78 protein-coding genes (2 of these 78 cut by a window edge) are annotated in these 115343 nt (G+C 42.4%); 19 read left to right on the top strand and 59 right to left on the bottom strand.

All coding sequences use genetic code 11. From position 1 onward, the window contains the following. Positions 1-518, bottom strand: partial view of a hypothetical protein gene (locus R2Q78_RS16785; protein WP_316793698.1) — the 5' portion only. The gene continues 256 nt to the left of window position 1, outside the view; the window shows 518 of its 774 coding nt (coding positions 1-518); its start codon is at positions 516-518; its stop codon lies beyond the left edge, outside the window. A gap of 159 nt (positions 519-677) precedes the next feature. Here R2Q78_RS16785 and R2Q78_RS16780 point away from each other — a divergent pair, with 159 nt between their 5' ends. Continuing rightward, positions 678-1442 carry an SDR family oxidoreductase gene (locus R2Q78_RS16780; RefSeq protein ID WP_316793697.1) on the top strand — a complete coding sequence of 255 codons (765 nt, stop codon included), beginning with the start codon at positions 678-680 and terminating at the stop codon, positions 1440-1442. A gap of 71 nt (positions 1443-1513) precedes the next feature. After that, entirely contained in the window at positions 1514-2380 is an 867-nt protein-coding gene (locus R2Q78_RS16775; protein ID WP_316793696.1) for a helix-turn-helix transcriptional regulator, read from the top strand. 13 nt (positions 2381-2393) lie between these two features. On the opposite strand, the gene R2Q78_RS21915 is transcribed toward R2Q78_RS16775, so the two are convergent. Continuing rightward, entirely contained in the window at positions 2394-2543 is a 150-nt protein-coding gene (locus tag R2Q78_RS21915; protein ID WP_410478495.1) for a PLDc N-terminal domain-containing protein, read from the bottom strand. A gap of 55 nt (positions 2544-2598) precedes the next feature. On the opposite strand from R2Q78_RS21915, the gene R2Q78_RS16770 reads away from it, so the two are divergent. Next, on the top strand, positions 2599-3135 hold the full coding sequence (locus tag R2Q78_RS16770) for a dihydrofolate reductase family protein (RefSeq protein WP_316793695.1): 537 nt from the start codon (positions 2599-2601) through the stop codon (positions 3133-3135). A gap of 28 nt (positions 3136-3163) precedes the next feature. On the opposite strand, the gene R2Q78_RS16765 is transcribed toward R2Q78_RS16770, so the two are convergent. From R2Q78_RS16765 to R2Q78_RS16750, 4 genes are all read right to left on the bottom strand, one after another. After that, positions 3164-4078: an alpha/beta hydrolase gene (locus R2Q78_RS16765; RefSeq protein WP_316793694.1), complete on the bottom strand. Its 915-nt coding sequence runs from the start codon at positions 4076-4078 to the stop codon at positions 3164-3166. Between the two features lie 64 nt (positions 4079-4142). Beyond that, positions 4143-5171: a nucleoid-associated protein gene (locus tag R2Q78_RS16760; protein WP_316793693.1), complete on the bottom strand. Its 1029-nt coding sequence runs from the start codon at positions 5169-5171 to the stop codon at positions 4143-4145. A 161-nt stretch (positions 5172-5332) separates the two neighbouring features. Continuing rightward, the gene (locus tag R2Q78_RS16755) at positions 5333-5755 is read right to left on the bottom strand and encodes a DUF805 domain-containing protein (protein ID WP_316793692.1); all 423 of its coding nucleotides are present in this window, start codon (positions 5753-5755) and stop codon (positions 5333-5335) included. A 147-nt stretch (positions 5756-5902) separates the two neighbouring features. Then, positions 5903-7666, bottom strand: a complete 1764-nt coding sequence (locus R2Q78_RS16750; protein ID WP_316793691.1) for an alpha-L-fucosidase — start codon at positions 7664-7666, stop codon at positions 5903-5905. A 240-nt stretch (positions 7667-7906) separates the two neighbouring features. Here R2Q78_RS16750 and R2Q78_RS16745 point away from each other — a divergent pair, with 240 nt between their 5' ends. From R2Q78_RS16745 to R2Q78_RS16735, 3 genes are read left to right on the top strand one after another with little or no spacing between them, the layout of a single operon-like run. Further along, complete coding sequence (locus R2Q78_RS16745) at positions 7907-9082, top strand: GAF domain-containing sensor histidine kinase (protein ID WP_316793690.1); 1176 nt, start codon at positions 7907-7909, stop codon at positions 9080-9082. Positions 9083-9119: 37 nt separating this feature from the next. Next, complete coding sequence (locus R2Q78_RS16740; RefSeq protein WP_316793689.1) at positions 9120-10370, top strand: YaiO family outer membrane beta-barrel protein; 1251 nt, start codon at positions 9120-9122, stop codon at positions 10368-10370. 3 nt (positions 10371-10373) lie between these two features. Continuing rightward, the gene (locus R2Q78_RS16735) at positions 10374-11537 is read left to right on the top strand and encodes a hypothetical protein (RefSeq protein ID WP_316793688.1); all 1164 of its coding nucleotides are present in this window, start codon (positions 10374-10376) and stop codon (positions 11535-11537) included. Here the strand turns inward: R2Q78_RS16735 and R2Q78_RS16730 are convergent, their stop codons facing one another. The 12 genes from R2Q78_RS16730 to R2Q78_RS16675 all read right to left on the bottom strand — a co-directional run bounded on the left by R2Q78_RS16730 (position 11538) and on the right by R2Q78_RS16675 (position 24745). Next, on the bottom strand, positions 11538-13559 hold the full coding sequence (locus R2Q78_RS16730; protein ID WP_316793687.1) for an LTA synthase family protein: 2022 nt from the start codon (positions 13557-13559) through the stop codon (positions 11538-11540). Between the two features lie 2 nt (positions 13560-13561). Beyond that, a complete protein-coding gene (locus tag R2Q78_RS16725; RefSeq protein WP_316793686.1) occupies positions 13562-14986 on the bottom strand; it encodes a glycosyltransferase in 1425 nt (474 codons plus the stop codon). Further along, entirely contained in the window at positions 14983-15924 is a 942-nt protein-coding gene (locus R2Q78_RS16720; RefSeq protein ID WP_316793685.1) for a HEAT repeat domain-containing protein, read from the bottom strand. Before R2Q78_RS16720 ends, R2Q78_RS16725 begins: the two co-directional genes overlap by 4 nt. A 119-nt stretch (positions 15925-16043) precedes the next feature. Then, the gene (locus tag R2Q78_RS16715) at positions 16044-16406 is read right to left on the bottom strand and encodes a response regulator (RefSeq protein WP_316793684.1); all 363 of its coding nucleotides are present in this window, start codon (positions 16404-16406) and stop codon (positions 16044-16046) included. A 148-nt stretch (positions 16407-16554) separates the two neighbouring features. Further along, on the bottom strand, positions 16555-17259 hold the full coding sequence (locus R2Q78_RS16710) for a hypothetical protein (RefSeq protein ID WP_316793683.1): 705 nt from the start codon (positions 17257-17259) through the stop codon (positions 16555-16557). A 110-nt stretch (positions 17260-17369) separates the two neighbouring features. Continuing rightward, positions 17370-17747 (bottom strand): DUF805 domain-containing protein, encoded by a 378-nt coding sequence (locus R2Q78_RS16705; protein WP_316793682.1) that lies wholly within the window; start codon positions 17745-17747, stop codon positions 17370-17372. A 183-nt stretch (positions 17748-17930) separates the two neighbouring features. Then, positions 17931-19022: a TlpA disulfide reductase family protein gene (locus R2Q78_RS16700; RefSeq protein WP_316793681.1), complete on the bottom strand. Its 1092-nt coding sequence runs from the start codon at positions 19020-19022 to the stop codon at positions 17931-17933. Positions 19023-19088: 66 nt separating this feature from the next. Beyond that, positions 19089-20258, bottom strand: a complete 1170-nt coding sequence (locus R2Q78_RS16695) for a TlpA disulfide reductase family protein (RefSeq protein ID WP_316793680.1) — start codon at positions 20256-20258, stop codon at positions 19089-19091. 13 nt (positions 20259-20271) lie between these two features. Then, positions 20272-21759: a TlpA disulfide reductase family protein gene (locus tag R2Q78_RS16690; RefSeq protein ID WP_316793679.1), complete on the bottom strand. Its 1488-nt coding sequence runs from the start codon at positions 21757-21759 to the stop codon at positions 20272-20274. A gap of 32 nt (positions 21760-21791) precedes the next feature. Then, entirely contained in the window at positions 21792-22223 is a 432-nt protein-coding gene (locus tag R2Q78_RS16685) for a hypothetical protein (protein WP_316793678.1), read from the bottom strand. A gap of 80 nt (positions 22224-22303) precedes the next feature. Continuing rightward, complete coding sequence (locus tag R2Q78_RS16680) at positions 22304-23125, bottom strand: hypothetical protein (protein ID WP_316793677.1); 822 nt, start codon at positions 23123-23125, stop codon at positions 22304-22306. A 75-nt stretch (positions 23126-23200) separates the two neighbouring features. Continuing rightward, positions 23201-24745, bottom strand: a complete 1545-nt coding sequence (locus tag R2Q78_RS16675; protein WP_316793676.1) for a redoxin domain-containing protein — start codon at positions 24743-24745, stop codon at positions 23201-23203. Positions 24746-24859: 114 nt separating this feature from the next. Between R2Q78_RS16675 and R2Q78_RS16670 the strand changes: the two genes are divergently transcribed. Continuing rightward, positions 24860-25045, top strand: coding sequence for a hypothetical protein (locus R2Q78_RS16670; protein ID WP_316793675.1), 186 nt, complete (start codon positions 24860-24862; stop codon positions 25043-25045). A gap of 120 nt (positions 25046-25165) precedes the next feature. On the opposite strand, the gene R2Q78_RS16665 is transcribed toward R2Q78_RS16670, so the two are convergent. The 29 genes from R2Q78_RS16665 to R2Q78_RS16525 all read right to left on the bottom strand — a co-directional run bounded on the left by R2Q78_RS16665 (position 25166) and on the right by R2Q78_RS16525 (position 81306). Then, positions 25166-31354 (bottom strand): papain-like cysteine protease family protein, encoded by a 6189-nt coding sequence (locus R2Q78_RS16665; RefSeq protein ID WP_316793674.1) that lies wholly within the window; start codon positions 31352-31354, stop codon positions 25166-25168. 114 nt (positions 31355-31468) lie between these two features. Continuing rightward, entirely contained in the window at positions 31469-32296 is an 828-nt protein-coding gene (locus R2Q78_RS16660) for a helix-turn-helix transcriptional regulator (protein WP_316793673.1), read from the bottom strand. Positions 32297-32396: 100 nt separating this feature from the next. After that, positions 32397-34058 carry a glycoside hydrolase family protein gene (locus R2Q78_RS16655; RefSeq protein WP_316793672.1) on the bottom strand — a complete coding sequence of 554 codons (1662 nt, stop codon included), beginning with the start codon at positions 34056-34058 and terminating at the stop codon, positions 32397-32399. Positions 34059-34168: 110 nt separating this feature from the next. Next, the gene (locus R2Q78_RS16650) at positions 34169-35218 is read right to left on the bottom strand and encodes an adenylate/guanylate cyclase domain-containing protein (RefSeq protein WP_316793671.1); all 1050 of its coding nucleotides are present in this window, start codon (positions 35216-35218) and stop codon (positions 34169-34171) included. A 32-nt stretch (positions 35219-35250) separates the two neighbouring features. Next, complete coding sequence (locus tag R2Q78_RS16645; RefSeq protein WP_316793670.1) at positions 35251-37566, bottom strand: family 20 glycosylhydrolase; 2316 nt, start codon at positions 37564-37566, stop codon at positions 35251-35253. A 64-nt stretch (positions 37567-37630) separates the two neighbouring features. Next, a complete protein-coding gene (locus tag R2Q78_RS16640) occupies positions 37631-38518 on the bottom strand; it encodes a discoidin domain-containing protein (RefSeq protein ID WP_316793669.1) in 888 nt (295 codons plus the stop codon). An 11-nt stretch (positions 38519-38529) separates the two neighbouring features. Further along, entirely contained in the window at positions 38530-40353 is a 1824-nt protein-coding gene (locus R2Q78_RS16635) for a RagB/SusD family nutrient uptake outer membrane protein (RefSeq protein ID WP_316793668.1), read from the bottom strand. A gap of 11 nt (positions 40354-40364) precedes the next feature. Continuing rightward, positions 40365-43700: a TonB-dependent receptor gene (locus tag R2Q78_RS16630; protein WP_316793667.1), complete on the bottom strand. Its 3336-nt coding sequence runs from the start codon at positions 43698-43700 to the stop codon at positions 40365-40367. Between the two features lie 233 nt (positions 43701-43933). Then, the gene (locus R2Q78_RS16625; RefSeq protein WP_316793666.1) at positions 43934-45067 is read right to left on the bottom strand and encodes a FecR family protein; all 1134 of its coding nucleotides are present in this window, start codon (positions 45065-45067) and stop codon (positions 43934-43936) included. 101 nt (positions 45068-45168) lie between these two features. Continuing rightward, the gene (locus R2Q78_RS16620) at positions 45169-45738 is read right to left on the bottom strand and encodes an RNA polymerase sigma-70 factor (protein ID WP_316793665.1); all 570 of its coding nucleotides are present in this window, start codon (positions 45736-45738) and stop codon (positions 45169-45171) included. Between the two features lie 155 nt (positions 45739-45893). Continuing rightward, complete coding sequence (locus tag R2Q78_RS16615; protein ID WP_316793664.1) at positions 45894-47252, bottom strand: alpha-L-fucosidase; 1359 nt, start codon at positions 47250-47252, stop codon at positions 45894-45896. Between the two features lie 17 nt (positions 47253-47269). Next, the gene (locus R2Q78_RS16610) at positions 47270-49150 is read right to left on the bottom strand and encodes an alpha-galactosidase (protein WP_316793663.1); all 1881 of its coding nucleotides are present in this window, start codon (positions 49148-49150) and stop codon (positions 47270-47272) included. A gap of 38 nt (positions 49151-49188) precedes the next feature. Continuing rightward, positions 49189-51993: an NPCBM/NEW2 domain-containing protein gene (locus R2Q78_RS16605; RefSeq protein WP_316793662.1), complete on the bottom strand. Its 2805-nt coding sequence runs from the start codon at positions 51991-51993 to the stop codon at positions 49189-49191. A 70-nt stretch (positions 51994-52063) separates the two neighbouring features. Next, complete coding sequence (locus R2Q78_RS16600; RefSeq protein ID WP_316793661.1) at positions 52064-53782, bottom strand: RagB/SusD family nutrient uptake outer membrane protein; 1719 nt, start codon at positions 53780-53782, stop codon at positions 52064-52066. 18 nt (positions 53783-53800) lie between these two features. Further along, the gene (locus R2Q78_RS16595; protein WP_316793660.1) at positions 53801-56872 is read right to left on the bottom strand and encodes a SusC/RagA family TonB-linked outer membrane protein; all 3072 of its coding nucleotides are present in this window, start codon (positions 56870-56872) and stop codon (positions 53801-53803) included. A 144-nt stretch (positions 56873-57016) separates the two neighbouring features. Further along, complete coding sequence (locus R2Q78_RS16590; RefSeq protein WP_316793659.1) at positions 57017-58021, bottom strand: FecR family protein; 1005 nt, start codon at positions 58019-58021, stop codon at positions 57017-57019. Positions 58022-58073: 52 nt separating this feature from the next. After that, positions 58074-58622 (bottom strand): RNA polymerase sigma factor, encoded by a 549-nt coding sequence (locus tag R2Q78_RS16585; protein WP_316793658.1) that lies wholly within the window; start codon positions 58620-58622, stop codon positions 58074-58076. Positions 58623-58786: 164 nt separating this feature from the next. Further along, positions 58787-61651, bottom strand: a complete 2865-nt coding sequence (locus tag R2Q78_RS16580; RefSeq protein ID WP_316793657.1) for a sugar-binding domain-containing protein — start codon at positions 61649-61651, stop codon at positions 58787-58789. A 134-nt stretch (positions 61652-61785) separates the two neighbouring features. Then, a complete protein-coding gene (locus tag R2Q78_RS16575) occupies positions 61786-63612 on the bottom strand; it encodes a hypothetical protein (protein WP_316793656.1) in 1827 nt (608 codons plus the stop codon). 108 nt (positions 63613-63720) lie between these two features. Then, the gene (locus tag R2Q78_RS16570; RefSeq protein WP_316793655.1) at positions 63721-66408 is read right to left on the bottom strand and encodes a glycoside hydrolase family 2; all 2688 of its coding nucleotides are present in this window, start codon (positions 66406-66408) and stop codon (positions 63721-63723) included. A 257-nt stretch (positions 66409-66665) separates the two neighbouring features. Then, positions 66666-67349, bottom strand: coding sequence for a DUF4998 domain-containing protein (locus R2Q78_RS16565; RefSeq protein ID WP_316793654.1), 684 nt, complete (start codon positions 67347-67349; stop codon positions 66666-66668). Between the two features lie 45 nt (positions 67350-67394). Further along, entirely contained in the window at positions 67395-68642 is a 1248-nt protein-coding gene (locus R2Q78_RS16560; protein ID WP_316793653.1) for a DUF4959 domain-containing protein, read from the bottom strand. Positions 68643-68662: 20 nt separating this feature from the next. After that, positions 68663-70519, bottom strand: a complete 1857-nt coding sequence (locus tag R2Q78_RS16555) for a RagB/SusD family nutrient uptake outer membrane protein (protein WP_316793652.1) — start codon at positions 70517-70519, stop codon at positions 68663-68665. Positions 70520-70637: 118 nt separating this feature from the next. Beyond that, entirely contained in the window at positions 70638-73847 is a 3210-nt protein-coding gene (locus R2Q78_RS16550; protein ID WP_316793651.1) for a TonB-dependent receptor, read from the bottom strand. 240 nt (positions 73848-74087) lie between these two features. Continuing rightward, positions 74088-74966 carry an AraC family transcriptional regulator gene (locus tag R2Q78_RS16545; RefSeq protein WP_316793650.1) on the bottom strand — a complete coding sequence of 293 codons (879 nt, stop codon included), beginning with the start codon at positions 74964-74966 and terminating at the stop codon, positions 74088-74090. Between the two features lie 176 nt (positions 74967-75142). Beyond that, a complete protein-coding gene (locus tag R2Q78_RS16540; protein WP_316793649.1) occupies positions 75143-75466 on the bottom strand; it encodes a DUF6122 family protein in 324 nt (107 codons plus the stop codon). A gap of 20 nt (positions 75467-75486) precedes the next feature. Then, complete coding sequence (locus R2Q78_RS16535) at positions 75487-77295, bottom strand: alpha-L-fucosidase (protein WP_316793648.1); 1809 nt, start codon at positions 77293-77295, stop codon at positions 75487-75489. A gap of 56 nt (positions 77296-77351) precedes the next feature. Continuing rightward, positions 77352-80102, bottom strand: a complete 2751-nt coding sequence (locus tag R2Q78_RS16530) for a family 78 glycoside hydrolase catalytic domain (protein WP_316793647.1) — start codon at positions 80100-80102, stop codon at positions 77352-77354. Between the two features lie 70 nt (positions 80103-80172). Continuing rightward, positions 80173-81306 carry a glycoside hydrolase family 43 protein gene (locus tag R2Q78_RS16525; protein ID WP_316793646.1) on the bottom strand — a complete coding sequence of 378 codons (1134 nt, stop codon included), beginning with the start codon at positions 81304-81306 and terminating at the stop codon, positions 80173-80175. Here R2Q78_RS16525 and R2Q78_RS16520 point away from each other — a divergent pair. The 11 genes from R2Q78_RS16520 (at position 81294) to R2Q78_RS16470 (ending at position 97964) form a co-directional block, all read left to right on the top strand. After that, positions 81294-81569 (top strand): hypothetical protein, encoded by a 276-nt coding sequence (locus tag R2Q78_RS16520; RefSeq protein WP_316793645.1) that lies wholly within the window; start codon positions 81294-81296, stop codon positions 81567-81569. The two genes, R2Q78_RS16525 and R2Q78_RS16520, sit on opposite strands and share 13 nt — an antisense overlap. A gap of 147 nt (positions 81570-81716) precedes the next feature. Continuing rightward, positions 81717-82667 (top strand): hypothetical protein, encoded by a 951-nt coding sequence (locus tag R2Q78_RS16515; RefSeq protein WP_316793644.1) that lies wholly within the window; start codon positions 81717-81719, stop codon positions 82665-82667. Positions 82668-82761: 94 nt separating this feature from the next. Further along, positions 82762-84210 carry a protein phosphatase 2C domain-containing protein gene (locus tag R2Q78_RS16510; protein ID WP_316793643.1) on the top strand — a complete coding sequence of 483 codons (1449 nt, stop codon included), beginning with the start codon at positions 82762-82764 and terminating at the stop codon, positions 84208-84210. A 9-nt stretch (positions 84211-84219) separates the two neighbouring features. Then, entirely contained in the window at positions 84220-88221 is a 4002-nt protein-coding gene (locus R2Q78_RS16505) for an FtsW/RodA/SpoVE family cell cycle protein (RefSeq protein ID WP_316793642.1), read from the top strand. Then, positions 88218-89012 (top strand): FHA domain-containing protein, encoded by a 795-nt coding sequence (locus tag R2Q78_RS16500; RefSeq protein WP_316793641.1) that lies wholly within the window; start codon positions 88218-88220, stop codon positions 89010-89012. Before R2Q78_RS16505 ends, R2Q78_RS16500 begins: the two co-directional genes overlap by 4 nt. A 39-nt stretch (positions 89013-89051) precedes the next feature. Beyond that, entirely contained in the window at positions 89052-90329 is a 1278-nt protein-coding gene (locus R2Q78_RS16495) for a serine/threonine-protein kinase (protein ID WP_316793640.1), read from the top strand. Positions 90330-90350: 21 nt separating this feature from the next. Beyond that, positions 90351-91877, top strand: coding sequence for a serine/threonine-protein kinase (locus tag R2Q78_RS16490; RefSeq protein WP_316793639.1), 1527 nt, complete (start codon positions 90351-90353; stop codon positions 91875-91877). 14 nt (positions 91878-91891) lie between these two features. Then, on the top strand, positions 91892-92734 hold the full coding sequence (locus R2Q78_RS16485) for a LytR/AlgR family response regulator transcription factor (protein ID WP_316793638.1): 843 nt from the start codon (positions 91892-91894) through the stop codon (positions 92732-92734). A 108-nt stretch (positions 92735-92842) separates the two neighbouring features. Next, the gene (locus R2Q78_RS16480) at positions 92843-95590 is read left to right on the top strand and encodes a TonB-dependent receptor (protein WP_316793637.1); all 2748 of its coding nucleotides are present in this window, start codon (positions 92843-92845) and stop codon (positions 95588-95590) included. Positions 95591-95606: 16 nt separating this feature from the next. Next, positions 95607-96887: a parallel beta-helix domain-containing protein gene (locus R2Q78_RS16475; protein WP_316793636.1), complete on the top strand. Its 1281-nt coding sequence runs from the start codon at positions 95607-95609 to the stop codon at positions 96885-96887. A 3-nt stretch (positions 96888-96890) separates the two neighbouring features. Beyond that, a complete protein-coding gene (locus R2Q78_RS16470) occupies positions 96891-97964 on the top strand; it encodes an SO2930 family diheme c-type cytochrome (protein ID WP_316793635.1) in 1074 nt (357 codons plus the stop codon). Here R2Q78_RS16470 and R2Q78_RS16465 read toward each other — a convergent pair. The 12 genes from R2Q78_RS16465 to R2Q78_RS16410 all read right to left on the bottom strand — a co-directional run bounded on the left by R2Q78_RS16465 (position 97961) and on the right by R2Q78_RS16410 (position 114243). Next, the gene (locus R2Q78_RS16465) at positions 97961-99325 is read right to left on the bottom strand and encodes an aldehyde dehydrogenase family protein (protein ID WP_316793634.1); all 1365 of its coding nucleotides are present in this window, start codon (positions 99323-99325) and stop codon (positions 97961-97963) included. The genes R2Q78_RS16470 and R2Q78_RS16465 overlap by 4 nt on opposite strands. Further along, positions 99325-100038 carry a gamma-glutamyl-gamma-aminobutyrate hydrolase family protein gene (locus R2Q78_RS16460; protein ID WP_316793633.1) on the bottom strand — a complete coding sequence of 238 codons (714 nt, stop codon included), beginning with the start codon at positions 100036-100038 and terminating at the stop codon, positions 99325-99327. Before R2Q78_RS16460 ends, R2Q78_RS16465 begins: the two co-directional genes overlap by 1 nt. A 20-nt stretch (positions 100039-100058) precedes the next feature. Further along, complete coding sequence (locus R2Q78_RS16455; protein WP_316793632.1) at positions 100059-101207, bottom strand: iron-containing alcohol dehydrogenase; 1149 nt, start codon at positions 101205-101207, stop codon at positions 100059-100061. 15 nt (positions 101208-101222) lie between these two features. Further along, on the bottom strand, positions 101223-102581 hold the full coding sequence (locus R2Q78_RS16450; protein ID WP_316793631.1) for a glutamine synthetase family protein: 1359 nt from the start codon (positions 102579-102581) through the stop codon (positions 101223-101225). Next, complete coding sequence (gene eat, locus R2Q78_RS16445; RefSeq protein ID WP_316793630.1) at positions 102578-103894, bottom strand: ethanolamine permease; 1317 nt, start codon at positions 103892-103894, stop codon at positions 102578-102580. The genes R2Q78_RS16450 and eat overlap by 4 nt, the downstream gene beginning before the upstream one ends. A 42-nt stretch (positions 103895-103936) precedes the next feature. Beyond that, the gene (locus tag R2Q78_RS16440; RefSeq protein WP_316793629.1) at positions 103937-105493 is read right to left on the bottom strand and encodes a SusD/RagB family nutrient-binding outer membrane lipoprotein; all 1557 of its coding nucleotides are present in this window, start codon (positions 105491-105493) and stop codon (positions 103937-103939) included. 18 nt (positions 105494-105511) lie between these two features. Then, positions 105512-108904: a SusC/RagA family TonB-linked outer membrane protein gene (locus R2Q78_RS16435; protein ID WP_316793628.1), complete on the bottom strand. Its 3393-nt coding sequence runs from the start codon at positions 108902-108904 to the stop codon at positions 105512-105514. A gap of 216 nt (positions 108905-109120) precedes the next feature. After that, complete coding sequence (locus R2Q78_RS16430) at positions 109121-110308, bottom strand: FecR family protein (RefSeq protein WP_316793627.1); 1188 nt, start codon at positions 110306-110308, stop codon at positions 109121-109123. 70 nt (positions 110309-110378) lie between these two features. Next, complete coding sequence (locus tag R2Q78_RS16425) at positions 110379-110975, bottom strand: RNA polymerase sigma-70 factor (protein WP_316793626.1); 597 nt, start codon at positions 110973-110975, stop codon at positions 110379-110381. Between the two features lie 466 nt (positions 110976-111441). Continuing rightward, entirely contained in the window at positions 111442-111696 is a 255-nt protein-coding gene (locus R2Q78_RS16420; protein WP_316793625.1) for an RNA-binding protein, read from the bottom strand. 14 nt (positions 111697-111710) lie between these two features. Further along, complete coding sequence (locus R2Q78_RS16415) at positions 111711-112565, bottom strand: RNA polymerase sigma factor RpoD/SigA (RefSeq protein WP_316793624.1); 855 nt, start codon at positions 112563-112565, stop codon at positions 111711-111713. 250 nt (positions 112566-112815) lie between these two features. Next, the gene (locus R2Q78_RS16410; protein WP_316793623.1) at positions 112816-114243 is read right to left on the bottom strand and encodes an APC family permease; all 1428 of its coding nucleotides are present in this window, start codon (positions 114241-114243) and stop codon (positions 112816-112818) included. A gap of 282 nt (positions 114244-114525) precedes the next feature. Here R2Q78_RS16410 and R2Q78_RS16405 point away from each other — a divergent pair, with 282 nt between their 5' ends. After that, positions 114526-115343, top strand: partial view of a sodium-translocating pyrophosphatase gene (locus R2Q78_RS16405; protein ID WP_316793622.1) — the 5' portion only. 1576 nt of this gene lie beyond the right edge of the window; the window shows 818 of its 2394 coding nt (coding positions 1-818); its start codon is at positions 114526-114528; the stop codon falls past the right edge of the window.

Raw genomic sequence — 115343 nt, 5'->3', positions numbered from 1 at the left:
ACACCATTTTTAGAATTTGTACTTTCATGATCAGTTGCAAAACTCAACTTGCCCTTTTTTATAAAGCTCCTCACATCCGGGAAATACATACCTCCATATATATTCATATCCTTTTTATGAAAACCCTGGCTGAATGAAATTCTGAAAGCTACGTCATGATCAGTCTGATAAACATTATTGCAAAAAAAATAAATAGAATCCGTAGGTGCATACCAACCTTTGCCTGTCATGCCGTATCCAGTATATATTGTCATTCCATCTTTAGGAGCATCTAAATATCTCATCCGATACCCACTATTACCCATTCCTGACATCCCCATAAAAACAGGTTCACCGGAAAAAGATTTTTCTCCTATCTTAAAATAAACACTGTCGTATCTAGAGTTAATCTCCTTTACAGGTGTTACAGGAACATCTACTGGAGTACCTTTCTCGCAGCTGGAGAAAAATAGTGAAGTACTGGCAACGAAGGCCAGGCACAGCATCCACAGATGCTGTTTTGATAAAGCGTTTTTCATAGGTTTTTATTTGTGTGTGCAGCAAATGTAATTAAAAACCAAATCCAATTTTAAAAAAGTAATTTAGACTACAGCCTCAATAGATTCGGCTACATCCAACTGCCAAATGATGCGGAACTTTGTTTCATCAAAACTGTTAATACAAATCAACAATAAAACATGGAAACAAAAAACAAGATAGCCCTGATCACTGGTGGTAGCCGCGGACTGGGCAGAAATATGGCATTAGCCATCGCTAAAAAAGGTATAGATGTAGTGATCACTTACAATTCCAACAAGGAAGCAGCGGATGAAGTGATTGATCAGATTCAATTGATGGGACAAAATGCTGCCGCTTTTCAACTGGATACTAGCGACATCACTGGCTTTGATACATTTGTGGATAGCCTGACGAAGCACCTTACCACGGAAACCGGAAGCCAGAACATCGATTTTCTGGTGAACAACGCTGGCACAGCACTTTATTCCCCAATCACTGAAACTACGGAGGTGCAGATGGATGCCATATTCAACATCCATTACAAGGGTGTGTTTTTCCTGACCCAAAAACTGCTGCCCTACCTGAACAATGGTGGTGGGATCGTCAACATTTCTTCTGGACTTACCCGCATCTCGATGCCTGGCTCATCGGTATATGGTTCATTGAAAGCAGCGGTAGAAACATTGACGCGTTACCAAGCCAAAGAACTAGGCGAGCGCAAAATTAGGGTAAACGTAGTGGCTCCTGGCGCCATAGAAACGGATTTCGGTGGCGGTCGTGTAAGGGACAACCAAGAGATCAACAACCAAATTGCAGGGATTACCGCACTTGGACGTACTGGTTTGCCTGATGATATTGGTGGCGTGGTGGCATTCTTGTGCTCAGAGGATGCTTACTGGATCAATGCGCAAAGGATTGAAGTATCGGGCGGACAGGCCATCTAACAATTGCTTATATTTACCTTATCAAGCCTCACAGACTCAAATCCATCAGTGAATTTCACAGCATCTTCCAGTTGCCAAAACCTGAGCATCCGCTCATCAGTTTGGTAGATTATGCCGAACTGGTGGCTGCGAAGAAGCATAGTGAAGTCAACACCATCGTGGCCGACTACTATTCGATTTCGGTAAAGCGCGATCTGCGGGAAAAGATGCGATATGGGCAGCAAAGCTATGATTTTGATGACGGCGTCATGTATTTTATGGCGCCGGGACAGGTACTACAAACCACTCCGGTGGTAGATGATATGCAGCCTAAACCTTCCGGATGGATACTTTTGATACATCCGGACTTTCTATGGAACACGCCTTTGGCTGCAGCTATAAAGCGGCATGAGTTTTTCAATTATTCGGTAAATGAGGCCCTGTTCCTTTCTGAAAAAGAGGAACTGGTGCTGCATAACCTAATCCAGAATATCCGCCAGGAGTACCAGGCCAATATAGACCGCTTTAGCCAGAGCATCATCATTTCGCAGATCGAAACACTGCTGAATTATTCGGAGCGGTTTTACCAGCGGCAGTTCATCACCCGGAAAATAGCGAATCATCAGGTGCTGGACCGTGTGGATAAATTGCTGACGGATTATTTTGCGAATGATACTCTTAGTCAAAAAGGACTACCTTCCGTTCAGTATGTTGCGGATGCTTTAAATATATCGGCCAGCTACCTGAGCGGACTGCTGAAGGTATTGACCGGTCAGAGTACCCAGCAGCATATTCATGATAAGCTGATTGAAAAGGCCAAAGAAAAACTCTCTACAACTGACCTTTCAGTGAGCGAGATCGCTTATGGATTGGGCTTTGAGCACCCTCAGTCCTTTAGCAAGTTATTTAAGACCAAAACCAGTTTGTCCCCTTTGGAGTTCAGAGCTTCATTCGCCTAGACTGGGCTGCTCCCTACCATCTGCCATGCCTTTCTTTAAATGTTGTTCGCAGATAACCGGCAGTCCCTAAAACCGGTAAAAAGACAACTATAAAAATCCAGACGATCTTACTCATCAATGTCAGGGACTTATTTTTAAGAACCTGAACAAGGCCATAAATCATATAGCCCAGTAAAAACAGAATGAGGACCGTATAAATCATTTTTTATATTTGCAATATGCGAAAATTAATTCTAGGACTGGCCATTACACTGGACGGATACATTGAAGGACCTAACGGAGAATATGACTGGTGCTTTACCGATCAGGACTACAGTCTCAACGAATTTTACGAACGCATAGATGCCATGTTTATCGGTCGCAAGAGCTATGAAACGCTGCAGCAGTATGCAGAAAGCGCCAATGGCGAAGGTATCCCTGGAATGCCTCCTCTGACGGAATATGTATTTTCTACAACCATGACTTCAGTAAAAGAGGGCGCCATACTGATATCTGAAGACAGCATAGCCGAGGCCAGAAGAATAAAGAATTTGCCAGGCAAAGATATCTGGTTATTTGGCGGCGCCTCACTCACTGATGCACTGGCTAAAGAAGGGCTGGTAGATGAATTGTGGTTATCTGTACATCCCATCCTGCTAGGCAGTGGTAAGTTGCTGTTTCGCGAGCAGGAATCCAGGACTAAACTTACCCTTCTGGAAAGCAAGACTTATGAAACCGGACTGGTGTCACTGCGTTACCGCATAGAACATGACTAGTTCAAAAAACGTGTAATCAGCCCGTCGCTTATTGCAACCGGGCTTTGAAAAATGCAGAAGTTTCATTGATGACCAGGTCCCAGTTGCCCGCTTTTGAAAAGCCATGATCGGCACCGGCAACTTCTACTCTTTTGTTCGTCACGCCCTTTTCGGTCAGTATCTGGGTAAACTTGTCGTACTCAGTTTTGCTTCCGTCTGGAAGATCACCAACGTTGTTAAATTCAGGACGAATGTTGATGGTTGCTAATGCCTTACCCTGGATGCCCAGCCACATCGGACTGGCCGCCATATAAGCCAATATATTTGCTTGCACAGGCTCTGCACCCACTGCACGGTAGATAACCTCTACGATCCTGGGATCAAGCAGTTTCACTTCTGATTCATCCTGAAAAGCAAAATTAGTAGCCCCAGCCCAGTTAGCAGCGACTTTAACCCTGCCCCCGGTATTTTTATCTCCATATGCATAAAGTAAAGCTAAGGTTGCACCTGCGCTATGCCCAGCTACAGCCCATTTATCACTGCTCATCCTCCATTCACTGCTTTTAGCCGCAGCGAGGTTAACGGCCGCCTGAATGTCGTTCAACTGATCTGCAATTTTTACCGGACTAGGCTTATGTACTATAGGGTTGCTAAGCACACCATCTATATTCACCAATCGGTAATTGACATTAAGTACCACAAAACCTTGCGCAGACAATTGTTGTGCCCTTGCAGAAACATCGGCTTTATCGCCAGCTACAAATCCACCTCCATGCAGCATCACTACCACTGGCGTTTGTTCATTACGACCTTCCGGCAGGTAGGCATCCATTTTTTGCGCTGGGTCATCACCAAAACTGATATTGGTGATGACCTGTGCTTCGGTGGTCAATTTCTTGTCTTTCTTGCAGGAAGTCAGTACCAAAAAGGCACATAAAGTAAAATAAACAGCTAAGCTTTTCATAGGGATATTTTTATTAACTAAAACAAAAACCGTTCCGCTATCATCGTCAAGGCGAATAGTGAATTTACTCCTCCTGATGGTAATACACCTTGTAATAATTCATACGCTTACCATCATCAAAGCCATTCTCAATCAATTCCTTATCGCCATGAATATAAATATGGAAGTTCTTATCCAGTTTGAGTACACTCTTATAAGCCTTGGCCTGCTTCTTGACCGCCTTTTCTGAGATGTCGAAACTATCAGGTATTGGTGTGTCCAATCCTTCGTCGAAAGCCTGCTTATAGGTTTTAAAGGCTGCGATCCCTTCATCATTGGCAATCACCTGCTGCGAGAATTCTTCGATATCAAAACTTTCCTTTTCCTTGAAATAATGAAAAGATTTATTCAGTAAATCGATCTGATCAGCCCTGGTGATGTCGAACTCCTGAGGGATTTGCTCTACGATGAAATTCTTGGCCATCAATAGCAGGTCAGTTGTATTGTTCACGAAATCTGCTTTTTGCCTGTTGCCGATAAACTTGTTTTGCCAATAGTCGGTTTCAGCCGTACTGTTGTCTATGATCAGCAAGGTATAAGGCTCTTCAGTAAAGAGAATAAGCACTGCCTTTTCAGGCTTCTTAGCCCCGATGCCCTTGCGTAGCGAATGAGTTAGACTGCTGGAGGTCAGATCGGTCTCTACAAAGGACTGCTTGTCTTCAAATTTAAAGATGCCCAGACCTTCATAAAAGTTTTCATTCAGCTTGATGTCATCGAACCTGGCTACGAACACGTCACCGTCCTTGATGTTGGCATTGTCGCTCACCGACATGAGGTGATCAAAGATTTTCTTGGAAAGCTCTATGAAGTTACCGTTCTCACGGATTTGCTTCGATAGGCTAAACAGTACATTGAAATTAAGGTCTATGGTATGGTGAAATTCCTGCGAGGAAACGTTATTGGTGAACGGCTTCAAGAACATATTTTTCAATACATCCGACAGGGTTTCATCACTCAGGTCGAAAACTTCTTCTCCCGCACGGGCCTGACTCTCCACATAGCTCACCCTATGCATCATCACCTTCTTTAAAAAAACATCAGTTATTTCTATCATTCTTTATCAATTGTGTTCAGTGTTGTTATAGCGGATTCACAAGATCCTTCGCTGCGCTCTGGATGACAAAAAGCGTAACAGCGTAACGCAACAGTCGCCGCAATTACCAGCGCAACAACGGCGACAAAAATAGCAAATAAGATTACAGAAAATCAGGTGAATTAAAACTCTCTCTCTGGCTTCAAAAAATGATAACTTTTACCCTTAGGATTTGGGCCATACTGATTATCCCCTATCTGTCCATCAGCAAAAAGCATCCACAAACCATAAAATGGGATGATCTGAAACCAGCCGCTATTGCCTCTGTCGTGGCATCGCTTAGCACGCTGAGTAATCATAAAAAGAATGATTGGGGCGTATGCGATTATAGCAATCGTAAGATGAATGGGGTCATCCGGAAGTTTATTTTTAAAAGTTATAGGAAGTCCGAAATTAAACATAGGAACGACTCTGCCAGGGCCTACAACCCCCAGCGATACCAATATGACATCCACCACCGCACTGTAGCCATAGTATATCACCCAGCTGTACCAATACTCTAGCCTGCGGATACGGCCATGAAATGAAAAAGGATTTTTAAACATAAGAGGTTAATTACATTATTAAAAAAGAGCTATATCAAAACAAGATTGACAAAGCCAACTCCAACAAAAATAACAATTAAAGCTACAATTGCTGCCTGATAATTTTGGCTTCAGTCGAAACCAGGAAGCTTTTTCTTTTTGCTATCCTTACTTTGCGTATACTTTTATTGATCCCTTCATGGGTTCTCCGGTAGTATTCAGTTGCAGGTATCTTACCTTGCGGCCCAATACTTCCGCACCAGTCATATAGGTCGTGAGGCTGATCTCATTCCCATCTGGATTGATCACCCCGGCTTCTTTCCATTCGGTCCCATTTACAGATACTTTTACAGTGATGGTATTTTTATTATTGTAAACCCCAATTCCGGTTACATTATAAATCTTTTTTAAATCTAAAATATGCTGTCCCTTCTTCCACTCAGCAGCGGCAATTTCTGCATCTTTTACCACTGCCCCATATTCCGGCCCCTCAAATACTGAATTATTTGCATTGCTCAATACCCCACTAACAGGCTTTTTCATGTCCAGTTCAATTATTGTTGCAATCTCATCTGGTTGGGCCGGAGCGGTAAACTGCCACTCATTGTTCGCAAGAACAAACTTCACCTGGCCCGCTGCATTCAAAAATTTCGCTTTTAATATGCCATTGCCCGGTATGGCCGGCAAGGTGATTTTACCATCTTTCCAATCGTAAACATACAAATAGACTTTACTGCCCGAATAAGTTGCACCACCCCATTTCCCAGGCATCCAAGGACCACCTTTGGTATCATAAAAAGCATTACCATACTTCTTTAACCACTCGCCCATGCTGAGCAACAGCGCTTTCTGGGTAGGATTAAACCTACCGTCCCAATGTGCACCCCAACTCATCAGTACATTACCATTGCCTTGAGCACAAGAGAAAAGCTCACGAAGCAGGTCTTTTTTTGATTTGTTAGGTACAGGTGAATATGCCCAGTTGTCGTTTAAGGTCAGTGCACTTTCCCAGGCTCTCTTTTGATAGCGCCCTACTTGTTGCTCTGGTGTATCAAAATCGCCGGGAACACTTGCTCTGTTGTTGATGATAATTCCGGGCTGCAATTTACGCATCATGCCGGTTAAGTTCTCCGCATCCCACATGTCGGCAGTAAACATGCCACCCCACCATGCTGCATCAAACCAGAAAATATCGACCTTGCCATATTTTGTCAACAGTTCAGTTACTACATTCTTCTGGTACTCCAGATATTTCTTGTGCGTAGCGCCCGCAATTGCATTCCCTCCCTTCAGTGATTTCCATACCACTCCATTTTTTGTGTTTACTGCCCTTGAAGTATCTACAGGGGCATAATCCGGATGATGCCAGTCCCGCTGTGAATAGTAAAATCCGAATGGCATATTGGCGGCATGACAGGCATCGGCTATTTCCTTTAGATAGTCGCGCCCAAAGGGGGTATTGGTAATTTTGAAATCTGAAAATTTGGTATCCCACATATGAAAGCCATCGTGGTGTTTTGCTATCACCACAACGTACTTCATGCCTGCATCTTTGGCAATCTGTACCCATTCCCTGGCATTAAAATTTTCCAGCTTAAATTTAGAAGGCCATTTTGTCCATACGCTATCCGGGTAAGCTCCATGTCCCTCATCCGGTGCTTTGTAATTTTTGACGATCGGCCAGCTGATGTCCTTTTCAACGTAGGCTGATAAACCAAAGTGAATAAACATACCATAGCGGGCCTCGGTAAACCATTTCATTTGTTGCGGACTGGCAAATGTACTTGCATTCCACTGTTCCTTTGTAAAAGGCTGGTATTTATAAGCCGATTGTTTAGGAACATTATCGGTATTCAATACGGACCACTGCCCTTGTGCGGTTGTGAAAAGCAGACTCAAAAATGCAGTTGCGACATAGAAAAACTTTTTCATATTCTTGTTTGATTTGGTGTAATCGAATCTATTGTGATTTTTTAAAGCAAGAAATAGATTATTACATTATTACGATGGAGTAAACGATTATTAAGATGAGCATCCATCCCGGAAATTACCTGAATTAAAATGCTGATCGATATACTTTGGCATATTATTAGTTATTTTAGCGACAACTTTAGCTTTAACAATCGAGAATACCTTATGTCGCAAAATAACAATCCAATACCTGCGAACGAGATGGAGAGATTAATCCATTTGTCCGATCTTGACATCGACTACAGCAGTTTATCTGACAATTTTAAAGACCTTACACATTTGGCGGCAAAGGTGGCCGGCACTGAAATCTCTCTTGTGAACCTCATTGATTCCTACACGCAATGGACCATAGGCAACCACGGGCTCGACGTAGATCAGACCCCAAGGGAAGATACCGTTTGCCAGTACACAATCATGAGCGACGATCAGCTGGAAGTGCCTGACTTAACCGCCGACGAGCGTTTCAATAAAAAGGACTTCGTAAATGATCCGATGTCGCTCCGCTATTATTTTGGCATTCCGTTGAAGGATAGAGAAGGAATAAATATCGGTGCCTTATGCGTGATGGATACGAAGTTCAAAACAATGAGCCCTGAAAAAATAGAATTGCTGAAGATCATTGCTGGTGAAATTGTAAACAGGCTGAAAAGTTATAAAGCGATGGACGACCTGAAAAGTCAGGTAAATGAGGCCAATGAATCCAAGAAAAAAGTAGCGCATGACATCCGCGGCCCGCTTGCAGGCATCATTGGCTTGTCGCAGATCATCAGTGAACAGGGCAAAAGCGCAAATATCGACGAGGTAATGGATTTTATCAACCTGATCCACAGCGGCAGCAAGTCCATTCTTGATCTTGCGGATGAAATTCTAAGCGAGGATAAAGAAGTAGTAAATCAACACAGCAACACGCAATTCCATCTGAGCAGTTTTAGGGACAAACTAAAGGAACTTTATGGCCCGCAGGCCATCTCCAAACAATTGCAACTGCAGTTTAATGTAAACCAGGAGACTCAATACATCCCCTTTTCGAAAAATAAACTCCTGCAGATCACCGGAAACCTGATCTCCAATGCCATTAAATTTACCCCGGTCGGCGGCAAGGTAACCGTGGGCCTGGACCTGATCGTGAAGTCTGATAAGAATGTGCTGAGCATTTCAGTTTCAGATAACGGAGTTGGTATCAGCAAGGATGAAATAGCCAGTATACTTGAAGGAAACAGCCATACCACAAAAGGCACCAGCGGCGAAAAAGGCTATGGATTCGGACTTTCATTGGTAAAACACCTGATAGAAAAGCTGGAGGGACAACTGGAAATCCGTTCGGAGCTTAATCAGGGAACTACTTTTGAGGTGTATCTCCCTCAGAATAATTCATAATTTTGTTACCTTTAATTGATCAACCCTAATGTAATTAATGATGCGCTTAAGATTCCTTCTTTCCCTGATATGCTTATTGTTTTCTTTCGGATTATCGCAGGCTCAGGAACAAAATGTCAGTTCTGATGATTTGTTTACCACAGCGCGTAAGGCTGCTTTTGACCAGAAGGATTATCCCACAGCAATTTCATTGAGCAAACAGGCCTTGGCTAAAAGTCCTGATTATGCGGATATCAGGATATTTCTGGGCAGACTGTATACCTGGACAAAACAACCCGACAGCGCAAGACAGGCTTTTAATCTCGTGCTCAGTAAACAGCCGGACAATGCTGATGCCGCTCTGGCACTTGGCAGTCTGGAATTTTGGGAAGACAACTCTGAAAAGGCCCTGGAGCATGTAAACTCTGGGTTAAAATACCATAGTGATGCCAAGGACCTGCTGCTGCTAAAAGCCAAGATCCTGAATGACCTTAAAAGGTGGCCCGAAGCCAATATTGAAATAGAAAAGGTGATTAAAGTCGATCCGAATATGACTGAGGCGAGAACGCTGGCAGCCAGGATCAGGGAAAACTCCGCGAAAAACAAGATCGGCGTATCTTATGATTTTATCCATTTCGACAAACAGTTTGATGACCCATGGCATCTGCTGAGTGTAGACTATAGCCGTCAGACTAAGATAGGTTCTATCATCGGCCGGGTTAATTATGGTAATCGATTCAATACCAGCGGGCTTCAGTTTGAGGTTGATGCTTATCCCCGCATTTCCAATACTTTTCAGGCTTACATCAGTGGTGGATATTCCAACGACGTGGGGGTTTTCCCTCACTACAGGGCTGGTTTTTCGCTCTACGCCAATTTACCAGCCAGCTTTGAAGCAGAAGCGGGCTTCCGTTACCTTACCTTCGGTGAATCTACCTGGATCTATACCGCCTCGGTAGGTAAATATTATAAAAGCTTTTGGTTTAATTTCCGGACTTTCCTCACACCTTCCAGTGATGCGGTTTCACAGTCGTTTGCGCTGACCACCCGCTATTATTATGGTGGTGCCGATGATTATTTCAGTTTACGGCTGGGCACCGGACTTTCTCCGGATGATCCTCAAAACAATATCCTGATAGGAAATTCAAACTACAAACTCAGGTCGAACAACGCTACCCTGGGCTATAGAAAGGCTTTCAAATCCCTAAATATTCTCTTTGTAAACATGGGCATCGACAATCAGGAATATAAGCTGAATACTAAAGGAACGCAGATTGATCTTGGAATAGGATACATCAGACGCTTTTAAACCATGCCTAGGAAAACAAAGTTAAGGACCGTACTGGTTGTCATTCTGGCAATTCCGCTGATCATGTGGCTGGTCTGGCTGTGTACGCCTAAAACTAAAATGGTTGCCGCTATCATCGACAAAACGGTTTTAACAACGCAGGGACAGGAACACATTTCGCTGACCTGGATCCTCAATCATCAAAAAATTACCAAGACCAGCACCAAACCCTATAAAATTGCCAATGACTATTACGGCTTTTTTCCGCTGGACAATGAAAAATTCCGGCTGAAGGGACTGGAAAGGTTTAGCGCCGACCAGCTGCAACAGCTAAGTGAAGATGCCGATATGGTTTACTTTACAGATACTTACGGCATCTATAAGAATGAATGGTACGCCCAGGCCAACAATACTGAAAGGTCTGGAATGATATACGGCGGCATGAGCAGCCAGGACATTGAACTGTTGAAACTGATGAAGGCAAAGCGTAAACTGATCATCACGGAATTCAACAGCATCGGCAGTCCTACGCATGTAGATACCCGCCATAGGTTCGAAAGTCTGTTTGCAATGCGCTGGACCGGCTGGACAGGGCGTTTTTTTGAAAACCTGGACAGCGCAAAAAACAAGGAGTTACCCAGGTGGCTGATTCGAAATTACAAACGGGACAACAATAACCAATGGCCTTTTAAGAAATCCGGGGTTGCTTTTGTAAATGACCACGATCAGGTAGTGATCCTGGAAGACAGCACCGACCTTAAAGATCCTATGCCCCATATTACCAGCACTGCTTACGGACAGGAAAACTTCGGGCTGCCCGCAAGAATCAAGTATGCTTTTTGGTTTGATGTGATCCAGCCGGACCTTAAAACCAATACCCAGGTAGCCAGCTTTAACATAGATGTGAATGCCAGGGGCCGTAAACTGTTAGCAAAACACAACCTGCCTGCTGTTTTTCCGGCAGTAATCATGCACAAAGACAGGGATTACAGGTTCTATTATTTTTCGGGTGACTTTTGCGACAATCCGATCAGCATGGGTACGTCCTATTTTAAAGGGATCACTTTCTTTAAATGGCTGTTTTACAACACTGCCGACCCGATGGAACGATCGAGCTTTTTCTGGAACTTTTACAAACCTATGGTCACCAAAATACTGGACGAAGAAAAAGAATTTAAAGGGAAATAGCTATTTACCAGGTAAACGGTATTTACTTAAAATGGAATCGGGCAGAATCCCCGCTCCATTTCCAATACCTGCATTCCGTCGTTTAAAGTTTTCGAACGCACTCTTCAGCTGATTGTACATCGCCTGGTCTTGCACCGGTTCCTCCTCCATATTTTGCGTCATTTTATACAGAGAAGTACCATTGAGGTGATATTCTCCCATTACAAAATCAATAATGTCTGTTTTGGTTTGCATGAGCGGGTATTTATGGATGTTCCGGAAGCTTCTGGTAGTGTCCAGCCCCTCTCCCATCCAGCTGGCATCATCGGGTGCATTGAGTTTGTAATTGGCTTTAAGAAAGGCCAGCAAACTCGGTGTAATGTCAAAATGAGTAGAAATTGAGGCAAACTGGGCGGTGCGCTTCAACAACGGAGAATAAATGATGAGCGGCACATGGTACCTATCTATCTTATTACTCATCGGTATTTCAGGAATCCTATGGTCGCCGGTAATGATGAATATGGTATTCGCAAAATCTTTACGCTGCCTATAGCTGTTGAAAAATCCCCGCAACGCATCGTCGGCATACAAAATTGAAGAGTATTGCAACTTATAATTTCTGTAGGTATCCTTTTTAGGATTTTCAAATCCGAGTTCATCCATCCGCTGCTCAAACTTTTTAGTGTACTTACCCTGATCATTGATCAGGAAGGGGTTGTGTGTAGACACAGTGAGCAGTACGTTTAACTCCGGAGATTTAGATTCTTCACCCGGCCTTGTATTTAAATAGTACCTGAAGAGCTCCTTATCGTCGTATCCCCAGCTAAATCCATTGGCGGCCGGCAATCTCATATATCCCTGCGGGAATGACTTGATGTCTTTGACCTCATCAACCTGGTTCTTCTTCAAAAAGACCGACATGTTATCGAAAGCAGCATCACCGCCATAGTAGAAAGAAGTTTTATACCCGTTGAATTTCAATAAACTGTACAGGGAAGCATGTTCCGGCATTTTATCGCCAAGTTCCAGGAATCCATTCTTTGAGAAGGGCAGAGAGCCCATTAGAGAGGGCAGCACTGCGAATGTACGTCCGCCTTCGCTCAGAAAATTCTTCCAATACAGACTTTTACCTGCCAGGGAATCAAGAAATGGAGTGAAATTGCCGAGATAGGCACCCTCGTTCGTAAATGCTCTTCCTAATCCCTCTACCAGAATAATAACGACATTGGGTTTGGTGGCAGGGACATTAAAAAATGGTGTAAGTACATCCTGATCCTCTAACTTTCTAAAAAACGGATATTTATCACCACCAATATATTTAAATGAGGTGGATACCATTTTAGCATCCCCATAGTCGCCAATATAGGCATCTGCATAAATGTCTTCTTCTTCGTCTTCCGGAAAAAAATGGCTGTAAGAACTCCCAAAGAAAAAGTCTGTCTTATTGAGTGCAAGGTTATTTGCAAAATCTGATTTATAGGGCTTCCCCTGTAGCAGTCCGGACAAGCCGGTGATCAGAAAGAGAAGGGACAGTCCAGGTAGTAAAAATGCAACCCACAGGGGCATCCTGATTTTACCAGGCAGGAACTTTAAGCCGGCAACAAGCAGGGCCAGCAGCACGATAAAGCCCAAAACCAGCTGGACACTCATGGCCCCGGAGGCACCGACGGTCTGTTTGATATCGGCAATTGAGTATCCGTAAATATCTGCGCCAAGTGGCACCAATGAAGTATTGAAGTACTGGACCAGTCCGATCTGAATGATGATCATCAGCACAATAAAAACCTTAAACACTATTTTAGATAGTTTTAGAGACCCCAGAGCAATTAGCAGGAAAATCACATATTCGAAAATCAGCCATTTGAGCCAAAACACGACATCTGTCACCACTGCCCAGAAAAGAAATCCAGGTACATTTTCCGGAAATTCATGGGTGATGCCGTTTAGCAAAACTTCAAAAACCCTGACAAGGATCAAAGCAGCGAGCCAGACTAAAGCGAGCTGGATAAAAGTTTGCGTGGCTGATTTAAGGCGGTTCATCATGCTCAAGTTTGTTTTTTTGTGAAACCTTGTCTGGTCATTTCACCCCAGGAATTCTTTTTCCTCAACAGGTCTATGTTGCCCTGAACGGCGGACCACACTACAAACGGATGGAAGATAAAAGGTTCCAGAAATGCCGTCAGGATGAGCATCAGCAGGTCTTTATTGCTTTTATATTGATTGTAGGTGAGTACTTCCATAAGTATGGCAAACACCGAATAAAGAAATCCGAAGCTGAAGACAAAGAGCAGCAGGCCGATAAAAAAGTTCCACTGGATCAAACCAAGTACAGCAAAAACGAGAAAGCTCAGGAAACCGAAAAACTCAACAATCGGAGCCAGAAATTCAAAGAAAAACCAGTAGGGATAACTCACCATTCCCAGACGGCCGTATTTTGGGTTAAAAAACATGACCTTATGGAACTGTAGGGTTTCTATAGTGCCCCTGGTCCAGCGGTTTCTTTGTCTGCCTAGGATTTTAAAAGATGCAGGGGCTTCTGTCCAGCACAGGGGATCGGGAATAAAACTCACCCGGTAAGGAACCTTTTGTTCTTCCATATACCTGCGCATCCTCACCACCAGTTCCATGTCCTCTCCTACGGTAGCATGGTTGTATCCTCCGCATTTGATCACGATATCCTTATCGAACGCTCCGAAAGCACCGGAAATGAGCAGCAGACCATTTAAACGACTCCATGCCATTCTGCCCAACAGGAAAGCCCTGATGTACTCTAAAGTCTGTACCCTCGGCAGGAACTGTTTGGGCAGGTTTACCTTTACCAGGCGGCCGTTTTCTACGATGCAACTGTTGGCTATGCGGATTACGCCACCGGTAGCAATGACTCTGGCCTTCGTCTCTTCGAGGAATGGCTTGGCCAGCTTGAGCAAGGCATCCTGCTCCAGGATACAATCCACATCAATACAAACGATATAATCGTTTTGCGCAATGTTTACTCCAACATTTAAAGCATCTGCCTTTCCGCCATTTTGTTTGTCGACAACGATCAGCTTTTTATAGACAGCCTTCCTGCTTTTGTAAACACCGAGAACTTCTTTCGTAGGGATCCGGTTGTTGACAAAAAAATCTGCTTTATAGAGATCGTAAGCACTGATTAGTTTGGCCAGGGAATCGTCCTTACTCCCATCATTGATGATGATTACCTCCAGATTGTTGTAATTGATAGACAACAACGACCGCACATTCTCTATGACATTAGCACCTTCGTTATATGCGGGGGCCAGAATGCTAATGCTTGGCGCCTGCGTCGAACTGGCAAGTACCCTGTAATCCGTAAAACTGTTTTTGCGAAGGTAGGTCCGGATTTCACCAATTGAGTAAGCACCGATGAACATATAGCAGGACAGCAGCACTACTGAATAAAACAACAGGCTGTAGGTAAAAAAATCAAGTAGGATCGACTGCCAGCTCATCGTTTTATTTCACTTTTAATTTGAGTAAGCATTTCATTCAAAGGGTAAACTTGTGATTGAGGGTCATTCTCCAACAATTCCAAACCAGCCTCACTAATGTTTGCCATTGCACGGACAACTTCCAGTTTCATTTCAAAATCTTCTGTGCATAAAAGCGTTTGCAGCTTTGGCAGGTCAGCATCGTCACCAATTTTTTTTACCGCTTTCAAAATGGCAAATTGGTTTTCATGCGCTTCCTGGCTGAACTTATCCAATAACTTTTTTGAGGTGTCTTCTGTAAAGATGTCTATCAGCGTATATACAGCCTGTATTCTTACGTTAGGTTCTGGATGTTCAAGACAATTGACGATATCATTGTAAAGCTCAAAATGATGGTAATTACGTACTAGTTTCAGGGCAAATGCGACAACACTTGGATTGTCAGATTTGAGCCAATTGTCGATTCCGCTAAGGTTTACGTGAGGAACCGCAGATAGTTCATTTAGCAATTTCATCTGTTGCCATTCCGAGATCCGGTAAGAGATCAAATCAAGAAAACGAAGTCCTTCAAATCCGGAAAGATTGAGTACAGCGATCTGGGCTTCCGCTCTGACCAGTTCATTTTTGTCATCCGTAAACCTGTATATTTTTTTGAGGTACTCTTTAAGCTCCATAGTACCAATTTGCTGGATTCCCCGCGCCATGAGGTGCCACTTCCCGCTGTCTATCAACTTAATCGCATAAGTATCCAGATTGAGCTGTGTGTACAGCTTTTTGAGGTTTTGTCCAGCCTGACCGGACATGTTCTTTTTTGCAGCGGTAATTTTTTTGGCCAACCGGTTTCTAAACCTGACATTTGCCAGATTGGCTTTAAGACGCGAAGTAACAGGAATCAATTGTGTTTCGATATGACCATCCTCATGAAAAAAAATGGCCTTTCTAAGCAATAGATCCATCATATTATTCCATTTAGCGTATTTCACTCTCCACTTATTCCTGACCAGCAAGTAGATTGTCATGAAAAGAATCAGAAATATTGAGGCACCTAAAAAGAACAATAGAAGTGCTTCAAAAAAAATCATCTGGCTGACACAAGTGAAAACCTTTTTATCCTCACAGACAGTTCACTCGGACTGAAAGGTTTCGTGATAAAATCATCAGCTCCCAGACGGAATGCCTCCAACACAATATCTTCCTGACCCATAGCAGAAAGCACAATAATAGGAGTCTGATGTTTCTCTCTCAGCGCAGCCACCACTTCCAGGCCTGAGAAATAAGGCATCATTATATCAGAAATCACCAAGTCAGGAAGAAACTCATCTATTTTTTCCAAAGCTTCTTTGCCGTCTCTGGCGAGGATAACCTGATGGCCATCTTTCTTTAAACGGAATTCCAAAGTCCTGAGCATGAGCTCATCATCTTCAGCTATTAAAATCTTCATATATTAGTGGTAAGGGATGTTATAACTAATAATTTAAAAACGCACGATTATTACGTCTAAGGTAAGTTTTTTTAATAAAACATGCTAGTAATTGTTTTAATGAAGATGGCAGGAACGATGATATTTTGAACACACCCTGTACTGGTGATCAGTTAGGCTCAAAAACTGTATTTCCGAATATATCTTTTTTATACTTGCCAATAACCTTCCCGTTTTCATCTGTTATTTCCAGATTGCCGAAGATGTCTTTTTTGTAGACTCTTTTCTTACCATTCTCACCTTCTTCTGTGACATTTCCGAATATGTCTTTCTTGACAGACCCTATGGTTTGACCCCGTTCGTCCCTGATTTCCAGATTGCCAAAGATGTCCTTTCTATATTCTTTTTTCTTACCATTCTCGCCTTCAACCGTCACATTCCCAAATATATCCTTCTTCACAGACCCTATGGTTTGCCCCCGTTCGTCTCTGATTTCCAGGTTACCGAAGATGTCCTTTCTATATTCTTTTTTCTTACCATTCTCGCCTTCAACCGTCACATTCCCAAATACATCCTTCTTCACAGACCCTATGGTTTGCCCCCGTTCATCTCTTATTTCCAGGTTACCGAAGATATCTTTTCTATATTCCCTCTTCTTACCAGATTCGAATTCTTCGGTATAGTTGCCAAAAATATCCTTCTTTAAAGTAGCAATGTTGATCCCGAAATTGTCCTTGATAAGTAGGTTTCCGAAATTGTCCCGCTCATGGGTGATTTTCTTTTCCGGACATTCAACCCGGTTGATCTGTTTGAGAATATCCTGCTCAAAACTACTGAGCTCCTGACTAAAGCCGAAATACGGCGCAATCAGCATCGATGCGATCGATAAATAACCTTTTCATAATTTTTCATTTGTGTGTAAATGAATATACCGAAAAGGCATGCCGTTCTTAATATTGCATCAAAAATATTGCAATGAAAGGTTTAGTTTTTCTCATTGGACTCGTCGAAATGATCGAACTCATAATATAATCCTTTTGGGTTTGGACCATATTCATTATCGCCAATGTCTCCATCTGCAAACAGCATCCACAAACCATAGAATGGAATGAGTTGGAACCAGCCGCTATTGCCCCTGTCATGGCAACGTTTTGCTCCCTGGGCGATCATCAGCCAGATTGCAGGACTTGCCACAATATAGAAATACAGGGTTTCTTTAGGGTCCTGAAAGTTATTTTTTACTACACCTGATAACATCAGAAGAACCATTGCGATGATTATGTAAGCAAAATACATGATATAACTTAGTCCGTATTCAAGTCTACGGATACGACCATCAAAAGAAAAAGGATTCTGGAACATATGTTAATTTAAATTTTCTGCCTGTATCCTGGAATGCAGGGCTACAAGAGCGTTCATCAAATCTTGGCATTTTTACCGGCATCGCCAAAAATATTTGCAGTTATTCCTACCTAAACAATAAATCTTTCCTAGCGTCGAGATGACGAAGAGCCAAAAAACTATGATCCTGACCTATTATTGTTGTTATAGCTCTTTTTCAAGAGCCATTTCCAGCTCCCGCATTCCACCATTTGCTTTTTTTGTATTGAATACAATTTCCCCAGCTCTATTGATTAAAAAATGCGTAGGAAGGTATTGTACCGAATAAAGCGGACTTACTACTCTAAATTGCTTATTGATGTTATCTGGAATATAAATCCATTCTTTAGGGGAGTTTTTAGTGTACGCCATCCATTCAGAAAGTTTTTCATCACTACTTACGTATACTAATTTTAAGCCTTTGCTTTTGTACTTGCCGTACAAAGCCTTTAGTTCAGGTAATTGCTTTCTACATGGCCCACACCAGGATGCGGTAAACACTATTAAGTATACCTCTCCTTTCAAGGAAGCATTACTGAATTGAGTTTTATCATTTGTTAGCGTAGTAAATATTGGAGCTTTTTTCCCATTTTGACTAGCGAAATCGTTAGCAATCTTTTTTGATTCCTTTTCGTAAAGATATTTTCCAAAAGAAGAACTCCTCAGATCTTCACCCAACCGATCATAAGTGTCAAGAATTAAGTCAGAATAGCTAAGAGAGCCGGCAAACCTAGTGATATGTACCAGACTCCACAGACTATAGAAATTATCAGGGTATTCTTCCAATACTTTAAAATAACTAAGGGTTCTGCGATCCACCACCCTACCCTCCAAGGATATGCTATCTTTCAGAGGTATTTTATTTACACTATCCAGTCGGATCCTGATTACGTCTGACACAGAATTTAAAACCTTTATTTTCGCAGGAGCATTCGTAAAATCAATTTTATGTTCGTTAAAACCTGAATCTAATGCCAACTTAAAATTAGCTTTCTTTTCCCCGGCCAAAATATCTAAAGAAGCAGTAGTCGATGGATATTCCATATCTCCAGCAAAGCTATAACGCCCGTTAACAATATTAGCAGTGTAGGTTTTTAATGGCTTCATGGTAGTTTCAAGTATCTTCAGCTGCACCTTTCCCCCTTCATATCCTGTTATCACACCTGATACTTTGAATTTGATTTGAGCATTCGATTCGATGCCGGCTACCAACATCAAAAGTATAAGTGACTGCACTATTTTTGAAAGATTTTTCATGTTTAAGTGTTTACATTAAAGCTCCAAGCCATAACTCTCTTATAAAAGAGATTCATGAGTATCCTTTTAGTCTATTATTGTATATAATTTTTTAAGCTCCTTTTCAATATCACCGAGTCCCGGATCAGTTTTATCAGAATTGTATACAATTTCACCCGCTTTATTAATCATGAAGACTGAGGGTATAGCATCCACACCGAATAACTTAGAGATTTTTGAATTTCTTGGCTTCAACCTTTCAGAGACGTTTATCCAATCGAGTTTTTTTGAGGATATATGTTTTTGCCATCTCCCAATATCATCATCATCGTTAAAATACACCACTTTTAACCCCTTACCCTTATATACTGAATATAGTTTTTTTAACTTTGGCAATTGTTCCTGACAGGGTCCGCACCAAGTTGCACAGAATACAATTAAATAATTTTGACCATGGAGTGAACTGTTTGTAAAAACTTTCCCCTTATCATCCTTCACGTTAAAAATCAAGACCTTGTCGCCCACTCTATTTGATTTCCGGGCGTTAATGTATAGCGTTCTTTCTTCCTGAATTTGCTTACCCAAGAGGGAGTGTCTAAGTTCTTCACTAAAACCCGCCAGGGTATCCAAAATAGTTTGTGACCATTTCATCGTTCCATCCACGACGTGACTCACTTTGTACAATGAAAGTAGTGCAGAAAAGTTATTCTTGTAGCGACTCAAATAAGAAATTGTTTCCTGATACATTTTTCTGTTGGCTTCTTCAGATAAGACACGGCTTCTATTTCCTCTATTAAGGGCTTTCGTCGCTTCAAACTTTGCATGCATTATGCTGTCTATACCTCTCAGAATTTGATTACTTATAGTACTATGATTAGATAGTTTTAAAGAAGCCGATTCAGGGATCAGTTCCAAATTAACTTTTTGTTTCCCGGAATCAAGTACAAATTTGTTTGCCATACTTCTGCCTGCATCTTTTAGCACTAAAGACACAATCATCGCCGGTTGATTCAGTTTTCTTTTAAATTGAACAGCGCCATTTTTAACGATAGCAGAATCACGTCTAACTACTCTAAGTCCCAAATTATCAAAAGAGTTTAAATAAAGCTTCTTGCCGCTTAATGAGGAGTTGATAAATTGGATATCATAAACATATTGCCCATCGCCGTTATATGGTGAGCTTTGACAAACTGCTAGAACAGGGATCAATGTACTGATCAAAACCAGCATAAGTATCAGATATGATGAGCGTTTCATAAAATAAATATAACTAATCTTTGATTATCCTTTCAATTTGATTTGCCAACTCTTTATCAGTAGGTCTTGGTGCATTTTTAGTCACAATATTACCGGCTTTATCGATCAAAACATATCTCGGTATAGATTCAATCTTCAGGCTTTTAGCAAGTTCTGATTTGAAGTTATCCATCACCAAATAGCTGGACGACAGGCCGAGCTGATCATTCGAGCTTTTCCAGGCGGGAACCTGGGTATCCATAGATAAATAGATAAAAGCTACCGGTTGACCGGCAAACCGTGTTTTCAATTTATTAGAATATGGAATATCAGCGATACAAGCTGAACACCAACTAGCCCAAAAATCAAGTAGTATTACTTTTCCTTTGTTTTTCTCAAGCAAAGATTTAAGGGAGATCATTTTATCATCGGATTGTAGAAGCGACATCCCATCTTTAGTTACCTCATTTTTATGTTTTTCAATCTTTGTTAAATAGTCACTAAATTCTTTATGCCTATTATCCTTCAAAAACTGCTTTAAAATAACTTCATAGCCATTGCCCTGGTATTCCATTAGATCTTTTACCAATATAAATGTTGCAAAGTCGGCAGTTTTGCCTTGGAGTGAAATCCTAAGATCCTTATATATTTCGGTCACAGGATTTTCCTTGTGAATTTTCTTAAGAATTCTCAGATAATCTGAAACAGCTGTTTGATAGGAAGGAATAAAAAAGCAGCTATCGCAATTCAATTCTGCTACCTTTCGCTGGAGTTGCTGTTGATTTAGAAAATTAGGATCTTTAGTAAATTTGCCTTTAATAACCGATAGCCTAAAACCTATATTGTCATAGTAAAAATATTTCGCAACTATGGTTTTGAATTTTTCGGAGACCTGATGTTGCTTATCATATTCTGTCAGGAATTTCATTCGCTCACTATACTCCAGATTTCCGTATTCCATTGCCCTTGTGGTATCCTTTAATTTGTTGATGATAGCAATGCGATATAACATAGGAATTAAGGATGGTTTTAAATTCCCGCCAGTTATCTTTAAATTCTTGGAAAGTATCTTATCTGCCATCAACCTGGACTCCGGACTCAGGCTAAAGGTTTTTAATGCGTCAAAAAAGTCTAATTCATGATTACGGATGGAATCAGTTGAATTACTTTGAAAATTCAAGAAATCGCCCGTCTGACCTTTGATGTTGATTTTCTCACCTGGATAGATTAAATAATAAGTCTGATTGGCAGTCGGATCTTTCAAAAATAACGGCAATTCTGATTTGATCTTCAAATGTTTAATTTTACCGCCTTCGATATTAAAATCATGCTGAATACTATTTCCATATAGATCAAAATATGATAAGAATATATTTTTCGTAATAAATCCATTTGAATCAATGGTTAAATAGATGTCATTGTCTTTGGCAACATCAGGACCGGGCACTGATGTCTTATTGCTTTTACCAGGTTTACAAGCTAAGAACATACAAAGGACAAACAGATAAGCTATAGTTTTCATAAAAAGTTAATGTAATTAGACTTGCGTCATTATCAATGAAACTGATATTTAAATACCGCTACTGCTTTTGAAGAATCATTGATGCTTTCATAATGAAAGAGAGCATACCACCCATCTTTTATCGGCAAGTAATGTCCCCAGCCCAAATACTTTTTAACCTCGGCTTTATTTTTAAAATCAGATAGCTTTAACCCTATATAACTTACCCCGTCTATTTTGAATTTCTTATCATTTGTGTCGATGTACTTTACTTTACCCTTTTCGGTGACAATATGAAAGTCAATACCGTCTACTTTAAGGAAAGACCCTGGGTGAATACCTGAAGGGATAAAACCACCACTGTTTGGCGTAGCATTCGGCCATGATTCATTTAATTGTGGTAATGTCTGTGCAGATGAATTAAATGCAGGGATTAACATCAGGTAAAGACCTATGGCAAAAATTAGATGTGATAAGCGTTTCATACACTAAATATAACGAAATTCCGGAAACAATTTATTCTTATGCTACAGCGTCTATAGAATGACCCGCGAGCGGATAAAATCTACTTCTTCATTAACTTATACTGCCCCCAAAAATCAGTAACACTATCTAAAGACCTTAGATCAACACCCCCTTCAGTAAGATATGACCCGCCACCTTGTACTACCACGGGATTGTGATATTCATACATAGGTGGGCCGGGCAGCTTTATATTATAATAAACAAACTGAATATCAGCGGGGTTACCAAGATATTTTATCGGCACTGCCAACTCGTAGCTATACGAATATTTGCTTTCTAACCGTCTGCCAATCTTTATATCATATTGATTGTAAATGGAGATTAGAGGATCTTCTATTTCTTCGATACCTGAAACCTTGATCAACCTTAAGTCCTCCAGTTTTTTCGCCTGCCAGTTAGTCAAGAGTGAATCACTGCGCTTTTTAAAAGCTGCTTGTTTATCGTTATTTGGTCCATTAGATACTCCTTCGGGAAGACTTTTTAAGGCCTTGTCGTAGTCTGCTCTACTTACAAAGGGATACAGAACTGAAACGCTACCCTTTTCTTTTTTGTGCAGCACGTTGATAGAAAAAGATAATCCGCCGTTTATTATTTTTTTTATAATCAAAGAATTGGTACAATGAACGACCAGATAAATGTTATCCTCATCATTAGCAATCGTATAAAATAGAGTAACCCTATCATTAAATGCTTGGAGTTTACCTCCCCACTCATCAATTTTACCATCAATTTTTACAGTACCTGGCACTCTCATCCCCGTTTCCTGAACATTTGGCAATTTTTGAGCACAACAAGGAGCTAAAAACAGCCCCAAGATTAAGAACTGAACAATGGTTTTATTTAGAATTTCATTTATTTTCATTTTCCGCGGTTAAAGTGCCTTAAATAAGAGCTATCATTCTATATCAGATGTTTAGCCTATCATTACCAAAACACGCTATTTGGCTTTTTTATTTAGTAATTCTGCTATCATCAATTCCAGCGTTCTTTCATTACCTTTATGGGTACGGAAATTAGAGAACACTACGTTCCCTTCCTGATCAATTAGGTAATTAGTGGGTGCTCCGCTCCAGTCAATATTACCTCTATCCCACAGTGGATTGTCCTTCAAAGGTATAAATGTACATCCTGAGTCCTTAATATAAGGAAGTACTAAGGCATCTTCTTCGGGCGTGGTATTGATTCCTATATAAGCGACCTGATCTCTGTTAAATTTCTTCAACACAGATTCGAAATAAGGGAATTCAGCCCTGCAAGGCCCACAGCTAGGAAACCAATAGGTCAACAATACCACCTTACCTTTAAAATCTTCTAGAGCAACTTTTTTGGAGGTTTCATAATGTAAAAGAGAAAATGGCGTAGCCTTTTTTACTCCCTTATACCGGATTGCATTTACATCTGTATAAACCTGATTACTATCCTTTCCTATTTTCCGGGCGTACTTAAACATGATGTCACTAAACAAGTCTGAAGGTTGCCTGCTGTAGTAGTTCATCACACTGTCATAGGATAAACTGGTACGTCCTGCCATATCGTTGGCTTCTGCTTTTAATAAAAACAGATGATCCGCAGCTCCAATGCTTACTGCACTAAAATTATCCTTCAATTTTATATTATTAAAAGCGAGCAATGCGGCGTCAGGCTGCTTCTCATTTAACAGTTGTTTGGCCTCAATGAATTGACGGGCTACTTTCGTATAAAACTTCCATCGCAGTGTATTGTTCGTAAAAGTTTTAAAGTCCATTGTTAATGAAACTTCCAGGGCCTCTCTATATTCGCTATTGTTGATTAACAAAGCAAAATAATCAAATATAGCGCCCCGAAATGTAGTAGCGTGTTTAGATTTAAATAATTGATTGTAATAAGCCCGTTTGATATCCTTATTATCAGTATAAAGACTTAATTCCCATAATGCCTGACCTGCTTGTAAAGAATCAGGGTAGCGCTTAGCAACTTCTATATAAAGAGAATCGGATTTCATCTTATCTACACTTTGTAATGCACTTATGTAGCGCATGCGGTAATCCAGATTTTTAGGCGCTTTATCCATTGCTTTCTTCAGATATCCTATTTTAATAGAATCACTTGTAGTTAGGTATGATGTTTCATAGAGCTTGATCCATACTTCAGCCCAGTCCGGCCTAAGGCTTAAAGCCTTCTCAAAGTAGTCCTTTGCCTTGATGTGATAAACCTTCTTCAGAAAGCCGCCAAAAGCAAAAGGGATGACAGCTGATTTAGGGTATTTCTTACCTAACTGGCTATACTTTGAAATCAACTGTACCGTGTCTTTCGCCGAAAATAAATCCAGATAATCCTGATGCAAGGAGAGATTATCCGGATCTGATTCAATAGCCTTCAGAAGTCTGGTCTTTTCATTGGGTTCAGCAGGATTTACACGCGAGATATTTTGACAAACTGCCAATTTGGGAACCAAGGCACCGATCAGAATCAGTGTAAGTATTAAATATGAGGAGCGTTTCATATACTGAATATAAGAAATTCCGGAAACAATTTTATTTTATCTTTTACTAACTTCTTAATTAATACCGGATTCACTACCTTCACCATTTATCATCACATCACCAAAACGCTAAAAATGGAAATACTATTCCTGATACCTATTTTACTTTATCTTACGGGATTTCTTGGATTCATCTTCATATGCTATGGCATCTACAGAATGAACATAGAACAGAAAAAAACAAACATGCTGCTGAAAAGGATATACGAACACCAGGGCGGCAAGTTGCTGGACTATGAAATCGATGAATTGAAAAAGTAAAGCGATCCCGTCCTATTTGAACGGGATCGCCTTAAACTTCAAACCGAGAAACCCTGGCCTTTCCTGTGCTTATAATCACGGAGAGAGGTTATAAGAGGCTGATCAGCATTTGTGCATGGACTAGTTCCCAAGTTTATTCAACATCTGCATCACTCTGTTGTACAACTTAACATTATATCCCGCTCCATTTAGCGAAGTACCATACGCCAGTATAGAGTTTTTGCAACGCTGTGCGGTATCTGTTTTTATATTCTTTAAAACATTGCCCGAACCGTGCAAGTCAAGTACTTTCAACGCAACGATTGAATCGGTATTCTGAAACAATTCATCCCAGTCGTGATTGGAAGTAATGGTTGCAATTTTGTCCTTAAAGTCTTTATACTCATTGGTCGACATTTGGGCAATTGGTTTTGAAGATTGGGCTAACCAAGCAGTCTGATGCTGTAACATGACCGGATTTGTTCCTGTGTATTTCAAAATAAAATCAATGACAGGAAGATAATTGCCTCTCCAGGTAAGCTGGATATACCCGCGTCCTCTGTACTTGTGGAAATCAGCTTGTGCAACAAATGGCAATTTATTAGGATCTGTTTCTGTCAGCGGGTACACTTTTCCTTTCCACCTAGCATCTGTAGTATTCTTAAATGTGTCTGCTCCGCTCAGGCTTCCATGGGCACCGAGAAAAGCAGCGTCTTTAAACAGATTAAACGCCAGTTTGTTAGATGATTGATTGTAAGATACTTTACTTGGATAATTGGGTATATACCCCTTTGGGATATCGCTGTACGTATATTTTAGACCGCGGAAATCTTTAATCCCCACTCCTTCTGAAGGAATGTCCAATTTGCCCCCTGTCTCATTATTTATTGCACTTTGCAGACATAAAAACTGGATCAGGTTGATGCTCTGCAAACCTAATGTAGACACCACATTATCCCATATGTTGATGAACCGTATGGCAAAAAGCTCTTCTGTGGCAATGTTTATTCCACCCCAGCTACCCTTATTCCCGATAAATTTATTGAAGAAGACTACAAAATCGAATCCTGTCTTGCTTTCAAAAAAGGCGTTGATGTCTTCTGAGTTTCTAAACTGGTTGGCCGGATCATTTACCACATCGGTGAGGAACTGATCGCGTATCACAGCTGAACCTCCTCCTTCGGCACTGCCCCCTGTCTTCTTATCTGTAAAATGGACCACCTGTATGTACAGCTCATCTGAATTATCTGAAGCCATCTGCTCGAAGGCCTTAATGAAGTCGACAAAGGACTCTGTCATTTCTGTACCGGTAGCAGGGTCATTGAAGATGAAACTGGTACCGCTACCATCGGCAGTCCCGGTACCGGTGATCCTGGTGAGGATGCGGGCATGCGGAGAAAAATCTGCGTCTTCATCGGATGAATCAGTAGTGATCCAAAGTGGCCCATAGGTATTGATCCAATCTACATACTGCTGCAGGGAATAACTCGCAGGAGCTTCACCGACCATATCAAGCGCAGTGATGAAACCGTCCTTTTCGCTTGATTTCAGTCCTTCATCGTTATTGTATTTTTCAAGGTAGTCATTTCCGGCTTCTGTAAGCACTTCCTCAACGGTAAGGATCTTGTCTTGTCCGCGTTTCCAGTTTACCATCATGGTCGCGACAGTGGCCCAGCAAGCCATTGCTTTTTCCTGCTTCAGTTTCGGCACTGTTCCGCTTACTTTCGCCAATACGGTCTCGCTTCCGTTTCCTTTAATATCCACAGATTCAACAGTTCCATCGGCATCAGTTTTTTGTGCTTTCACATTTTTACCCTGGTCTGCAGCCTTAACCGCAGCATCGGTAAGTGTCGGTTTCGAAGCCTTCTCTTTTTCCTGTTCTGCTTTTTTACTTTCTCCACCATCTATTTGCTGCTGAAGGTGTTCCTTCACTAATTTTCCATACTCTTCATCATTGATGGCTCCGCTGTCTTTTGCAGTTTGTATGCTATCCATGATCTTATCTGTATTCGCAGTATTGTGTCCCTGGGTAGACAGCCCCTTTGCCATTTCGGCAAAGGCTTTCGCATTCTCCTGATTGGATAGGTAAGTTTTGAGGGCATTTTGCTGATTGGCATCCAAACCAGTGATGTCTTTAAAGATCCCGGCTTTTCCAAGCAGTTCGGAAAGCCCCTCAAGGCCGGCACCTGGAGCAGGAGCTGCCGGTGCATTCTGAATGTTGATGATCGGAGTAGCGAAATCCTTGTAATTGGCCTTCCAGTCGGTCACCACCGGTATCGGCGGGGTAAGCGGGTTGATCGGAGTAGGCTCATCGGTGGTAAACTTGGTCCAGTCCTGGGAGGTATTTTCTTTTACTTTCTCACAGGCATCGCAGGAGCCCTGTACGGCTTCCAGGAATACACCTTTTGAAGGAATACTGACCCGGTAAGGCGGCACTGGGGTAAGCGGTTTATAATGTTCGAATAACGAGACGCGCACCACCTCCCCTTTTTCTGTAGTTTCCTGGATGTAGGATTGGTTTACCTTGTATCCCGCCGCAACAGGAAATACCAGTGAGTTTCCAACTACAGTGATCAATTCATTTTTGACTACCGAAGCCAGACTCCTGGACTCCGTAGGTACTCCAAAGTCATTGTAAACCTGGATATTGAAGCCATCGAGCAGCATAAACCTCCGGTCGGGGTCTAGTTTATACCAAAGGACTTTGTTGTAATACTCCAGGTTACTGTTCAGGTGTTCTATCAGTTTATTGACCAGATAAACATCTTCTTTTCTTGGATTTCGTTGTTCATCGGGCGTGATAGGAATATAAAGTGTAGTGCCATCCAACAGGTCATCGCCTGGGTTTCCGCTGTACAATGTTCCGTTGTAATGGGAAGTAGAATACAGTATTCTGGTGTTTTCTATATTTAAGGTAACAGATTGTTTCAGCAGTTTGATGGTATCGCTGTTTGATTTGAGCTCAAGTGTGGCGGGAAAATCCATCCTGCGGTTAGATGTTGTACCACTCAGGTTGAGCCGGATCAGCTGTTCAGCGCCATAATATTTAGATGAACTGGTAAAATCAGATTGAATACCTTGAACGCTGATGCTGTCAACTATTTTTTCAAATATAACCGGCGCAATGTCGTGGTTGAAAATGTCATCCCATTCTGCGATCAGACGTCCTGCAAAATAATGATTGAGCATATCAAAAACGTTTACATAGCCAAGTATCAATGCATAGGTTTCCCAGCGCTGTTTGTCGACAATATCGTTCTCGAAAAAGTCTGCTCCTGAGATGGGTATGGTGATTGCTGGAATGCCAGGTAAGTTGAGGGTAAAGGATGTAGGCTGAAAATTTTTAACCCTGATACAATTCGCCGGGGGTACGGACTGATAGTTTGCATCCAGGGTCATGAATGAATCGAAGATTGCACCTATGACAATGACCTGCTCACTTACGGTTTTAGTGGCGCTCGGGCTTCCGAACAATAAGGACATCCCTCCAGTGGCAGCGGCCAGCACTACAGATTTATTGGCTGTTTGCAGGTCAAACTCCTCGTGTGTCACCGTTTTTGTAACCACTGGAAGCGACTTTATCCTGTCGTACCTGGTTTTTGGCCTTGGCAAATTAGTCCTGATGTACATCTCACCTTTGATGAAATTAATCTTTTCTTCATCATACCTGCCGTTGGGAAAGTCGACATGCGCATAATTGGTTTTGATCCGCTCGTTGGCATCAAAAGCCTTCAATAACGGATGTTGCCGGCTTGCAACCATGAAGGTATTGGCCCTCAGGTAAGTATTCGCAGATATCGGCAGCAGATGCCTGGCGAGCACATCCTGCCACTTATAAACGTTCTCTTTGGAGAAATCTGTCATCAAGAGCGGCACGAACACACATTCCTCTACAGCCGCCAGTTCCTGATAAATGGCGAAATGCCGCAGCACTTCGAAGTAAAGCATGGTTAGCGCATGACAATGGTTGTGATTGGCAACAACCTCGGTAGTGGCGGCATACCGCTGACCTTCGCCTATCGAGGTCACCACAGATGCGTTTTGCTGGCGGTAGCTGTCGGCATTTTGAGTGATCGCCTGCCGAAGCTTTTCTCCGAAAAACTGGGAAACATCCCTTGAACTGTTTTGAGAGGCTGATGAACTTGATGTAGAATATCCACCGGATACACCTAAGACCCCGCCCACAGGGCCTGCAATGGCTGCAACACCCAGACTGGCATTTATTCCCGCTGTACTGGCTGTGCTTTCTCCAGATAAGGCCTCGCCGATATTGCCACCCAATTGATTCAATATCTCCCGCTCATTTAGTATTTCTGCTGCCAGGCGCTCGCCCTGTGAAAGGCTTTGCGATTCTGCCGCCTGCAAAGAATGAGAGGAATCAAATACGACAATTTGTTTTTTCTGACCCGGGGCCAGGGGAAGGGAATAGAGCAGATCGCCGAGAGAATAGCCATCTGCTTTGAAAACAGATTTGTAATGCAGGATATGGCCTGTGGCTACGGTAACTGATTGGTAAAACGACAGGCTCTGCCGGTCGTCGGGAGCGTCTTGCCATTTAACCGGATTACTCAGGTCAACGGGACTTCTCTTTATTTTTTCTGCACCTCCTGATATTTCAAAGGCATGCATGGCTATGGATTCATTGCCCACTTGCTGAGATGACTGGTTGTTCAGTTTACGCAATGTGTAATTGGCGACATCGGGATCTGAAACCCGGACAAGGGCCTTGTAGGAATATTCGCTTAAAGTCCGGTTTGGCGTAGACAGGTTGATGCAGGAGCCACCGATATCCTGGGTATATTCATCAGAGTTGATGAGGTCTTCCTGATCTGGCAGACGGGATGCTTTCTTAGGTGAATGACAATCGCAATCGTCCTCGTGTCCCTCTTCTCCGCAGTGCTCACCTTCTACCAGCAAGTACAGAAAGTCATCTGAGATGGTCCGGTTATTGGTGTGGTCGGCCACTATAGCTATGGCTACTGCACTGTTTGGCGCCATGGAAACGATGGCCTCGGCCTCTGTATAGATCCCAAAAGGATAAGGCATGGAAAAGCTGCCTGAGTTATCTGTCTTTGCCGCGCCTACTATCCTCCACACGGTATCATTCTCTTTCTTTGCCTGTACAATAACCGTCAGATCTTTTAGCGGGCATTTTTTGGACAGTTCTAAAACTTGTCCCCGGAGTTTTCTGTTGTCGTTTTTAACTTCCGTTTCTTCTGTTACACTTAAGGTATTGGGCACCTGCAACGGCACTTCAATGTAAAGACCCTGCAGCACGGGATCTGCGGCATCAAAATCATTTGACCAAAGTACCACGCCATTTAGGCCTTTTACGGTAATCCGCACAGGGCTATCTATTCCATTTACAATGATTGGGCTCAAGGCTGTGAATGAAAAATCGACCTTGTTATCCAGTAGTACATTGGGATTCTGATTCCAGTCGAAATGAAGCGTGTTAAAATCACTCGTCTGTGCTGAATTTTTTCGTGAATATTCTACCGATAAGTCGTAGAATACGAGGTGATCTTTAGTTATTGTTACCTCATCCGGAGCATTTACCGCAAAAACTCCTTTGATGTCAATCGCTTTGATCTCGGGAACATGCATATCGAAATCGAACAATCTTTCCAGGTGCCGCTTTAGAAATTCTTCAGTTTCATGTGTGGCCTTTGTATTCAGTTCCTTGAACAGCATCGTGAGCACTTCATTGGTAAGAATGCTGGAATCAATGGGCTTTTGAGGATCAAGGTCGGCGACTTCCACTAATTTTTGCAGGGCATACAGCAGTTTGTATTCTTCCCCCGATCCGTCTATGTTATAAAAATCAGGTAAGACCTCGTTGTATACTTTTCTGTTGATGAGAAACAGGTTTTTATCCAGGTAATTTACAGCAATGGTTTCCGACTGCGAACCGTTAAAGTATTGCTTATAAAAACGTTCAATATATTTGATCAGGTAGACAGCCTCGAGCCTGGTATCCCCTATGACAAGGGGATTCAGCATAAAGTCTACGTCTATACCAAACGATACCTCATTGAGATAACCCTTTTTGTAGGCTTCCAGTGAGTAGGTTAAAAAATTACCGATCTGATCAACATCCTTTCCGATGAGATTGGAGAGTGGAAGTTCTGCCTGATAGTTATTCGCTTCCAGCGCATGGCCCAGGAGTTGCGGGACTATGGACAGTACCGTTCGTACAGGTTTACCATGATTTTTGTCCGGGGATTTCTGGTAGCTAAAGATTGGGGATTTAAACTTAAGTTCGATTTCTTTTACGGGAGACAGAGAGATATCTCCTCCGTAACTGATTGTTTTTTTCAGAGTTAGCATAGGGATGACTTTACAAATGAGATGATTACTGCCTAAATTAGGCGCAGCCGGAACTCATGCATAGTATAAATGCGACATCTATTCAATTGGGCATCAGCGGGAATGGGCTGATGGCTAACTACTAAGTTGCAGCGCCTGAAAACGCACTGAAGAGGTAATGTCTTCCTCGCTCAGATGGCCAGGGGTAAATTTCGCAAACTGCTTAAAGTCGCGGATAAAATGGGTCTGGTCAAAATACCCACACATATAAGAGATCTGTGACCAGGGCATCTGCGGATAAATTTCCTTGAGCTTGTAAGCGTAAGAGAAGCGTACCATACGTGCATATAATTTTGGTGACAATCCGATACGCTCAAGACATACCCGTTCAAATTGCCTGGTGCTCACGCAGGATTGAGATGCAACCTGATCCACAGTTAAGTTTCCATTTGCATGCACCAGATGGAGCATAGCCCTGTCAAAAGGCAGCGCCGGTTTTAAACGCGGAAGCTTTAAGAGAAGGTATCCTTGTACGATCTGGTTTTTCTGATAGTTGGTCTTGGCTTCTTTCAGACGGTCTATCAGTTCGTCGATTTCTTTACCCATGACCAAACGGGCATCAAAGTCCTTATCCACGATCTCGTCCATAGATATCCCCAGTAAGCGGTACATACCGCATGGTTTTAGCGAGACGATGATGGTATGGTGTCTTTTGCCAAGATCCAGGGTTACCGGATTGAGTTGTGGCCCTATGATCACTGATTCTGCCTTGGCTACAAAACCTTCTTCTTTTTTTACCTTGACCTGGTCGTGCAGATAAAAGCACAGGAATCTAGTGTGCGTAGGCACGAAGGTGTAAATAGGCGATAACGTCAGTTCAACAGAGAAATCTATATCAATGATGTATATGCTGTCAATATATTCAAGTAAGGCTGGAAAAGGTTCAAAATGAAAATGCGTCATCACTTAAGGCGTTAATTATGAAACTTTTAGGATCTTATTAATCAACGCCGGCAAGATGTTTTTATTATACCTGACCACTGACTGCCAGGAGTAAGGTCAGCTATTTAACAGGGATCGCTTTAAACTCAAACAGAGAAACCTTCTCCTTTCCTGTGCTTATAGTCAGGGAGAATGCATATTCTTTACCCTTTTCGAAATGATTGTCGGCACGCAAAGTAACTTCTGCTTTCTCATAGGGCTGAATTACAGGAACCTCGGCAAGGCCTAAGGTCTTCTTCTCGTTGCCGATAAGACAAGTGATCTCCAGCGTGCTTTTTTTAGAAATTACCTGACCAAAATTCTCTACTTCTCCCTTTAGGCTGATCTTATCATTTTCAATATTAAATACTGGTTTCCTGGCAGAAAGAATAGCTTCACTATAGCTCAGCCATGGCACACGGGTGTATCCATAAAGCAGCTTCCCTGACGAAAATTTACCGATCAGTTTAGGTGCAAACTCTTCCTTAGTAATCCCGCTCCCTTTAGCATCAAAGCTGACTATCAAATCCTTATTTGATTTTTCGACGCGGATTACCTTACTGCCCCTGCCAAAGTTGACTTCAGAGGAAGCGCCAAAACGCAGAGATTTAACATCTATATCCGTATGGGGATTAAATCCTTTTTCTGCCGCGATTTTAACTTTAATTGCTTTAGTAGCAGCATTTGGCATCTCTTTATTTAGCATGGTTAACAACAGTCCCGGATTCAGAGGTACACTGATGTTTTTGGAACTATGACTGTCACTTGCTTTATCTTCATCTTTGGCAATATCTATCACCGCAAAGTTAGCCTGAATTGCTCTCCCGTAGGAATCCTGGAATATCTTAATGCGTTCAAACTTGTGCCAGTCTTCTACTTGCCCGTTTTCATGGAATGCCACTCCGGGTGTATAAGCTTCTCCGGGATCTGTAACCCAATTGACTCCATCTTTAGATCGCTGATAAAAGGCAATCCTGCCAAGCCAATCGTTAACGATCAGGTGATATTGAATGTGGTCACGCCAGACCACAGGGTCTTCAAACTCTCCTTTTACATCGGGATAAACCCTTCTGTCGGTCAGTTGATTATAGGGAGATAAGCCTGTTTTACTGATCCAAACGCCTCCTCCTCTGCAAATCATTAGATAAGAACCATCTTCCCTTTTCGCAAATGTCAAATTGGACAGGCCTTCGATAATCGGGCGGTCTCTTTTATCAAAAGTGAACTTCTTTAGTTCCCATGGCCCATTCAAATCATTTGAAATGTAGTATCCATTGATGATATAAATTACATATCTGCCGTCTTTAAGGCGGAAAGCTTCGGGGTTATGTCCGTGTCCAATCGTATCTTTTATCACAAATGGGCCGATAGAATTGTTGCTCACGGTGTGGTAAACAATAGATCTGGGCCATTCCGCATGTCCCTTAGCCGAGCTTTCCAACCATCCGCATACATAAAGATGATACAAATTATCCTGACCATGGATAATATTTCCTCCCCAGTACGACCTGGTCCTGTCTTCGATACCATTGTCTACATAACGTGGCAATACATTTTTTCCGCCCCAGGTATCGGCACTCAACTTGCCCTTTGGCATAGCCAAAAGCCGATCTTTGAAACGTGCGCCTTCCACCAGTTGTTTCCACTCCGCAGGTCGCGGCCGCTCTGTGATTTGAGCAATCAGGTTGTTGAAACTGAAAAATAAAATACAAACAGTCAGGTTAAAAACTAAGTATCGTTTCATTTTAGGTCATCTAAATTAAGACAACAAATAAAACGCATTTCTAACCAGGAAAACTTGATTTCTTATCTAATTATTAAGCATTATTAACATCTAATCACTTATGTTCCAATTTATCCCAGTGAGGACAACCCGCTACCCGCAGGCTTGAGCGAGATCAGCTGCATTTCTTTCTCTTTACCCCTCAATTTGATGGCGCCCAATAGCTTAGTGACAAAACCGCTCAGCTGAAGTTCTGCTGCAAGATCGGATGAAACGATCACTTCGGCATCAAACTGCCTGCACAAACCTTGTATCCTCGAGGTAGTATTCAGCACATCGCCCGAATAGGTAATGTCTCTTTTAATGATGCCGACCTCGCCCGCTACGACCTTTCCACAATGAATACCGGCTTTGAAAGTCGGCAATAGTCCATATCGCTGCTGGTATCTGTCCTTATTTTCTTCAAGGTAGTTTTTGATGTCAAAGAAACAGCGGATGCAACGGTTATTTTCAATGCCTTCCTTGTATTTCCAGGCGATTACCACCTCGTCGCCTACATATTGGTAAATCTCTCCTTTATTGTCAAGTATAGGATTGGTTACGTCGGTAAAAATATCTTTCAGCAACGAGTGGTACTTCTTATCTCCCAGTTTTTCCGCAATGGTAGTAGATGAGTTCAGGTCGAAAAACATGAAAATGCGTGACTCTTCTTTTGGAGTATTGTATTTTCCGCGGGCGATGTTCCAGAACACCCCCGGTCCAAACTTACTGTTGATCTGCAGGAGCAGCTGTGTGGTAGCGACTACCACGGCCCATACCAAACCACTTTTAAAAAGACGCGTGGTGTCAGCATAGCCAATGCTTCTTAAAACTACATTAATCAGCAGGATGATCATGATGAAGAAGCCGGTTACGGCCGCAACAGTATACCCGTAAGATTTGTCCTGATACTTTACATTGATGTAAAACACAAGCAGACTGCCGCCTACTAGTCCCCCTATTAATCCTGAACCCATATTGACCACGACTGAAAACAGAAATGAATACACAGGAATGGCAACTGGTAAAACATGACTGTGCAGCACAAGGTAATCATATACCGCGATCAGAAATCCCACAATAAGCCAGGCTAAAATCAGGATAAACAGCTGTTTAAATTTATACCTCGTTCTCGTGTTCATAATACTAATCTAACGAAAAACGAGGTTTACTGCTATTTATTTGCGCGTGATTTTATCTCCTCATCTGACAATACTTTGTTGTATATTTTTAAGTTACGGATATTGCCCTGGAAAGAAGTGTTCTTATCGCCCAGTGTCTGCAACGGAAATACAAATGTGTCTACTTTAAACATCTTAGTCTTCCCGTCAGGATACTGAATTTCTTTTCCTGCCTTTTTTTCTTTCAGCACACCGTTGACATATAAAGTAGTCGCCTTATTGGTACCTGTTAGGGTAATTGTTGTCCATACATTTTCCGGCAACTGGTAGTCAAACTGATAATCGAGTCCTTCTCTTGAAAAGCCAAGTTTATTGTCCCTATCTGCAGACTTGAATACGCCATTCGGACTACTGAATAAAATCTTTTCACCCATCGACCCTGCAGCTGGTTTAACTTCGAATGAAACTGTATAGTTGTAGCCGATTTCCTTCAAAGGCATTTTAACAAAACTTTTTGAGTTCTTCAAAGAAATTCCCTTTCCTGACACCAATACCAGCGAATCCGCTCCTTTCAAAAAACCTGCAATATTTAATCCTGGCCCTTCTTTAATTTCTTTGCTTTTGGCCTGGAACTGGCTGAAAGGGATCGTATCTATTCCTGCCCACATTTTTTGCGAAAGTACCTGCATGGCAGGGAATACCCTGTCGTGCACGTCATGCTCAGTAATGCCATTGCCCGCAGGTGATTTATCATTCCAAACGGCAAACATACCGCCCCTTACAACGGGATCTCCTGGCTGAAAAGTAACACGTCCGATATTTACTGGCTCCCACCTTCTGTAGAGGCTCCTTAGGTTCAGGTAGTCGTAATAATATCCCGCAGCCGGAACAATATACAAGGTTCCATCTGGGGTACTAATCAGCTTGTATCCCAGCTTTTTCATTTCCAGAGGTTCGGCATATCCATTGTACCATGCATTCATGGTTACATTTTCAACTGTTACGGGAGTTGTGCCTTTGGCGTGTGTCAAAGCGCCCCATACCCTGGCTTCTTTTCCAAATCCCTGTACATATTTGATGAAATAGTCGGTGAAATACCTGAACTTTTCTGATTCTTTTTTATCGTATTCGTCGGTACCTATATGTACCACTTTGCCTTTGAATACTGGGTTTGATCCTTCCAGGTATTCTTTGAATACATTGCTGATCACCTCGTATGTTTTTGGATTGTCCAGGTCCAGGTGATCCATGCCATACTTCTTGCTGCCGATTTCCGGCATCATCTTGGTAAAAGCCAGTGAATGCGCCGGAACATCAATCTCAGGGATGATGTTTACACCATATTCAACGGCAAGGTCCTGAAGGTCCATGAATTCTTTTTTGGTATAATGTCCGTCCTTTGCAGTGAGATTGGGATAGGTGGTACTTTCCAGTCTGAATGCCGACTGTGTCTTGTTCCAGTCTTTATCGAAATAGATATTGAAGCCATTGTCATTCAGGTGAATGTGAAACTCGCTCATCTTGTAATACGACATCATCTTCACATAGTTCCTTAAAAAGTCCATGGTAAAGAATTTCCTGCCAACATCCAGTACCAGTCCCCTTATTTCATATTTGGGATAATCGCGCGTAATACCAGCAGGCAAAGTGCGGTTTTTAGGATCCTGCTCCAGCAATTGCATAATGGTACGTGTACCCCAGATCATTCCTCTTTTGTGGAAAGCATTCAGGTTGATATGGTCTTTAATATCCAGTAGATATCCTTCTTCTCCGAGGCCTTTATCTTCTGCCTCAAACTGCAGGTAAATATCTCCGGCTTTTGGTTGTCCTTTTACAATTTTTAGATCGAGTCCTGCCATGATCAGCAGGTCCTTTTTAAGTAAAGCAGCTACTTCTGTAAGACGACTATCTGCTGACGACAATACAATCCTGCTGCCTTTTGTAAATGTAAAATTGCCGGTACCTCCATGCCACTCGCGTAGTGCCGGAATAACAAAGGGCTTTGGATTGCCAGAATCTTCTTTATAAGTGCCCTCTACTTCCACTGAAGTGGCCGGCATATCGAAAAGCTGCTGATCCTTAAGCCTCAACAGCTGGCAATACAGCTGCACCTTTACGGCTTGCAAAGGAGTAAAGACTTTTCCGGCTGCATTGATGACATTTAACCGGTCTGTCCCTTTTAAAATAACCTTATATCCTTCGGGAGCGGCAGGTACTGAAAAGGTATTCTCGTTCTTTTTGATCTGGTTAGAAAATGAAACACGGCTGATCACACCGGCAATTTCAAGGCTATCCTTGTTTTGCCCGAATGAAGCTGTAACGTATAAACAAAGCGAAAGGAAAGTGAGCGTAGTTATGTTAATTCTCATTTTGATTCTTTTGGGGTAAAAGGCGAAGATAGTAAACTACCTTCGCCGATACCAGAGCAAATAATTAATAATTGTCTTCAGCAACCTTCTCCAGGTCTGTCTGCTGCTCAGCCATTTTAAACAGGGTCAGTTCAGACAGGTGGGTATAGCTCAGGTTGCCCTGATTAGCAAGTAACATCAGGCGAAAAAACTTTGAGGTCAGGTTTTTACCGAAACTTTGCTGCTTTTCAGTATTCATAGGGTCGACAGGCAAATTGGCCGTAGAAGTCCATTCTCTTTTCCAGGTAACACCGTCGGCACTGGTTTCAATGGCAAACTGGTTTGGCCTTGCCGTTACATGGGTACTTTGCCTCACATAATATTTGAAACTTCCGATAGTAGTTTCTGAGGGAAAGTTAATCCTTACCCAATGCGGAAGCGGCTGGATATTTCCCGACCAGGCCGAGTGCCAGTAGGTATTGATGTTGCCATCAATGAGGTCTTTTTTGGGACCTTCATCGCTTTGCTGTGTAAATGTCTCCAGCATATCAGCCGTAATTCCGGTAATCTGGGTCAGCTGATCTGCAAGGTAGGTGGTAGCAATCGGCCTTTTTACGGGCGTTATTTTACCAGTTGTAATGATCTCTCCACCTTTCACCTCCTTTTTGTTTTGGTTGAATGGCTGGATTTCAAAAGTATAATCCAGTTTGTTCAGCAATCCGGTGATCACTACTGAGTCTATATTTTTGCTGACCAGTCTTTTGATGGTCTGACCTTTTTTCTGATAACGTACCTCCAGATAAAGGAAGTTACTGTCTTTTGGCAACGTCCACTTTAAAACCACCCCACCTACTCTCGGCTCAGCGTTTACATTAGCGATTGATGTAGGGTTTTTAAGTGTATTTTCATCTTTGCTGCATGATGTCATTACAGCACATGCCAGAAGTGTGGCATATAAATATATTTTGTTCATGTTGATCGAAATTAATAACCTGGGTTTTGCACCAACGCTTCATTTTTGTTAATCTCAGTTTGGGGGATCGGCATCAGGTAGTTTGCCGGAACACGGAATGATCTTGGGAAAACCAACTCGGTAACCTTGAAAAAATCTGCGTCGGTAATTCCCTGAACATTCATTCCTTTAACTTTTACGCCAAACGGCTCTGCGGTCATCCACCTTCTTAAATCCCAGAAACGATGCCCCTCAAAATACAGCTCAATCGTTCTTTCCTGACGAACGACAGATCTTAAGATCTCTTGGGTATTGGCTCCGCCGATGGGTGCCCAGGAAGCATCTACGGTTGGAATTCCGGCACGCTCTCTTACTTTATCTAAATAGGTCTTGGCCAGATTAAGGTCCTCTCCGTATTCAATCAGTGCCTCAGCATAATTCAGGTACAATTCTGCCAGACGTATGAATGGAAAAGGATACTGCTGGTTTACACCAAGTGTAGTTTGGGTGATCAGCGGGTGAACACCTTTTTTATTTAGATATCCGGTGGTGGAATAGTCTGTCGATCTGGTCTGAATACCGTTTGCATCGTTCTTTCTGAACTTGACAACCACTTCTTTAGCGGTACCTCTGATGATTTCGTACTTGCTGTTGTGATAAGCAATCCAGGCGTTGAATCTCGGCTCCCGGCCTAAATTCAGGTTCATCGTCACTCCGTCCGGCCCTGTCGAAGTTCCATATCTTCCGGCATAGTTGTAAGCGGGATCCTTGTCTATAGGCAGTCCGTTTTTAGTATAGAACTGCTCCACTATAGCCAATGATGGCGCTGCCGCACCGCCAGCTGCATTGGACACAAAAGGTCCCGACAAATATTGAATGCTATAGGTTCCTTCGGGCACAGTACTAGCCCAGATTACCTCATTGGTATTCTTATCCACGAAGGTAAAACGCAGGTCTTTTTCGACCGGATTCAAAGGCAATGTCGAAGCGGTATAAGTACTGTTTTTATAGAGTACAAAACCATTTGCTTCAGCAGCAGCAATAGCTTCTTTAGTCGCATCGGCAGCTCTTTTCCATTTTTCTTTGTTGTAGGTGGTGCTGATCAGCGATTTACCATCCAGATTCTTAAAATCAGCATAAAAACTGGAAGCCATACCGCCACCACCATTGAAAAGTGGCGAAGCTGCGTACAGCAGTAAACGCGATTTTACGGCTTTCGCAATCACTGATGTTGCCCTGCCTACCTCCGTAGTAGCAAGAGGTGCAGGAGGTAAATTTACCGCAGCTTCATCAAGAATGCCAACTACAAAATTTATACATTCATCATATGAACTCCTTACCGGAAAATCCTTTGCCGGCATATTTACATCTGAAATCGAGTTCTGTATGATGATGGGACCATATAACTTCATGAGCAATGAATGATAATAACCAATCAGAAACTTAGCCTCCGCTTTGTATCTTGTTTTTGTTTCTTCGTCCAGTCCTGGCGTGCCATCTACTCCATTGATCAGGATGTAACATTGCCTGATTCCTTTATAGAGACTATTCCAGTAAGAAATTACCGGGGATGAAGCACTGTAGTTTCCTCTTGGAAACTGTGATGCTGCCTCATGCTCGAAAGGTGTAGCGATTTCATCGGAGGTCAGCAAATCAATTCCGCCTGAAGTATTTCTCGGACTTGGAATCGCGGCATAACATGAATACAACACGCCTTCAGCAGCCAGTACATCCCTAAAAATGTCTTTCTCTGTCGGCCGCTCATCGGGTACCACATCCAGATATTTTTTACAACCGGTATTGGCACCAATTAGCAGCATAAATACCGCTAATACTATTATATTTTTGAATTTCATTTTCTTCTTTATTAAAAACCCATTTGCAAACCAATATTGAATATTCTCTGACTTGGGTAACCCAATCCGTTACCTCCACCTTGTTCAGGATCCCAGTACTTAAATTTCGAGAAGGTCATTACATTGTATCCGCTCAGGTAAAGTCTGGCAGATTTATAGGTATATCCCATCTCCACATTACGTAGCTTTAGGAATGAAGCATCCCTTAACCAATAAGAAGAGTTCTCGGTATTGTTCGGCAAATCAAGCTTTGTTAACCTCGGATAAGTCGCGTATGGATTTGGACTGTCTGCCCTCCATCGCTGCTCGGCCACGAATGTCAGCACATTTCTTTGAGTCCTTGGTCCAAACGGGTGAAACCCATTGATAAAGAATGAAGTATTGGCCACGCCCTGGAAAAAGAAAGAAAAATCAAACTTCTTCAGCTTAAATGAAGGACCAAGTCCGTAGATAATCTCAGGCGTTCCCGGATGTCCCATTCTCATCATGTCTGAACTGTTGATGATGTTCAATTTGTCTATAGAATTGGTGATATCAACATACTTGATATCGCCCGGCATAATGACACCACCGATCTGTTGCAACGAATGGGCTTTGATATCGGCTTCATCAATAAACAGTCGGTCTGCAACATACCCGAGTGGTGTACCGATCGGATATCCCACAGCAGACAGGTTCTTGTATTTGGTGAATAAAGGCTCATCGTTATTGATGACCTTATTTCTTGCATAAGTAAAGGTACCCTTCAGGGTCATGAAAAATCCGCTCCCGAAATCATGGTTATAATCCAATGCCAGATCTAAGCCCTGGTTGCGCACCTTTCCTATATTACTGTATACATTCGTACCGTCAGTTCCGAAAAAGCCTGGTATACCCGCACGCTGAAGGAAGATACCAGATCTGTTTTCTCTGTAAATATCTACCACGATATTGAGCTTATTCATCAGGTTCACGTCCATACCGACGTTGATTTTCTCCCCAACTTCCCATGAAATGTCATTATTGGTGAAACGCAAAAACGTAGGCCCGCTTTTGGTATAATTCATGTCCAAACCGGTAGTGTATCCCTGTCCTGTCAGGTTTAGATCCGACATGTAAAGGAACCTTGCACCGGCGATCTGGTCGTTTCCAACTTTACCCCATGAGGCGCGGAATTTAAGCAAACTAATGGTTTCAGCAAGTGATTTAAAGAAGGGCTCGCTGCTCAAAACATAACCTACGGCTACAGAAGGGAAAAACCCGAAGCGTTTTCCTTTAGCAAAATTCTCAGAGCCATTGTACCCGAAGTTAAACTCAGCAAGGTACCTGTTGTCATATCCATAGGTCATCCTTCCGGCAAGTCCCTGTCTTCTTCTCGGTAGTGAAGTAATTAAATCTGAAGGATTATTTACGTTGTATTCTTCCTGATTGTACAATAACAATCCTGAAAAATTATGCTTCTCTGCCAGTGTTTTGTTGTACTCCAAAGATGTCTGGAAATAAAGCATCCTGTCGCCACTGGTAGAATTTGTTGTTCCAAGCGCGGCTGACTGTGGCGTTCCAATCATCCCAAGGTCGTATTTATAAGTGCCGTCAGGATTTTTGACCAGGTTCTTCACCTCATAGTTATTGTATCCTCCGCTTCTGATGGTATTGGTGGCGCTAAAGTTCTTAAATGAGGCCAAACCTTTTAAAGACAAGCCTTCAGTAATGAAGTTCAACTTCTGTTCGGCATCGAATGTTGCAATTACGGTTGTTTGAAAGTTATCCGTATATCCCCTCACCATTTCAGCAAAAGGATTGAGGTAACCCGCATTTACGTTTCCTCCAGATCTGCCCCCAAAAAGCACATCTCTTCGTTCGGATGCATTGTTTGGAAACATCAAAGGGAAATCTACCGGACTGGCATCCATAATATCGGCAAAAATATTCTCAGCATTCTTTGCCGGTCCGTGGTAATCGCGCAGCTGTGTGTTCAGTTTCAGAGAAACCCTGGTTTCTGAACCCAGGTTTGCATTCAGGTTATTCTGGAAGGAATACCTTTTCACAGAGATATTGTTGCTAAAAGTATTGACATCAAAGTTTTTGATCAGTCCTGAGTTATTGCTAAGCGTTGCGCTTAAGAAGTAATCGACTTTTTTACCACCTCCCAATACGTTCAGGTTTACGGTCTGGTTAAGAGCCGACTTCTTAAACATTTCCTCATACCAGTTGATATTTGGATAAACGTATTTATCAAGTCCGTTTCTTGTACCATCAATTTTGTCTGCGGTATAAGGTACCTCACTTGAGCCTCTGCCAAGAATGGTCTCATTAAAAAGCTCCATATAAGTGCTGCCCGAAACAAACTCAGGAACCTTGGTCGGTGAAGATGTCGAATTTTCAATTCTCACATTGATCTTCGGCTTGTCCATGTCTTTCCCGCTTTTGGTGGTCACGATCATTACCCCATTGGCTCCCCTGCTGCCGTAAATAGCGGTCGCAGTAGCGTCTTTAAGTATAGAGAAACTCTCAATCACCTCTGGTGCGAGTGCGTTCAAATCGCCTGAAGACACAGCGACTCCGTCAAGAATGATCAGCGGATTGGTAGCGCCGTTGAATGTAGAGATACCACGGATGAAAAATGAGGAACCATCTGCTCCCGGCTGGCCTGAACGCTGAACTGCAATCACCCCTGCAAGCTTTCCTGCAAAGGCATTGGAGATGTTACTGGTTGGAATTCTCAGTTCATCAGGCTTTATGCTTTGTATCGCACCCACGATGCTGATCTTTTTTTGCTTTCCGAAACCTACTACAGCAACCTCTTCCAGACTACCCTCTACAGGGATCATGGTCACATCGATGTTTTCCAATCCTTTAACTCCTACAGTTTGTTTTGCATACCCGATGTAAGAAAACTCCAGACTGTCCTTTAGTTCTACCTGGATGGAATATTTCCCCTGATTGTCAGTGGATTTTACATTATCCGTGTTCTTTACCCTAACGGAAACACCCGGAAGCGGGAGATTTGAATTGTCCTTGACACGCCCGGAAACAGTAAATGAAACCTTATTAGCTTTAGCAGCAGCAGCAATTTTTTCTTTAATCACTACAGAATTAGCATCGATCACATAAGTGAGGGGCTGGTTGCGAAAGCATTTCTCCAACGCCTCTTCAAGTGAAACATCTTTGAGGTTCAGTGTTACGGGCAGCGCATTTCTGAGGTCACGCTGAATAAAGAAAATACTCGTCTGACTCTGCTTCCTGATATCCTTAAGCACGGATTCCAAAGGCGCATTCTGAGCAGAAATAGTTATTTTCTTCTGGGCATAAGTAGCTGCACTTACCTGCAAAAAACATGAGATAATTAAAACTACAGTTAGTTTCATAGTCAATAGAATTTTGTGTTTCAGACGGTAATTATCATATGAATTGGGATCATAAATTTTCATACATTTGGTTATTGGATTTAAACAGAAACCCATAGCACTAGCGTGCCAATAAATCGACTTCTGTATCGTTTCGTAAATGGTTAATTGTTGATTTAGGTGGTTTGTGATCCATACTTTATCCGGGAGTGGGCAAACACTTCCGGATTAATGGACTAAAAATATAAGTAAGGCTACTTCATAACTCTGATCCTCCTTCCTTCTACCTTAAATTTTAGCCTGTTTGTTGATTCTAATAGTTTCAGTGTTTTCTTTAGTGTATTGGATTTAAATACAGTTCCACCAAAATTAATATCTGCAAAGTCGCCTTCATAAACCACTTCTACATCATACCATCTGGCAAGCTTCCGCATGGCAGTACTAATCGGTTCATTGTTAAACAGGAAGTACCCATCCTTCCAGGAGATAAATTCCTCTGTATCTACAGTGCTGACCTTAAATTGTTGTCCAATCTGTATGGCCTGCTGGCCTGGCTTCAGCAGGCAGGCAGGTGCCTTATTTATTAAGCCTACATTGACACTGCCTTCCAATAAAGTAGTTTTGGTATTTTGTTCTTCAGGATAAGCATTGACGTTAAACTTTGTGCCCAATACCTGAACCTCCTGCATATTGGTAATGACTTTAAATACCTTCGACTTGTCTTTCGCAACTTCAAAATAAGCTTCACCGGTCAATTCTACCCTTCTTTCGCCGGAATTGAACAGCACTGGATAACGCAGGGAAGAAGAGGAATTTAACCAAACCTTAGTCCCATCCGGCAGTATCAACCGAGATTGACCACCGGTATTGGTTTCCATTTTATTGTATGCTGAAAAAGCTTCGTTTTCTGTGTTTGTCGCCTCGTAAACTACCTCTCCATCTTTCAGGAGGCCTATTGTTACACCTTTTTCCGAAGTGATTTTACCCCTTGAGTTTTGATCTACTACCATCTTCCGACCGTTTGCAAGCGTGAGTATGGCTTTATTGCTCCCAGGCTGAATGTCGGAAGCAAGTTCCATTTGTACTTTAACCTGAGTCTGTTTGTAGCTGTTGAAGAAATAAATGCCAAATCCGGAAATAAGCAATAATGAAGCAGCGATTGCCACTTTATAGAAAAGCCTGGACGACTTAACCTCTGGAACCCGATCTATCGACATATTGATCTTATCCCATAACACCGATACCTCTTCACTACTTAATCCGCTCTCATCAGCCGAAGTATTCTTGCCGAGGAAATTGAGGTAAGCGTTATAAAGAGAAATCTCTGACTTAGAAGCACTTCCTGCTGAGACCTTGTCTGCAAGCATTAAGAATTCACTTTCTTTCATATCGATTTTATAATGGTCGTTATGTATAGAAACCTATAAATAGCTGTTGCCCCCAAAGAAAGATTAAATATTTTATAAAAATGCGATTCCGGATGAATTGGCTACAATAAAATGCTCAGCAAAGAATTGCCGGCCATCTTAAGGCGTAACTTTTTTAATGCTATGCTGATTTGGTTCTCTACAGTCTTTTCGGAGATATTTAATCTTGCTGCAATTTCTTTATGACTAAGTTCTTCCATCCTGCTGAGGTGAAAAATATACCTGCACTTCTCTGGAAGCGTTTCAATAAACCTATAAATTAACTCCCTGAGTTCTTTAACCTCCAGCTCATCCTCGTCATAAAAGAGATCTTTGTCCTGAACCTCCCTGATCCTGGTGAATGTAGAATCCCTTAATTTACCGTCACGGATATAATTTGCAATTTTAAACTTGACCCCTACAAAAAGGTAGCTTTTTATTGAAGTAGGTTTAATTTGAGACCGATTATTCCAAAACCATATAAAAACTTCCTGTAAAATATCATTGGCAGCATCCCGGTCATTTAAAATATTGTTGGCATACTTAAACAGGGCATTAACATGACGATGATACAATTGTGCGAAGGCGGTATGCTCGCTCAATTGAATTAAATTAAACAGTTCTATATCTGATTTTCCCTGATGATTCGACATGAATGTTACAAAGAAACGAATATATATAAATTAATTCAACTGGCTGCCTTAAACATATGAAGGGGGCAAAGTTCTGCCTTCAACAAAACTTTGCCGGAAATAAGATTATTAAAAAAACCAATATCCAACCTATCAAAAGATCAACTTGTCTACATCTATAAAAGGCTATAGGTGAAAGAAACCTTTCCTGATGCTTTAGTTATCCTCAGGCGTGTATCTTTAACTGATATTGGATCAAACGACTGTATTCTTTTGTGGCCAACAGACGAGCCCTCCGCAATCTTTACCCATTGGTTATTTACCTTTGCTTCCAGAATGTATTCCCTGATGTGCTCCCCATTACTGATGTCTTCTTCAATAATAATCGTTTTAATCGTCATCTCTTTACCAAGCGAGAGTGATTGCAGCTCTTGTTTGGAACTTACTTTCGCCAGCGGTTTTGAATAGCGGGATTTTACGGCCTCACCAAATTCTTTGAGGCGTGCGAAGTCTTCCTGCGGAACCAGTCCGCTGGTATCTACAACAATACCTATCAGCATATTTGAATTGCGCCCAACTGTCATGTCATAATTTCTAAGCAAATCTTCCAGAGATCGCATCTTTTGTCCTTCCTTCCAGAACCAGCCACCCTGCCACCCTCTGCGCAGCGGGAAGTCAGCCTCTCCCGGACACCAGATTGGCCCGTTTGGATTACCACTCATATCGTCCACTTTTATGGTACCCGTTGCCGATGTAGTACTATCGGCCCGGCTCCAGTTGGGATAAGGCGCAACTCCTTCTTCGTTACCTATCCAGCGAATCAGGTTATTGGCCTGTACTGGCCCCTGGAAAACGATCGCGTCGGACTGTAGTTTTTTCAGCAGCGGCACAATATCAGGTCCGCCCTGCGAACGGGGCATCACCCCTCCGTCAAACCAGATCTCAAACAACTTTCCGTAGTTGGTCCACAATTCCGTCAACTGAGTTTCCACCATCTTATTATATGCGGCCTGAGTGTAAGGCGAGCTGGCAACAACCTTTCCCGGATTGTCCACATAGTAGTAGCCATTGGCGGCAGCACTGGCATAGATACCCGGCTTAACACCGTATTTCTTACAGGATGCAATAAAATCTTTCACGACATCCCCGTTTCCATTTTTCCAGGGTGAGCTTTTCACGCTGTAATCATGGGCTTTTGTAGGCCATAAGCTAAATCCGGAACAGTGTTTGGCCACCAAAACAGCATATGTAGCGCCCGACGCTTTTGCAGCAAGCACCCATTGGTCGGTATTCAATTTTGATGGGTTAAAAACAGACGCAGGGGGGTGAGTCCCCCACTTGCGCCAGTTGTATTCGGGAACGTAATTGATCACATCCAGATGAAATATAGCCCCTATCTCGGCATCCGCCCATTCAAGTTGTTGCTTATTTGGCCTAACCTCCTGTGCCAGTAAATCATCACTAAACATTACCGATAGCAGCACTGTAAGAAATAATGTGCTTCCTGTTTTTCTAAAAAGTTGTTTAACTAACATAAAATCTGGAATTATCATCAGTTTTTAATTAACCTGTCTTCAACAATCAAGGCACTGTGCGCAGGTAAATCCATAACGTATTCTTTTTCAAAAACACCCAATACCTTGCCTGTCCATTTGTCTTTCAGCTGGTGGCGACCTTTACTCAATGCTATTCTGCGTTTCACAGGTGCATTCTCAGCATTGAAAACGACATATTCATTGTGATCTTTGAGTGCAATGAACCCGACTTCAAATTTCTCATTTTCAAATCTTGCAGCTACTCCTGTTGGAGGTATCAGTTTCTTCAATATGTCTAATCGTGCAGGTTTTATCTTTGTCAAGTCGTCACCACTCAACAACATCCCTCCTGAAGCATACACTGTTGCAGCATGATACAGGAATTCATTTTCAGTCAACCTTGATTTGTTTTGAGCTGAAACGGCATTACCACCCTGATCCATCACTTCATCCGCACCGGCATCTGTCAACAAGATACAGTCCGGATCGTTCCACCACAGTCTTCCGTTCTGCCATCCCCGCAATAGATTTTCACGGCCGATATCTCTGAATGAGTCCCATTTTCTCCAGGTATCCATAGAACTTCTGGAACCATGAATTAAACCCAGGGAGGCCCAGATCGGGTGGTTACAACCTAAGATAAATGCATCGCCTGAGCCTTTGAGTATGGCTTGCATACCACGACGGTATGCTTCTATCCTGGTTGCTTTTTTATCGTAGTGTACACCACCATGGATCGCTCCCCAGTAATTGGCATCCAGTTTAAAATAGGTAACTCCCCACTGCTCACGCATGGTTTTAAACAAATTTGTATAGTATGCCTGTACTTCAGGATGTGTTCCGTCAAGCACATACCATGGCCCCAAACGCCAGCCTCCAAAGCCAATTTTATCAGATCGCAAAGGTGCGCCCTTTTCATCCTTCACAAACCAGTCCTTGTGGTTTTTAAATAGTTCTGATTGTGGGCTCGCCACAAATGGAGCAACCCAAATGGCGGGCTCCAGACCTTTGGCTTTGATGTCTTTTAGTACTTGCCCTACATCACCACCAAATGCCTTTCCTTTCTCCAGCCAGTCGCCCATCCATGGCTGATATCCGTCATCGATTTGGATGTACTTAAGTTCAGGAAGGTTAGCTGCAATCCAGTTGGTATTGTCTGCCACATTTTTCGCAGTTACCTGTGGACCAAAGCAATACCACGAGCACCATCCCATTGGTACAGGATCATGTTTCAGACGGGGGTGATGTTTGGCGATTGCATTGGTTAAACGATCATATAGCTTTTCCCTGTCATTTCCGCTGGTTGCTATAAACTCTTCCAGGTTCCAGCTTTCGCCGGGCTGCAAACTCAGGTTTTCACAATCCATAGAAATGCGCAAACGTTTGGCATCAAAAGAGAACCTCGAGATAAATTTCTCACAGGAGGTAGTCCCCAACAATACGCGTTGTGAATTTTGCAGTTCGAGGGTGAGCATGCCGTAAGCGGTACGCATGCTTTCGGGCTCAGGTATCTTATAGTGGCTCCTGTCTGAATAGGTTCCCCAGTCTTCAGGCTTCGCAAGTGTACCTCCTATTTGGCCAAGTTTCTGAAAACTTTCACCGTAAATCGGAGTTGTACCGGGCAACTGGTGCTGGAAATCAAATACTATAACTTCACGGATCATTACCGGAGACGAAGAGGTGTTTTTCACCGACAACTGACATAAATCGCCCTTCCATTTACGCTGTATGGAAATAGCCGTTTTGGAGGCTTCTGAACCGTCCGCCAGAATCACTTTCGCAGGTGCATTTTTCAGCACGCTCAGAAATCCGCTTTCCTTGTTTTGCGAGCAACTTATAAACGGCTGCATCACAACCAGCGTCAACAGGAGGATTAAAATTTTCTTTCTCTTTAGCATATTATTAGATCTTATAAATTCAAATGTATGGATACTTTTTACTCAATTAATAACCAGGTATTGCCATTTGCTGGAATGGTAACTTCTACAAAAGCATCTCCGTTTTTGTCCACTGCAATAGGTTTTGCGGCTCTGCCTTCTATACTGATGGCAGCTTTATCTTTTATCCCGGCATAATAAAGCGGAAGTTTTATTTTCGTGGTGATGGAGGTATCTAAAGGGTTAAACAGCAAAGCGTATCCTTTTTCCCTTAATTTGGGATCTACATGCAGTAGTCCGTCCCAGTCCCTCCCCGTAGGACGTTTAAGGTGTATCACATCGGCGTTTAAAATATCCCTGTATTTTTTATAATGGTTGATTTCTGTAGTGACCATGTCACGTGTCGTATCAGTATCATACAACCTGTTGCCGCGATAACAAGCTTGTATACCCGAACCATAGTTTTGTACCATATGTGCCCTGTAAGTATCCAGATGTTCGGACAATGGTTCTATTGTTGCTGCTGCTCCTCCACCCTGATACTCTACCAGAGGTACAAAAGTCCAGTTCATACTGGGTGTCCGGCCCCAGGTACCATCAAAATTATTCTGTCTGCCCAACACCAATTGCTGCTCCCTCGGCAATGACCAGTTCACTTCCCTGTAACCCACCGACACTTTATTGCTGCCGGAAAGGAAATAAAAATCAGGGATGTTCATGTAAATCCCCTTTTCACGGAACTTCTTATACAGACCTATGCTCTGCTGCCATTGGTTCCATTGTGAATCTCCATAACCTTTATGTCCGGGATGGTCTTTTGATGCACAAAAATCTCCGGGATATGGGCCGTCGTGCTCCAAAATATCAAATCCTGTAGCTTCAAAGAAATAATTCAACTTCTTGAGGTATTCTATCCCCCAGTTACTACCTAAACAAGGCGCATTACCGAAGGTTGTACCTCCTGGCTTACCGGTTTTAATATTGATCACGTCGTTCTCAGGATTGATGCTCCGGCTCGAAAAAAGCGAATAGCCACCAATTTCTATGCCCTGGCTGTGGGCATAATCAGCGAGCTCCTTAAATTTTTTCAAATTCTCCGGCGAGGTGTTTTCCATATTTAAACCGCTGCCAAAACTAAGAATCACCATTTCATATCCTGTTTCCTTACATTGGTCTATGGCTTTTCTAACGGTCTCCGGATTTGTTGAGGTCAGGTGCAAAAAGATAGGGTTTTCCGTAGACCAGGGCGCCAGGGTGCGATACATTTTGCGCTGACTAAGGCCGTTACGCTCTCTGTCTTTGCCATCCAGCGACAAATTATAGGTGCGAAAGGTGTTTAGGGTTTGGTTTTGACCAAGTTCCTGCTGCGGACCAGCTGTAGGCATACTTTTTACTACGCAGGGCGTCCTCAAACTATAATCGGCCTGCGAAGTGTAGGTTTTATCTGTTTGCCAGAAAATAGACTGCTCAGAACTTTCATAGGTAAAGCCACCAAAAGCATATTCGTTTTCCAGATAAAAGTTGGGCTTAATCCATTCGTCTTTGCCGACAGGTGAATTTATAGGTTCGATAAAAGAGATGATTTCACTCTCAAAATGATTTACAGTGACTTTCTCTTTTCCTTTATTGGTGATTTCAAGCCACTTGGAAATCAGAGGAAGCCCATCGTATAATTGGTAATGAACACTTACCATGACGTCCTTTAATTTTTCATGACTATAATGAAAGATCAGTTCTTTACCGGAAGCCTGCCATTGTGTGCCGGACCTCCACCGCTTTGATGGTGAAGATAGTTCAGGCTTTAACTCCATAGTCTCAAATGAAGTAAGGGTAAAAGCATTAGGCAAAGGGTACATGTTTTTGAGCCATCGACTCAGTAAATAAGCTTTATTGATTTGCCCTCCCAGACCGCCGACTGGATAAGTGACACTATCTATGGTTACGTTCGCTTCCGGCTCTATTGCCCTGAGGTATTCTTCACCGGTAACCAGGTTTTTGATACTGGTAGTAGCCAGATTTGCGGCAAGATGAAAAGTACGGCTCACCAATCCGTTACTGAGCACGATCTCATCATTACCCTGACGTTGTATCTTTGCTTTTTCAACAGGCTTGCTGATCAGCCAGTCTGTTTTAGAAATTTCAGAAACATATACCGGCAGCCTGAGTAAAGCTGCAGCCAAAGGCTTACTGATCACATTACTATTATTCTTGCTATTATAATTTTCGTCAACAAGCTGCGGCATAAAATCACTTTTCACAAAAACACTTGCGTTTGCCCAATTGGCCACATCACCACTGATACCATCGCCCGCATCACTTACGGTAAAGTTTAAAATATCGATACCGGAAACGTCAACATCAACATGCCTGGCTGCATCGCCCTGTTTCATCACTCCGCTGGTCCATATTTTTTTTCCATCCCCTGTAAGCGTAAAAACCACGCTACCCGGTGCAATGTTCTGGGGCGAAGTACCGATACCCACCAGCATTCTCCTATTGCCATTTTTATCTGTCTGATAAAAAGTCTTAGAGCCGTCTGTAGCTGCAATTGATTCCATATCAGTGGCAGCAATATCTCTGTTGTCTTTATCATCTACCCCAACATCAGCCACAAATTTCAACCCTTTTTTGCCCAGGTAAATAAAGCCTGCAAAAGGAGCGTGTGTACTGATGCCTCTGTTGTATTTTTTCCCTGCTATCTTCATGGTCTTACCTGACATAGAGGAGTTCAGCGAAGGCGAGAATACCTGCTGTTTAAGCATCGCGGTATTCATCTTTGCAATCGGAAATTCCTGGGCTTTCAGGTCGACAAAACAACCTGCCAGCAGCATGAGCAGGATTATTTTATGTTTTGTTCTGTTCATTATATATTTCATTTGTGTGTGTATCTGTGTGTTAAAATAAGGGTGTTCTGTCGAACACCCTTAAATATTATTATTGCAAAGGGTCAAAAGTACCCCCAGGCCAACCTTTTGTTTGTTCCAGATTTGGATTCACCTGCAAATGCGACTGCGGTATAGCGAAAAAATAGTACTCGTCTTTATAGGCGATCACATTCGTCAGATCTATCGGCTTTTCCGTTTCTTTAAAATACGTAAAATAGCTCGTATTCAGGTTTATGTTACCCGTGGCGTAAGCCGTAAAGAATGCAGAAGGTGTGCCGCTGACTAAGGTAACATCGTAGCCCATACGTTTTTTCCCGTTCAGTAATGGCCCATATAACCTGCGTCGTCTTAAATCCTGTTCTCTTTTTCCCTCAAAAGCCAGTTCCAGAAAACGTTCGTTTAAGATGGCATTACGCATTTCTCCTGGAGTCATTGAAGCTTTTAAACCATAGAGATTATTAGTCCCCGGTTCTATGCCCGCACGTTTTCTGATTGCCGTGAGCATATCATAAGCGATCTGAGTGTTACCAGTTTCATTTGCTGTTTCCGCGTAGTTCAGCATTACCTCGGCCAACCTGATCTCAATCCAGTCTGTACCACTTCTTTCGGCATCAAAAGGCTTATAGCCTTCAAAAATTGCCTTTTTAGAGTAAAAGCTGGTACCTGAACCGCCCTGGGATTCTGCCCCTTTGAAGGTCCACTGGATTCTGCCCGTTTTACCGGAAAGTGCCCAGGCATCGCCGTTATGTACCACTGTAGTTGCAAATCTTGGGTCCCTGTTCAGCCAATAGGTATTGGCGTCGTATCCTGACGCAGGATCTGTGATTGGCAAGCCATTTTTCATCGGAAATGCCCTTACGAGTTCTAATGTTGGCTGATCGCCCCCGGTAAAGTTCTGTGATTCTTCAAGCGGCCTTACCGAAGCGTCTCTGGTCTGTGTACGGCCCGGGTTATTATAGCGCGTAACCAGGATGGCCTCTTTATTTGAGCTTCCTTCAACGAACCAGAGATTTGAAAAACTAGGCATCAGGGTAAATCCTTGTTGAGTAAGCAAGTCCATCGCAGCTTTATTTGCCTGAAAAGCTGTTTCCCATCTTGACTGCATCTGCGTTGGTGTAAACTGCTCTGATGCATAATGCAACAGTACTCTACCTTTAAAAGAGAGCGCAGCAGCTTTTGTAATTCTACCCTCGTTATCAGCATTCCATGACGGTGGCAATAGCACGGCGGCCTCATCCAGATCTTTAATAATCTGAGCTATGCATTCAGATGTCTTATTTCTTTTCACATTAAGATCTTCTTCAAGTGCCTGCGGAACCAGTAATATTGGGACACCTCCGTAACGGCTAACCAATTGAAAATATAACCATGCTCTTAAGAACAATGCCTGCCCCTTTAATCGATCCTTATCTGCCTGCGGATAATTCGTACCAGGGACTTCTTGCAATAGCAAATTAACACTGCGGATGGTAGCGTAGGGCCAGTAATTCACCGAGTTAATGGTCAGCTGACCGTACATGGCAAAGCCACCTCCTGCTTCATCTGAATTATGGTCTGTAGGACTAGGCCAGCCAGAGAGTGTATTTAAATATATATTATTTAAAAACTGGGTGCTCAGATCGACATTGTTCCAGACTAAATCTTCCGGTACAGCAGACAAATCTTTTTTATCTAATACTTTCTTACAACCCTGCAGGCCCAATAGAACCACTAAAAATCCTACTACAACAATCTGCATGGACTTTTTATATATAAATATTCTGTTCATAACTACTGAATAAAAAGATTATAATGTAACATTTATACCAAACGTAACGTTGCGGTTGAGCGGATACGCAAGGAACTGTGACTCCGGGTCGTAATACTTGGTTTCGTTTTTAAACAAGAAAAGATTACTCCCGTTTAAGAACAACCTGATGTCTTTAAAGCCTGCTTTGCTAACTACACCCGCAGGTAGTCCGTACCCTATATTCACGTTTTTCAAACGGATGAAAGAGGCGTTATCAAGCCAAAAAGTTGAAGCTGAGTTTCCCGGCCATAACGGATACACTGCATTGGGATTTTCAGGTGTCCAGTGATCACGCCAAAACTCGGCACTTCCTGCCTCAGGACTTCCATATTGTGCGTTATTCAGCTGTTGTCTTAATTTATAATGATTACCCGCTCCCTGTACCAGCACATCAATACTAAAGGTTTTCCATCTTGTGCCCAGATTTAAGCCATAAATTGCCGGAGGTGTTGAATATTTACCAATAAACTCCTGGTCATTTCCGTCGATGTTTCCGTCGGGTGTATCACCGGTAGCGCTTCTGATATCCTTATAGGTGTGCATACCCAAGCGGTATTTCTGACCGTTAAATAATCCTGCAGCATCTATATCGGCTTGTGTACGAATCATTCCGGTAACAATATATCCCATAATCCCCCCGGTAGGACGTCCTATCTGATTTTGATAATCTCTGGTATTTATAGCCTGGTTAATTCTTATCTGCTTATTTACAGCGTAGCTATAGTTTACTGAAGCTGAAAAACTCAGGTTATCATTCACTGCCTTCCGGTATCCTACTGTAAATTCATAGCCATTGGATTCCATCGCACCAAAGTTTATCAAGGGATAGCTGGCACCCCATGTAGTTGGTACACTGGCTCCGATATTCCCTAAAATATCTTTTCTTTTATTCATGAAACGCGCGGCAGATAAAGTCAGACTATTATCGAAAAGCGTAGCATCAAAACCGAAATCAATTGAGCGTTTTTTTGCCCAGGTGATTTCCTCATTTGGATAAGTACCCAAACTCAATCCATTAGATACTCCGCCAAACAAAGCTCCCGATGCTTTTCTGTAACTTTGGGACCATTGCAGTACGCCTCCATCGGGCTCTGCACCGGTAAATCCAATAGATGCTCTGAATTTCAGGTCATTTACAAATTTTACATTGTTCTTAAAGAATGATTCATCACTGATGCGCCATCCCAAAGAAACGGAGGGAAAGAAAGCAAAACGGTTATTAGGTATAAAATACCTTGATCCTTCATACCGCATGCCTGCTTCCAGTAAATACTTGCCTGCATAATTGTATCCAAGGCGCGCAAAAGTAGCCAGCCTGCCATCGTCAAACTCACTACCACCTAATCCGTATTGGGTAGGATCACTGCTCGCCAGACTTAGCTGATCCAGCTCAGGGGATAATATAAACTGGTTTGAAGCATTGAAACTATCGTTGTTCGTTTCGCTTTGTTCGTATACTGCAGTTGCTGAAATATTGTGCTGACCAAAAGACTTGTTGTAGTCGATGTAAAAGTTCAACTGGTAAAAGTTAGAGGAGTTGTAGGCTTCCCTCAGGATATTTCCATCATTCCTTGTTTCGGTTTTAGTAAAGTCAATCTGGTCGCCCACCAGGTGATTCTTAGAGCCTAATTTATTAAAAATATAAAGCTTGTAGGGCTGATTTAGTGACTTTCTGAAATCATGTCTCGTATAATTTGCAAATGATGCACGTAAACTTAACCCATCAACCAGAGATGATAAGTTGTATTTTGCTTCAATCAAGGCCTGGTAATTACTCCACTTCTTCCTGTTGTACCCCGTATGTCCGTTGATCACCTCTCCCGGATGCCATTTCATCAAGTTTCCAACTGGGTAATCTACGCCAGCCACATTGATATAATCTGGTGCCATTCTTCCCCGCGAAAGAAGCCCCTGATATAAGTTAGGCATGTCGTCGTTATCAGAATCGTATTCCCAATAAGGCTTTTGATCATTCCTGATGTCTGTAGTCAGGTTTAGAGAAACACTCAAATCTTTGGTCACATTAGCTTCCAGCTTTGCTCTGAGGTTATACTTTTGATAGTCTACATTATCGAAAGAACCGGTTCCTTTATAATAAGAGCCTCCCACAAAATACCCAATCCTGTCAGTACCGCCGCTTACGTTTAAACTAGTGCGATATTCTGTTGGTCTTTTGTAATACTGGTCTACCAAATTGATGTCATTATGTTTCCAATAGTCCAGTTCATCGTCAGCATAATACCTTGAATCGGTCAGATATCCGTTAGGATCTAAATTAGTATACCTAATGTAATCATTGCTATATACCGCTTCATCGTAGGCACTTAAAGTTTTAGGCTGAATGGTAGCCTCATCGATGCTGTAACTTGAAATTAGGTTAATTCTTGGTGGTCCGGCAATACCTCGTTTTGACTTAACCACAACGACCCCATTGGCACCACGCACACCATATGCGGCCGCAGACGCCCCGTCCTTCAGAACGGAAATATTTTCAACTTCTGAAGGATCCAGACCATCAAATGCGAATTGGTCTGAAATTACTCCATCTATTACAAAAAGTGGTGGTTGCGATCCTCCGAATCCATCATAAGCTCTTACCCTAATGGTAGAGGATTTACCTGGCTTTCCGCCACTTTGTGTAACCATCAGTCCTGGCATTCGGCCTGCCAGACTCTGCGATAACGTCGCTGTAGGTATTTCTACTACTTGTTTAGCATCTATAGAGCTTACGTTCTGAATCAGATTACGTTTAGTATTACTACCATAGCCTACTACAACTACCTGTTCAAGGTCAGAATTAGATTCCAGTTGTATAATTAATGATGACTGCTCCGTGGCAGACTTTAGTGTGAAATTCTCTATGACTTTTGTTTTGTACCCTACATAACTTACGGTAATTAAATAGGGTACCTGGGCATCCAGGCCCGACAATGAAAACTTCCCGGCATTATCGGTTGTAGTTGTTTTTTTAGTTCCTCCGGTTTTCGGAGCAATAACTACCGTAGCTCCCGTCATGGGCTCCCCTTTTTCATCTTTGATAATACCCAGAATCTCTGAGTTTTGTGCCATAGAAGTGCTCCAAACACAGATAAACATCACGCAGAGTAACGTGCATTGTGTAATTTTTTTTAGCATTGCTGTTTAGTTTAATTTTTTTTCACAAAGGCCTCACCTACGAAAGTTAATTCCGTTGATAAATAAGATGGTCAGTTCCTATTTTTTAATGAGATATCCGTTGTGTGATCTGGTTGTTTTAAGTTTGTGTAATCCGGTAATTTCTGCCAATATAGTATCGAGTGGTTTCTGCAAGCTGAGTGTTCCGGTGAAAAACTTGTTTTTAACGTCTTCATCTTTAAAACTAATACTCAAGTGATAATGAGCCCCGAGCTTTCCGAATACTTCTTTAAGCGAATTCTGAGCAAAAGTCATAGACTTTATTTTTATCCCTTTATTTGAGTTATCTAACGCAGGATTCAACTTTTCAATTTTCAGCACATCTCCCGGTTTAAGGATATTGCTGAACACCGGAATTTGCAGCTCTGATTCAACGTTCGTCACCCATACTTTACCCGTATGCAACTCTACTTTTACAAAATGGCTTGTTTTCATTGCCGTAATGGTAAATGAAGTCCCAAGTGCCGTAGTTGAAACACCACCTGCGTAAACCACAAATGGATGTTTTTTATCTTTAGCTACCTGGAAATAGGCTTTTCCACTCAGATATATTTCCCGTTTTGTTTTAACAAAGGGGTGTTCATAACGAATTTCGGCGCCTGGATATACCTTGACTTCAGAACCATCGGGCAACACTACCATTTCTGAATTTTTAGCGTAATTAACCGTTGATTTCCAATCGATTACCTTTTTGTCTTTGTCTTGTTTCTTTTCATTCAGTGCTAGTTTAGGTTTCTGACTATGCGTGGTGAAGGTGTAATAACCTAAACCTATCGCCATGAAAATAACCGCTGCCGCTGCAATATTTCTAAACCATAATTTAAACTGAAATCTTGCAAAAGTTTTTGATCTTATCACTTTAAAAAGTTGATCAGTCTTTTCACGTGATAAATCTGCATCTACCAAATTATCCCATTCATTTTTCGGCAGCAAATGATCTGGCAGATCATCCGTCTGGTTCAAATAAATGAAAACAGCATCTTGCTCGTCCTGAGTACACTGGCCTTTAAAATACTTATCCAGCAACTTATCAGTTATATTCATACTCCTAATACGATTGAATTTGAAGAATACCCTTAATCAACTGAAAATATTTTTAAGTTAGATTGCAAATTATGGTTACGATGACCGCAGCACCCGCATAACCACCCAATTGTTTTAAAGCCAGCGAGATGTGTTTTTCTACTGTCCGCGGAGAAATGGACAGCAATTCAGCAATTTCACTATAGGTGTAGCCTTCTATTCTGCTTAAAATAAATACTTGTCTGCGTGTAGGAGGCAGCTGATTTAAGATCGTCTGTAGTTGCTGGTTTGTTTCGTAAGCATGTGGCGAAGGAGGTTGGTCGGCAGACCGGTCGAGATAAAACGATGCCAGCTTTCGTTGTTCAGCAGCAACCTTTTTAAAATGGTCAAGCAAAGTCGTCTTCGCTATTCTAAACAACTGGGTATCCAGGTTAATTCCTGAGTTGAGGGTATGTTTGGAACACCACAATTTAATAAAAGCGAGTTGTGTGAGCTCATCTGCGAGCTCTGTTGAGGCAGTTTTTTTTATAAAATAAGCATAAACCTTTTTATGACTTAAGTTAAATACTATTTCAAAAGCAATTTCATCTCCCTCGATTATACTTTGAATGTAGCTGTCCATTTAAACGCCAAAATTTTTATTTTTGTTTGTGAAAGCTATAATTTTTCCTCGTCAATAAAGAATTAAGTTATAGATAACCATTAAATGTAAATATTTAGGAGTTCAAAACAATGAACTATATTACTGTTTTGATGGACGATTTCATTCCGCCAACCCTGTGCTTACTATTTATATAACTGCTGTATCTTTTCTGGTGTTACTGAATTCGTTGGGTTAAAATGATCGCTACTCATATATTTTTCAAGACTATAACGTAACTGACGCGCCTCAGGCCGTTTTTCCTGATCCGTCAGGAGATCTATGGCTGAAACAAGAAGCTTACCTTTACCGACATTACATTCGAATACCAGGCCTAGCGGACGGGCAGTTACCCAGTCATCGATCACCCTTACGATTGGCTTGAGATCCTTCGCTATGGTATTGAGTTTGATTGCGCTTGAATGGCTCATCGCATCCCACCATTGCCAGTTGCTATGGTACTGGGTAGGGAAATCAGCCAGCGCCGGGTGTTTCGGATTGCACAAAATTCCCATGGTAGTTGGAGGCTGGCTGTTTGTCCAGGCTGTATTCCAAAATATAGTGGAAAATCCAATTTTTATGTTGCCACCCATCTCAGCCTTAACAGAGCCTTTTTTTAGCGTCAGCAGTACTTTCCCACCTTGATTTAGTTTCTCAATAGCTTTTGCATCTAATGTTTGAGTTAGCAATACTTCATCAGGCGTTACTGGCACTACACTTGGATAAACGAATATATCCCATTTATTTGTTTGGGTTCCTATCGTTGCTTTTAAAATAATACGTTGTGCTTTTTTTATTGAAGCCAATCCTTGTCTGATTACGCCTAGCTTTATTCCGTTTCCTAAAGGTATATTTTCATTTGTAAAAGCCCCCTTAAATAGTTGTTCTCCATTTTCGGTTTCAATGGCCCAACTGATCGGTGTCTTTACTATAGCAGTATTACTAAAGTTGGCAATCTCCAAAGGCACAACCAATTCTTCATTATTGTTGTAAACCATTTTCGGCAGCCTTGCCAAAAGCACTACAGGGGAACAAAACTGACTATATTCGACAGCAGTGATGTATGGTTTCGATTCCCAAAAAGCATCTAAAACACCTACTAGCGCCGTGCCCTGACCAGGAAAATCGCTTAGTCCCAGTAGCTGAAATCCGGCAAAACCAGGAGTACGCATTGCAGCTTCGATATCAGCCTTATAACAAAGCGACTGTAATTTTCCGGTAGCCATAAAAAAGCTATCGGCCAGCATCGACAAGCCATTTTCGTCAAGCTTATCTCTAAATATTTCGAAATTCTTTGCTTTTAATACGCCATCATATTTTTTAATCTCTTTGAAATCAGGATATACGCACCATTGGCCAATCTCATGGCTAACTGTAGGTTGTTTCCAGTTCGAGATAATCTTTGTAAAATCATAATCTGATTTTGGGGCTTCCTTATTGATAATACTTGCCAGGCCCTGCCCCCAGCCCTGGATTCTTGGTTCTGGCATATTGTTGAAATCACTCGCATTATTTTGCGGCCAGCCCGCTGCAGTAGTATACATCCTTCTCGAATCTTTTGCTTTCCAGTAATTGACAAAATCAACCAGATACTTAACAAGGCCTTTTCCTCCTGGTTCATTTCCGTAGGTCATCATTACAAAGGATGGATGGTTGCCATAGGCTTTTACCATTTTCTCACTTTCTTCATAAATATACTTGTCTAAAGGTAAGCCATCACCAATTACGGCTCCCTTGCTGCCATTTGCCCATGCAGAACATTCAGCCTGTAAAAATATACCGAGACGATCGGCAGCAGTAAAGGCTGCTTCGGGCGGGCACCAGGAGTGAAACCTGACATGGTTCAATCCATAAGCTTTTACAGTTTTAAAGATTTTTGTCCAGCTGGCTACATCCGTAGGGGGGTAGCCTGTTTTAGGAAAAGAGGCACAATCTAAGGCCCCACGCAAAAAGGTTAGCTTATCGTTTACCATGAACTGCGTGCCCTTGGCACTAAACTCACGCATTCCAAAAGATATATTTTTCAGATCTGACCCTCCTTGCTTTTGTTGCTTCAGCTCCACCTGCATTTCATATAAGTTGGGATGAAATTCATTCCATAACAGCGGGTTGTTTCCCATAGGGTAGAGCAGCTCTACAGTTGTTTCCTTCTCAGAAACTACAATGTTCCGGGTCAAAGGTTTCAGCTTTGCTACACCGGGATTACTAGTGATAGCTGCTAAAGCTAATGATATCTCGTTCGCTGCACCCGTAGTATTGTTAACTTGAACCTTAACGAGTACCTGCTTATTTTTAACGTCGGGATATAGTTGTACATCGGAAATGAAAACTTTTGATCTGGCCTTAAAACTCAGTTCTCCGATGATTCCATTCCAGTTGGTTTGTGTATGGTCGGAAACGCTATGCGCATTGCCCCCAACGTTAAAGCTTTTTATTCTATTGTCAATCCTAATGGTTAACCGGTGTACCCCGGGTCTTAGCTTGCTCCCAATATCAAATAAATGTGATGTACCCAGGCTGTTTTCCATTCCAATTTCCACATCATCTATCCATACTGTTGTTTCCCAATGACTTCTTTCAATGAAAAGCTGTAGATGTTTATTTTTCCATGAAGCCGGAATATTAATTGTTTTTTGGTACCATGCCGCGCCACTATAATACTTTGTAGGTTGCAGCCAGAAGGGGATTTTAATGTTTCCAGGCTGCCTGTATTTTTCATATTCGGCTGCCTGGAACCAGGATTTATTTACAATGTCACCGGTCCATGGTGTATTCACAGAAATTTCGTCACCTTTTCCGTTAGTTGTCATTGAGCCGGGGAGCTTGATTTTATCTTTTAACTGATTATTATACCATTTATCAGTCACTCCTTTATCAAGTGAGTCAATTTGAAAATTCCATGTGCCGGCAAGATTAATCTGCTGACTACTTTTTGTTTGCGCTATGCCCGTGGCGACAAAAATAAACGCCGTTAAAAGCAAGATATTTAGCTTTAAAATTGGATTACTCATTTTATTGTATGGCTGACACCAATAAAATGAGATCTTCTCAGTCAGATTGGTGTATGTTTAGTTATTAACTAAAGATCAGACTTACAATCAGAACTGCAAATGGACATTATACTATAAAAGATGGATTATTTTATTTACTTCGCCAGTAAATCTACTACCTTTCCATCTACTTTGTTATCAGCAAAATCTGTACCTGTCACGCGCTCAAAAAGCACACGCTTTTTATTCCAGTGAAATGCCGGGTACTCCGTGTTTGTTTTGATGGTATTGCCTTTGAACAGCAGGCCGTCTACAGATTTCGCATATAGTATAGGCTGATCAAAGGTCTCAAACTGGTTGTTCTGAATCTTTATACCCGAATGGAAGTATTTCTTTTGTCCTTTTAGGTCCGGAATTTCGGGATAGATGGAGATTACGGCATTGGTAAACTGGTACTGACTGGTCAGCGCATTCACAAATTTATTGTCGCGGATGGTGATGTCCCTGCATGATCCCGTTTCATACCAGCCATTGCTATCGCCACACAACAATATGGCACAGCCTGAAGTATGGTCAAACAGGTTATTGGCTACAAGCGTTGGTTTCGGCGTGCTGAACAGTGCTCCCCTTGCCCTGTTGTTGCGGATGGTATTACCCGTGAAAACAACTGAAGGCGTCCATGTCAGGTTTTCAATGCCGATGTCTGTTTTCGAAGGGTCAACCGCCGGATCCAGCGCCTTAGTAAATTCAATTTTGAATTCCTTTATCGGATCTCCGGCTTTAGACAATATAGGTGTAATGGATGCGATGGTGTTTTTACCTTCCCACAGCTCCATGGTTTTCGACTGTATAAACTGCACACTGTCTTTTGAATAGCCCCAATCAAACCCATAAGACTGTCCGTGCATATACTTGCCGATCACCGTATGGTCATCCAGTTTCTTTGTCATTTTAAGATAGGTACCGTGAATATTGATGGCATCATCCATCATCCCTTCGTACAGGCCATTTTTGGAGATGATCTCACCTTTGCATCCTGAAAAATGCGTTGCATCAGCCTGCGTGGTGAAATAACGCGGATCGTCTTTTCCCCGCAGACAAATACCAAAACCATCCATATAGATGTTTTCTGTAAGTTGGGCCAGCAATCCCATTCCTTCTGCATAATGCACCTTCACATTTTCCAGGCGGATGTTCTTGCCTTTATGGATAAAAATACCAGGGGCAGGTCTTTGCCAGCTCCTCATGGCGATCACTGTTCCGGGAATCAGTTTTTTATTCTTCCAGTGATGCGCCTTGATCCTGCCTGCTGAAAGTTCGCTTACACCCTTGGTGCCTACCCTGATATCTCCGCTATTAAAAATGATGTGCTTGGTGGCATTTTCAAAGGCAATACCCGAGGTCGGCTGCATCTCCCAGCCTTCGCCCGTGTTGTAAAGGGTGCTGTCTTTGATCTTGTATTTCACCCATGGTGCGGTTTCAAATACAATACTGCCGGCAATGGTATCATTGGTAATCACCTTTACCTGTGTGATCTGCGGCTTTTCAAAGTCTATACTCAGGTCTTTTATGGTGACATTCCGGCTTTCAATCAGTGCCAAAGGCAGCATGCGTCCGTGAAACATAAGGTCAGTGCCTTTGCCCTTAAGGGTGATGTTGTCAAATTTCTCTATTTCTATACCCACAGTTTTTGGGTTATCCTGATCGTGATTGGAGATGTAGTATTCTCTCTTAACCGCACCTTCGGGATAAAAATCATACCGCCCCTTTTCAAATTGAATGACCACGCCCTCATAACCGGAGGTTTTACTTTTGATCTTTTGCAGCGCTGAACTGAGCAGCGGTGTGATGTTTTCTCCGGTATTTGGTTTTATACCATAAGAAGTCAACTTGTAAATCTTCACTATTTTCACACTGCTCTGTGCGAATAGTGAGCAATTTAGGGCGGTGGTCAGCAAAACCAATAAGGCAATTTTTTTCAAAATGTTTAGTTTATTTGTGTGTTTAGCTATTTGTATGTTAGGGCACTATATATCAACCCATGGCATTCAGCATCCTAAATTACGTTTTTATAAATTGTTTTTTTAGCGTTACTTAAACAACCCCTTCAATTCTGCTTCTGTCAACACTACTTGCGGCTCAAATTGCTTCTCCGAAGCATATTTCATCAGGCTGTAACGCAATTGTCTGGCCGTAGTCCTCTGTTCCAGCTTCGTATGGATATCCATTGAACAAACGATCAGCTTTCCTTTGCCAACTTTCGCTTCTATAACTGTCCCCATTTTCCTGTTCTTAAAGAAATTGTCTATCACCCTCACCAATGGGTTTATTTCTTTGGGAATACTGTCCAGCATCAAAGATCGTGAGCGCGTCACCAAATCCCACCACTGCCAGTTCGTATAGTTTTCCGTAGGGAAATTGGCAAAAGCAGGGCTCTTGTCATTGATGAGCAGTCCCATGCTGCCTGGCTGACTTGGGAAATGTACCGGACTCCAAAATACCGGGGCAAACCGACCTGCTACGCCTTTGATAGCCGATGTATCAGGATTCAGCAGTACCGTCTCCCCTTTCTGTAACTTGTCAATCGCTTCATTCACAGAAGTTGTAAAAGACACATTCTGGATATCAGATGGCTGCTTTGCAGGATATACCCAAATGGTCCATTGATTTTTATACGTTGTGTTTTTTATGCTGACACTCACCGTTAAAGCCTGAGCTATAGTTATACCAGACAGATCGTAGTCTATTTGGCCAACTACATTTTCATTCCCTACCGGAATTTCTTTGGTATGCCATTCACCTGTTGCGATGGTCTTCTTCATAGCGTCCTTTACTTCCCAAACGATGGTTGAAGGCTGGATTGCTTTGTTCAGGAAGTTTGCAATTTCAGCTGTTCCTGTAAATTTCTCGTCGTTGGTATAGTCCGCTTTTTTAAACCTCAGCAGGGGAACAACCGGTCCGCAAAAACTGGAGAATTCTTTAGCGCTGATGATTCCTTTACTGTCCCAGAATGCGTCAAGCAAACCAACAAGAGCGGTACTCTGTCCCGGGAAATCATGAAGATCGAGCAACTGGAAACCACTAAAGCCGGGAGTTTTTAATGCCCGTTCAATTTCCTCTTTATACAGATTGGCAGAAAGCTTACCACTCGCCAGAAGATAAGCTTTGGCCAGAGGTAAAAGTCCTTTTTTAGACAGGTCATTTCTTACTGCCATAAAATTTAAAGGAGTCAAAACACCCGTATACTTTTTGATTTCATCCATATTGGGATACACAGAATACTGCCCTATTTCATGGGTAACGATAGGCACTGGCATACTGTCAATTGATTTGGTATAATCTGTATTAAACGCCGGGGCTTTATCATTAAAAATACCCTGCCCACGCACCCAGCCTTTTACCGTCCACTGTGTGATATAGAAATCATCCTGCGGTTGCGGCCAGCTTTTCTGACCAAACGAAAACGAGGTAGTAGCATACAGCCTTCTTTTGTCTCCGGATTTTAGCTTTTTTACAAGCTCATTTAACCATGCGAAGTTCCCTTCCAGCTCATTGCCCATACTGAAAAAGCAGAAAGACGGATGGTTACCATAGTTCTTCAGGATCAGGTCTGCTTCACTGTTTAGAAAATTATGCAATGCTGTATTTTTACCTATAGTAGTCCAAAGTGGTAGTTCTACCTGCAAATACATGCCCAATGAATCTGCAACTGCAAAGGCTGCCTCTGGAGGACACCAGCTATGAAAACGAAGGTGGTTAAGACCGTACTGTTTAGCCGTGGTCATTACTTTGAGCCATCCTGCTTTATCCATTGGCGGGTGACCGGTAAGCGGGAAAATATTACACTCCAGCGTACCTCTTAGAAAAATACGCTTTCCATTTAATTGCAGCTGGCTATTTTGATTGGTGATTTTTCGCATGCCAAACTGCGTTTTATATTCATCAACTACCTTTCCATTTTTAGTTAATCTTGTGGTTGAAGTATACAAAGCAGGATTAAACTCATCCCAAAGTACAGGATTTGCAATTGGGAAATCCAGGGTTGTGGTACTATTAGAAAGCTTAACAGATTTTTGCGCCACTGTCTTCCCTTTAAAAGCGATACTGGTTTGCAGACTATAAGCATTAAGTTCACTTACAGGAACTTTTACATTTATATTGAACACAGCTTTTGAATTGTCGACATCCGGAGTTATACTTACCTGTTCAATGGAAGCCTGACGCGCAATCAGCTGCATCTTTCCGATCACGCCATTCCAGATGATCTGTGTACCGTCAGTGTAAGCGTGCGTGGCGTCGCCAATTTGAAATTGCTGCCTGTTGTCGATACGTAGTGTAATGGTATGTTTACCCGGTGCCAGCTTAGGCAATTGAAATATTTGCGGAGCGCTAAGGCTTACGGCATCCCCAACCTTACGGTCATCTACCCATACTGAAGTTTTCCAGATTACCCTTTCCAGGTAAAGTTCAAGGTCTTTATTTTTGAAACCGGCCGGCACGGTGATTTCTCTTTTGTACGTTGCTGCTCCTATATAACTGTTCTTTCTCCACAGATTACGCATGACTTCTTTAGTCATCCGCTCCGGCGATACTTTTGGAGGGGTGCCTATCCCCGCATCGTCCAGTGTTCCCGGCAGCTGGATGGTTTTATTGAAATTCCGGGCATTGGTATCCAGTGAATAAGTCCATTTACCTGCCAATGAAATACGATCCTGCGCATTAGAACCATTGATAGAAAAAACGCAGAGCGCAACGAAAACAAAGAGAATACGATTCATATGTTTGATGTAAGATGCCAAATTCGTGCGTCAAATTTAGCAAGCATGGTGATTTATTGTTTAGTTAGCTATTAAGCATCTAAATAACCCATAAACCGGTTTTTATACAATGGACATTTTAATGTATCGAATGGACAATAATATGCTCCGTATTTGGTGTTAAAATAAAAATCCCCATACCGGGGATTTTTATTGCCATAAATGACTGAGAGCTAAAGCATATTTAATGTATCAGTGATTGCACCTGATACAAAAATTTAGTTGATTTTAATGTTGTCAGTATAACCAACCGGAAAAACATCTACAGAATTCTTTACGGGCTTGAAAGTTGACCTGACCAAAACAGTCTCGCCTGCTTTCCAATTCGGCAATACAACCTTCAAAGACTCCGGATGTAAAAACATATCGACAGTGCTACCTGTAGCATCGTTATAAGTCAGCTTCGTAGTCACGTTTATTGTGTCCGTGTTTTCAGCAAAATTCATCGTCAGGTTGGTCGCACTAAGGCTGCTTGTCGTAAACCTCCTGTTTCTTAAGGAACTTACGTATAAAGGCCCATAAACTTTTACAGCAGTCAGTGTCTGCCCAACTGACCTGCTGCCTGCGGCATCCACAGTAAATAACGTGAAATCCTGAATATACTCTTCCAGATTTGGAATGATCACTTTAATGGTATCACTGGTGGCCTCATTTTTAGCGGGCACCACAACTGAATCTCGTTTGTTATTATAATAAACAACATATTTAGAGACGCTTCTGTCTGAACTTGGGGTCCAGCGTAATTGTACCCTCTTATTACCCGGATTGGCAAGAAAGTTGGATACGCGACCTGTATAGGTAACTTCTTTGCCTTTGAGATAATTATCATAATTGTACCCCTCTTTATTGCAACTTGCAATGATGATCAGGAGTAAAAAACCTGCAATTAATTTCAATTTCATTATATATATTTTTAATTATAGTTGTTGTAATAAAATCCTTTCAGGTTATCGAATTCTTGGATCTCCAAATAACTTAATTTCCACCAATGCGGCGTAAGCTACCTTGCCCCATGTTTCCTCTACAGACATGCGTATATATTTTACCGGTACAGCACTGATCGGAAAGTTAAAATCTACACCCGCTTCCATAAACTGCCTGTCGGCGGCAGTTACAGTACCCGGACTAGGAATATTACCAGAAGGTGGATCAGGATATTTGTAGTTGCCCAGATTTACCCAATCGCCCACTACAGTACCTTCAGGCACGCCCACGGGAAATACTACGTCTGCCGGGAGTTCCTTATCAGACCCCCATACAGAGAACAACTTGGCATTGCCTTGTCCCCAGGACCAGTCTGATCTTGAGCGCTCATGAAGCGTAAACCTGCTCAGCTTTGCTTTTATACCCAATCCAAATGTACAATTGTAAGGATAAGCGGCAGCTGCACCTGTGAGTACGTCTGTATGCCACATATCCTCACCAAGCACATTGTTAAAAATGCTGTTTACGCTGTATGGTCCCGGGTAGACCGCTTTATCAGAAGGAAGGGTGTAAGCAAAAAACTTGGTCCTGTCGAGCGCTGTTTCATATAAAGGTTTAATGGTAGAATATAACGTATCAGAGCGGTTTCCGAACTCATCCGTAACGTAGGCAGCTACACGCTTAGGCAAGGTATCAAGTCCTCTGCTGCTAAAATTAATTTGCTGCAGGTTATTAAAACTTTGTTGCCTGATCACATATTTCCCATAAGCAGGATCATCGTACAGCAATATCACACCTATCTTCTTTTTAAGATCATTGGTGGCTCGGACATTAATTCCCGCAAAATCTGCATTCAGCAACAGCTGTTCTCTTACGAGTTTGTATACCGGCTTTTCAGGGCGAACCTTTACAATTACCGGATCTGAAGCTACACCAGCCCTGCTGTAAACTTCCATCTTTACTTCATACTCTTTTGCTTCGGCAAATCCTTCGACAAAGGTGGTGTCGGTATAGTAACTTGATTTGGTTTGACGTTTTGCTCCTGTCTTATCGTTTATCGTATAATCCGACAATACATACAGGATGTTGGATGATTTTGGAAGCTGATAGGTAATGATAGCAGCACCGTTTATATTTTTGACCTGTACATTGGTTATAGGGCCTGGCTTGGTCATATCGTTTGACACAACACCTAGTTCATCAACTTTTGTACAGGACGCAAAAGTCAGTGAAACAAGGCTTAAAAGCAGGAAAAGGATATTTTTTTTCATGTTGAAAGATTTTTATACAGTTACCACAAAGGGTTTTGAACATTCTTTTTATTATTCAGCAAAACAGCGTCGGATAGTGGCCACAGGTAATCCCTGGTTGTAAACGCTGGAATAAATTGTGTCACAGGCTGATAAAATGTTGCTGCCGTGGTTTGCTGAACGCTCCAGCCACGCATTGGCTTAGACATCGCTTCCGGCATTTCTTTCCAGCGACGCAAATCCCATCCTGCCTGTGCTTCGAAACAAAGTTCCGACCGGCGCTCTCTGTGAATGATTTTCCTTACACCTTCTTTACTCGCTATGTTGCCGGGTGCATTAGAAAAATTAGTCCAGGATTCCACCACACCTTTTAAGCCTGCTCTGGTACGTACTTTATCTACGTACTCAAATACTGTTGAATTTGGTCCGCTTGCCTCATTCAAACATTCGGCATACAAAAGATATAAACCCGACAATCGCATCCTTGGCAAACGGAAAGGCTCAGCACTGAAAGCAGAACCATTGAAAACTGAAAGGTAACTCACCAATTTTTTAGGCCAGATTGCAGTCACGTTAGTTGTCCATTTGTCCAGCGGCCCCGCCAAACTGCCCAGTCCTTTAGCCTGTACACTCAGCATGGCCGCCTGATTTAAAACGCCATTCCCAAACCAGTATCCCCCATCGAAACCAATACTGGCATAATAGCGCGGTTCACGGTTGAAGTTAGCTTTTATAGTACTATAGCCCGACCTGATGTAATTTTTGTGAAGACCATCTCCATTCTGTATAGAAAATCTACCGTTATAATCCCATGTTTTATCTTCTTCTATCGGAACACCATTAGCAGTATAAAATAATTCAGTTGTAGCTATTGGAACGGCAAACGAACCAGCAGCCTGGTACAAAATCTTCGCATTATCTGCGTACATCCTTGGTATGGATAGATTTTGATAACCAAAAGTAGGATTCAAAGCCCAGATCAGTTCGGGGTTTATGTCCCATTTTTCTGTTACCGCATTCTGTATGGTTAGCAAGCGGGTTAATGAATCTTTTAGATTTGCTACCGCAGCATTTGGGATAAAACTATACAATTTCTTTCCTAACAAATTGGCCTCATCTATGGCAACTTTGCAGGCGGTGGCTGCATTCTCCCATTTTTTAGATTCATAAGTTGGGTTGAAAAGTGCAGTTCCGTCTTTGTCCCGGAAACCGTTATAGTCTGGATTACCATTAAATAATGGGCTCGCCGCTGTAGCCAATATTTCTGCTTTTACAGATAATGCAATTAACTTGGTGATACGACCCAACTCATCTGTTGGATTTAAAATTTGCTGAGGCAAATCCTGAATAGATTCATCCATCAACTGAACCGCATAGTTGAAAACTGAATCGACCGGCTCCCTCCTGATCTGCATTTCTGCGGAACTGGCATCAATCGGAAAATTAGTTTTATACAAAGGAATAGGCCCATACATTCTGGCTAGAAAATAAGTGTAATAAGCTTTTAAAAATTTTACTTCTGCTATCCACCTGGACTTTTCGTTTGCAGTGAGATCAATAGGTTTGTCAATATTTTCAAGCATTATGTTGCATTTCCGGATGGCCTCAAAGAGGTTAATACCTCCGTTTGTTCCCTGCCAGTAATTGAGGAGTGGCGACGAGACATTTTGTGAATTTCCACGGATGATATTGAAATTGACATTGAATGCTTCCAGATCTGAGGGGTAAACGATCTCAGAAGACATGACAAAACCAGGGTCATTGACTACATTGGACATGCTCTGCAGTGCATTGTAGCAACCAAATAAATAGTTTTCCGCTTCGTTCCTGTTTCTGAAGGCGTAGTCCAGCGTACCCACATTGGGAGGAGTCACGTCCAGATATTTCTTACAGGACATTAATCCAGTAAGAAATAAACAGCTGAGAACTAAATACGTTACCAAGACGTAAGATTTCTTTTGCATATATATGATATTAAACTTCTGTTAAAAAATTCTGTTTATAGATAGTTATGAATTATATCCCGACATTAAGGCCCAAACTGAATTGTCTTTGAATCGGATAAGTGAAGGCATTGCCTCCCAATTCAACATCCCACAACTTAAAATTTGTGATGTTAAACAAATTCGATCCGCTGACGTAGATCCGGCATTTCGTCAATCCTATTTTTTGAGCAAGCTTCTGAGGCATGGAGTAACCAACTTCTGCCATTTTCAGACGCAGGAAACTACCATCTCTTAGCCACCAGGTACTTGGCTGCATGTTGTTCTGGATTTGAGCCATATTGGTACCCATACGTGGATATAAAGCATATAAGTTTTGATTGTCAAAAGACCAATGATCATCCGCAAATGCCTGTAGCAAAGTTGTTTGCCCGATTGCACCAGAACCTACGACAAATGGACTGACATCTCTGGGACTGATGGAGAAAGACACTCTTGTTTGTCCTTGAAAACGCGTACTCAAGTCAAATGCCCTGTATCTGGCACTAAAACCAAAACCGTATGAAATTTGCGGTGTAGATGGAAATCCTATCGGGGCCATATCTGCCACAGTTATGCGTCCATCGTTATTTAAGTCCCTGTACTTGATGTCTCCTCCTCTTACCACACCACCAAACACCTGAGCCGGAGCCGCAGCAGCTTCGTTGTCATCTACAAAAAGTCGCTCTGCAATATAGCCACGAGCCTGACCGAGGATTGCACCATTTACATACCTGTAGTACTCTGCATAGTTTGGCTCCTCGAAACTGGTGTATTTACCTTTTGAATAAGTGAAGTTAGACATAATCTGCACCGTCAAATCGTTGACCGTCTGCGTATAATTAGCTGTCAAATCTACACCTTGCGAGCTTGCGGTTCCAAGATTAGCCGATATAGGTGCTTCCAAACCGGTAGATTGAGGGACTAGTCTTTGAAGAAGAATGTTTTTGGTGTTTTTCTGCCAGTATTCAGCGATAACTTCTAACTTTCTGAAAAAGGTAGCTTCAACGGCGTAGTTTTTTATTACACTTCTTTCCCAGGTAACATCTGGGTTAGGATAGTTTCTGATCCTTACGCCTGGTCTTGACCTAAAATTATTCGCCCCAAACACAGCTCCAGCTCCAGCAGGTTGAAGATCCACATCCGATAGGTAAAAGAAGCGCTGGGCTCCAATGTTGTCATTACCCGTCGCGCCTATACTTGCCCTTAACTTGAAGGAAGTGATAATATCTTCAACCGGCTTCCAAAATCCTTCCCGGGAAACAATCCAGGCAGCTCCGACTGTTGGGAAGAATCCGAAACGATTTCTCTCCTCAAACCTTTCAGAACCATTGTATCCGAATCCTGGTTCTACAACATAGCGGTTCTTAAACATATAGCTTAATTTTCCAGCCAGATTGAGGTTACGATTCGGCAATGCTGATTGAAGTGTTGCACCGTTCGAATTCAAAGTCTGCTGGCGTATACCAACCAATGAAAAATCTATTTTGTGATCATCAAATACTTTATTGTAATTCAAACTTCCCTGGAAGTGAAGTCTGGCAGTCGCATCTTTTAATCCTGGCGTATAGATCAGGTATTCTGTCGCCTGGCCTGGCTGATTGTTAATCCAGGTAAGCGAATAGGTGTTGGTTGCCCTATCATAACCTGCAGGCATGGTAACCGTGTAATAAAATGGCTGATAGGCCATCTGATAATCGAAATAAGAATATCGGTTTGTGTTAAAGAAACCATTGAAACTTAAACCAGGAGTAATGAAATCTAATTTCTGATCTAATTTTACCGTTGCCTGCATGGTAGAGGTGGAGAAAGTTTTAAAACCTCTTAACATAGATGCATATGGATTAGAGTATTGTAAACCGGCATTGGAACCCGTAGAACCCGCAGCTGCACCGTTTCCAAACAAAATATGTTGTGTCAGTGAATTTGCAGCATCAGGCTCATAATAAGGAGCAAATAAAACCGGACTGGTATGGGTAGCCTGTGAATAAAGATCCGTTGCAAATGAAGCATTACTTGTAATAGGACCACTGTAATCATTGAAAATACCCCAAAGATCTACCGAGAAAACAGTTGACTTGGTCAGGTTGATGTCGATATTCCCCCTCAACTGATAAGTTTTAAAACTTACATTGTTGTTGAAATCATTTTGCGGACTTCTCTTTAAGGATCCATTATCAGTTGCATAAGACCCTGATACAAAATAATTGGCGATGTTTCCACCTCCACTGATACTTGCTGTTGCCTTTAAGTTTGAAGTTCTTTTCTTAAACATCAAATCCATCCAGTCTACCGCCGGATACACAAAGCTGTTGCTTCCCGGAGCTTTACTCAACGTTTGCTGAGTATTGAATATCTTATCCGCACTAAAGAAGTCGCCCGTGTAAGTTTCTGGCCTCGACCTTTCCGCTACATTATACATGTTCATATAAGTAATAGGATCAGTTAATCCGATCATTTTAGTAGGTTCTGAAATCACGTTGTCCAAACGCATATCGATCCTTGGTCTTCCAGACTTTCCTCTTTTAGTGGTAACGAGGATTACTCCATTTGCACCTCTGGAACCATACAGCGCTGTAGAACTGGCATCTTTAAGAATTGAAAAGCTTTCTATATCGTCTACTTGTAAACGGGCAAGATCATCTTTTGTCAATTCGATATTGTCAATAAGAATAATAGGTTCCTGTCTGTATCCGAAAGAAGTAACGCCACGAACAAAGAAATTGGAATTGTCTAGGCCGGGTTGGCCGCTGGTCTGGAATCCGATTACTCCAGCAACCTGCCCTACAATGGCGTTGGTAAGGTTACTGGCTGGTGTGACTAGCTTCCCTGGACTAATCGAGACGACGGAACCCACGACGGATTCTTTCATCTGCTTTTTACCCATCGCAGTAATTACTACTTCAGTAAGATCTGACTTTGATGGGATCAATTTGATCTGAAACACTTTTGCTTCCGCCGTAGCGGTTACATTTTGTGGAACAAATCCTACCATTGTAAATGTAAGTATGGTACCGGGTTCTACGTCCAGTACAAATTTTCCATTTACATCAGTTGTGGTGGTGACATTTGTTTTGCCTCTGGCGGAAACTGTTACTCCATTTAATTTAGCATTAGTGGAGTCAACAACATTTCCCGTGACGGTGATTTTTGCAGTTTGCGAAAAGGCATTTCCGCAAAACAACATACATCCGACAAGAAGCAACCTGAATAAGGTTCTTGAGTAAGAGTTTTTAGCATGCATATTAGGTTATTTAGTTAATTTGGTTAATTGGTTATCAACAACCTAAATAACTAATAAAGAATTGGCCATAAAATGGATATTCTAACGCATGTTATGGATAATAAACTTGAAAATCAGGCATAGGAAAGTATATACTTTTCGTAATATTATCCATGCATTTTGATAACAAATACTAATTTTTACCTACACTTTGTTTAGAAATTATAAACCTGACCTAAAAATCCCAGGAAAATGCATGGCTCAGAACTTTTTCCGTTTCCGGTATTCCAGAGGCGACTGTCCCATGAATTTGTGAAATACCCTTGAAAAATAAAACTGATCTTTATAACCCAATTTCCAGCTGAGTTCCTTGATCTGCAAGTCGGTAAATACCAGCAACTGGCAGGCCTTTTGCATTTTAATATGATTGAAATATTCCAATGGCGGATAACCTGTTTTCTTTTTAAAAAGGGCAGAGAAATGAGATGAAGAACGGTTCAAATCGGCAGCCATTTCACCAAGAACAAGGTTTTTATGTATATTTTGCTGCATGTACTTTATGGCTCTTTCTATTTCATCTTCCTTATTTTCCTGTGCTGTGAATAAATTCGGGTAACAAAAACTGGATAAAAATCCCCATAACTGCATGGTAGCATAATTGAGGTTATCCTGACTATATCCCGAAACCAGCGTATTGTAGATGTTGTTAAATGTTTCAATCCTTTTGTCATCATAAGGCACCATTTTAGAATGAATATCCTGATTTTCAGTAAGCTGATCAACAAAATCACCCGATAGTCTGCCTGAAAAATGTATCCAAAAGATAGACCATGGTTCGTCTTCATCTGCCCCATAGACATGGGGTTTGTTTTTTGGAAGAATCAGGAATTGCCCCTTTTTCACCTCCATTTCCTTGTTTCTTAACGAAACCCATCCTTTACCGTCTATGCAATAGATCAATATGTTTTGCGGTACGCCTTTACTCCTTTCCCGATAATGAAACTTTGCTTTTGGGTAAAAGCCAATATCAGTTAAATGTAACGTTTCCAACAAGGACTGTTTCTCGCATACTTTCAATACCTTTTTTGGTAAAACGATTGCCCGCTGGGCATCGAATCCATCTTTTTTTCTGAATTTCATAGGTAGTTAGTTGTTAATTGGTAACGTAAATTAGATATAAATCTTTCACATAAACAACCCTCGAAATTTCAGGCAATGCAGGTAATTAGCACATGTAAATACAGCTTTTCATTCTGATTTACCTAACGACAACTATAAAATTATCGAAAATAACACTTTAGTTTTTCAGTTAATCATCACACAAACAGGTGCCAGTGACAATCCTGCCAGTCTGTGAGCATATGAAATAAAAGTCCGACGGCAATGATCCTGGTCTTAGGAAAAAACAAGAGTATAAAATAAACCGCAATGGCATAGTATGAATGCAGCGGATGAAAGCCGATACTGCATCTCGTAGGATCAAATATCGGTGTAGCCAATAAGTGATCTGCATCAACCAGCATGGTTAAAAGCATAATGAGCCATGCCTGCTTCCATTGATCTTTAAAAAATATATAAGCAATTAGCCCTGGTGCCAAAAAGTGTAGACTATAGTGCACCAGGGGTTTTAAAATGGTCATAAGGTCAATGACAGCAAACATTACATAGGTTTCAATGTAATCCGGCTGATCTCCGGCATAGACTTGCCTGTAACCTGGCTTGCCTTTAGTTCCAATCTCAGAGAGGCTGTGCCTAATGCCTGTTGGGAAATTTCTATGACACCTGCTTCTATTTCTTTGAAACCTTCATTTCCTGCTTCTATAACGCAATTCAGTGTGTTGTTTTCAAGGTTAAGGGTAAATGTTCCGGCAGCATTCGTGGCGGCAGCATAGTTAACCAGTACTTTGTATTTACCCGGTTTCTGGATCTTTAAATCCCAAAAAGCATAATCGCTTTTAGCAGTCCAGAAAGCAATTGTATTTGGTCTGTTCGGGTCGTGCGTAGATGCGCCTTTCAGTTTAATCCCACCCGTACCATTCAGCTTCGCATTATTGGCGGTCAGCACAATACTTCCATCTTTCAGCGAATTTACCTTATCGGCGAATACAGCAGGAGCGCCTTTGATCTCAGCCACTACCACCATTGGCTTAGGTCCTGAGAAATCAGCAGGCAACTGGATTGTTTTACCGTTGGCAGTTGTTTTAACCAACAGCATTTTACCTTTAGCTCCTAAAATATAAGCTTTGGTAATGGCGCTCGACAGGGGAACTTCCAAAGTACCATTTGCTGGTGTATTGAAAACCTCAAGATATAACTTGCCTGGCTTTTGTGTGCAATAGCCCCAGTCTGTCGATTGAAACGGACTGGCAGTAGTTCCATAAATGGCTTCACTGTTCACTTTCATCCAGGCCCCTATTTCCTTTAGTATTTTCACGGCTGGTGCAGGGATCTGACCTTCTCCGTCCGGGCCAATATTTAACAAAAGGTTTCCTCCTTTGCTCACTGTCTCCAGAAAAAGGTTCATCATCTTATCATAGGATTTCCAATTCTGATCGTGATTGCTATATCCATAACTTTCATTCATGGTATGGTTAACTTCCCAGTCCATACCCGGTAAACCAGCAGGCGGAACGTATTTTTCAGGTGTACCGATATCTCCGTTCTTGTTTTCCAGGCCATCCCAGAAGCGGTTGTTCACGATGATACCAGGCTGCCATTTGACAAGGTCAGTCAGGATCCTTTTAGTACCCCAGCTTTCACCCTGCAGGTTCTTTGAACTGTAATCCAGCCAGAGGACATCCATTTTACCATAGTTGTTGGCCAGTTCCTTAACCTGGTCATACAGGTAGTTTTTATAAGCCTCATAGTTCGGCTTGCTTCCTTCTGCACGCGGGTTAATTTTAAAGGTAGTGTAAGAATCAGGGTGCTGCCAATCGATCAGGGAATAATAGGCTCCGGTTTTGAGTCCGGCCTTCTTAAAGGCAGCTACAGTTTCTCCGTATAAATCTCTTCCCTTAGGGGAAATATTGGTACCACCGGTTAAAGGATTGTTCAGTGAATAAGGTGTTTTGCTATTAAAGATGGTAAACCCTTCATGGTGTCTGGAGGTAATCACCATATATTTCATCCCGGCTTCTTTGGCAAGAGAAGCCCATTCTTCAGGTTTAAATTTTGCGGCGGTAAACTTTGGTTTCAGCGTTTCACTGTATTCCTTACTCGGCACGCTTGCCCAGGTTTGAATCCATTCTGCATAATGCTGAGGATAGACTTTACCATTCCAGGAGCCTCCGGCAGCACTGTATAGTCCCCAATGGATAAAAAGTCCAAAACGGGCCTCTCTAAACCATTTCAAACGCTGATCTTTTGTTTCTGCCCATCCAGGTACTCCTTCATAGGGCTGTGGTTCCTGAGCGAAGGTGCGCGACACCATGCTCAACATCAAAATAAATAATAATGTGTGTTTTTTCATTGCTAAAGTTCTAACCTAAATTTTCACAGGCTGAATATAGCAATAAATCACCTGGATTAGGTCTTCCCTGCCTTAATTCTATGATGTCCTGGTGTCAGTTCGAAACACCTGAATCCGTTTTTAATGCCCAGGTCCTTCATATACCTTGACTGAGCGGTAAGACTCGCAGCATCCTCCACCCTCAGCTGGAGCACTGCAGTACAGTTTGGAGGAACGTTTATGCTCATGCTAAGCTCACCATTATCCCGCTTCCATGAAGTTTTAATCAATCCTGCCGGGGACTGTAACTCAGCCCTGGCCCATTTCATCTGAGTTTCTGTGAGCAATGGCGTGCGGACAATGAAACGCTGAAATCCAGGAGCTTCCTGATCACGCCTGATGCCGGCCACTCCATCTATATACCAGGCACCCGGGTACAGGTATGAGCTGTGTAATAACGAATGCCCGGGCAGGTCTTTTTCCCACATCTCCCAGATGGTCGTTGCTCCATTGGCTTTCATGTAGCCCCAGCCCGGATAATCGGTTTGTGAGGTCATGGAATAGATGAGGTCATCGCGCCCTGCATCTCTCAGCACTTTGAAGAGCATGGCTCCGCCGGTAATACCAACATTGATATGTCCTTTGCGGACAACCAGAATTTCATTTTCGAGCCGTTTCATGATCAATGGCTTCAGGCCAGCAGGCATCACATCACCCACTAATGCTGCAGCCAGATTGGCCATTGATTTGTCGGAATAGCTATGGTCGTCTTTATTATAAAACTTAGCTTGGATAGCGGCGCTGGATATTTCTGCCTGTTTTTCCCATCGCAACGCCTCCTCATCCTTATGAAGGATCCGTGCAATTTTAGCTGCCGTGCGCAGGTTAAATATACGGTAACAGTTATTTAAAAATACCGTTTGTGGCTTGTCGTTATTCATGCCTTCCGCAGTTGCTCCCGGCCATAGCCAGTCGCCCAGAAAATCCCATTCCCCACCAAAACGAACCAGCATATGATCTTTGGTATGGAGATCCAGAAAAGAAAGCCAGCCTTTGATGAGTTCGAAATTCTTTTCCAGAATTCTCGTATCGCCCTCATGCTGGTAAATGAACCAGGGCAGGGCAACTACAATACCTCCCCATGGTGGCCCGCCGCCTCCGGTGTAAGTTGGCGCCGTATGTGGCAGCATGCCGGTTTTGACATCCTGAACGTCCCTCCAGTCTTCCATCCATTTGGTATAGAACGCTGCCATGTGGTAGTTAAACATCCCTGTTTCACAGGTTGCATGTGCGTCGCCACCGTAGCCGAGCCGCTCGCGTTGCGGACAGTCGACGATATACCCACCTATCGACAGGTTTTGAAAAGTCCACTTGATCCTATCGTATATCCAGTTTTGCAGAGAATCAGAACATTCAAATGCTGCTGCATCCTGGTAATTGGTACGTACCATCCATCCTTTGATGTCGTTTCGTGTGGGTTTATATTTTAATCCTTTGATGGTAATCCAGCGTCCGGAACTGTAATTAAACCGGTTGTGAAAAGTCCCTTCACCTTTAACTCCAATGATAAAAGCACTGTGATTGTTAAAGGTCATGTCGTTCTGTTCACGCTCTGAGAACAGGAATTCGATTCTATCACCCTGATTGCCTTTCACCTTGATTTCCGTCCACCCGGCAAAGTTCACCCCCATATCTACCCTATAGGTTCCGTCATTCTTCTCAGCAATGGCAATGGGTTTTATCTCGTCAAATACCCTGTTAGGCTCTACCTTTTGGGCAGACAGGATCAATTTTGGCTGATAGCATATTGCCTGTGACCAAGCAGTTTCGTCGCATGATAAAGTGTTCCATTCCGGCATTTCTTCCCTGGCATCCCAGAGCTCTCCTCCCATCTTTCCAAAATCCCATACGCCCAATAATTTATTGGGGCTTTTATGGGTTTTCCAGCTCTCATCTGTCATGATGACCACCTCAGGCTTCGTCAATGCACCGGGGCTTTTAACAGGATAAACAGCAGCCTGGGCAATCACCATTGGAGTATTTGGGCGATCCTTGCTATTATAGGGACTAAAAATTGACCAGGAGGTGCCCAGCCAGATGGCAATCACGTTTTTCCCTGCTTTGAGTTCGGGTGCAATATCGTACGCCACATAGCGTGCGCGTTTGGTATGATCGGTCACACTGGGCGCCATGATGTCATTACCTACCTTTTTGCCATTCACGTAAATTTCATGGAAGCCGACAGAAGCCACAAACACTGTTGCTTTTCCGGGCTTTGTTTTAAGCGTAAAAGTTTTACGCAACCATGGGTCAGCTATATTACAATCCTGTTTTGAGCGGTCAAAAATCTGATCCGTCCCAATCCATTTGGCCTTCCAGTCCGCAGACCGGAATAAACCTGTTGTCCATCTCGCGGTTTCGCTCCAGGCAGACACCCTTCCCTTTTCATCCTTGACGCATACTTTCCAGAAATAGGTACGATCTGATGTCAATGCTTTACCCTGATAAACGATGTGCTGCATATCCGCAGCATTCACCCACCCAGAATCCCAGACATCGCCTTTATTGACATTTAAAAGAGCCTCGGTAGCGGCAACCACAATTCGATACGCTGTTTGTCCTTGTCCAAAAGCTGAGGTATCTCTTGCCACCAATGTCCAGCTAAAACGGGGATGCAATTCATCAAGTCCTTTTGGGTTGATGAGGTATTCGCACCTTGTATTGACCGGAATCACGGAGCTGATTTTATCAGTTTTCCCTGAACCGAAGGCCAAAGCAGACACACAAAGCAACAATACCGCTAACAGAATATATTTATTGGGTTTCATGACAGGCTATTTGGTTGTTTAAAGTAACAAACCCGCCCTTGCATTCGCAACCTGTACTGTCTGGTATACCTTAAAAAGAATCCTTTAGCTTCCAGCTTTTTTCCCATCTGAAAACGGGTTTATCATCTTCAAATGTAATGGGCAGCCATACATATCTGCCATCTATAGGGTTCTTCGGTCTCCACCGGTCGGCCATGAAGATAAAAGTATCTTTTTTGCCCGGCGCCGGTATGATATAGGTGCTTTGTGAGTCAAAAGTAAGCTCAGCCCCTTCCCCTTTTGCAGGATTACCAAGAGGCTTCCAGGGTCCCCATATGGATTCGGCGACGAAAGATCGGGCCGCATTTGGATCCCAGCCCGTACAGCCCGAAGTAATCAGGTAATACTTTCCTTTATGCTTAAAAATCGCAGGTGCTTCATTGTGACCTGCGGGCTCAATAGTGATCCATTTGCCTGTAAATGAAAGGTAGTCCGGGCTCAGTTCAGACAGATGTAGTGTGAGGTTCTCTTCTGAGGAATGAATGTGATAAGCTTTGCCGTCATCGTCTACGAAAACTGTCATATCACGTGACATTTGACCCTTTTCAAAATCTCTTCTGATAAAAAGTCCCTTGGCGACTTCATCTTTCCATTCCTGGCTCCAGGCTTTCATATCCTTTTCCTGAACCGTTTTATGTTTCCATTCTTCTTTGAAGTTCTGCGGCCATTCCCCGGCGTTCGGCCTGAAAGATTTCAGATAGGTATAAGGCCCGGTCACCTTATCACTTACCGCAACAGCAGTACGTGCTGCATCATACCCTTTGCCTTTAAGTTCGAGGTGAAACCACATGACGAACTTTTTGGTCCTTTTGTTATAGATAACTTTAGGTCTTTCAATGATGCTTCCTTTCTCAATTTCTGAACCTGAGTTTTCATCGGCGACCTTTAAAGCAATACCTTCATTTTTCCAGTTCAGCAAATCCGCAGAAGAATAACAGCTAACACCTACCATAGCAGAATTGCCTTGTCTGCCTTCGACCTTATGTTCTCCAAACCAATAATATTTTCCCTGATGCAACAATATTCCGCCACCATGTGCATTGATATGCTTTCCATCTGTATCAAGCCAAAGTTCTCCCGGATTAAAGGAAGATATGTTTTGAGCTATTGCACATAAAGCCATTCCGGCTAAGAGTAAAAAAGTTAGTGTAAATGCTTTCATCATTCTGGTTATCAATGCAAATGGACGTTAAAAATGCACCAGTGCAAAATACTAAAAATATTTCAGGACTATTCAGTCAGGACTGCTCTTATACTCCGTTATTATTAGCAGCGGGTTTGGAGCGGATTTGCTACGGGTTTGCAGCGGGTTTGGTACGGCTAAACCCGCTGCAAATCCGTTTAGCACCCGCATCAAATACGCTTAAAATCAGCCGCGGGTATAAACACAATACAACCGGACTCCTTGCGGATATAAGCAGGTACTAAATTGAATTACTGATGATACGTATGACCGCTATATGGCAGAATATTTGCTATAAAGCAAAGTATGCAAACCATCAATTAAAATCTTTTGTTAATAATTATACACCTTTATCACTATATTCAGTTATCATAACAACACAATTAGTATAAATGACTACAAAACCTTCTTTTTGGCAACGAATAGGCGTTCAGGATTGGTTCTTATCCAATAATGGAAATGCTGCATCAGCCAGTTTAAAGCACCTTACACCTAATGTTGTTTACAAATACATCATTGAAAAGTTTGAACAATCCATGTCCGAACTGTCCTTTGCCGAACGCATTGTATTTTATCATGAATACATCATCTGCCTCAATGTGGATGACTACCGGGAGTTTATGGACAATAAAAAAGGGATACTTGGACTGATAGCCCAGGAATCGGTAAAGAGCTTTTATGAGATCCTGAACCAAAAGGTAGCACAAGGAAAAAAAGCAGAGCCATCGAGTAATAAATGGGTATTCAGGTTTGTTTCTCATCCTGATTATAAACCGGGAGATATCGGTTTCATCGGAAAGCTGCTGCCGGACAGTAACCAGAAGGAAGAAAACCTGCGTGTGACCTTCATTCCCAGACAAACGGGAATGGCGCAGACTTTCGATATCAACAATGATGTGCTGAAGGACTTTATTTTTTACAGTGAAGGTTATTACGAAATACCTTATGTAGATAACCTCAAATATGAGCAGAAAACTAAATCCACTGCAGAAAGTACACTTATTGCCAGGTTTGAAACCACCATACCCGACAGGGCTTATGCCGGTCAGAAGCTGGAATTCCTGATGAAAGTGACTGACATTACTGTATCTGGAAATGAAGAAACCCGGGAAGGAAGCGCGATCTTCAAGATCCCTTCTGAATGGGTAAATACGCCTCATCTTAAGATCAGATACAATGATGCGGAAGACAAGTTCTACCTGGCGTCCTTTGGAGAAAAGACCATTGTGAATGAAAACCTCATTGAGCGCAGTGACATTACCGGTCCGAAATGGACTGAGCTGCCTCTGAATTCCAGGATTATACTGAATGGCATTATCGGTGTTAACATATTTAAATCCTGATTTATGTCACATGTCCTTGCTATAGCGTTATTGACCATATGTGTGTTTCTGCTGATCGCACATTTTAGAGACATTAAAAACTCGCCTAAATAGAATGGAGAAAAATTATTTTGGATTGACCGATACCGGAAAGGTAAGGGACAACAATGAGGATACCTTCATTGCTGAAAGTACTACCGGAGTCGATTACATCATTTCCTGCGTCATAGATGGCGTAGGTGGATATGCCGGCGGTGAGATCGCCTCTGCCATTGCAAGGCAATCCATACTTCAGCGTTTAAGCAGCCCTTCCGGCGACTTGACGATGCTGATGAGGGAAGCTATTGTTGCGGCCGACGCGCAGATCATGGCCGAAAAGCAAAAGGTAAAGGAGCATGAGAGTATGGCTTGCGTGCTTACCCTTGCTGTGGTAGACCTGAAAAGAAATCAGTTCCATTACGCCCACGTGGGCGATACCCGCTTATACCTGCTGAGGGACAATTCGCTCGTAAAGATCTCCAAAGACCAGAGTTTTGTAGGCTTTATGGAGGATAGCGGCCGGCTCACTGAAGAACAGGCCATGAAACATCCAAAGCGCAACGAGATCAATAAAGCACTGGGTTTTGGATCAGGAATAGCCGCGCAGGAAGATTATATTGAAATGGGGCAATCCCCTTTTCTGCCGGGCGACTTGCTGCTGCTTTGCAGTGATGGCCTGTCTGATATGGTAAACCGCCAGGAGATCACTCAAATCCTGGTTAGGGATACTGAGCTGAAAACCAAGGCAGAAGAACTGATTGTTACTGCCAATAAAAATGGCGGGCTGGACAACATTACGGTCGTGCTGGTAAAAAATGACAACCAGTCGCTGGTTCATGAGGCCACAAAACCTTTGGCCAGACCTGAAAGAAAAAAGCAACAGCCGAATAAACCGGTGGTTCGCGAAACTGTAGAACAGGCTCCGGTTTCCACAGCTGCACAAGAGGCTCAGGAGATCAAACAGGAACAAAAAAGCAATAAAGGGATCATCACCCTGCTTTCTGTATTGTGCCTCGTTTTCTTATTGCTGTCGGTGTACCTGCTATGGCAGACCAGTCAGCAGTTGAACAACGTCAAACAGCACAGGCTTACCGCCGCTAAGAATATCCGTAATCCGCAGGAAGTAAAGCTACAGGACACGCTCAATAACCTGAAGGGCAATGTGCTAATCCTGACGGATTCCTTATTCAAATCGCCGATTATCCTGACTGAAGCTTTGCTGTTCAACAGGGACACTTTATTCATCAAGGCCAAAACCAATATGGTCCTTCAAAGTGATTCGGCTTTTAAAGGAAATGCCATTATCATTAAGCCTGCGGGGAAATACATTTTTCTTGAAAACCTGACTTTTGATCATTTTAACACAGCCATTTCATCTCAGAACAATGCCTTATTGCTCAAAAATGTGAGGTTTATCAATTGTCAGGCTGGAATTACAGCAGCCTATCAGTTTCCGGAAGGTAAGTTTGTAAATGGACAAATCACACGAAGTACTTTTAAAACAGATTCCCTAGCCAAACCATAGATGACTAAAATGCGCTTTTTTATTTTACTGATTACTGTTGTGCTGGGCGCTTTGTTCTACACGCTTTTCGGTCAGTTGCAAAAGGGTTTTTCGGATGTTGAGACCAGGCTGGAAAACGGTACAATGGTAAACCTGAATGAGAAGAACCCGGGTAGCCACATCAGGACATTGCTGGAAAAGGGTTATTACTTTGAGGATAAAAAAGACATTGCACTTATTGAAAAAGCAGTGACTGAAGGTGCTAAATCCTTTACTTCGATCGACAATATTGGGGAGCTGAATAAACGCCGCTTTTTTGTTGAAGCGGATTATGCTTTCAGCAATGGCGGTCAGAATTTTAAAAAGCGTGTAAGTGATTCACGCGCCTTGCTGGGATATACCGGTGACGACTCCCTAAGGTTCAAACAGGAAAGGAAGAACCCTCCTGCCCTGGATGCTGAGACTGATCTGAAAATGGGCAGCCATAGCATCAGCGGAAAGATCGTCAACAGTAAGGAGCAGCCAGTACAGGGTGTGCTGGTGAAACTGCAGATGATCCTGCCCCAGGACAGTGCCTATGCAGAGGATGAAGACGCTTACATGGAAGGTGACAGCAGGATTAAGAAAAAGAATTTAACAGCGTATGTGCGAACAGGCGCAGACGGGGGATATGCCTTCCGTAACCTGCCTGATGACAAGGCTTTTTCTGTATTGCCATTACAACCGGGATTCCAGTTTGGGAGGTCGCAAGGCGTACAGGAGCTGAGCAGCGATGCCAGCTTTACGTTTAAGCAAAGTCCGCATACCATCAGGTTATTTTCTGCCAGGGATTTTAAGATTCTTAAAAAGGAAAAATCACTGATCGTACGGACTCCTGAAGAATACAACAAATGGTTTGGCGTCATTGTGCTTAGCTTCTTTGCCGGATTTTTCCTGCTTCACCTGTTGATGAACTTCAAGTTCCCTCAGGCCGACCAGTTGATCCTTCCGGTGGTGATGCTGATGACGGGACTGTCATTCATTACCTTATTGAGTTTACAGGATCCGCTGAGGGATCGTTTCCTTGCCCGTGACTCGCTGGTCTTTTTTGGAATGGGAATCCTGGGAATCGCCATTATGCTGTTCATCAATTTCAGAAAGCTGACGGTAGACTCACGATTCTACCGGATGTTTGTACTGAGACCGCAGGTCAATGCCAAGGCAAATGGCTGGCAATGGGCGGCATTAGCGTTGGGATTACTGGCATTGACGATTGTTTTCGGCAGCGGACCAGAGGGCAGCGGTGTTAAAGTCAACCTCTTTGGTGTACAACCGAGTGAGATTGTTAAATATGGTATTATTTTGTTCCTGGCAGGCTTCTTTGCTACCAATGAGCGCTTCATCACAGAATACAGAAGCTGGCAGAAACGCTGGTATTTCTTTTCATTTGCATTGATCGCTATGGGTATTGCGATCCTGATGTACCTGATGCTTGGAGACCTTGGTCCGGCAATGGTGGTGTGTTTTACTTTCATCATCCTGTTTTCGTTTTCACGCGGGGATTTTATGATGATGTTGATCGCCATTCTGACTTATACTTTAACGGTATGGTTCCTGAACATATGGATAGCCTCTTTAATTACGGTAGTTCTGGTGGCCATTGTGATGTTTTTCAATAAAAAACAGACCAGTGAATCGGCCATTATGGTGATCATGATCATCGCAGGATTTTTACTGATAGACCAGATTCCTTACCTGGACAAGCTGATCCCCGGACCGGTAAACAGGCTGACGGAACGGAAGTCGATCTGGCAGGACCCATGGAACAATGAGGTTTACGGCGGAGACCAGGTAGCCAATGGTATCTGGGCAATGTCGAGCGGAGGTATCAGCGGACAAGGTGTCGGTGAAGGTTTTGCCAAGACCATTCCTGAGGCGCATACCGACATGATCCTCCCTGCAATAGGCGAAGAATTTGGCTGGGCTGGTATAGTAGGCATTTTTATATTGTTCCTGGTCTTCCTGAACCGTTCTATCATCATAGGCAGGCAAACGGGAACGCCGTTCTTATTCTATCTCTGTGCAGGGATAGGGATCAGTATGTTTGTACAGTTCCTGCTCATAGCAGGGGGGTCAACCGGTGCATTGCCGTTGTCGGGAGTAGCCCTACCCTTTATCAGTTACGGGGGATCTTCATTAGTAGCCAATATGCTGGCTGCAGGTATTCTGATGTCCGTGTCCCTGGTAAGGGGTTCCAAGTTGCAAATGGAATTCATTACCAAACAACAAGACAAAAACCTTGTACCCGCATTGTTATCGGCCAGTGTAGCGGTAGTTTTGCTAACAGTTACGGTATCCAAATACATTGCCAATAATAAAAAATGGGTAGTGCAACCTTCTTTAGTGGCCGACCGCAGTGGTGTGAGGATGTTCAGCTATAATCCACGTATTGCCATATTGATGAATAAACTGGAGGCGGGACAGCTATATGATAGAAAAGGCCGCATTCTGGCGACCAGTAATCCTGATTTTGTAAGAAAACAAAAGAATACCCTACAGGCTTCAGGGGTAGATTACAATCTGGATTCCGCCGTTCATAAACGTGTCGACAGGTATTATCCTTTTGAGGAGCAGGCCTTCTTCTGGACTGGCGATGCCAACACAGGGGTATTCAACGGAAGTACAAACGGCTACTTTGCGGAATATGAGCATGCTGCTGAACTTAGGGGTTTTCACACGCCAACAACTTCATTCAATACAAAAGCAAGTAAATATCAGGAAGACCGTTTCCTGCCACGCGGTGTGAAAGAAATGACGGTAAGCAAAAGGGATTATTCTGCGCTGGCACCTTTGCTCCTTTCCGGCATCAACAGCAGTGATGTACAAGCTTTTAAAAAGCGCAACAGAGATGTTAAGCTAACGATCGATGCAAGGTTACAGTCGACGATCCAGCACTCCATGATGCAGGATGACTCCCTGAAAAAAAGCCGGGTGTCGGTGGTGATCATGGAAGACAATACAGGAGATGTGCTGACCTCGGCTGTCTACCCGCTCCCACCGGTAAAGGACTGGGAACAACTGACCATGACTGCTGCGGAACAAAATAAACTATCGGGCTGGATGACGACCAGTGACCTGGGTTTCACCTATGCCACACAACCTGGATCTACAGCCAAACTGGCGACAACGATGGCTTCCTTTAATAAACTGGGACTGGCTGCGGCAAAGCAGACCTATCCGGTATATATGAACGAAAGGATCAGGACCAAGGGCATTGAACCGGATGAAACGGGTACAATTACGCTGGAAAAGGCAGTAGTGAAGTCGAATAACGTTTATTTTATAAAACTGGCCAACCAACAGCACCTGCAAGAGGAAATGGCCGATGTATATTTAAAAACAGGTATGTTTTTAAGAGGTGTTGGCGGATATTATTACGATCATCCTCAAAACAATGAGAAACAGGAGGAGAAGTGGAAGGAACTCTGGCGACGGACAGAGTTTAAGACCAAGCCTGCGTATGATCCAGCAAGGATCAGACGTACCCGTGCTAAGGGCATTTCCGGGATGTCCTGGGGACAGGGTGAACTGATTGCTACACCAGCATCTGTGGCGAGAATGGTTTCGGGGATCGCGAACAAGGGTACGATCATCAATAACAGGTATGTGCTGAAAATCAGTGATTCTGCGACTGCTATAAATCCAGGCATCAAGCTGGCTAATGATCCGCAGTATGCGGCACTCATGACCGATTATATGCTGAAGCAAAGTGCGGGAAAAACCTGGACATTGGGGATTACTGTAGCGGGAAAAACGGGTACGCCGGAAAGAATCTGGAAGGGCGAACGTATCAATGATGGCTGGTACACCTTTTTTGTACCGAAGCAAAGCGGACCAGGCCATATCGTAGTTTGTATCCGTATTGAAAAAACGAAGGGATCCAGTAAGGCGGTTTTATTGGCCGGACAACATGTGGTACCTGCCCTCTTAAAACTAGGGTATATTAAAGATTTTAAAACTGTGCTTGCAAAAGCCACTAAAACTGAAGAATGATGTTTAGTTTATTTAATAAAAACACTCCGGAAAAACCTCAGGATGTAAAAGCCATCAGGGAGGCCCTGATTGTCTTCATCAAGCAGGAACTGCAGAAAATGGAAGGTGGTGAAGGAAAACACATTAAAGGATTTCAGCTCTTCATCGCTTGTCCGCCAGTGGAACGATACATGTATGAGTCAGCAGTCTTCATGGAAGAGGAAGGCCGGTTTAAAAATGAACTGCAGCGCATAGCAGATGATTTTGCGATTGACCTGCCTGAAAACTGGAAAATGGAGATCTTTTTTGCCGATGAGCTGCCTCCCGAAGCGATTAAAGTACCACAGCTGGATGCCGCGCTTTACATCAAAACACCCGAACATGCGGTGGTTCAGAAATCCGGAACTGCTTACATCAGGGTATTGAACGGAGAGGCAGAACAGCCGGAATATACGCTTTCCTCTTCCTCGGGAAGGGTTAACATCGGCAGAGAGCGGCATGCCAAAGATGGTGAAGGTTTCATCAGGGAAAACAACATCGCTTTTCCGAGTGAAAGTACCAATGAAGGCAACAAATACATCAGCAGGCAACATGCGCATATAGAGTGGAACAATGATGCCGGTTCTTTTATGCTCTTTGCAGACGATGGAGGTGTACCGCCGCGTAACAAGGTGAAGATCAGGTCTGTGGGCGACCATAATCCGGTGAAACTTACCTTTACAGAATTGGGTCATGCCCTGCAGGAAGGTGATCAGATCATCCTGGGAGAATCAGCAGTGCTGGTATTCAGCTACACGAAAGATCAACACTAAATTTGCATTTGATTGAAAATTGAATTATAATGAACAACAATGGCTAAAGTATTTACAATAACAGAAGGACTGGAGAACATGGGTGCGCTGAGCACCGGCGGGCAAGGCTCTGTTTATAAGGGCAAAAGGATGGGTGCCATTCTTTCTGCGGTAAAGCTATTGCCGACACCCATACATGCGGAGAATGCGGACGACAAGAATTTCCGGGATTTTCAGAATGAAGTAGAGAAGCTCAAGAAGGTAAATGAACAGCCTTGTCCGAATGTGGTGAAAATCCTGAATTCCGGACTTACAGAGAGTGGTTCTCTTCCATTTATTGAAATGGAATACATAGAGGGGCCCGACCTGGAAGATTTATTGAAACCCCCGCATTCGCCTATTTTTACAATCAGAGAAACCATTAAACTGGCCGATCATCTCGCCCATGCACTTTCCCACTGTCATCAGGTAGGTGTGAAACATGGCGACATGAAAAGCAATAATGTAAAGTACAATGTAGATACCGGCAATTATGTATTGCTTGACTTTGGTCTGGCCGTGATGTCTGATGAAGAGCGCAGATCCAGTTTACGCCATGCCGGTGCAGTAGAGTTTATGGCGCCGGAGCAGCACAATGGGGAAATGATTTTCCAGTCGGATATTTACAGTTATGGCATCATCCTTTATGAGCTGCTGGCCGGTTCTGTACCTTTCCCATTGATCAATAAAACGGAGACTTCACGTAATATGGTGATGTTGTCTCATATCGAAAAGCAATTGCCCGATGTGATAGAACTCCGCAGCAACCACCTTCCGGTAAACTGGGATGAGGATAAACGGGAGAGAGAGATGAAAGTCCCTACCTGGCTCCTGCTCATCCTTTCTAAATGTCTGGAGAAAAATCCCGAACACAGATTTGCCAATGGGATGGAATTGTATGAAGCCATCTGCAGCAACAATGAAGGAATGCTGAGCAATGAGGAAGTAGCCCTGGCGGTTAATGATCTGCAAAATGAAAATGAGAAGCTGCGCAACCAGCTGAACAATTATAAGCGCCTGGCAAAACCTAAGATTCTGGCCGTTGCTGGAGTTCTACTTTTTGCGATCCTGGCCATATTTGCCATTAATTCTGCATTTGATAAGAAAGGTGAAGGGGATAACGTTGTAGAGAACGTGGCGGATAGTTTAAAGGCAGATAGTCTGAAAACCGTGAAACAGCCTGTAAAACCGCAAAGCAAGCAGGGCAATAAAGCAGCTGAGCAGGACAAAAAAAAAGAGGCGCCAAAAAAAAACACAAAGACAAAAGACGGATTAGTTGATGATGTACCGTATTTTTAAACAACAATTTAACCACACATTATGAGCAAGGTATTTACCATAACAGAAGGATTAGAAAACATGGGCGCATTGCGTACTGGTGGACAAGGTTCTGTTTACAAAGGTAAGCGAATGGGGGCAATCATCACCGCAGTTAAAATCCTGCCTACCCCTATTCATACAGAAAATACGGATGACCGAAGCTTCAGGAATTTTAAGAATGAAGTAGAGAAATTAAAAAAGGTAAATGAAATCCCTAATCCTAATGTAGTTAAGATACTGAATTCAGGACTTACTGAAAGTGGCTCATTTCCATTTATTGAAATGCAGTACATCGAAGGGCCAGATCTGGAAGAATTGCTGAAAGAACCCCATGCACCAATATTCACGATCCGGGAAACCATTAAGCTTGCAGATCAACTGGCCAATGCCCTGGCACATTGCCATAGGGTTGGTGTGAAGCATGGCGACATCAAAAGCAATAATGTAAAGTTCAATACCGATACGGGAAACTATATTTTGCTGGACTTTGGACTGGCGATCATGTCTGATGAACAGCGACGCAGCAGTGTAAGACATGCCGGTGCAGTTGAATTTATGGCCCCAGAGCAGCACGACGGAGAGATGTTTTTCCAGACTGATGTGTACAGCTATGGGGTAATCCTCTATGAGCTACTGGCAGGGGTTGTACCTTTTCCATTAAACAATAAAGGAGAAACCTCGAGAAACCAGGTGATGCTGGCACACATGGAGAAACCGGTGCCAGATCTGTTGGCACAACGCAGGAACCATTTGCCTGAAAACTGGTCGGATACCATTAAAGCAAGGGAAATGAATGTGCCCTCATGGTTGCTGCGCATCATTGAGAAATGTTTGGAGAAAACACCTGAAAAGCGCTTTGCAAATGGACAGGAGCTGCAGGAAGCATTTACGCACCACAGTACTGAACAGATACAGGCAACTCCTGTAGCTGCAGCCGTACAGCAGCCGGTGACGCCAGTTCCGTCGAACCCCGCCGATACCATAGCTGTTTCAAAACCCCTATTCTATGTAATGGTACTTTGCCTGGTGGCACTGGCCATGTTTGCAGTCTATTCCGCATTCTTAAACAATACCGATCAGAAGCAGATCGTTTATGCCGATACACCGGCGGTAACCCATCAGGATACTACTGCTGTTGTAGAAAATAACATTCCATTAGACACGACAACAATAAAACCCATCATCGTAGATACCACAGTTCAGCAAACGAATGTGGATAGTCTGCAGAAAGAATTTGAGCGCCAAACCGGGACTGCCGCCAAACCTGTTGTGCCGGCAACAAAGCCAACCATCGATCCGGTTGTATTTAGTGATGGTAAAAAATATCAGCTTCCGAAGGGCACATTGAATTTCTATGAAATGCCGGATGCCTCTGCCCCTAAAAAATCTATTTTTGGTTTATGGACAAATGCCAAGTTTAAGCAGGTAGATGAACAGAATGGTTTTATTTATGTGACGCATACCAATAATGATGGAGAGATAACCAAGGGCTGGCTGAAGATCGCAGACCTGAAAGAAATCCAGTAAAACCTGTTGATGTAATGAAAACTGCTCTTGATCATCGTTTCCCTTTGCTAAACACAGGTCGTGAAAAAACCTTGTTCATTGTGATGTGCACGATCTTCAGCTTTTTCTTCATCTATACCTTCGTGCCTTTTAACTTCAACACCTGGTATGACATCGGCAAGCTGTCGTTAATGAACATCATTATCGCATTTTCTGTATCTGCGGCCCTGACATTGGTATTTACTCAATTTTGCCTGCGGAAATGGCTTCACCTGAAAAACTTTAGCTATGGTCAATATTTCTTATGGTTCATAGGAGAAATTATGTTTTTGTCGGTAGTGATGACCTTTATCGACTGGCTCCTCAATAATCATCCTGCTATTTCTGTAGATTATTACCTGCTTACCTTTAAGTATACGCTGCTGATTGCCATCATTCCTTATGTCATCGGTCTGCTGATCTTATTTGCTGCCCAGCAGTACAGGCTGGCGACCAACCTTTCGATGAAGATCAAGGCCAATGTTTCTGCACTCGAGGCATTGCCTATCGAAGATGAAAAAGGCAAACTGATACTTAGCCTTCAGCCGCAGAATATTCTTTTCTTCAAATCAGAAGACAACTATGTAGATGTCTATTATCTCATAGGCAGCACAGTGAAAAGAGAACTGATCCGGACCACACTGAAGAAGATAGAAGAGAAATGTCAGCACAATGATCTGATCCGGATACATCGATCCTATACCATTAATGCAAGGAACATCTCGTCTTCAAAAAAGACAGCAAAGGGCTACATCATACAGTTTGATCAGGTTCCTGAATTACAGATTCCCGTATCTGCCTCCCATCAAAAACAGTTTGAGCAATACCTGAGCAACTAAGGGCTGTCCATTCACCCCATTATACCATAATTTCGTCCCAAACAGTCCCTTTTCAATGGAAACCTGGCTTTCTGCAATCTATATTGCGTTAACCAAATAGAACCAAACATGAAAAAACTGCTACTCTTATTTATTCTAAATTGTTGTGCATGGACAGCATTACATGCACAAGTGATCAGGGGGACAATTAAAAACAGCGCGACACAGGAACCAGCTTATGCAGTGTCTGTTCGCATCAAAAACTCCTCTGATGGGACGTATTCTGATGATAGGGGCCGCTTCCAGCTCAGCACTAAAAAGAAACTGCCGGTTACCTTGTTGATTTCATCGATAGGCTACGAGCCGAAAGAAGTAGAAGTACTGCAATTCAATACCTCTCTAGAGATCAGTCTTGATCCAGGTTCCATACTTGGGCAGGAAGTAGTAGTTTCTGCAAGCAGGGTGGTACAAAAGAAATTATCGTCGCCGGTTACCATAGAACAGATCAGCAGTAAAGAAATCACCAATTCGCCTCAGCTCAATTATATGGACATGATCCAGGGTTTGCGTGGCGTAGATGTTACGGTTTCGAGTATTGGCTTTACCAGTATCTCTACCAGAGGATTCAATACGAGTGGAAATACCAACTTTACGCAGATCGTAGATGGTATGGACAATCAGGCTCCGGGTTTGAATTTCCCGCTGGGTTCTGCCATCAGTCTGACCCAGCTGGATGTAGACAATATTGAGGTGCTTTCAGGAGCGTCATCAGCTTTGTATGGCTCCAGGGGACTAAATGGCACCATGGTGATGACAGGAAAAGATCCTTTTAAATACCAGGGACTGAGTGTACTGGTTACCCAGGGTGTAAACCATGTGAACAATAAGAACAATGGTGATCCGGTAGCCCCTTCCCCGTATTACGACTGGGCAATCCGATATGCAAAAAAGGTAAATGACAGATTTGCTTTTAAGATCAACTCTCAATATACACAGGCTAAAGATTGGGTAGCCAATGACTCTACCAACAAAAACGGCCCCGGCTCCAGATTTACTGACCCTAATTACAATGGGGTGAATTTTTATGGTGGTGCTACTTCTACGGACATCAATCCATTTCTGGAAGGCGCATTGGCAGGTGAGCCAGCCCTGGCCCCTATCATAGAACCCCTGTTGGCCAAGCCAAACTATGTAGCGAGGACAGGCTACCCCGAGTTTGGCTACCTGGACAATAAAGCACGTTTATTTAAGATCAATGCAGAACTGAGGTACAAGCTTAATTCTAAAGTCGAAGCCATCATGTCGGGAACCTATGGAACCGGAAACATTGTGTATACGAATGATACCAGGTACCAGTTGAAGGATTTTAAGGTTGGGCAGTACCGCCTGGAATTGAAGAGCGACAACTGGTTTGTGCGCACTTACACCACACAAGAGAATTCAGGCAGGACAGTGATTGCCGGGCCGACAGCTCAGTACATCAACGAATCCTGGAAAACGAGCTATGACGGCAATACAGGTGGCTGGTATCCTGAATACACAGCGGGCTTACTCAATGCATTGGCAAATGGTGCGAGTTTAACTGATGCGCACCTCGCAGCAAGGACATTCGCAGATCAGGGGCGTGCAGAATTGGGTAGTCCGAGATTTAACCAGCTAAAAGACAGCATCACCAATACACCTATCTCAGAAGGCGGAACGCTGTTCCTGGACCGCAGCAAGCTATACAATGCTGAGGCCCAGTATAACTTTAGTGACATGGTAAAATTCATGAGTGTCATTGCAGGAGTAAACTGGAGATTGTACAGCCTGAACAGCAAAAACACTTTGTTTCCAGATAAAGACAAACCCATCAACGTAAAAGAATACAGCGCGTATGTGCAGCTGGCAAAACGCCTGGCGGAAGATAAACTGAACCTGAGCGCTTCATTCAGATATGATAAAAATACCTTGTTCTCTTCGCCTAAGGTGACTTCCAGAGCATCTGCCGTGTATGAGCCTGTGAAAGAGAATTTCATCAGGTTTTCTTACCAGAATGCCTATAGCTTTCCTTCAAATATACAAGCTTTGCAAAATACCATGAGCGGCTATAACAGCTTCTCATCAGGTGGCTCTTCACTCCTGCTGAACGACAACTACCAGTTCGATAAATATCCGCCATATACCTTAGAAAGTGTATCTGCTTACCAGCAATCCAACGACCCCACTAAGCTGAAACGCTTTGAGTACAATGACATCAAACCACAGTCGGTGAACGCTTTTGAACTGGGCTATGCTGCACTGATCGGCAAAAGGGTATTGTTCGATGTATTGGGTTATTATTCAACCTGGAAAAATTTCATTGGCTATGCGAATGTGGCCAATACTCCCGGCACCAATGACGTAACCGCTTTTAAGGACCATAGCACTTACATCCAGTACAACATCGCTTTTAATGGCGGACAAATGGTGAACACTTATGGTTATGCAGCCAGTGTAAGCGTGGATTTAACCAATAACTTCCTTGCTAAGGTGAACTATTTCTCAGACCACATTAAAAACAAAAACAACAGCCAGATCAATAACTTCAATACCCCGAACTACCACATCAATATGGAACTTGGTAACAGCGGCTTTGGTAAAAAACAGGAATGGTCATTTGGTACTACTTTAAGGTATAAACCGGGGTATTACTATGTGGTATCTGGCGGACTGGCCGCAGGAAGGGTACCTACATCAGCAGTGATTGATGCTCAGGTGAGCTACAAACTGATCAAGGCACGTTCGGGCATCAGACTGGGTGCAACCAACATCACCAACAAATATTACTCTACCGGCGTCGCCAATCCTAATATCGGAGCCGTATACTATGTAACCTATGCTTATAACATTCTTTAAACACAAAACACATATAATGAAAAACCTGTTATACACCGCTCTCGTTCTGATCGCAAGCATGTCTTTGTCCTGTACCCAAAAGGAACAGGGCAATAACAATGCATTTAAAACCACACTAAGCTTTAAACCTGGTGAAGAAACTAAAATAGCTGAGGCCTTTTTATCAATGAAAGACAGCACACTCATTTTATTGAAGGCTGGGACTTACAAATTTGACAACCTCAGCATTGCCCAGGTAAAGCACATTAAAATTCAAGGTGAAGGGTATGATAAGACCATACTGGATTTTACGGCACAAAGCCAGGGTGGTGAAGGAATCCGTGTGACCGATGTAATTGGCTTTACCATAGATGCCATGACCATCAAAGACTCCAAAGGTGACCTGCTTAAAATAAACAAGAGCAGGGATGTGACAGTGACCAACCTGCATGCGGTATGGAGCAAGGCCGACTCTACCAGTGGGGGCTATGCCATTTACCCGGTGATGTGCAAAAATGTACTGATTGAGAACTGCTATACAGAAGGATCTTCAGACGCAGGGATTTATGTAGGCCAGACCGATAGCGCCATTGTGAGGAAATGCAAAGCGGCGAAGAACGTGGCCGGATGTGAAATTGAAAACACCTCGAATGCGCAGGTGTACGACAATGAGTTTTATAACAATACTGCCGGTTTCCTGATCTTTGATCTGCCGGACCTGTCGAAACGAGGCGGACACGTAAAAGTATACAACAACTATATTCACGACAATAACTTCAGGAATTTTGCGAAGGCAGGTAGTTTTGGTACCACCTGGGGCGTAGGAAATGCCTCACCGGGCAGCGGAGTGATTATCCTTGCAGCTTCAGATATTGAAATCCATGACAACCGGATCATCGACAACAACTCTTCGGCTATCAGTATTGCCTCTGGTTTTGTAGTAGATGAAAAGGCAGGCGAGAAAATTAATGCAAATTATTTTCCGATTCCTAAAAATGTAAAGATCCACAGCAATACTATAGAGATGGGGCCTGCTTTTCCTGCACCTGCCTATGAACACCGCATGGGGAAATTATTGATCTCCATAGCACAAAAGCTGAACGCGGTAGATCCCTCAAGAAAAAACAAGCGGATCCCGTTGATCATGTATGATGGGATCTCAACCAATATACTGACAAAAGGAACCGGAGTTAACCCGGATAGCATCTGCATCAATCAGAAGGGAGACAATGTGTTCGTAAATGCTGATTTCCTGAACCTTTCTAATCCCGAACAATGGAAACCCAACACCAATATTAGCCCATACAACTGCAAGTAATCCATGCGAAAAACCTATTTAATAGCCGTTCTGCTTATCTTTACTACCGGGGTTTCTATTTTAAGTCAGCAAGGCTGTACCAGTAAAGAAGCCGGGAACACTTCAGACGGTGCCTTTGAATTCAAAGGGAAACTTTCAGAATATGGGTTCTTTAAAGGCAAGCTTTCGGACCTGAAACCTGAAGATGGAATTTTACCCTATGAACTGAACACACCCCTGTTTACGGACTATGCGGTGAAGGACCGTTTCATTGTTTTACCAAAAGGAAAAACAATGAGATATACCGTTCATGGGGTGCTGGATTTTCCTGATTCCACCATCATCATTAAGAATTTTGCGTATACCAATGCGCAGCATAAAAAGGTGATGATAGAAACACGGCTGCTGGTGAAGGATGCTAAGGATAAAAGCTGGAAAGTGATGAATTACCTTTGGAACAAGGAACAGACTGATGCCATTAAGCACATCACAGGTGCGAAAATCCCCATTACCCTGCTCGATAATGAGGGTAAGGAAATCACGACCAGCTACCAGGTACCCAACACCAATGATTGCAAACGCTGCCATATTAGAGATGGGGAGTTAATCCCTATTGGTCCGAAAGTCAGAAACCTGAACCTAACCCTGACTGGCAGGAAACAAAGTCAGCTGGAAGAATGGGCAGCAAAAGGTGCTTTATCAGGAATGCCGGCAGCGGATAAATTGGAGCGGCTGCCAAACTGGGCTGATGCGAAGCACTATACACTGGAGCAACGTGCGAGGGCATATCTTGACGTCAATTGTGCACATTGCCATACCAAAGGTGGTGATGCTTATAATACCGGCCTGTTTCTGGAATACGAACAAACAGATCCCAATCACTTGGGAATGCACAAAGCTCCTGTATCAGCGGGAGGTGGTGCCGGCGGACTGGATTATGATGTGATCCCCGGAGATGCGCTGCACTCTATCCTGGTTTACAGGATGAACAGTACCGAGCCCGGAACGGCTATGCCTGAACTTGCCCGTACTGTGATCCATAAAGAAGGAGTTCAGCTGATCCGCGACTGGGTAAATAGCCTACCAAAGAAGCCTTAGCCTCTAAGGTGCCAGCCCTTTGGTTTTGTAAAGGCGCGAAGTCCCTGATGTGACAAAGTAGCCCCGATACCAGAATGCTTGCGACCACTCCATGGGAGTCCGGCACTTACCCGGTCGCAGCAGTTCCAGTATCCAGTACCGGAGTCTATCTGTGAAAGGATTTCCCGGGCCCGCTCCATATTTTCAGAATAAACAGAAGATGTAAGACCATAAGCCGTATCCTGCATGAGTTTCACTGCTTCCTGATCATCCTTTACTTTCATAATACCTATGATGGGACCAAAGCTTTCCTCCTGCATGACTTTCATGCTGTGGTTTACATTGGTAAGCACTGTAGGCTCAAAATAATTGCCTTTACGATCGATAGCCTTTCCCCCGGCCTGTAATATTGCATCTTTCTGCATCGCATCTTTTACCTGATTTTCCAGCAGGCTGAGTTGTTCTTTGCGGATTAAAGCGCCAATGTATACCCCATCTTCCGTAGGAGAACCTATTTTCCAGGATTTGACTTCTTTCACAAAAGCATCTACATATGCGTCATATACCTTTTCATGTACATAAATGCGTTCCACGGAACAACAGCTTTGTCCATTGTTATAAAATGCACCATCGGCTGTTCCCGCAGCAATGCCTGCAATATCCTTTACATCGTCGGTTACGTACAAAGGATCCTTGCCGCCAAGTTCCAGCTGACAGGGCACCATCTTAGGTGCCACACGTTCATAGATGTATTTCCCTGTCTGGTAGGATCCGGTGAAAAAGTAACCGTTAAAATTCATGTACAACAAGTGTTCTCCTGTTTCTTTAGCACCGATAGCCACCTTAAATACATCGTCAGGAACTCCCGCTTTTTTCAGCAGTTTTTCAATTTCAAGTCCCGTCAGTGTCGCATATTCTGAAGGCTTATACATGACCGCGTTACCAGCCAGTAAAGCAGGAACAAAAACATTTACTCCAACCAGATAGGGATAGTTCCAGGCTGATATGTTACAGATGACGCCTAAAGGATCATAAGAGATCACTTCTTTCAGATCAGGAGCATTGACTACCGTTTCATCAGAAAGGTATTGTACGGCATGATCCAGCATCCAGCGAATCCTAGCCCTTGCGCCATTGATTTCATTTTTGGATTGCTGCAAGGGCTTGCCGACTTCCGCAGTAAGTACCGGGGCAAGTTGTTCTTTTTCTTCATCCAATAACTGGTAAAACTTTTCAATGACAGCAATGCGTTCATCAAGACTTTTGGATGCCCAGGCGACCTGTCCGGATTTAAGCAAAAGGTATTTATGTGCCAGCGACTTGCTGTCGTCTTCATTGACTGTCGCAATAATTTCTGCTGAAGCTGGGTTTACGATGTTCATTATTTATGGTTTTTGACTTCCTTAATAAATTGTTCTTTGATCTTTTGAGAAAGCGGATTTTGTTCCTTTTCCTGCATACGCTCTGGATGCCATTGCACGCAAAGCATGAAGGCCTTTCCCGTTTTATCTTTAAATTCTAACCCTTCGATGATCCGGTCGGGGGTAGTTGAATAAGCACTGACCATCAGGTTTTCTCCCAATTGGTCAGGTTTTACAGACTGGTGGTGTGCACTATTTACAGAACCTTCAGTAAGGCCCGTTACTGCGTATAATAAGCTTTGTTTGTCGATGGTGACCTCGTGTACTTTATCCTCCGTTCCTTTCTTGTGCAATTGATTGGCCGCCTCTCCATTGTCTTCGAAAACAGAACCACCTTCGAGTATATTTACGTATTGCATACCCCTGCAAATGCCCAGCAAAGGAATTTTTTCTGCTTGCGCATAGGTATAGATCTTACCCTCAAACTCATCCCTTTCAGGAAGAAATTCACCGGGCATATGGGGATACTCTTCAGCTCCTCCATATATAGAGGGCACTACATCAATTCCACCTGTGAGTACAAAACCATCGCAACGTGTAATGTCTTCGGTATTGTTCTTCTCAAATGAAAGTTCTACCAATTCAATCTCATCGCCAAGGTCTTGCGGGGTAAACCAGTTCCAGTAATTGTGAAAATTAGCTTCACTAAAGCTGATGCCTATTTTTTTCTTCATCGGTTTTTTAAGATTAAAAACTAAAGTGCCTTTAAATATAGCTGCTTAAAATCTTCTCTGCTCACCGGTTTAGGATTATTTGGATGTGCAAAATCTGCAAAGGCCAAATCTGACAGGGTCTCTATATGCGCTTCTTTAACACCAATATCCCTTAAATGATGAGGAATATTGACCTGGGTATTCAGATCGAAAAGGTATTTTACTACCGCTTCACCGGTCTCTTCTTTCAGTTCCAGTGTCCGGGCGATGCGACGAAACCGGTCTTCAAAACCTGCAATATTGAATTCCATTCCATAGGGGATATTTACCGCATTTGCCAGTCCATGATGTGTATCCAATAAGGAAGAAAGCGGATGCGCCAGTGAATGTACCACACCCAGTCCTTTTTGGAACGCAATGGCACCCATCATAGAGGCCATCAGCATTTTACTCCTGCTTTCCAAATCCGGTTTATTGGTGGCCTGCACCAATGAGTCTTTGATGAGCGATATGCCTTCCAATGCAATCCCATCGCATAGTGGATGTGGATTTTTGGCCAGAAATGCCTCCATATTGTGTGTAAGCGCATCCATACCTGTAGCTGCAGTAATGAATGGAGGAAGATCCATGGTCAGTACCGGATCTGCAAAAACGATCTTTGCCATCAGCTTTGGAGAAAAAAGGATTTTCTTTTGATGGGTTTCATCATCAGCGATGATTGCGCTTCTGCCGACTTCACTTCCTGTTCCTGAAGTTGTAGGGATGGTAATGAAATGCGGAACGTCATTGGTTACATAAACATCTCCACCGATCAGATCATCGTACTTAAACAGATCTTCTCTATGGTTGACTCGCAATACAATTGCACGGGCGACATCCAATGCCGCACCCCCGCCGATGCCGATGATGCTGTCCCTTGATGTGCCATCCCAAAGATCTGAGCCTTTGTACACATCGCTTTTAACCGGATTTTTGTGGATGTCGCTGAATACCTCTACAGATAACTGTTGCTGCTCAAGATCTGCCACTATTGCCTTAAAAAAAGGAAGCGTGGCGATGGTGGGATCTGTTACGATCATAGGACGCTTTAATCCATGCTGCTTTAAGTAAGCCGGTAATTCTTTAACTGCCCCTGCCCCAAAACGGATGGTTGTGGGGAAATTATACTGATAAACTTTATCAAATGTCATATCGTTTTTATTCGCTTAAATAATTTCAAAGTATCTTTTAAATTCCCAGTCGGTAACCACCTTAGCATATTGCCTCCACTCCCATTCTCTTGTGAGGGCAAAATGCTCGACAAAGGCTTCGCCAAACAACTCCTTGGCTACAGCCGAACTTTTCATCCTTTGAGTTGCTTCATGGAGGTTTCCTGGCAATATCCCATTGGAGGTATCGCGGTAGCCATTGCCTTCAGTAGCTGCCTTTTCCAGCTTCATGTTGTTTCTGATGCCATACAATCCCGCAGCCAGACAGGCCGATAGTGCCAGGTAAGGATTCGTATCAGAACCGACGACCCGTGTCTCGAGCCGGGTAGCCTTAGGATTGCCAGGCAATGCCCTCAATGCTACTGTGCGGTTGTCTATCCCCCAGGTGAGCGTAGTTGGCGCCCAGGCACCTTCCACTAAACGTTTATAACTATTGATGGTCGGTGCAATCATTGGTAAAATGTGCGGTAAACAATAAAGTTGACCAGCGATATAGCTTTTCATCAGGCTGCTCATCTTCAGCTCATCTGCTTCATCATAGAACAGGTTCTTTTTGGTATCTGCATCCCATAAACTCTGGTGGACATGTCCGCTGCAACCGGGAAGATTTTCACTGATCTTGGCCATGAAAGTCGCCATTATCCCATGTTTATAAGCGATTTCCTTTACAGACGTTTTAAATAATAATGCCTGATCCGCCGCCTGTAAAACAGGTGCGTATTTAATGGCTGCCTCATATACGCCAGGCCCGGTTTCGGTATGCAACCCCTCTATGGGTACACCAAACTTACAGAGCTGATCAAATAAATCGCTCATGTATTCATTTTTCAGGCTGCTGCGTAAAATGGAATATCCGAACATTCCCGGACTCAGGGGAGTTAAGTTCTGAAAATTTTTCTGGTGTGCAGTCTCGGGAGTTTCGGCAAAATTGAACCATTCAAATTCTTGTGAAAAATAAGGGAAGAACCCAGCCTGCTGCGTATCTGACAATACTTTTTTAAGCAGTTGCCGCGGACAAACCACCCCTGCCTTATCCTGCTCATCAATAAAATCTCCGAGAAAGAAAGGGATATCATTTTCCCAGGGAATTTTTCGGAAGGTATCCAGATCCAGTTTCACCAGGGCATCAGGATAACCCGTATGCCAGCCCGTAAACTTTACATTGTCGTAGGCTACATCGCCCATATCCCAACCGAAGGTGACATCACAAAAGCCAAGTCTGCCAGCTGCTATCGAGGAAAACTTCTCAGCTGAGATGTATTTGCCACGCAGTACACCGTCAATATCTGTGACCGCTACTTTGACTTTACCTGAGGGGTGGTGCTTTACATATTCTAAAATTTCTTGTGTGGTCATGAATCAGATCTTTTAAAAATTCTATACAACAAAAAGGTGATCAGCAAAATAGAGAAATAGATCAGCCCGAGCTTTAGGTTAAAAATAAGCATTGCAATGATAGATACAGTTGCAATGATCAATGAGATAATGGGAAATGCGGGATAAAAAGGAACACGGAATGGTCTTGGCAAATCAGGTTCCCGCTTTCTCAGTATCATAATAGAGATCATAGAAATGATATACAGTGTGAGTGCACCGAAAACAGATACGATGATGATCTCGGAAGTTTTTCCCGACAAGAGGGCCAGTATACCGATAACCATATTGCCTATCAATGCATTTGCAGGTGTATGGAAACGTGGAGAAATCTTACCCAAAAAAGATGGCACATTGTGTACACGTCCCATCTCATAAGTAGAGCGGCCAGCGGCAAGGATTAGTCCGTGAAAAGAAGCTACCAATCCGAACAGACCTACGGTAATGAGCAGGTGATACATCAGGTGACTACTTCCGGTTATTTTGGCCAGGGCAAGTGGCAGAGGTGAATCTGAAGTTTCTCCACTGACACCATTTTTATAGACGATGGCTTCCCATCCGGCAATTCCTGTCGCTGTAAAAAAGATCAGGATACATAAAACTGCCAGTGTAAAAATGGCCCATCCGAAGCCTTTACTGATGTCTCTCTGAGGATTTTTTGTTTCTTCTGCTACATTGGCGATCCCTTCTATTCCCAGAAAAAACCAGATGGCAAAAGGTATGGCGCCAAACACGCCTGTCCAACCATTTGGCCAGGCATTGTGTACCATATTTGACATTTCAAATTTCGGTGCTGCAATCCCGGAGAATAAGAGCAATTCCCCAACAGCCAAAACGGTAACGATAACTTCAAATGAAGCTGCCGCTTTTACTCCATAGACGTTAAGTGCAGTGAATATAAAATAGATGGCTACCGCACTGGTCAGGATAGGCACCTGCGGAAAGAAAGCATTGAAATAGGCGCCAATGGCAAACGCAATTGCCGGTGGCGCCAGTATGAATTCAACAATTTGGGCAATACCGGCTATAAAACCGATATTTTGCCCCATTGCTTTGTTTGCATAATCAAATACTCCTCCTGCTTTAGGAATGGCGCAGGCAAGTTCCGCATAGCTGAATGTAAATGTGACATACATCAGCATGATGGTCAACGTGGCGACAGCCATGCCGCCTGTGCCCCCTTTTTCCAGTCCGAGATTCCAACCAAAATACATGCCTGAAATAACGTACCCTACTCCAAGCCCCCACAACATAAAGGGAGTTAGTGTTTTCTTTAAACCCTTGTTTTGTGTCATTTGATTAGCGTTGTTACATGATTATAAATATAAGATTAAATACTACTTTAACAACCACATCATCTGGTTAGTATCGTCATTACCAGCATACTGGCTTGCGATTGCAGCGTTAGTATTAGTAGCATTATAACTCGTTTCATTTGAGGGGTATGTCCATCTCAAAGGAAATATAGTTGATGGTATATTTAAATTTGTAGTTGTATTCAATGTAAACCCTGGATAACCTGTTCTTCTGTTTTCATACCAACCTAAATATTTGCTGCCCTGTAAGAAGTTGGCCAAATATTTTTGGGTGATGATTTTTTCTATCTGCTGCTCTGGTGTTCCGCTTAAAGCTACAGCCGCTGAGACCGTATAGGCTGTAATGTAAGTTCCATCCATTTTCATGTTGTGGTGATAATCCGCAACATCAGGTGTATAAAAGGCGATAAAATTCATCGAATTGCTGATGCCCGCTGCATAGTAAGTCTGCGCAGGAGTTCCGGTAATCCAACCGCGAATGGTTGCTTCTGCCAAAGCAAACTGCAAATCCCAGTAACTGAAAACACTTACCGGTTCTGCATTTACCAATTGTGAATATCTATTGTTAAAATCAGAATAATCTTTACTATTCTTCATTGTCAACAGTGTCTGGAAATTAGTAGCCGGATCTGCACCAACGTAAGCATTATAATTACTTTCTGCCATTCCGCCGCTTACCTTTACAGGTGAAGGCTTGGCATAATGGAACAACCTTCTATCTTGCAATTGGATTAACGGATTGATCAGGTATGAACTTAACATTGTATAATTAGAACTTGCAAAGGCATTACTACCTGCCGGTACATTGCTCCATGGATAGTTTTGCGTTGCTGTTGCCGAATAAACCAATGCAAAATTGTCTTTATAATCACGCATCAATGGCCTCGTCATCACTTCTTTAAAACGTTCGATAACTTTTAATTCAGCATCACCAGTTTTTTTGTACAGATTAATTAAAACATGTAATTGAAAACTGTTGGTCAGCCTTCTCCAGTTATCTACTTTTCCACCATAAATTGGATCGCCATCAAAGTTGCTGCTTGTTGCAAAAAGTGTATTTGCCTGATCTAATTCATTTAATATCCCTAAAAACACTGCTTTTTGAGCATCATATTTAGGCTGAATAACATCTGCTTCTTCTCCTCTAACCGCGTCACTATAAGGTATATCTCCTACCTGTATCGTTGTATGAAAAAACTGCCAGGCCCTGATAAAATGCCCTAAAGCTTCATATGATTTTTTTAGGCCTTCATTTGGAGCAGCTTCAACCATCGGCTTAACGTTTCTCAGTAAATTAATCCTGGCAAAATCGGTAGCCCCCAGTCTGCTATATTGAAACCCTTCAATATTTTCACCCCATGTTAAATACTTGCTTAACAAAAAACTTTGCATAAAACTTTTTGTAGTACTGATGTCCGAGCGGGTAATATTTAAGATCATCCCTGTTGCCAGCATACCAGAACTTACTTCGGTAGCTGCGTGAGGATTTTCATTAATCTCGTCAAATTTTTTACACCCGTTACTTAATAAAACCAATACCGGTAGTATTAAGATATATTTAGAAATAGTCGTTTTCATAAAATAACTTCTTAAGTTTTATAACCCCAATTTAATGTTAAAGCCTACGATACGTTGCGAAGGCGAATTCAAATCTTCAGAATTCACATCCGGATCTGAATATTTAAAATTGGTCCACATAAATAAATTCTGACCAGTTACAGCAACGGAACCTCTTTTGAGTCCTATTTTACTTAGCGCCTTTTGCGGTATGTTATAACCTAATGACAGTTCGCGTAACTTAATAAAAGTTTTATCCTGAATTCCTCTGTCGCCGCCTCTGTAATTACGGGCGTAAGTTTGGTAGCCTACTTTCACGTCGTTTGCAGCATAAACTCTGGTATCTTCTGTGATATTTCCATACTTATCGTAGGTTGCCGATCCGGATACCAATTTCACACCCTGACCTACATAGTTATTTAATTTGTTTACGACCTGGTCATATCTGTAAGCATTATCGGTTTCCGGAGCTGTTCCGGTTTCAAACATATAGTCATACACATAGTTGTACATATAGCCACCAACACGGCCATCAATGTTTAAACCTAAATTCCAGTTGCCGTAGGTAAAGTTATTGATAAAGCCCAAAGTAAATGTTGGATCACCATAACCATATTTCTTTACATCCCTTGCATTACCTGAAGTACTTAATAATGGCATACCTCCCGCAGTATGTACAAGTTGTCCGGAGGCATCAGTCACCCAATAAGCAGCGGTATAAATATCTGTTCTTGCACCTTTGTAAACCCATCTGCTGTCTGGAGAATACAATGCATCTAAATCCTCATAGTATTGATGTTGATTAGACCAGTTGATCATTGAATTCCATTCGAACTTAGATCCTTTAATTATAGTGCCATCTACGGTAACTTCAAAGCCTCTGCGAACTCTGGTTTCATCCGTATTAACTAACGTTGACGAAAAGCCTGAACTTTGCGCTATACTTGCAGACGTCTGAGTGTTAAAATAATATTTGTTAAAATAATTTACATCAACATGCAGCCTCTTTTTAAATAAATAGGCAGTACCTCCAATTTCCCAGGTACGCTCGGAACTTGGCAGCAATGTTTCGAAATTTAATATGGTTGATGGATACGATGCGGAATTCAAACCATTCCAAACATTGGTAGAGGTGCTATAAGTTTTATTAATCTCGAAAATACCTGCCGGCTTTTTCACTAAAGCTAAGGATCCTCTTATTTTAAACATATCTATAACTTTAGGCATCTCGATTAACTCAGAAAGAATGATACTAGAGCCCGCACTTGGATAAAAATAGGATCTATTGGTAGCTGGTTGAGTTGACATCCAATCATTTCTACCTGTAAAATCTATAAAAATTGCATCCTTCCAGCCAAAGGCAGCCCTTCCGTATATACTATTATTTTTCCGTGGTGAAAACGTTTGGTTAACTGTCACCGGTTCAACAGAACCTCTCAGCGAAAAGAATGTAGGTGAAATTAACCCGTTTTTAGTACTTCCTGAAAAACTTTTGTCTTCCTTATAAAATAAGCTGGCACCGGCTAATGCTTCTATAGAAAAGTCACTAATCTTCTTATTGTAATTTAAAATAACATCATTGGTTATGCTAAACCCTGTAGATGTACCGATACTGTACATACCTTTCGCATCCCATCCTCCTCTGTTTGAATAGATATTTGATGTAGGATTACGCATGGTAGTTTCGTTATTATAATTATCGTAACCCATACGAGCCACCAAATTCAAGTCTTTACTGAAGTTGTAGGTAGCTGAGAATGTAGCATTCATCGTATTTTCAATACTGCCATTTAATTTCTCGTAAGCGATTAAATAGGGATTATCGTACCAGTTGGTATACATCCAGTTCTGAGTTTTATTTGGGATTACCCAGTAGTCTTTATAATCGCGAATATCATATTCCGGACCAGTCCACATGATTAACTGATAGAGATACCCTTGATTTCCATAGCCAGAACCCCAGGTTTGAGGCGTAGACTGTCGGCTCAATCCGAATCTACCTTCAATTTTAAACTTAGGGGAAACGATTATTTCTCCGGCACCAGTTAAGTTAAACATGTTTAATTCTTGATTTGGAAATTGACCTTTGTTATAAACATGATTTACACCAAGTCTAAAACTACCATTTTCGGTACTTTGGGCTATTGAAATATTATTATTGGAAACAACCCCGGTATTCATGAAGTTTTTTAGGTTGTCTTTTCCTAACGACAACATAGGACGATCAGCTTCCATCTGTTTGGTGACAGGATTCCAATCGGTTGCGGTATTACCAACGTCCAATTTCGGCCCCCAAACGTAATCATTGCCAATAGCACCATTTAGTCCACGGCCATAACTGGATTGTACTTCTGGTATTGATAGATATCCCAGTTGAAACATCGTGTTGCTATTAAAATCCGCGGATACCCCGTTCTTCTCTGAAGCACCTTTCTTGGTTGTAATTACGTAAACCCCATTCGCTGCCCGGGAACCATATAATGCAGAAGCAGCGGGGCCTTTTAAAATATTTATACTTTCAATATCATCAGTAGGAATGTCTCTTAGACTTAAATTATCGTAGTCGACCCCGTCAATAATCAGTCTCGCGGTTTCTCCCCTTAACACCAATGTTGGTGTTGCATTGAACTCTGTTGAGTTTCTCACCTCCAAGCCCGCTACGCGGCCTGAAAGTGATGTTCCCAGATCTGTGCCTTTAACTGTCTGCAGATCTTTACCGCTAATTTTCTGAACGGAATATCCCAATGCTTTTTCAGATCTTTTAACCCCCAAAGCAGTTACCACCACTTCAGACAAATCCTGCAATTCAGCTTCGAGAACAACATCAAGACTAGTTGTTCCTGCTTTGACCAGAATTTCTTTAGTCATATAACCGAGATATTTTATAACCAGTATATCGCCTTCTTTGGCATCGATTGAAAAGTCGCCGGAAGTACTGGCAGAGGTACCTCTTGTTGTGCCTTTAATCATTACCGAAGCACCTGACAAAGGACTGCCATCTCTATCCAAGATTTTTCCTTTAATGTTTATCTGAACAACAGGATTGTTTATCGTTTTTGCCAGCATCGAAGATTCCTTTTTGATCACAACCGTATTGTTCATGATCTTGTAAGAGAATGGCCTGTTTTTAAAAATCTGATCGAGTGCTGCTTCCAGACTTACATCTTTTAATTCAATACTGATTCGCCCTTCCTGTTTAATCAGTTTATTATTGTAGAAGAAAGTATAACCACTTTGTTTTTTGATGCTTTCAAAGAGGTTATTTAAGGTACTATTCTTCTCGGATAGTGAAATTATCTGTGAGAATCCCTTTGCAGAGACCTGAAGACAACCTATTACAATTAATACTACAGCTAATTTCATCGCCAGTAAATTCTTAGATGAGAACAGCCACCTGAAAACAGGGGCTTTCCTACATAGATTTAAATTCATATTTTTGAATGTTTGGTTAATTCATTAATTATTTACAAGGTATTTTTTGAGATCGACCGGAACATTTGTTCCATTCTGATATGATGAATGGTTCTGCCGGATCCTGTTGCAACCAGGGTCCGGTTATTTTTTTCATCAGTTTGCGGATTTTGAGTATTTATCTTTCCATACTTGCTGATTTTAGGGTTAAAAATATATCTGGTTATAAGTATTGACTTATTTAATCACTATTAACTTTCTTCCTTCAATTTTAAAATTCACACCTCCAAACTCCAGCATCTTCAATACTTCTGAGAGTTTCACAGAACGCGGGATATCGCCCATAAATTCATCGTCGGGACGTTTAACCTGGTAGACTACTTCTACATCATACCAACGCGACAATTGGCGCATGACTGACTGCAGATCATCGTTCTCAAAATGAAAATATCCTTTCTGCCATGCCATTACCTGATCTAAGTTTGCTTTGCTGATCTGAACATCTGTAGCAGCATGGGTTACAATGGACTGTTCACCTGGTTTCAATAAACGGGAAATTCCAGCTTTAGCATGCTTTCCGGTCAACAAAGAAACCTTTACTGAGCCTTCAAGGAGTGTTGTTTTGGTATCCAGTTCATCATCATAAGAGTTGACATTGAAGTGAGTACCCAGTACTTCTATTTCCTGTTTGTCGGTAACCACTACAAAAGGTACTCTCTGTTGGGTACGCTTTCCATTTATGAATTTGAATTTTTTGGCTACTTCGAAATAAGCTTCACCTCGAAGTTCAAGCCTTCTTGAATTTACATTTGCAAAATCTGTGGTAAATTTAATAGAAGAAGCTGCGTTTAACCATACTTTCGTACCGTCAGGCAAGTTGATTTGAAAATCGCCTCCTCTTGGAGTGGAGATGGTATTGTATTTAACTCCTGTTTTATTTTTCGCTGATGAGGGCAAAACCTCATAAACCAGTTTACCGCTGGTGCTCTTGGTAATTTTTACACCTGCCTGTTCAGCCAGTTTACCGATATTTGCATCTGTAATTGAAATGGTAGATCCGTTGGCAAGTGTTAGTGTAGCCTTATTGCCACCAGGTTCTATGTCATTGGTTTTTGACAGTTCTTGTTTTACCTGACGAGCAGCATCCTGATTTTTTTCCAGGTAAAAATATAATCCAAAAGAAAGTATGAACAGAATAGCAGCTGCAACAGGGATTTTATACCAGATTGGTCTTACTTTATTTGCAGTTTCATAATCCAGTTCATCTGCCTCAGTAATCCCTGCCTCTTGGTTCATTGCCACCAACAGGTAATCATCAAGTTTGTTTTCTTTGACAAGCTCTACAAACAATTCCAGCTCTTTATCTGTCAATTGTTTGTTTAGGTAACGCTGAACGAGTAGTTGATAAAAATCTTTCTGTTCCATACTAAGGGCCTTATATTACTAAGACAATATTTAGTTGGGCGAGGGTAGCAGAAAAATTATTTTTTTGAAATTATTTCAATAGGATGGCCAGCAATACGCTTAATGATACGCCCAGATCTTTTTCAACTGCCGCTTTCAAAATTTTCATGGAACTTACCATATGATTCTTTACCGCATTTCTTGAGATTCCCAGTGCCTCAGCCACTTCATCATAACTTTTGCCCTGCTCACGACATAGCGTAAAAATTTCTCTTGTTCGCGGAGACAATGTATCCAGGGCCTTTTGCAGATAAGCAAGGTATTCCTTACTGAGCAAATCTTCTTCCGTATCTCTTCTTTCTTCCACAAAGGAATTGATTACTTCAGCCATAGCGACATCAGAGCGGAATGCCTTTTTGAGACTGTTTAAGGCATGATTTCTGGCAACAATAAAAAGGTAGGCTTTTAATGACTGGACATCATCGAGTCTTGCACGAACCTGCCATATTTTAATAAATACTTCCTGCGTGAGATCTTCCGCAATTTCAGCAGAGTTTACAAACTTCTTGATATAGTTGAAAATGGATATGCTGTATTTTTGGTGAAGTTCGGCAAAAGCGCATTCTTTCCCTGCTATTAGATTAGCCTTTAGGTACTGATCGGACGATGATGTGCTATATTCTGCCATTTTTTAAAACACCAAACCTAAATTATTAAAATAAAATTAATGTTACATAATTGTTTCCGAATTAAGAAATATGATTGCTAATCAAATGGTTGTGTAACCTATGGCTAAAACCTTTAATTAGTCACACTAAGCTTTTTTTATTTTTTTTAAAATGAACAAAACTTTTTTACAACATCCTGCGTTATAGTGTTGGTTTGTTTGGTTTAGGTTGATCTGTGGTGGGTCAACCATCTTTAAAACAGGGATAGCTGATACAGCTTATCCCTGTTCCTTTTTTCGGGAATATTGAATGTAATTAAAATTGATGTGAATTAAAAGTGAGCTTACATTTTCACTGGAAAGAATAGCCGTATAATCTGGCTATAAAAAAAGAAAGGGGAATAAGTCAGACGACTTACCCCCCTTTAAATTAACGCTCTCGGGTACAAATGTAATACATGTTCAAACATCCATTATCAGAGAAATGTCATTTTGGAAATTTGATCATTGCGAGACTTACTTTGAGTTTATTTTTCCCAATCACAGTGCCATTTATATTTGCTATGGCTCGATCGGCTGCGATCTGATCTCTTAAACCGACAAATGCATAACCTAGCCTTAACCCCGTATATCGATCAGTCACAAAATACAACTCATCCACAATAACGTATAAGCTAAAAAGTTCTAATAATTCAATTTCACCAAAGTAAGATGGGAAACCTACAACGTGTAATTTTACCATGTTATACGCTGTGACTAATAAAACATCTCAACTTTTACTATCCTTTTTAGCTTCTTAATCGCTTTCATTCTGATCTGCCTGACTCTTTCTTTACTTAAGCCTACTTTCGCAGCGACGTCATCAGCATCCAGGCCATGGCCGGTATCGATACCATAACTGAGTCTAATGATCAGGCTTTCTCTCTTTTTTAATTTATTCAATAAAGCCTTTAATAGAATTGAATCAGATTCACCCATTAGCCGGGTATCTGATTTTATTCCATTCTTATCTTCTATAAGATCCAGCATGTTACCAGTTTTTCCATTAGCTATCTCAAATTCCTTATCGAGAGAGACTGCAAAAGCCGAATGCGCCAAGTAGTCTGCAATTTTGCGCTCATCAATTGCTGTGTAGTCAGCCAACTCCCAATAAGTAGGATTTCGTTCCAGACGTTGCTCCAGTTCTCCTTCTGCCTGAAAAAGCTTTGCTATAGCAACAAGTTGGTTTCCAGGTAACCTGACAATCCTTCGCTTTTCGCTAATCGCCTGCATAATGGATTGCCTGATCGACCATACAGCAAAACTAATGAACTTAAATCCCCGGGTAGGATCAAAACATCTTGCCGCCTTAATAAGCCCTCTATTTCCTTCACTGATCAGATCTTCCAATGAAAGACCATTGTTCTGATATCTTTTGGCAACTGACACAACAAACCTGAGGTTAGCAGTTACCAGCTTATGCAATGCTGATTCATCTCCATCTCTAATTTTTTGTCCTAGTACAACCTCTTCTTCGGGCGTTATAAGTTCGTATTTACAAATCTCACCCAGATAAATATCAAGTATTTCGGTATGAATCGTAACCAGTTGATTAATTTTTAATGTTCTCATTTATGAGTTAAATATTGTGTTCAGACCTGTTTATTTTAAACTCCAAAAATAACAGCTAACACACACTTAATCAGGTATTCCAGATCCAATTACAGGGACTATAGAGGCAAGAATTCATCAAAATAAGGGTTTCAAAAAAATGTTCTTAATTCGTAAGTAGCTCTTCACCATCAGATTGAGTTAAAAAAGACAAAAGGGCTCCGGCAATGCCGAAACCCTTTGTCTTTTTATTTTTCAGGAAAACCAGTAGCTAAGACTGGGTATCTTCTTTTTCTTTAGTGAAATAATAAACGGGAATTCCCACCAGCATAATTAAAACACCCCAACCGCAGGTTTCAAATTTATATCTTAACAAACCGATGCAAAGCGCCGATGCCAGAATAATGTATAGTGCCGGTAAGACCGGGTAACCAAATGCTTTATAAGGCCGTTCTGCATTGGGCATCTTTCTTCTAAGAATAAATATACCATATATAGTAAGGATATAGAAGATCATCACTATGATCACCACAAAATCCAGTAGGGCACCGTACTGACCGGTTAAACATAGTGCAGAAGCCCATATCCCCTGTGCCCATAATGCCCAACCTGGTACGTCAGATGCATTCAGATTGGCAGCTTTCTTAAAGAAAAGACCATCTTTTGCCATTGTATAATATACCCTTGCGCCAGCCATAATCAATCCGTTATTGCAGGCAAAAGTGGAGATCATGATCATTACTGCAATGATAATTGTACCCGCAGACCCAAAAATATATTGTGCGGCCACTACTGCAACGCGGTCTGATTTAGCGGTTGTAATCTCATCTAGCGGCAATACAGATACATACATCAGGTTAGCCAGAATATAAATTATGCTTACGATAAACGTACCCAGAAAAAGGCTAAGACCTACATTTCGTTGTGGATTTTTGATTTCTCCGGCAATAAAGGTTACTCCTGCCCAGGCATCACTGGAAAATAAGGAACCTACCATTGCGGCAGAAATTCCTGAAAGTAATAGGCTACCACTAATGGGAGACCAGGTCATGGTATCGAGGCTAAAAGAACGTGTTTGCCATGCATTCGTCCAATTGGCATTCCATACCTCGGCTTTTGCGGCCAGAGTAAAGCCAAAGATGATCAAACCAAATAAAGAAAGAATTTTGATAATTGTTAAAACAGTCTGTAATACTTTACTGTCCTTTACTCCCCTGCTATTGATATAGGTAAGTAATACTATTGTAACAATAGAAACGAGTTGTGCCGCATTCAGTTCAAAAGAACCTGCCCGATACAGGACGTTTTCATTACTGAATGGTTCATATAAGTATGCAGCAAATTTAGAAAATGCAACTCCAACTGCAGCAATAGTACCTGTCTGGATTACTGCAAAAAGACTCCATCCATATAAAAATGCGATCAGTTTATTGTATGCTTCTTTAAGGTATACATATTGTCCGCCGGCTTTAGGAAACATTGCACTTAGTTCTCCATAACTTACGGCAGCAATAACAGTAATTATCGCTGTGAGTACCCAGATCAGAATCAGCCATCCCGCTGAACCCACATTACGGGCTATATCTGCACTCACGATAAAGATCCCGGAGCCTATCATAGAACCCACTACGAGCATTGTACCATCTAATAGTCCGAGCTCTCTTTTAAAAGAGCCGTCTTCTTGAATTTCTTCTTTCATTTTTTCGGTTTGGTTGGTTATTTTTTTGAACCAATAAAGTTTCGGTTCAGGCATGCTAAGATATTTAAAAAAAAACTATATTACATTCCATTAGGACGACAATTTAAATGTTAAGAAATAGCAGGTCAATCAATTCATTAAAAATTTGGTAATTTCATAAACACACTTATTTTTGCATCCCACCCCTTTCTGAACCACATTGCATAACTGCTTTAAAGTAAGGGAATAATAAGACTAACCAAGTATAAACAGAACTTACAAACTAAACGAGAAAATTAATCTATGGAGTTTTTACAAAACAATTTAATTTATGCAATTCCGGCGTTGGGATTAATTGGCATCATTGTGATGGCGATTAAAAGTGCCTGGGTAAACAAACAGGATGCAGGTGATAAGAACATGCAGGAGCTCGCCGGCTATATTGCCGACGGGGCAATGGCTTTTTTAAAAGCGGAATGGAGAGTACTGAGTATATTTGTGCTTTTTGCAGGTGCTTTACTGGCTTATTCAGGAACGATAACTGAAATTAACGGCAAAGCCATCCACTCTAGCTGGATCATTGCGATTTCTTTCGTAATCGGAGCTGTGTTTTCTGCTACGGCGGGGTATATTGGTATGAAATCGGCAACAAAAGCTAATGTACGTACCACTCAGGCAGCGAGGACGAGTTTAAAACAAGCATTAAAGGTATCTTTTACAGGTGGTACTGTAATGGGTCTTGGCGTAGCCGGACTTGCAGTATTAGGATTGGGGGGACTATTTATTATTTTCTTAAAATATTTTAATGTTATCGGTGAAAATGGTGTAGATGCAGTTCACATGAAAACGGCTATTGAAGTATTGACCGGTTTTTCATTGGGTGCGGAATCCATTGCTTTATTTGCCCGTGTAGGTGGTGGTATTTATACCAAAGCCGCAGACGTAGGTGCAGATCTAGTTGGTAAGGTAGAGGCGGGTATCCCTGAGGATGACGTGCGTAACCCTGCGACAATTGCAGATAATGTGGGTGACAATGTGGGTGATGTAGCCGGTATGGGTGCCGATTTGTTCGGATCTTATGTAGCGACTATTCTTGCTACCATGGTATTGGGACAGGAAAT

It is taken from the genome of Pedobacter frigoris, assembly GCF_032678645.1.
In the GTDB taxonomy this organism is placed as follows: domain Bacteria; phylum Bacteroidota; class Bacteroidia; order Sphingobacteriales; family Sphingobacteriaceae; genus Pedobacter; species Pedobacter frigoris_A.
The sequence above is the reverse complement of the archived record's forward strand: the minus strand, read 5'-3'. Positions and strand labels throughout refer to the sequence as shown.

Excerpts from the sequence above, each read along its gene's own strand:
- R2Q78_RS16500 (WP_316793641.1), top strand. The coding sequence starts at position 88,218 with ATGATGTTTAGTTTATTTAATAAAAACACTCCGGAAAAACCTCAGGAT.
- R2Q78_RS16505 (WP_316793642.1), top strand. The coding sequence starts at position 84,220 with ATGCGCTTTTTTATTTTACTGATTACTGTTGTGCTGGGCGCTTTGTTC.
- R2Q78_RS16710 (WP_316793683.1), bottom strand. The coding sequence starts at position 17,259 with ATGCTGATTGCGCCGTATTTCGGCTTTAGTCAGGAGCTCAGTAGTTTT.
- R2Q78_RS16615 (WP_316793664.1), bottom strand. The coding sequence starts at position 47,252 with ATGTTAGTTAAACAACTTTTTAGAAAAACAGGAAGCACATTATTTCTT.
- R2Q78_RS16720 (WP_316793685.1), bottom strand. The coding sequence starts at position 15,924 with ATGATGGATCTATTGCTTAGAAAGGCCATTTTTTTTCATGAGGATGGT.
- R2Q78_RS16550 (WP_316793651.1), bottom strand. The coding sequence starts at position 73,847 with ATGCATGCTAAAAACTCTTACTCAAGAACCTTATTCAGGTTGCTTCTT.
- R2Q78_RS16685 (WP_316793678.1), bottom strand. The coding sequence starts at position 22,223 with ATGAAACGCTTATCACATCTAATTTTTGCCATAGGTCTTTACCTGATG.
- R2Q78_RS16555 (WP_316793652.1), bottom strand. The coding sequence starts at position 70,519 with ATGTCCTGTAAGAAATATCTGGACGTGACTCCTCCCAATGTGGGTACG.
- R2Q78_RS16725 (WP_316793686.1), bottom strand. The coding sequence starts at position 14,986 with ATGAGCTGGCAGTCGATCCTACTTGATTTTTTTACCTACAGCCTGTTG.
- R2Q78_RS16750 (WP_316793691.1), bottom strand. The coding sequence starts at position 7,666 with ATGAAAAAGTTTTTCTATGTCGCAACTGCATTTTTGAGTCTGCTTTTC.
- R2Q78_RS16625 (WP_316793666.1), bottom strand. The coding sequence starts at position 45,067 with ATGAAAGAAAGTGAATTCTTAATGCTTGCAGACAAGGTCTCAGCAGGA.
- R2Q78_RS16680 (WP_316793677.1), bottom strand. The coding sequence starts at position 23,125 with ATGAAAATAAATGAAATTCTAAATAAAACCATTGTTCAGTTCTTAATC.
- R2Q78_RS16530 (WP_316793647.1), bottom strand. The coding sequence starts at position 80,102 with ATGAAACCCAATAAATATATTCTGTTAGCGGTATTGTTGCTTTGTGTG.
- R2Q78_RS16490 (WP_316793639.1), top strand. The coding sequence starts at position 90,351 with ATGAGCAAGGTATTTACCATAACAGAAGGATTAGAAAACATGGGCGCA.
- R2Q78_RS16705 (WP_316793682.1), bottom strand. The coding sequence starts at position 17,747 with ATGTTCCAGAATCCTTTTTCTTTTGATGGTCGTATCCGTAGACTTGAA.
- R2Q78_RS16780 (WP_316793697.1), top strand. The coding sequence starts at position 678 with ATGGAAACAAAAAACAAGATAGCCCTGATCACTGGTGGTAGCCGCGGA.
- R2Q78_RS16755 (WP_316793692.1), bottom strand. The coding sequence starts at position 5,755 with ATGTTTAAAAATCCTTTTTCATTTCATGGCCGTATCCGCAGGCTAGAG.
- R2Q78_RS16740 (WP_316793689.1), top strand. The coding sequence starts at position 9,120 with ATGATGCGCTTAAGATTCCTTCTTTCCCTGATATGCTTATTGTTTTCT.
- R2Q78_RS16470 (WP_316793635.1), top strand. The coding sequence starts at position 96,891 with ATGCGAAAAACCTATTTAATAGCCGTTCTGCTTATCTTTACTACCGGG.
- R2Q78_RS16760 (WP_316793693.1), bottom strand. The coding sequence starts at position 5,171 with ATGATAGAAATAACTGATGTTTTTTTAAAGAAGGTGATGATGCATAGG.
- R2Q78_RS16745 (WP_316793690.1), top strand. The coding sequence starts at position 7,907 with ATGGAGAGATTAATCCATTTGTCCGATCTTGACATCGACTACAGCAGT.
- R2Q78_RS16730 (WP_316793687.1), bottom strand. The coding sequence starts at position 13,559 with ATGATGAACCGCCTTAAATCAGCCACGCAAACTTTTATCCAGCTCGCT.
- R2Q78_RS16655 (WP_316793672.1), bottom strand. The coding sequence starts at position 34,058 with ATGAAACGATACTTAGTTTTTAACCTGACTGTTTGTATTTTATTTTTC.
- R2Q78_RS16695 (WP_316793680.1), bottom strand. The coding sequence starts at position 20,258 with ATGAAACGCTCATCATATCTGATACTTATGCTGGTTTTGATCAGTACA.
- R2Q78_RS16650 (WP_316793671.1), bottom strand. The coding sequence starts at position 35,218 with ATGAACACGAGAACGAGGTATAAATTTAAACAGCTGTTTATCCTGATT.
- R2Q78_RS16535 (WP_316793648.1), bottom strand. The coding sequence starts at position 77,295 with ATGAAAAAACACACATTATTATTTATTTTGATGTTGAGCATGGTGTCG.
- R2Q78_RS16440 (WP_316793629.1), bottom strand. The coding sequence starts at position 105,493 with ATGAAAACGACTATTTCTAAATATATCTTAATACTACCGGTATTGGTT.
- R2Q78_RS16700 (WP_316793681.1), bottom strand. The coding sequence starts at position 19,022 with ATGAAAAATCTTTCAAAAATAGTGCAGTCACTTATACTTTTGATGTTG.
- R2Q78_RS16675 (WP_316793676.1), bottom strand. The coding sequence starts at position 24,745 with ATGAAACGCTCCTCATATTTAATACTTACACTGATTCTGATCGGTGCC.
- R2Q78_RS16630 (WP_316793667.1), bottom strand. The coding sequence starts at position 43,700 with ATGAAACTAACTGTAGTTTTAATTATCTCATGTTTTTTGCAGGTAAGT.
- R2Q78_RS16460 (WP_316793633.1), bottom strand. The coding sequence starts at position 100,038 with ATGAAGAAAAAAATAGGCATCAGCTTTAGTGAAGCTAATTTTCACAAT.
- R2Q78_RS16525 (WP_316793646.1), bottom strand. The coding sequence starts at position 81,306 with ATGATGAAAGCATTTACACTAACTTTTTTACTCTTAGCCGGAATGGCT.
- R2Q78_RS16690 (WP_316793679.1), bottom strand. The coding sequence starts at position 21,759 with ATGAAAACTATAGCTTATCTGTTTGTCCTTTGTATGTTCTTAGCTTGT.
- R2Q78_RS16770 (WP_316793695.1), top strand. The coding sequence starts at position 2,599 with ATGCGAAAATTAATTCTAGGACTGGCCATTACACTGGACGGATACATT.
- R2Q78_RS16520 (WP_316793645.1), top strand. The coding sequence starts at position 81,294 with ATGCTTTCATCATTCTGGTTATCAATGCAAATGGACGTTAAAAATGCA.
- R2Q78_RS16570 (WP_316793655.1), bottom strand. The coding sequence starts at position 66,408 with ATGAATCGTATTCTCTTTGTTTTCGTTGCGCTCTGCGTTTTTTCTATC.
- R2Q78_RS16540 (WP_316793649.1), bottom strand. The coding sequence starts at position 75,466 with ATGACCATTTTAAAACCCCTGGTGCACTATAGTCTACACTTTTTGGCA.
- R2Q78_RS16580 (WP_316793657.1), bottom strand. The coding sequence starts at position 61,651 with ATGAGTAATCCAATTTTAAAGCTAAATATCTTGCTTTTAACGGCGTTT.
- R2Q78_RS16560 (WP_316793653.1), bottom strand. The coding sequence starts at position 68,642 with ATGAAAAAAAATATCCTTTTCCTGCTTTTAAGCCTTGTTTCACTGACT.
- R2Q78_RS16715 (WP_316793684.1), bottom strand. The coding sequence starts at position 16,406 with ATGAAGATTTTAATAGCTGAAGATGATGAGCTCATGCTCAGGACTTTG.
- R2Q78_RS16735 (WP_316793688.1), top strand. The coding sequence starts at position 10,374 with ATGCCTAGGAAAACAAAGTTAAGGACCGTACTGGTTGTCATTCTGGCA.
- R2Q78_RS16610 (WP_316793663.1), bottom strand. The coding sequence starts at position 49,150 with ATGCTAAAGAGAAAGAAAATTTTAATCCTCCTGTTGACGCTGGTTGTG.
- R2Q78_RS16415 (WP_316793624.1), bottom strand. The coding sequence starts at position 112,565 with ATGAGAACATTAAAAATTAATCAACTGGTTACGATTCATACCGAAATA.
- R2Q78_RS16515 (WP_316793644.1), top strand. The coding sequence starts at position 81,717 with ATGACTACAAAACCTTCTTTTTGGCAACGAATAGGCGTTCAGGATTGG.
- R2Q78_RS16595 (WP_316793660.1), bottom strand. The coding sequence starts at position 56,872 with ATGGCACAAAACTCAGAGATTCTGGGTATTATCAAAGATGAAAAAGGG.
- R2Q78_RS16585 (WP_316793658.1), bottom strand. The coding sequence starts at position 58,622 with ATGGACAGCTACATTCAAAGTATAATCGAGGGAGATGAAATTGCTTTT.
- R2Q78_RS16495 (WP_316793640.1), top strand. The coding sequence starts at position 89,052 with ATGGCTAAAGTATTTACAATAACAGAAGGACTGGAGAACATGGGTGCG.
- R2Q78_RS16465 (WP_316793634.1), bottom strand. The coding sequence starts at position 99,325 with ATGAACATCGTAAACCCAGCTTCAGCAGAAATTATTGCGACAGTCAAT.
- R2Q78_RS16665 (WP_316793674.1), bottom strand. The coding sequence starts at position 31,354 with ATGCTAACTCTGAAAAAAACAATCAGTTACGGAGGAGATATCTCTCTG.
- R2Q78_RS16645 (WP_316793670.1), bottom strand. The coding sequence starts at position 37,566 with ATGAGAATTAACATAACTACGCTCACTTTCCTTTCGCTTTGTTTATAC.
- R2Q78_RS16450 (WP_316793631.1), bottom strand. The coding sequence starts at position 102,581 with ATGACCACACAAGAAATTTTAGAATATGTAAAGCACCACCCCTCAGGT.
- R2Q78_RS16480 (WP_316793637.1), top strand. The coding sequence starts at position 92,843 with ATGAAAAAACTGCTACTCTTATTTATTCTAAATTGTTGTGCATGGACA.
- R2Q78_RS16425 (WP_316793626.1), bottom strand. The coding sequence starts at position 110,975 with ATGGCAGAATATAGCACATCATCGTCCGATCAGTACCTAAAGGCTAAT.
- R2Q78_RS16545 (WP_316793650.1), bottom strand. The coding sequence starts at position 74,966 with ATGAAATTCAGAAAAAAAGATGGATTCGATGCCCAGCGGGCAATCGTT.
- R2Q78_RS16510 (WP_316793643.1), top strand. The coding sequence starts at position 82,762 with ATGGAGAAAAATTATTTTGGATTGACCGATACCGGAAAGGTAAGGGAC.
- eat (WP_316793630.1), bottom strand. The coding sequence starts at position 103,894 with ATGACACAAAACAAGGGTTTAAAGAAAACACTAACTCCCTTTATGTTG.
- R2Q78_RS16635 (WP_316793668.1), bottom strand. The coding sequence starts at position 40,353 with ATGAAATTCAAAAATATAATAGTATTAGCGGTATTTATGCTGCTAATT.
- R2Q78_RS16475 (WP_316793636.1), top strand. The coding sequence starts at position 95,607 with ATGAAAAACCTGTTATACACCGCTCTCGTTCTGATCGCAAGCATGTCT.
- R2Q78_RS16590 (WP_316793659.1), bottom strand. The coding sequence starts at position 58,021 with ATGAATATAACTGATAAGTTGCTGGATAAGTATTTTAAAGGCCAGTGT.
- R2Q78_RS16485 (WP_316793638.1), top strand. The coding sequence starts at position 91,892 with ATGAAAACTGCTCTTGATCATCGTTTCCCTTTGCTAAACACAGGTCGT.
- R2Q78_RS16620 (WP_316793665.1), bottom strand. The coding sequence starts at position 45,738 with ATGTCGAATCATCAGGGAAAATCAGATATAGAACTGTTTAATTTAATT.
- R2Q78_RS16670 (WP_316793675.1), top strand. The coding sequence starts at position 24,860 with ATGGAAATACTATTCCTGATACCTATTTTACTTTATCTTACGGGATTT.
- R2Q78_RS16455 (WP_316793632.1), bottom strand. The coding sequence starts at position 101,207 with ATGACATTTGATAAAGTTTATCAGTATAATTTCCCCACAACCATCCGT.
- R2Q78_RS16660 (WP_316793673.1), bottom strand. The coding sequence starts at position 32,296 with ATGACGCATTTTCATTTTGAACCTTTTCCAGCCTTACTTGAATATATT.
- R2Q78_RS16430 (WP_316793627.1), bottom strand. The coding sequence starts at position 110,308 with ATGGAACAGAAAGATTTTTATCAACTACTCGTTCAGCGTTACCTAAAC.
- R2Q78_RS16640 (WP_316793669.1), bottom strand. The coding sequence starts at position 38,518 with ATGAACAAAATATATTTATATGCCACACTTCTGGCATGTGCTGTAATG.
- R2Q78_RS16410 (WP_316793623.1), bottom strand. The coding sequence starts at position 114,243 with ATGAAAGAAGAAATTCAAGAAGACGGCTCTTTTAAAAGAGAGCTCGGA.
- R2Q78_RS16765 (WP_316793694.1), bottom strand. The coding sequence starts at position 4,078 with ATGAAAAGCTTAGCTGTTTATTTTACTTTATGTGCCTTTTTGGTACTG.
- R2Q78_RS16600 (WP_316793661.1), bottom strand. The coding sequence starts at position 53,782 with ATGAACAGAATATTTATATATAAAAAGTCCATGCAGATTGTTGTAGTA.
- R2Q78_RS21915 (WP_410478495.1), bottom strand. The coding sequence starts at position 2,543 with ATGATTTATGGCCTTGTTCAGGTTCTTAAAAATAAGTCCCTGACATTG.
- R2Q78_RS16565 (WP_316793654.1), bottom strand. The coding sequence starts at position 67,349 with ATGAAATTGAAATTAATTGCAGGTTTTTTACTCCTGATCATCATTGCA.
- R2Q78_RS16420 (WP_316793625.1), bottom strand. The coding sequence starts at position 111,696 with ATGGTAAAATTACACGTTGTAGGTTTCCCATCTTACTTTGGTGAAATT.
- R2Q78_RS16435 (WP_316793628.1), bottom strand. The coding sequence starts at position 108,904 with ATGAATTTAAATCTATGTAGGAAAGCCCCTGTTTTCAGGTGGCTGTTC.
- R2Q78_RS16605 (WP_316793662.1), bottom strand. The coding sequence starts at position 51,993 with ATGAACAGAACAAAACATAAAATAATCCTGCTCATGCTGCTGGCAGGT.